This is a genomic window from Rodentibacter myodis, from assembly GCF_001999305.1.
In the GTDB taxonomy this organism is placed as follows: domain Bacteria; phylum Pseudomonadota; class Gammaproteobacteria; order Enterobacterales; family Pasteurellaceae; genus Rodentibacter; species Rodentibacter myodis.
In genome coordinates this window covers 1-114,065 of the sequence record NZ_MLHQ01000026.1, presented here as the reverse complement: position 1 = coordinate 114,065, position 114,065 = coordinate 1, and the positions used below count along the sequence as shown (strand labels likewise).

The 114,065-nt window shown below is 40.9% G+C and carries 100 protein-coding genes, 6 tRNA genes, 1 pseudogene and 1 other annotated feature; of the genes and pseudogenes, 34 read left to right on the top strand and 73 right to left on the bottom strand.

What is annotated here, in order from left to right:
- Nucleotides 1–169 precede the first annotated feature (169 nt).
- From BKL49_RS10390 to uvrD, 5 genes are all read right to left on the bottom strand, one after another.
- Nucleotides 170–1,168 carry a peptide ABC transporter ATP-binding protein gene (locus tag BKL49_RS10390; RefSeq protein ID WP_077425170.1) on the bottom strand — a complete coding sequence of 333 codons (999 nt, stop codon included), beginning with the start codon at nucleotides 1,166–1,168 and terminating at the stop codon, nucleotides 170–172.
- Nucleotides 1,169–1,171: 3 nt separating this feature from the next.
- Nucleotides 1,172–2,164, bottom strand: a complete 993-nt coding sequence (gene dppD / locus BKL49_RS10385) for a dipeptide ABC transporter ATP-binding protein (protein ID WP_077425168.1) — start codon at nucleotides 2,162–2,164, stop codon at nucleotides 1,172–1,174.
- Nucleotides 2,165–2,172: 8 nt separating this feature from the next.
- A complete protein-coding gene (locus BKL49_RS10380; RefSeq protein ID WP_077425166.1) occupies nucleotides 2,173–3,060 on the bottom strand; it encodes an ABC transporter permease subunit in 888 nt (295 codons plus the stop codon).
- A gap of 13 nt (nucleotides 3,061–3,073) precedes the next feature.
- Nucleotides 3,074–4,075: an ABC transporter permease subunit gene (locus tag BKL49_RS10375; protein WP_167367143.1), complete on the bottom strand. Its 1,002-nt coding sequence runs from the start codon at nucleotides 4,073–4,075 to the stop codon at nucleotides 3,074–3,076.
- A 102-nt stretch (nucleotides 4,076–4,177) separates the two neighbouring features.
- A complete protein-coding gene (gene uvrD / locus BKL49_RS10370; protein ID WP_167367142.1) occupies nucleotides 4,178–6,358 on the bottom strand; it encodes a DNA helicase II in 2,181 nt (726 codons plus the stop codon).
- Nucleotides 6,359–6,497: 139 nt separating this feature from the next.
- Here uvrD and BKL49_RS10365 point away from each other — a divergent pair, with 139 nt between their 5' ends.
- The gene (locus tag BKL49_RS10365) at nucleotides 6,498–7,526 is read left to right on the top strand and encodes an ABC transporter substrate-binding protein (protein WP_244151994.1); all 1,029 of its coding nucleotides are present in this window, start codon (nucleotides 6,498–6,500) and stop codon (nucleotides 7,524–7,526) included.
- 67 nt (nucleotides 7,527–7,593) lie between these two features.
- On the opposite strand, the gene fdhD is transcribed toward BKL49_RS10365, so the two are convergent.
- Nucleotides 7,594–8,406, bottom strand: a complete 813-nt coding sequence (gene fdhD / locus BKL49_RS10360) for a formate dehydrogenase accessory sulfurtransferase FdhD (RefSeq protein ID WP_077425159.1) — start codon at nucleotides 8,404–8,406, stop codon at nucleotides 7,594–7,596.
- A 254-nt stretch (nucleotides 8,407–8,660) separates the two neighbouring features.
- Here fdhD and fdnG point away from each other — a divergent pair, with 254 nt between their 5' ends.
- From fdnG to fdhE, 4 genes are all read left to right on the top strand, one after another.
- On the top strand, nucleotides 8,661–11,744 hold the full coding sequence (gene fdnG / locus BKL49_RS10350) for a formate dehydrogenase-N subunit alpha (protein ID WP_143530842.1): 3,084 nt from the start codon (nucleotides 8,661–8,663) through the stop codon (nucleotides 11,742–11,744).
- 1 nt (nucleotide 11,745) lies between these two features.
- Entirely contained in the window at nucleotides 11,746–12,660 is a 915-nt protein-coding gene (gene fdxH, locus BKL49_RS10345) for a formate dehydrogenase subunit beta (RefSeq protein WP_077425153.1), read from the top strand.
- An 11-nt stretch (nucleotides 12,661–12,671) separates the two neighbouring features.
- Complete coding sequence (locus BKL49_RS10340) at nucleotides 12,672–13,382, top strand: formate dehydrogenase subunit gamma (RefSeq protein ID WP_077425150.1); 711 nt, start codon at nucleotides 12,672–12,674, stop codon at nucleotides 13,380–13,382.
- 89 nt (nucleotides 13,383–13,471) lie between these two features.
- Nucleotides 13,472–14,383, top strand: coding sequence for a formate dehydrogenase accessory protein FdhE (gene fdhE, locus BKL49_RS10335; RefSeq protein WP_077425148.1), 912 nt, complete (start codon nucleotides 13,472–13,474; stop codon nucleotides 14,381–14,383).
- 225 nt (nucleotides 14,384–14,608) lie between these two features.
- Here fdhE and rimI read toward each other — a convergent pair whose 3' ends face one another.
- Genes rimI through BKL49_RS10320 form a run of 3 tightly spaced genes read right to left on the bottom strand, consistent with a single transcriptional unit; the run spans nucleotide 14,609 to nucleotide 16,043 of the window.
- Complete coding sequence (gene rimI / locus BKL49_RS10330) at nucleotides 14,609–15,049, bottom strand: ribosomal protein S18-alanine N-acetyltransferase (RefSeq protein ID WP_077425146.1); 441 nt, start codon at nucleotides 15,047–15,049, stop codon at nucleotides 14,609–14,611.
- 2 nt (nucleotides 15,050–15,051) lie between these two features.
- A complete protein-coding gene (locus tag BKL49_RS10325; RefSeq protein WP_077425176.1) occupies nucleotides 15,052–15,459 on the bottom strand; it encodes a DNA polymerase III subunit psi in 408 nt (135 codons plus the stop codon).
- 2 nt (nucleotides 15,460–15,461) lie between these two features.
- Complete coding sequence (locus tag BKL49_RS10320; RefSeq protein WP_244151992.1) at nucleotides 15,462–16,043, bottom strand: lipoprotein; 582 nt, start codon at nucleotides 16,041–16,043, stop codon at nucleotides 15,462–15,464.
- Nucleotides 16,044–16,152: 109 nt separating this feature from the next.
- Here BKL49_RS10320 and rsmC point away from each other — a divergent pair, with 109 nt between their 5' ends.
- Both rsmC and BKL49_RS10310 read left to right on the top strand, forming a co-directional pair.
- Nucleotides 16,153–17,145 carry a 16S rRNA (guanine(1207)-N(2))-methyltransferase RsmC gene (gene rsmC / locus BKL49_RS10315; protein WP_077425142.1) on the top strand — a complete coding sequence of 331 codons (993 nt, stop codon included), beginning with the start codon at nucleotides 16,153–16,155 and terminating at the stop codon, nucleotides 17,143–17,145.
- Between the two features lie 9 nt (nucleotides 17,146–17,154).
- A complete protein-coding gene (locus BKL49_RS10310; protein ID WP_077425140.1) occupies nucleotides 17,155–17,652 on the top strand; it encodes a YbhB/YbcL family Raf kinase inhibitor-like protein in 498 nt (165 codons plus the stop codon).
- Nucleotides 17,653–17,761: 109 nt separating this feature from the next.
- Here the strand turns inward: BKL49_RS10310 and BKL49_RS10305 are convergent, their stop codons facing one another.
- The 9 genes from BKL49_RS10305 to rng all read right to left on the bottom strand — a co-directional run bounded on the left by BKL49_RS10305 (nucleotide 17,762) and on the right by rng (nucleotide 32,828).
- Nucleotides 17,762–20,494 carry a M16 family metallopeptidase gene (locus BKL49_RS10305; protein ID WP_077425138.1) on the bottom strand — a complete coding sequence of 911 codons (2,733 nt, stop codon included), beginning with the start codon at nucleotides 20,492–20,494 and terminating at the stop codon, nucleotides 17,762–17,764.
- An 82-nt stretch (nucleotides 20,495–20,576) separates the two neighbouring features.
- Nucleotides 20,577–23,165 carry a TonB-dependent receptor plug domain-containing protein gene (locus BKL49_RS10300; protein WP_077425136.1) on the bottom strand — a complete coding sequence of 863 codons (2,589 nt, stop codon included), beginning with the start codon at nucleotides 23,163–23,165 and terminating at the stop codon, nucleotides 20,577–20,579.
- Nucleotides 23,166–23,457: 292 nt separating this feature from the next.
- A complete protein-coding gene (locus tag BKL49_RS10295; RefSeq protein ID WP_077425134.1) occupies nucleotides 23,458–24,030 on the bottom strand; it encodes a hypothetical protein in 573 nt (190 codons plus the stop codon).
- A 1-nt stretch (nucleotide 24,031) separates the two neighbouring features.
- Nucleotides 24,032–25,093: a tetratricopeptide repeat protein gene (locus BKL49_RS10290; RefSeq protein WP_077425132.1), complete on the bottom strand. Its 1,062-nt coding sequence runs from the start codon at nucleotides 25,091–25,093 to the stop codon at nucleotides 24,032–24,034.
- A gap of 321 nt (nucleotides 25,094–25,414) precedes the next feature.
- Nucleotides 25,415–27,193 (bottom strand): ABC transporter ATP-binding protein/permease, encoded by a 1,779-nt coding sequence (locus tag BKL49_RS10285; protein WP_077425130.1) that lies wholly within the window; start codon nucleotides 27,191–27,193, stop codon nucleotides 25,415–25,417.
- 329 nt (nucleotides 27,194–27,522) lie between these two features.
- Nucleotides 27,523–29,043 (bottom strand): signal transduction histidine-protein kinase/phosphatase UhpB, encoded by a 1,521-nt coding sequence (uhpB, locus tag BKL49_RS10280; protein ID WP_077425128.1) that lies wholly within the window; start codon nucleotides 29,041–29,043, stop codon nucleotides 27,523–27,525.
- Nucleotides 29,044–29,646 carry a response regulator transcription factor UhpA gene (gene uhpA / locus BKL49_RS10275; RefSeq protein ID WP_077425126.1) on the bottom strand — a complete coding sequence of 201 codons (603 nt, stop codon included), beginning with the start codon at nucleotides 29,644–29,646 and terminating at the stop codon, nucleotides 29,044–29,046.
- A 125-nt stretch (nucleotides 29,647–29,771) separates the two neighbouring features.
- The gene (gene uhpT / locus BKL49_RS10270) at nucleotides 29,772–31,160 is read right to left on the bottom strand and encodes a hexose-6-phosphate:phosphate antiporter (protein WP_077425124.1); all 1,389 of its coding nucleotides are present in this window, start codon (nucleotides 31,158–31,160) and stop codon (nucleotides 29,772–29,774) included.
- Between the two features lie 192 nt (nucleotides 31,161–31,352).
- Nucleotides 31,353–32,828: a ribonuclease G gene (rng, locus tag BKL49_RS10265; RefSeq protein ID WP_077425122.1), complete on the bottom strand. Its 1,476-nt coding sequence runs from the start codon at nucleotides 32,826–32,828 to the stop codon at nucleotides 31,353–31,355.
- Nucleotides 32,829–32,931: 103 nt separating this feature from the next.
- Here rng and putP point away from each other — a divergent pair, with 103 nt between their 5' ends.
- Together putP and cmoB are read left to right on the top strand one after the other, a co-directional pair.
- Nucleotides 32,932–34,446, top strand: coding sequence for a sodium/proline symporter PutP (gene putP / locus BKL49_RS10260; protein WP_077425120.1), 1,515 nt, complete (start codon nucleotides 32,932–32,934; stop codon nucleotides 34,444–34,446).
- Nucleotides 34,443–35,408 (top strand): tRNA 5-methoxyuridine(34)/uridine 5-oxyacetic acid(34) synthase CmoB, encoded by a 966-nt coding sequence (cmoB, locus tag BKL49_RS10255; protein ID WP_077425118.1) that lies wholly within the window; start codon nucleotides 34,443–34,445, stop codon nucleotides 35,406–35,408. Before putP ends, cmoB begins: the two co-directional genes overlap by 4 nt.
- 75 nt (nucleotides 35,409–35,483) lie before the next feature.
- Here cmoB and BKL49_RS10250 read toward each other — a convergent pair whose 3' ends face one another.
- A complete protein-coding gene (locus BKL49_RS10250; protein ID WP_077425116.1) occupies nucleotides 35,484–37,754 on the bottom strand; it encodes an NADP-dependent malic enzyme in 2,271 nt (756 codons plus the stop codon).
- A gap of 188 nt (nucleotides 37,755–37,942) precedes the next feature.
- Between BKL49_RS10250 and BKL49_RS10245 the strand changes: the two genes are divergently transcribed.
- The 5 genes and pseudogenes from BKL49_RS10245 to tnpA all read left to right on the top strand — a co-directional run bounded on the left by BKL49_RS10245 (nucleotide 37,943) and on the right by tnpA (nucleotide 46,293).
- Nucleotides 37,943–38,569: a DUF1919 domain-containing protein gene (locus BKL49_RS10245; RefSeq protein ID WP_077425114.1), complete on the top strand. Its 627-nt coding sequence runs from the start codon at nucleotides 37,943–37,945 to the stop codon at nucleotides 38,567–38,569.
- Nucleotides 38,570–38,620: 51 nt separating this feature from the next.
- Nucleotides 38,621–39,319, top strand: a complete 699-nt coding sequence (rsuA, locus tag BKL49_RS10240; protein ID WP_077425112.1) for a 16S rRNA pseudouridine(516) synthase RsuA — start codon at nucleotides 38,621–38,623, stop codon at nucleotides 39,317–39,319.
- Between the two features lies 1 nt (nucleotide 39,320).
- On the top strand, nucleotides 39,321–40,514 hold the full coding sequence (locus BKL49_RS10235; protein WP_077425110.1) for a Bcr/CflA family multidrug efflux MFS transporter: 1,194 nt from the start codon (nucleotides 39,321–39,323) through the stop codon (nucleotides 40,512–40,514).
- A gap of 616 nt (nucleotides 40,515–41,130) precedes the next feature.
- Nucleotides 41,131–45,573 (top strand): autotransporter outer membrane beta-barrel domain-containing protein, encoded by a 4,443-nt coding sequence (locus BKL49_RS10230; RefSeq protein WP_158074792.1) that lies wholly within the window; start codon nucleotides 41,131–41,133, stop codon nucleotides 45,571–45,573.
- 265 nt (nucleotides 45,574–45,838) lie between these two features.
- Nucleotides 45,839–46,293, top strand: a pseudogene (gene tnpA, locus BKL49_RS10225) (IS200/IS605 family transposase).
- Nucleotides 46,294–46,579: 286 nt separating this feature from the next.
- On the opposite strand, the gene BKL49_RS10220 reads toward tnpA, so the two are convergent.
- From BKL49_RS10220 to BKL49_RS10205, 4 genes are all read right to left on the bottom strand, one after another.
- Nucleotides 46,580–48,013 carry an alanine/glycine:cation symporter family protein gene (locus tag BKL49_RS10220; RefSeq protein ID WP_077425106.1) on the bottom strand — a complete coding sequence of 478 codons (1,434 nt, stop codon included), beginning with the start codon at nucleotides 48,011–48,013 and terminating at the stop codon, nucleotides 46,580–46,582.
- Between the two features lie 388 nt (nucleotides 48,014–48,401).
- Nucleotides 48,402–49,403: a helix-turn-helix domain-containing protein gene (locus BKL49_RS10215; protein ID WP_077425104.1), complete on the bottom strand. Its 1,002-nt coding sequence runs from the start codon at nucleotides 49,401–49,403 to the stop codon at nucleotides 48,402–48,404.
- A gap of 99 nt (nucleotides 49,404–49,502) precedes the next feature.
- The gene (locus BKL49_RS10210; RefSeq protein ID WP_077425102.1) at nucleotides 49,503–50,489 is read right to left on the bottom strand and encodes an MBL fold metallo-hydrolase; all 987 of its coding nucleotides are present in this window, start codon (nucleotides 50,487–50,489) and stop codon (nucleotides 49,503–49,505) included.
- 95 nt (nucleotides 50,490–50,584) lie between these two features.
- Complete coding sequence (locus tag BKL49_RS10205; RefSeq protein ID WP_077425100.1) at nucleotides 50,585–51,166, bottom strand: TetR/AcrR family transcriptional regulator; 582 nt, start codon at nucleotides 51,164–51,166, stop codon at nucleotides 50,585–50,587.
- Between the two features lie 126 nt (nucleotides 51,167–51,292).
- Between BKL49_RS10205 and BKL49_RS10200 the strand changes: the two genes are divergently transcribed.
- Nucleotides 51,293–52,480: a YbfB/YjiJ family MFS transporter gene (locus BKL49_RS10200; protein ID WP_077425098.1), complete on the top strand. Its 1,188-nt coding sequence runs from the start codon at nucleotides 51,293–51,295 to the stop codon at nucleotides 52,478–52,480.
- 82 nt (nucleotides 52,481–52,562) lie between these two features.
- Here the strand turns inward: BKL49_RS10200 and nagK are convergent, their stop codons facing one another.
- Together nagK and BKL49_RS10190 are read right to left on the bottom strand one after the other, a co-directional pair.
- On the bottom strand, nucleotides 52,563–53,477 hold the full coding sequence (gene nagK / locus BKL49_RS10195; RefSeq protein WP_077425096.1) for an N-acetylglucosamine kinase: 915 nt from the start codon (nucleotides 53,475–53,477) through the stop codon (nucleotides 52,563–52,565).
- A gap of 163 nt (nucleotides 53,478–53,640) precedes the next feature.
- Complete coding sequence (locus BKL49_RS10190) at nucleotides 53,641–54,360, bottom strand: phosphatase PAP2 family protein (RefSeq protein WP_077425094.1); 720 nt, start codon at nucleotides 54,358–54,360, stop codon at nucleotides 53,641–53,643.
- Nucleotides 54,361–54,428: 68 nt separating this feature from the next.
- Between BKL49_RS10190 and ribA the strand changes: the two genes are divergently transcribed.
- Nucleotides 54,429–55,040, top strand: coding sequence for a GTP cyclohydrolase II (gene ribA, locus BKL49_RS10185; protein WP_077425092.1), 612 nt, complete (start codon nucleotides 54,429–54,431; stop codon nucleotides 55,038–55,040).
- Nucleotides 55,041–55,580: 540 nt separating this feature from the next.
- Here the strand turns inward: ribA and ppiD are convergent.
- From ppiD to rpmH, 7 genes are all read right to left on the bottom strand, one after another.
- Nucleotides 55,581–57,443, bottom strand: coding sequence for a peptidylprolyl isomerase (gene ppiD, locus BKL49_RS10180; protein WP_077425090.1), 1,863 nt, complete (start codon nucleotides 57,441–57,443; stop codon nucleotides 55,581–55,583).
- Nucleotides 57,444–57,506: 63 nt separating this feature from the next.
- A complete protein-coding gene (locus tag BKL49_RS10175; RefSeq protein WP_077425088.1) occupies nucleotides 57,507–58,070 on the bottom strand; it encodes a manganese efflux pump MntP in 564 nt (187 codons plus the stop codon).
- Between the two features lie 9 nt (nucleotides 58,071–58,079).
- Complete coding sequence (gene mnmE, locus BKL49_RS10170) at nucleotides 58,080–59,438, bottom strand: tRNA uridine-5-carboxymethylaminomethyl(34) synthesis GTPase MnmE (protein ID WP_077425086.1); 1,359 nt, start codon at nucleotides 59,436–59,438, stop codon at nucleotides 58,080–58,082.
- Between the two features lie 133 nt (nucleotides 59,439–59,571).
- Nucleotides 59,572–61,194: a membrane protein insertase YidC gene (gene yidC, locus BKL49_RS10165; protein WP_077425084.1), complete on the bottom strand. Its 1,623-nt coding sequence runs from the start codon at nucleotides 61,192–61,194 to the stop codon at nucleotides 59,572–59,574.
- A complete protein-coding gene (gene yidD / locus BKL49_RS10160) occupies nucleotides 61,194–61,454 on the bottom strand; it encodes a membrane protein insertion efficiency factor YidD (protein WP_077425082.1) in 261 nt (86 codons plus the stop codon). The genes yidC and yidD overlap by 1 nt, the downstream gene beginning before the upstream one ends.
- Nucleotides 61,418–61,777 carry a ribonuclease P protein component gene (gene rnpA / locus BKL49_RS10155; RefSeq protein ID WP_077425080.1) on the bottom strand — a complete coding sequence of 120 codons (360 nt, stop codon included), beginning with the start codon at nucleotides 61,775–61,777 and terminating at the stop codon, nucleotides 61,418–61,420. The genes yidD and rnpA overlap by 37 nt, the downstream gene beginning before the upstream one ends.
- Nucleotides 61,778–61,789: 12 nt before the next feature.
- Entirely contained in the window at nucleotides 61,790–61,924 is a 135-nt protein-coding gene (gene rpmH / locus BKL49_RS10150; protein WP_005539760.1) for a 50S ribosomal protein L34, read from the bottom strand.
- Nucleotides 61,925–62,255: 331 nt separating this feature from the next.
- On the opposite strand from rpmH, the gene dnaA reads away from it, so the two are divergent.
- The 7 genes from dnaA (at nucleotide 62,256) to BKL49_RS10115 (ending at nucleotide 68,082) form a co-directional block, all read left to right on the top strand.
- Nucleotides 62,256–63,632, top strand: coding sequence for a chromosomal replication initiator protein DnaA (dnaA, locus tag BKL49_RS10145; RefSeq protein ID WP_077425078.1), 1,377 nt, complete (start codon nucleotides 62,256–62,258; stop codon nucleotides 63,630–63,632).
- Between the two features lie 10 nt (nucleotides 63,633–63,642).
- The gene (gene dnaN, locus BKL49_RS10140; RefSeq protein WP_077425076.1) at nucleotides 63,643–64,743 is read left to right on the top strand and encodes a DNA polymerase III subunit beta; all 1,101 of its coding nucleotides are present in this window, start codon (nucleotides 63,643–63,645) and stop codon (nucleotides 64,741–64,743) included.
- 1 nt (nucleotide 64,744) lies between these two features.
- Nucleotides 64,745–65,827 (top strand): DNA replication/repair protein RecF, encoded by a 1,083-nt coding sequence (gene recF / locus BKL49_RS10135; RefSeq protein WP_077425074.1) that lies wholly within the window; start codon nucleotides 64,745–64,747, stop codon nucleotides 65,825–65,827.
- Nucleotides 65,828–65,955: 128 nt separating this feature from the next.
- Nucleotides 65,956–66,204, top strand: coding sequence for a hypothetical protein (locus BKL49_RS10130; RefSeq protein ID WP_077425072.1), 249 nt, complete (start codon nucleotides 65,956–65,958; stop codon nucleotides 66,202–66,204).
- Between the two features lie 133 nt (nucleotides 66,205–66,337).
- A complete protein-coding gene (locus BKL49_RS10125) occupies nucleotides 66,338–66,649 on the top strand; it encodes an ArsR/SmtB family transcription factor (protein ID WP_077425070.1) in 312 nt (103 codons plus the stop codon).
- Between the two features lie 78 nt (nucleotides 66,650–66,727).
- Nucleotides 66,728–67,414: a DsbA family oxidoreductase gene (locus tag BKL49_RS10120; RefSeq protein ID WP_077425069.1), complete on the top strand. Its 687-nt coding sequence runs from the start codon at nucleotides 66,728–66,730 to the stop codon at nucleotides 67,412–67,414.
- Nucleotides 67,405–68,082, top strand: coding sequence for an alpha/beta hydrolase (locus tag BKL49_RS10115; protein ID WP_244151991.1), 678 nt, complete (start codon nucleotides 67,405–67,407; stop codon nucleotides 68,080–68,082). The genes BKL49_RS10120 and BKL49_RS10115 overlap by 10 nt, the downstream gene beginning before the upstream one ends.
- 91 nt (nucleotides 68,083–68,173) lie before the next feature.
- Here the strand turns inward: BKL49_RS10115 and iscX are convergent, their stop codons facing one another.
- The 12 genes from iscX to BKL49_RS10055 all read right to left on the bottom strand — a co-directional run bounded on the left by iscX (nucleotide 68,174) and on the right by BKL49_RS10055 (nucleotide 77,936).
- Complete coding sequence (iscX, locus tag BKL49_RS10110; protein WP_077425065.1) at nucleotides 68,174–68,371, bottom strand: Fe-S cluster assembly protein IscX; 198 nt, start codon at nucleotides 68,369–68,371, stop codon at nucleotides 68,174–68,176.
- Nucleotides 68,371–68,712 (bottom strand): ISC system 2Fe-2S type ferredoxin, encoded by a 342-nt coding sequence (fdx, locus tag BKL49_RS10105; protein ID WP_077425063.1) that lies wholly within the window; start codon nucleotides 68,710–68,712, stop codon nucleotides 68,371–68,373. Before fdx ends, iscX begins: the two co-directional genes overlap by 1 nt.
- Before the next feature lie 39 nt (nucleotides 68,713–68,751).
- Nucleotides 68,752–70,611 carry a Fe-S protein assembly chaperone HscA gene (hscA, locus tag BKL49_RS10100; RefSeq protein WP_077425061.1) on the bottom strand — a complete coding sequence of 620 codons (1,860 nt, stop codon included), beginning with the start codon at nucleotides 70,609–70,611 and terminating at the stop codon, nucleotides 68,752–68,754.
- A gap of 26 nt (nucleotides 70,612–70,637) precedes the next feature.
- Nucleotides 70,638–71,324: a DUF2625 domain-containing protein gene (locus BKL49_RS10095; protein ID WP_077425174.1), complete on the bottom strand. Its 687-nt coding sequence runs from the start codon at nucleotides 71,322–71,324 to the stop codon at nucleotides 70,638–70,640.
- Nucleotides 71,325–71,369: 45 nt separating this feature from the next.
- Nucleotides 71,370–71,891 carry a Fe-S protein assembly co-chaperone HscB gene (hscB, locus tag BKL49_RS10090; RefSeq protein WP_077425059.1) on the bottom strand — a complete coding sequence of 174 codons (522 nt, stop codon included), beginning with the start codon at nucleotides 71,889–71,891 and terminating at the stop codon, nucleotides 71,370–71,372.
- An 11-nt stretch (nucleotides 71,892–71,902) separates the two neighbouring features.
- A complete protein-coding gene (gene iscA, locus BKL49_RS10085; RefSeq protein WP_077425057.1) occupies nucleotides 71,903–72,226 on the bottom strand; it encodes an iron-sulfur cluster assembly protein IscA in 324 nt (107 codons plus the stop codon).
- A gap of 60 nt (nucleotides 72,227–72,286) precedes the next feature.
- The gene (iscU, locus tag BKL49_RS10080; protein ID WP_077425055.1) at nucleotides 72,287–72,670 is read right to left on the bottom strand and encodes a Fe-S cluster assembly scaffold IscU; all 384 of its coding nucleotides are present in this window, start codon (nucleotides 72,668–72,670) and stop codon (nucleotides 72,287–72,289) included.
- 66 nt (nucleotides 72,671–72,736) lie between these two features.
- Nucleotides 72,737–73,951 (bottom strand): IscS subfamily cysteine desulfurase, encoded by a 1,215-nt coding sequence (locus tag BKL49_RS10075; protein WP_077425053.1) that lies wholly within the window; start codon nucleotides 73,949–73,951, stop codon nucleotides 72,737–72,739.
- A 56-nt stretch (nucleotides 73,952–74,007) separates the two neighbouring features.
- A complete protein-coding gene (gene iscR, locus BKL49_RS10070; protein ID WP_077425051.1) occupies nucleotides 74,008–74,457 on the bottom strand; it encodes a Fe-S cluster assembly transcriptional regulator IscR in 450 nt (149 codons plus the stop codon).
- Between the two features lie 50 nt (nucleotides 74,458–74,507).
- Nucleotides 74,508–75,251 (bottom strand): tRNA (cytosine(32)/uridine(32)-2'-O)-methyltransferase TrmJ, encoded by a 744-nt coding sequence (trmJ, locus tag BKL49_RS10065; protein WP_077425049.1) that lies wholly within the window; start codon nucleotides 75,249–75,251, stop codon nucleotides 74,508–74,510.
- A gap of 293 nt (nucleotides 75,252–75,544) precedes the next feature.
- Complete coding sequence (gene argG, locus BKL49_RS10060) at nucleotides 75,545–76,879, bottom strand: argininosuccinate synthase (RefSeq protein WP_077425047.1); 1,335 nt, start codon at nucleotides 76,877–76,879, stop codon at nucleotides 75,545–75,547.
- Between the two features lie 184 nt (nucleotides 76,880–77,063).
- Nucleotides 77,064–77,936 carry a phosphoribosylaminoimidazolesuccinocarboxamide synthase gene (locus BKL49_RS10055; protein ID WP_077425045.1) on the bottom strand — a complete coding sequence of 291 codons (873 nt, stop codon included), beginning with the start codon at nucleotides 77,934–77,936 and terminating at the stop codon, nucleotides 77,064–77,066.
- Nucleotides 77,937–78,119: 183 nt separating this feature from the next.
- Here BKL49_RS10055 and prfC point away from each other — a divergent pair, with 183 nt between their 5' ends.
- Nucleotides 78,120–79,703, top strand: a complete 1,584-nt coding sequence (gene prfC, locus BKL49_RS10050) for a peptide chain release factor 3 (RefSeq protein WP_077425043.1) — start codon at nucleotides 78,120–78,122, stop codon at nucleotides 79,701–79,703.
- Between the two features lie 103 nt (nucleotides 79,704–79,806).
- On the opposite strand, the gene BKL49_RS10045 is transcribed toward prfC, so the two are convergent.
- The 7 genes from BKL49_RS10045 to gloB all read right to left on the bottom strand — a co-directional run bounded on the left by BKL49_RS10045 (nucleotide 79,807) and on the right by gloB (nucleotide 83,188).
- Nucleotides 79,807–79,881 (bottom strand) — tRNA-Gln (locus BKL49_RS10045).
- 47 nt (nucleotides 79,882–79,928) lie between these two features.
- Nucleotides 79,929–80,003, bottom strand: a tRNA-Gln gene (locus BKL49_RS10040).
- A 30-nt stretch (nucleotides 80,004–80,033) separates the two neighbouring features.
- Nucleotides 80,034–80,118: transfer RNA gene (locus tag BKL49_RS10035), tRNA-Leu, on the bottom strand.
- Nucleotides 80,119–80,121: 3 nt separating this feature from the next.
- Nucleotides 80,122–80,198 (bottom strand) — tRNA-Met (locus tag BKL49_RS10030).
- Between the two features lie 122 nt (nucleotides 80,199–80,320).
- Complete coding sequence (locus tag BKL49_RS10025) at nucleotides 80,321–81,052, bottom strand: phosphodiester glycosidase family protein (protein ID WP_077425040.1); 732 nt, start codon at nucleotides 81,050–81,052, stop codon at nucleotides 80,321–80,323.
- The gene (hemA, locus tag BKL49_RS10020) at nucleotides 81,036–82,358 is read right to left on the bottom strand and encodes a glutamyl-tRNA reductase (RefSeq protein WP_077425038.1); all 1,323 of its coding nucleotides are present in this window, start codon (nucleotides 82,356–82,358) and stop codon (nucleotides 81,036–81,038) included. The genes BKL49_RS10025 and hemA overlap by 17 nt, the downstream gene beginning before the upstream one ends.
- Nucleotides 82,359–82,486: 128 nt before the next feature.
- Entirely contained in the window at nucleotides 82,487–83,188 is a 702-nt protein-coding gene (gene gloB / locus BKL49_RS10015; RefSeq protein ID WP_077425036.1) for a hydroxyacylglutathione hydrolase, read from the bottom strand.
- Nucleotides 83,189–83,213: 25 nt separating this feature from the next.
- Between gloB and BKL49_RS10010 the strand changes: the two genes are divergently transcribed.
- Complete coding sequence (locus tag BKL49_RS10010) at nucleotides 83,214–83,918, top strand: class I SAM-dependent methyltransferase (RefSeq protein ID WP_077425034.1); 705 nt, start codon at nucleotides 83,214–83,216, stop codon at nucleotides 83,916–83,918.
- A 4-nt stretch (nucleotides 83,919–83,922) separates the two neighbouring features.
- Here the strand turns inward: BKL49_RS10010 and BKL49_RS10005 are convergent, their stop codons facing one another.
- Nucleotides 83,923–84,258, bottom strand: a complete 336-nt coding sequence (locus BKL49_RS10005) for a YegP family protein (RefSeq protein WP_077425031.1) — start codon at nucleotides 84,256–84,258, stop codon at nucleotides 83,923–83,925.
- Between the two features lie 169 nt (nucleotides 84,259–84,427).
- Here BKL49_RS10005 and ycaO point away from each other — a divergent pair, with 169 nt between their 5' ends.
- Nucleotides 84,428–86,191 (top strand): 30S ribosomal protein S12 methylthiotransferase accessory factor YcaO, encoded by a 1,764-nt coding sequence (gene ycaO / locus BKL49_RS10000; RefSeq protein WP_077425029.1) that lies wholly within the window; start codon nucleotides 84,428–84,430, stop codon nucleotides 86,189–86,191.
- A gap of 281 nt (nucleotides 86,192–86,472) precedes the next feature.
- On the opposite strand, the gene BKL49_RS09995 is transcribed toward ycaO, so the two are convergent.
- The 11 genes from BKL49_RS09995 to BKL49_RS09945 form a co-directional block, all read right to left on the bottom strand.
- Nucleotides 86,473–86,545: transfer RNA gene (locus BKL49_RS09995), tRNA-Lys, on the bottom strand.
- A 26-nt stretch (nucleotides 86,546–86,571) separates the two neighbouring features.
- Nucleotides 86,572–86,647, bottom strand: a tRNA-Lys gene (locus BKL49_RS09990).
- A gap of 177 nt (nucleotides 86,648–86,824) precedes the next feature.
- Nucleotides 86,825–87,295, bottom strand: coding sequence for a peptidoglycan-associated lipoprotein Pal (gene pal / locus BKL49_RS09985; protein ID WP_077425027.1), 471 nt, complete (start codon nucleotides 87,293–87,295; stop codon nucleotides 86,825–86,827).
- A 21-nt stretch (nucleotides 87,296–87,316) separates the two neighbouring features.
- Nucleotides 87,317–88,600 carry a Tol-Pal system beta propeller repeat protein TolB gene (tolB, locus tag BKL49_RS09980; protein ID WP_077425025.1) on the bottom strand — a complete coding sequence of 428 codons (1,284 nt, stop codon included), beginning with the start codon at nucleotides 88,598–88,600 and terminating at the stop codon, nucleotides 87,317–87,319.
- Nucleotides 88,601–88,642: 42 nt separating this feature from the next.
- The gene (tolA, locus tag BKL49_RS09975) at nucleotides 88,643–89,806 is read right to left on the bottom strand and encodes a cell envelope integrity protein TolA (protein WP_077425023.1); all 1,164 of its coding nucleotides are present in this window, start codon (nucleotides 89,804–89,806) and stop codon (nucleotides 88,643–88,645) included.
- Between the two features lie 15 nt (nucleotides 89,807–89,821).
- A complete protein-coding gene (gene tolR, locus BKL49_RS09970; protein ID WP_077425021.1) occupies nucleotides 89,822–90,241 on the bottom strand; it encodes a colicin uptake protein TolR in 420 nt (139 codons plus the stop codon).
- 71 nt (nucleotides 90,242–90,312) lie between these two features.
- Nucleotides 90,313–91,005 (bottom strand): protein TolQ, encoded by a 693-nt coding sequence (tolQ, locus tag BKL49_RS09965; RefSeq protein ID WP_077425019.1) that lies wholly within the window; start codon nucleotides 91,003–91,005, stop codon nucleotides 90,313–90,315.
- A gap of 18 nt (nucleotides 91,006–91,023) precedes the next feature.
- Nucleotides 91,024–91,434 (bottom strand): tol-pal system-associated acyl-CoA thioesterase, encoded by a 411-nt coding sequence (ybgC, locus tag BKL49_RS09960; protein ID WP_077425017.1) that lies wholly within the window; start codon nucleotides 91,432–91,434, stop codon nucleotides 91,024–91,026.
- 94 nt (nucleotides 91,435–91,528) lie between these two features.
- A complete protein-coding gene (gene ybgE, locus BKL49_RS09955; RefSeq protein ID WP_077425014.1) occupies nucleotides 91,529–91,813 on the bottom strand; it encodes a cyd operon protein YbgE in 285 nt (94 codons plus the stop codon).
- Between the two features lie 110 nt (nucleotides 91,814–91,923).
- On the bottom strand, nucleotides 91,924–93,060 hold the full coding sequence (cydB, locus tag BKL49_RS09950) for a cytochrome d ubiquinol oxidase subunit II (RefSeq protein ID WP_077425012.1): 1,137 nt from the start codon (nucleotides 93,058–93,060) through the stop codon (nucleotides 91,924–91,926).
- Between the two features lie 14 nt (nucleotides 93,061–93,074).
- Nucleotides 93,075–94,640 (bottom strand): cytochrome ubiquinol oxidase subunit I, encoded by a 1,566-nt coding sequence (locus BKL49_RS09945; RefSeq protein WP_077425010.1) that lies wholly within the window; start codon nucleotides 94,638–94,640, stop codon nucleotides 93,075–93,077.
- A gap of 433 nt (nucleotides 94,641–95,073) precedes the next feature.
- Between BKL49_RS09945 and BKL49_RS09940 the strand changes: the two genes are divergently transcribed.
- A complete protein-coding gene (locus BKL49_RS09940) occupies nucleotides 95,074–95,382 on the top strand; it encodes a DUF5339 domain-containing protein (RefSeq protein ID WP_077425008.1) in 309 nt (102 codons plus the stop codon).
- A 62-nt stretch (nucleotides 95,383–95,444) separates the two neighbouring features.
- On the opposite strand, the gene ruvB is transcribed toward BKL49_RS09940, so the two are convergent.
- From ruvB to aspS, 8 genes are all read right to left on the bottom strand, one after another.
- Complete coding sequence (ruvB, locus tag BKL49_RS09935) at nucleotides 95,445–96,452, bottom strand: Holliday junction branch migration DNA helicase RuvB (RefSeq protein WP_077425006.1); 1,008 nt, start codon at nucleotides 96,450–96,452, stop codon at nucleotides 95,445–95,447.
- Nucleotides 96,453–96,460: 8 nt separating this feature from the next.
- On the bottom strand, nucleotides 96,461–97,075 hold the full coding sequence (gene ruvA, locus BKL49_RS09930; RefSeq protein ID WP_077425004.1) for a Holliday junction branch migration protein RuvA: 615 nt from the start codon (nucleotides 97,073–97,075) through the stop codon (nucleotides 96,461–96,463).
- A gap of 61 nt (nucleotides 97,076–97,136) precedes the next feature.
- Nucleotides 97,137–97,709 carry a crossover junction endodeoxyribonuclease RuvC gene (ruvC, locus tag BKL49_RS09925; protein ID WP_077425172.1) on the bottom strand — a complete coding sequence of 191 codons (573 nt, stop codon included), beginning with the start codon at nucleotides 97,707–97,709 and terminating at the stop codon, nucleotides 97,137–97,139.
- A 75-nt stretch (nucleotides 97,710–97,784) separates the two neighbouring features.
- The gene (locus tag BKL49_RS09920) at nucleotides 97,785–98,309 is read right to left on the bottom strand and encodes a hypothetical protein (RefSeq protein ID WP_077425002.1); all 525 of its coding nucleotides are present in this window, start codon (nucleotides 98,307–98,309) and stop codon (nucleotides 97,785–97,787) included.
- Between the two features lie 80 nt (nucleotides 98,310–98,389).
- The gene (locus tag BKL49_RS09915) at nucleotides 98,390–99,130 is read right to left on the bottom strand and encodes a YebC/PmpR family DNA-binding transcriptional regulator (protein ID WP_077425000.1); all 741 of its coding nucleotides are present in this window, start codon (nucleotides 99,128–99,130) and stop codon (nucleotides 98,390–98,392) included.
- Between the two features lie 12 nt (nucleotides 99,131–99,142).
- Nucleotides 99,143–99,622, bottom strand: a complete 480-nt coding sequence (gene nudB, locus BKL49_RS09910; RefSeq protein WP_077424998.1) for a dihydroneopterin triphosphate diphosphatase — start codon at nucleotides 99,620–99,622, stop codon at nucleotides 99,143–99,145.
- Complete coding sequence (locus BKL49_RS09905) at nucleotides 99,606–99,995, bottom strand: hypothetical protein (protein ID WP_077424996.1); 390 nt, start codon at nucleotides 99,993–99,995, stop codon at nucleotides 99,606–99,608. The genes nudB and BKL49_RS09905 overlap by 17 nt, the downstream gene beginning before the upstream one ends.
- A 51-nt stretch (nucleotides 99,996–100,046) precedes the next feature.
- Nucleotides 100,047–101,816: an aspartate--tRNA ligase gene (aspS, locus tag BKL49_RS09900; protein WP_077424994.1), complete on the bottom strand. Its 1,770-nt coding sequence runs from the start codon at nucleotides 101,814–101,816 to the stop codon at nucleotides 100,047–100,049.
- 184 nt (nucleotides 101,817–102,000) lie between these two features.
- On the opposite strand from aspS, the gene BKL49_RS09895 reads away from it, so the two are divergent.
- Nucleotides 102,001–102,510 (top strand): isoprenylcysteine carboxyl methyltransferase family protein, encoded by a 510-nt coding sequence (locus BKL49_RS09895; protein WP_077424992.1) that lies wholly within the window; start codon nucleotides 102,001–102,003, stop codon nucleotides 102,508–102,510.
- A gap of 70 nt (nucleotides 102,511–102,580) precedes the next feature.
- Nucleotides 102,581–103,303, top strand: coding sequence for a carboxy-S-adenosyl-L-methionine synthase CmoA (cmoA, locus tag BKL49_RS09890; protein ID WP_077424990.1), 723 nt, complete (start codon nucleotides 102,581–102,583; stop codon nucleotides 103,301–103,303).
- Between the two features lie 68 nt (nucleotides 103,304–103,371).
- Here cmoA and BKL49_RS09885 read toward each other — a convergent pair whose 3' ends face one another.
- Both BKL49_RS09885 and pgtP read right to left on the bottom strand, forming a co-directional pair.
- On the bottom strand, nucleotides 103,372–105,918 hold the full coding sequence (locus BKL49_RS09885) for a GDYXXLXY domain-containing protein (RefSeq protein ID WP_077424988.1): 2,547 nt from the start codon (nucleotides 105,916–105,918) through the stop codon (nucleotides 103,372–103,374).
- Between the two features lie 129 nt (nucleotides 105,919–106,047).
- Nucleotides 106,048–107,379, bottom strand: a complete 1,332-nt coding sequence (gene pgtP, locus BKL49_RS09880; protein ID WP_077424986.1) for a phosphoglycerate transporter protein PgtP — start codon at nucleotides 107,377–107,379, stop codon at nucleotides 106,048–106,050.
- Nucleotides 107,380–107,647: 268 nt separating this feature from the next.
- Here pgtP and gloA point away from each other — a divergent pair, with 268 nt between their 5' ends.
- From gloA to tssH, 5 genes are all read left to right on the top strand, one after another.
- The gene (gene gloA, locus BKL49_RS09875) at nucleotides 107,648–108,055 is read left to right on the top strand and encodes a lactoylglutathione lyase (RefSeq protein WP_077424984.1); all 408 of its coding nucleotides are present in this window, start codon (nucleotides 107,648–107,650) and stop codon (nucleotides 108,053–108,055) included.
- 91 nt (nucleotides 108,056–108,146) lie between these two features.
- Nucleotides 108,147–108,836, top strand: coding sequence for a ribonuclease T (gene rnt, locus BKL49_RS09870; RefSeq protein ID WP_077424982.1), 690 nt, complete (start codon nucleotides 108,147–108,149; stop codon nucleotides 108,834–108,836).
- A 95-nt stretch (nucleotides 108,837–108,931) separates the two neighbouring features.
- Nucleotides 108,932–109,053: a sequence feature (His leader region), on the top strand.
- Nucleotides 109,054–109,168: 115 nt separating this feature from the next.
- Nucleotides 109,169–110,521 carry a Na+/H+ antiporter family protein gene (locus BKL49_RS09865; RefSeq protein ID WP_077424980.1) on the top strand — a complete coding sequence of 451 codons (1,353 nt, stop codon included), beginning with the start codon at nucleotides 109,169–109,171 and terminating at the stop codon, nucleotides 110,519–110,521.
- 34 nt (nucleotides 110,522–110,555) lie between these two features.
- Nucleotides 110,556–111,152: a primosomal replication protein PriC gene (gene priC, locus BKL49_RS09860; protein ID WP_077424978.1), complete on the top strand. Its 597-nt coding sequence runs from the start codon at nucleotides 110,556–110,558 to the stop codon at nucleotides 111,150–111,152.
- 259 nt (nucleotides 111,153–111,411) lie between these two features.
- Nucleotides 111,412–114,009, top strand: a complete 2,598-nt coding sequence (tssH, locus tag BKL49_RS09855; protein WP_077424976.1) for a type VI secretion system ATPase TssH — start codon at nucleotides 111,412–111,414, stop codon at nucleotides 114,007–114,009.
- The last annotated feature ends 56 nt before the right edge of the window (nucleotides 114,010–114,065 follow it).

Below are 114,065 nucleotides of genomic sequence, written 5' to 3'. Positions count from 1 at the left end.
GGTATTTATCACCACAATCAAGGGTGTAGCGGTAGTTGGATTGGGGGGCCATGGGGATCCTCTTTATAAAAACTAGCTATAAAATTTATACTTTGAGTTGTTGATAAAAAAAGCCGCGTCTTGCAAAATTCACTTCATGTTAAAAAATACTGATTTTTTCTATCAAATCTTAATCAATATTAAAACAAGCGATTAACTTCCCTTCAGCGTAAGATTCAAGTTTTGGTTGTTCCAACCGACATTTTTCTGTTGCCTTCCAACAACGCGGATTAAAAGCACAACCTTTCGGTGGATTAATCGGGCTTGGTAATTCCCCTGTTAATTTAATGCGTTCTCGGCGTAAATTTGCCGAAAGACGCGGTGTGGCGGAAAGCAAAGCTTGTGTGTAAGGGTGTTGCGGATTGGCAAAAATTTGCTCGGTTGTGCCTTTTTCCACACAACGTCCAAGATACATCACCATCACTTCATCGGCGATATGTTCTACCACAGAAAGATCGTGTGAAATAAAAACATAGGAAAGTCCCAGTTCATCTTGTAAATCCATCATCAAATTCAATACTTGCGCCCGCACCGATACATCTAAGGCGGATACGGGTTCATCAGCTACCACAATATCGGGTTCTAACATTAAACCGCGGGCAATGGCAATGCGTTGGCGTTGTCCTCCGGAAAACATATGCGGATAGCGATCATAAAATTCTGCTCTGAGTCCCACTTTCGCCATCATTGAAAGCACTTTTTCTTTACGTTCTTTGGCAGAAAGTTTGGTGTTGATGATAAGCGGCTCTTCTAAAATTGCACCGACTTTTTTACGCGGATTGAGCGAAGCATAGGGGTTTTGAAACACGATCTGGATTTTTTGACGGCGTAATGCCTTCGTTTGTGCATCATTTTCTAAGAAATTGCGACCGTTGTAATAAAGTTCCCCTTCCGTTGGGTTTTCAATCATTGTTAGCAAACGCCCAAGTGTGGATTTACCACAGCCCGACTCTCCAACAACGGCAAGGGTTTTACCACGTTCTAATTGAAAAGAGACACCATCCAATGCCTTGACTTGTTGTGGTTTTGCCAATAATCCTTTTTTCACCGGATAATATTTTTTTAAGCCGATGGCATTTAATAACGGCATATCAGACAAGGGCGTATTTTCTTTCATTTCTTTCGACATTGTTTATGCTCCTTGATATTCCACAGGTTCGCCTTGTGCGTTGAGTGGCGTATGGCATTTCACTTTGCGATGGCCAATATGATGTAAATCAGGTTCTGTTTGACGACAATGCTCCGTAGCATAAGGGCAACGTGGATTCAATAAACAACCGGTAGGACGATCATATTTTCCCGGAACAACTCCCGCTAAGGATTGTAAGCGTGATTTTCCTTCCGAAAATTCCGGTAAAGAACGCAATAATGCTTGTGTATAAGGATGTTTTGGTTCACGGAAAATTTCTTCGGCAAGCCCTTCTTCCACCACTTGCCCTGCATACATCACAATAATACGATGTGCCGCCTCCGCCACCAGTGCCAAATCGTGGGTAATCAGAATTAACGACATACATTCCTTTTTCTGTAAGTCGAGTAGCAGATCCACAATTTGTGCTTGAATCGTTACATCTAATGCGGTAGTTGGTTCATCGGCAATTAATAATTTGGGTTTGCAGGCAATCGCCATTGCAATCATCACCCGCTGGCTCATCCCACCGGAAAGTTGGTGTGGATATACATCAATACGGGATTCAGGATCGGGAATCCCTACCAGACGCAACAATTCCAATGTACGTTCACGTCTTTCTTTTTTAGAACCGCCCTCGTGGGTTTTTAAGGCTTCCATAATTTGAAAACCAACCGTATAGGCAGGGTTTAAACTGGTCATTGGATCTTGGAAAATCATTGCTACATCTGCACCAATGAGCGATCGTTTTGTCTTATTATCGAGCGTTAATAAATCTTTGTTTTCAAATATTAACGATTCTGCCGAAACCCGCCCCGGATAATCAATTAATCCCATAATGGCGAGGGAACTCACCGATTTTCCCGAGCCGGATTCGCCAACGATGCCTAATACTTCACCTTGTTCAACTTGATAATTCACGCGATCTACCGCTTTAAACGGTGTTTTTTTATCACCAAAGTGAACAGAAAGTTGTTTTACCTCTAATAATGCCATTCTGCCCCCTATTGTTTAAGTTTTGGATCAAGTGCATCACGCAAACCATCACCCATTAAATTAAAAGCGAGAACCAAAGAAAGAATCACCAACCCGGGAATCGTCACCAACCAATTTGCAGCTTGCATAAAACTACGGGCTTCAGACAACATTGTGCCAAGTTCCGGTGTAGGCGGTTTTGCACCAATACCAAGGAAACCCAAAGTTGCTAGTTCTAAAATGGCATTAGAGATGCCCATAGTCATCTGCACAATTAATGGAGCTAAACAGTTTGGTAAAATCACAATAAACATTAAACGTAAAATACCTGCCCCGGCGACTTTTGAGGAGGTAACATAATCACGTCCTTTTTCATTCATCACAGCCGCCCGGGTTAAACGCACATAGCTTGGAATCGATACTACCGCAATGGCAAGGGTAGCATTCACTAATGAAGGTTCAAGAATGGAAACCACAACGATGGTGAGCAATAAATTGGGGATAGCAAGCATAATATCAATTAAACGAACAATCATCGTGTCCAATACGCCGCCATAATAACCTGCAACCAAGCCAAGACTTGTGCCTAAAACACAAGAAAGCAATACGATCACAAGACCGGCAAACACTGAAATACGTGTACCATAAATAATACGTGAAAGAATATCACGACCAATATCGTCCGTTCCCAATAAATAAGCCGAATTTCCACCTTCGTACCAAGCCGGGGGCAATAAGAGTGCGGCACGGTTTTGTTCGGCAGGATCAAAAGGGGCAATATAAGGGGCAAAAATACTTATTAATGCCACGATAAGAATAAAAATTAAGCCGATTAATGCACCACGATTTTGTTTAAAATAAAACCAAAATTCCTGCAAAGGAGTTCTTGGTGCTAACATTAATGTTGTGTCAGTCATCATTTCCCTCCAATTAATGACGAATACGCGGATTCACCACGCCATAAAGTAAATCAATCATTAAATTCACCACAATAATTATGGTCGCAATAATTAATACTGAGCCTTGTAACACCGGGTAATCACGGGAGTGAATGGCATCAATAATCCATTTCCCAATTCCCGGCCAAGAGAAAATGGTTTCCGTCAGCACCGCGCCGGAAAGTAACTGCCCTACAATTAATCCCACGACAGTGACGACCGGAATCAATGCATTACGCAATGCGTGAACAATTACAACGCGGGGATAGCTCAATCCTTTTGCTTTTGCCGTGCGAATATAGTCTTCACCCAATACTTCCAGCATTGCCGAACGTGTCATTCTTGTGATAATGGCAAGGGGAATTGTACCTAACACAATGGCGGGCAAAATCAACGATTTTACCGCATTGGTAAATGCCCCCGGCACACCAGAAAGCCAAGTATCAATCAGCATAAATCCTGTTGGGGTATCAATCCAAAAGTCATTTTCCAAACGACCGCCTTGCGGCAAGTCAAACCAAGGGGAAACATACAGAATCAAAATCAATCCCCACCAGAAAATAGGCATTGAATAACCGGTAAGCGAGGCAACCGTTACGGTGTGGGAAATCCAACTGTCTTTTTTCACTGCGGCAATCGTACCTAAAATCCCCCCACCCAGTAACGACCAAAACAAAGCAAAGAAGGCAAGTTCTGCGGTTGCAGGAAAAAGCGTGAAAAATTCAGAGAGAACCGGTTGGTTGGTTCGGAAAGATTCGCCAAAGTCCCCTTGAATCACATTCCCAATATAATTGAAATATTGTTGATATAAGGGTAAATCCAATCCCAGTTGGTGCATCATTTGTTGATGAATTTCAGGCGTTAAACCACGCTCTCCCATCATAATTTCCACCGGATCACCGGGGATAAAATGCACCAGTGCAAAGGTCACAAAGGTAATGGCGATAAAGGTTGGGATCACCATCAAAATACGTTTGAAGATAAATTTAAACATTAAATCACCCAACAAAGAAAGGAAAAGTGCGGTCAATTTTCACCGCACTTTTTTAACAAACCAATAGAACAAAGCCAATTTAAAACAAAGCGTTCGGCGATTCTACCGCACTTTCTCTAATTTTGCCAAATGTGCGATGAGCCATTTTATGCCTTGGGCTTGGAAGGCGATTTGTAGGCGGGTGTTGTTATCTGTGCCTTCCACATTAATCACTGTGCCTAAACCAAATTTTTCATGTTTTACTTTTTGTCCCATTTTCCAACCGTTTTCATTTTCCGGAGAAGGGGATAATGTGCCGACTTTGGCAAAGTTCATTGCGCGAGTTACGGTTCCACGTAAACGAATTTCTTGGGTACAATCTTTCGGTAATTCTGCAATAAAACGGGAAGGCAAATGACGTTCTTCTTTTGCATATAAACGGCGACTTTCTGCATAAGAAATAGTGAGTTTTTGTTTCGCCCGTGTAATGCCCACATAAGCCAAGCGGCGTTCTTCTTCTAAACGACCCGGTTCTTCAAAAGAGCGGAAACTTGGGAATAGTCCCTCTTCAACCCCCACGATAAATACACGGGGAAACTCCAGCCCTTTTGCGGAGTGCAAGGTCATCATTTCAACACAAGATTGATGAGGTGAGGCTTGTTCTTCACCTGCCTCAAGGGAGGCGTGGGTTAAAAAGGCGGTGAGTTCCGTCATATCTTCTGCCTCATCAGGTTTGATAAATTCCCGGGTTGCGGTGACCAATTCTTCTAAGTTTTCAATTCGCACTTCGCCCTTTTCGCCTTTTTCCTGTTTGTACATTTCATACAAACCGGAATGTTTAATCACGAAATCCGTTTGGGCAAATAACGGCATTTCGGCAGTATCTACCTGTAAAGAATTAATTAATTCTTGGAAACGTAATAAGGCGGTTGAAGCCCGTCCCGTCAGCATATTTTCTTGTGAGGCAACCTGCACCGCCTGCCATAATGTAATTTGCCGTTCACGGGTTAAGTTGCGCAATATATCTAATGTGCGATCGCCAATACCACGTGTTGGCGTGTTAATTACCCGTTCAAAGGCTGCATCATCTTGGCGATTATTAATCAGGCGTAGATAGGCGAGGGCATCTTTGATTTCTTGCCGTTCAAAAAATCGCATTCCGCCATAAATACGATACGGAATTTGGCATCGGATCAAGGCTTCTTCAATTACACGTGATTGGCTATTACTACGATACAATACGGCACAATCATCCTGTTTGCCGCCGTTGTCGATCCAATCTTGAATTTGTGAGGCGACAAATTTTGCTTCATCTAATTCATTAAATGCCGCATAAATGCCCACTGGATCGCCTTTTTCTCCGTCCGTCCATAAATTTTTGCCAAGGCGATCCGTATTATTGGCGATTAATTCATTTGCGCTGTTTAGAATATTGGCGGTTGAGCGGTAATTTTGTTCAAGGCGAATGGTTTCGGCTTTAAAATCTTTGAGGAATTTTTGTATATTTTCAATTTGTGCGCCACGCCAACCGTAAATGGATTGGTCATCATCCCCTACGATCATCACTTTGCCACTTTGTTCGGCAAGAATTCTGATCCATTTGTATTGGATTTTATTGGTATCTTGAAACTCATCCACCAAAATATGTTGGAAACGTTGTTGATAACGTTGCAAGATTAACGGTTTTTTATCAAACAATTCATAAGCCCGAATTAAAAGCTCGGCAAAATCTACTAAGCCTGCACGATCGCAGGTGTCTTGATAAATCTGATAAATTTTAATCCATTCCCGTTCTTGTCGATCATTAAAATCTTCAATCTCGTTAGGGCGTAAACCTTCATCTTTCTTATTATTGATGTACCAACAGGCTTGTTTGGGCGGAAATGCTTTTTCGTCAAAATTATGTAATTTTAATAGGCGTTTCACTAAACGAAGTTGGTCTTCGGAATCTAAAATTTGGAAATCTTGTGGCAATCCCACATCTAAATGATGGGCGCGCAATAGGCGATGGGCGATACTATGGAAAGTGCCAATCCACATACCAAATAAGTTGGAGGGGGAATGTTTGGCTAGGGTTGCCTGAATACGATGACGCATTTCTGCGGCGGCTTTATTGGTGAAGGTTACCGCCATAATGCTGCCTTCAGAAATATTTTCTACTGCCACCAACCACGCAATTCGGTGAGTTAGCACACGGGTTTTACCACTGCCCGCACCGGCTAAAACCAAGTAATGACCAAGTGGTGCCGCCACCGCTTCACGCTGTTTATCATTTAAGCCATCAAGTAATTCGGAAATGTCCATTATGTTATTTTATCTGTTCAAATTTACAGGGGATTATAGTGCGATTTTAGAAATTAGACAATGAGGAATTACGCAATCGTTTACAATTGACGAATCCTCACTTATAGTACGGACTCTTAACTTTATGACGAGGTCTGAAATGGAATTCCTAAAAACTCCCTTAAAATTAACCGCACTTTTTTCCCTGTTAGGGCTGGCTTCACAATCGGTACAGGCTGCCGGCAAACTCACGGTTTACTGTAGCGTGCAAAATACGACTTGTGAAAAAGTTACACAGGCATTTGCGAAAAAATATAACGTGGAAACCCAATTTGTGCGTAACAGCACCGGTACTGTCTTAGGCAAAATTAAGGCAGAACAAAAAAATCCACAGGCGGATGTATGGTATGGCGGTACAATTGAGCCACACTTGCAAGCGGTGAATTTAGATCTGTTTGAACGCTATCGTTCGCCAATGCAAAAAGAAATTATGCCGAAATTTAAACCCCTAATGGATCAGTGGGGCGATTTCACTTCCGTCATTTACTTAATGGAAATGGGGATTGGGGTAAATACGAAAAAACTCAGAGAACTTGGCGTAGCACCGCCTAAATGTTTTGCCGATTTAACCAAGCCGGAATTTAAAAATCAAATTCAGTATGCCGATCCACGTGTATCCGGCACCGGGTATTCTTTATTAAGTACGTTAATTTCTCTTTGGGGTGAGAATAAAACCTACGATTATCTGAAAACCTTAAATAATAATATTTCACAATATACCAAAACGGGAATGGCAACCAGTAATTTAGCCACAGGCGATGTTGCCATAGATTTAGGGTTTATGCTGAGTTATGCGAAAGAAAAAAATAAAGGTGCGCCCGTTGAAGGCGTACTTCCTTGTGAAGGCGTGGGCTACGCATTGGGCGCGGCGAGTATTATCAAGAACGCCCGCAATTTAGAAAATGCCAAACTTTTTATTGATTTTGTGCTTGGTAAGGACGCTCAAGAGATACCTTGGCGGGAAGGGGATTCCTACCAACTTCCGACCAATATCAATGCACAACCTGCACCGGGCTTTACGCCGGCAGATAAATTGAAATTAATTGATATTGATTTCGTCAAATTCGGTTCACCACAAGAATCCAAATACTTAATTGAACGCTGGGTTACGGAAACCAAAAGTAAGTAGACGATAAAAAGGACGGAGCAACCGTCCTCTTTTAGAGAAATCAATAAATATTCAAGATAAAAAATACCTAAAATTTCAACCGCACTCTCCCAGTATAAATATTACTCTTCCCTTCTCTAGCAAATCCGAGTAGCGTCAAATGATGTGTTTCTGCCATTTTTACGGCTAAATCTGTTGCCGCTGAAATTGCCACCAACATTTCCACACCGCAAGCAATCACTTTTTGCACCATTTCATAACTGGCTCGGCTTGAAACCAATATAAATCCTTGCGGTTTATCCCTTTTGGCATACCAACCAAGTAGTTTATCTAACGCCACGTGGCGACCCACATCTTCACGAATCGCAAGCATATTACCTTGAAGATCAAAAAATGCAGCGGCATGTGTTGCGCCGGTCTGCTTTCCTAATTCTTGATTTTTCTGCAAGGTAGAAAGGCAATCATCAAGCAAATTAAGATCAAATTCAAAAGTGCGGTCTAATTTCGGCAAGTTTTTATACACCTGATTGATCTGTTCCGTACCACAAATGCCACAACCGGTTCGTCCCGTAAGATTACGGCGATGTGCTTTTAATGCCATAAATTTTCGACTGGAAAGCTCAATTTGAACCTCAATACCATTACAGACTTCAACAACGTCAATACCATAAATCTCACTCGGTTTATCAATAATGCCTTCTGTTAATGAAAAACCCAAGGCAAAATCTTCTAAATCCTGAGGTGAACACATCATCACCGCGTGAGAAATGCCGTTATAAACCAGTGAAACCGGCATTTCAACGGCGAGATAATCGGGTTTATCCGTTAAAAGTGCGGTCGTTTTTTCCGCTGTTTTAGGTTTGTGAAAAAAATGAATTGTTTGTTCAATAAGCCAATGCATTATTATCTATCCGTTAAACTTTTTATAACAAAAATATGACAATATTCGTTTATTTTGTGATCTGGATCACCATTTTTATAGGGATAATGTATTTTGATTATAGATTTATCCATAAAAAATCGGTATCCTACACAGTGTTTTGTGCACGCAATTTAGTCGATTATGATTCGTTATTCTAACGAAACCAATCAAATTATCCAGACGAATTTCTTACTATCTAACATCTGACAACCTTATTGTTGAAAGGAGTGATTATGCAGGTCTCAAGAAGAAAATTCTTTAAGATCTGTGCAAGTGGTATGGCGGGAACTTCCGCTGCAATGCTAGGCTTTGCGCCGGCAAGCACATTGGCAGCACCGCGTGAATACAAATTATTACGCGCCTATGAATCCCGTAACACTTGTACATATTGTGCCGTTAGCTGCGGTATGTTGTTATATAGTACCGGTAAACCTTCCGATACATTAAGCGGCCACACCGGTACAAATACCCGTTCTAAATTATTCCATCTTGAAGGTGATCCGGATCATCCGGTTAGCCGTGGCGCACTTTGCCCGAAAGGTGCCGGCGCGTTGGATTATGTTAACAGTGAAAGCCGTGCGCTCTACCCTGAATATCGCGCACCGGGTTCAGACAAATGGGAACGCATTTCTTGGAAAGAAGCAATTAAACGCGTTGCCCGCTTAATGAAAGATGACCGTGATGCTAACTTTATTGAAACCGATGCAAGCGGTAAAACCGTAAACCGTTGGGCAACCACCGGAATTATGACCGCCTCCGCAATGAGCAACGAAGCCGCCTTATTAACGCAAAAATGGATTCGTATGCTCGGGATGGTGCCGGTATGTAACCAAGCGAATACTTGACACGGACCAACGGTAGCAAGTCTTGCTCCATCATTTGGTCGCGGTGCGATGACAAATAACTGGGTTGATATCAAAAACGCCGATCTCATTATTGTTCAAGGTGGTAACCCTGCCGAAGCACATCCTGTAGGTTTCCGTTGGGCGATTGAAGCGAAGAAAAACGGTGCGAAAATCATCGTGGTTGATCCGCGCTTTAACCGTACGGCATCTGTTGCCGATATTCACGCCCCAATTCGTTCCGGTTCCGATATTGCCTTCTTAATGGGGGTGATCCGTTACTTATTGGAAACAAACCAAATTCAACACGAATATGTTAAACATTATACCAATGCCTCATTCTTGGTAAACGAAGGCTTCAAATTTGAAGACGGTTTATTCTCAGGCTATGACGCAGAAAAACGTCGCTACGATACATCAAGTTGGAATTATCAATTTGATGAAAACGGCAATGCCAAACGTGATATGACATTGCAAGATCCGCGTTGCGTGATTAATGTATTGAAAGAACACGTTTCCCGCTATACGCCGGAAATGGTTGAGCGTATTACCGGTGTGAAACAAAAACTTTTCTTACAAATCTGTGAAGAAATCGGTAAAACCTCTGCGCCGAATAAAACAATGACGCACTTATATGCGTTAGGTTTTACGGAACACACAATCGGTACACAAAATATCCGTTCAATGGCAATGATTCAATTACTTCTAGGTAATATGGGTATGCCGGGCGGCGGTATTAATGCACTTCGTGGACACTCAAACGTACAAGGCACAACGGATATGGGCTTGTTGCCGACATCCTTACCGGGCTATATGCGTTTACCAAACGATAAAGATACCTCTTACGATCAATATATTAATGCGATTACGCCGAAAGATATTGTGCCGGGTCAAATCAACTATTATCGCAATACTTCAAAATTCTTTGTAAGTATGATGAAGACTTTCTATGGCGATAACGCAACCAAAGAAAACAGTTGGGGATTTGATTTCTTACCAAAAACAGACCGCGTATATGATCCAATTACTCACGTGAAATTGATGAATGATGGTCAGTTACACGGTTGGATTCTACAAGGCTTTAACGTATTGAACTCATTACCGAACAAAAACAAAACCCTTGCCGGTATGAGTAAACTCAAATACTTAATCGTAATGGATCCACTTCAAACGGAAAGTTCCGAATTCTGGAAAAACTTTGGTGAATCAAACGATGTGAATCCTTCAGAAATCCAAACTGAAGTCTTCCGTTTACCAACCACCTGTTTCGCGGAAGAAGACGGTTCAATCTCTAACTCCGGTCGTTGGGCGCAATGGCACTGGAAAGGCTGTGATCAACCGGGTGAAGCCTTACCTGACGTGGACATTCTTTCAATGATTCGTGAAGAAATGCACGAACTTTACAAAAAAGAAGGCGGTCGCGGTATTGAATCATTTGAGGCGATGACGTGGAATTATGCTCAACCTCATTCGCCAAGTGCGGAAGAATTGGCAAAAGAATTAAACGGTTATGCCCTTGATGATCTTTATGATCCTAACGGCAACCTAATGTATAAAAAAGGTCAATTATTAAATGGCTTTGCCCACTTACGTGATGACGGTACAACCACATCAGGTAACTGGTTATATGTTGGTCAATGGACTGAAAAAGGTAACCAAACCGCCAACCGTGATAATTCCGATCCGTCAGGGTTAGGTTGTACACTTGGTTGGGGCTTTGCATGGCCGGCAAACCGCCGTGTACTGTATAGCCGTGCCTCTTTGGATATTAACGGTAATCCTTGGGATAAAAACCGTCAATTAATCAAATGGAATGGTAAAAACTGGAACTGGCACGATGTTGCTGATTATGGCACACAACCACCGGGTTCCGATGCGGGGCCGTTTATTATGTCTGCCGAAGGTGTTGGTCGTTTATTTGCTGTTGATAAAATCGCGAACGGCCCTGTACCTGAGCATTATGAACCGATTGAAAGCCCAATCGATACAAACCCACTTCACCCGAATGTGGTGTCCGATCCGACAGTACGTATCTATAAAGAAGATCGTGAATTTATCGGTTCAAACAAAGAGTTCCCATTTGTGGCAACGACTTATCGTTTAACCGAACATTTCCACAGTTGGACAGCACAATCTGCCATTAATATCATCGCCCAACCACAACAATTTGTGGAAATTGGCGAAAAATTGGCGGCAGAAAAAGGCATTCAAAAAGGTGATATGGTGAAAATTACCTCAAAACGTGGTTATATCAAAGCGGTTGCCGTGGTAACCAAACGCTTGAAAGACCTCGAAATTGATGGAAAAACCGTTCACCACGTGGGTATTCCAATTCACTGGAATATGAAAGCCTTAAATGGTAAAGGCAATCGTGGATTCTCTACGAATACCTTAACGCCGTCTTGGGGTGAAGCAAATACACAAACACCGGAATACAAAACATTCTTGGTGAACATTGAGAAAGCGGAGGCATAATATGCGAGCAATGGATGTACAATCTCAAGATATTATTAAAATTTCCGCTACCTCGGATTTAACCCCTGCGCCACACGCACGGGATCATAAAATTGAAGTTGCAAAACTGATCGATGTTTCCACCTGTATTGGCTGTAAAGCCTGTCAAGTGGGTTGCTCGGAGTGGAATGACATCCGCTCCGATGTCAATGCACAATGTGTGGGAGTTTATGACAACCCGGTGGATCTCAATGCAAAAGCTTGGACGGTCATGCGCTTCAATGAAGTGGAAGAAAATGATCGTTTGGAATGGCTAATCCGCAAAGACGGTTGTATGCACTGTTCCGAACCGGGCTGTTTAAAAGCCTGCCCTGCTCCGGGTGCCATCATTCAATACAAAAACGGTATCGTGGATTTCCAATCGGATAAATGTATCGGCTGTGGCTACTGTATTGCAGGCTGTCCGTTCAACATTCCACGTATGAATCCTGAAGATAACCGTGTGTACAAATGTACCCTTTGTGTTGATCGTGTTTCTGTGGGGCAAGAACCGGCTTGCGTGAAAACCTGCCCGACCGGTGCGATTCGTTTCGGTTCAAAAGAGGAAATGAAAATCTACGCAGAAAAACGCGTTGAAGATCTCAAATCCCGTGGTTATGAAAACGCCGGTCTTTATGACCCACCGGGTGTTGGCGGCACACACGTAATGTATGTGTTGCACCACGCCGATAAACCGGAACTTTATAACGGCTTACCAAAAGATCCTCATATTGATATGAGTATCACCTTATGGAAAGACGTATTAAAACCGGTTGCTGCCGTGGCAATGGGGGGTCTTGCATTGGCAGAACTTGGTCACTACTTAACCGTAGGGCCAAATGTAGAAACCGATGTGGAAGATCATAGTGAAAAATTTGAATCCGAAGACGAAAAATAAGGGAGTAAAAGATGAGTAAACTTGAAATTACTAACGATACTCGTATCGTTCGCCATCGCATTCCTGCCCGTTTAAGTCACTGGTTCTTAGTGATCAGTTTCTTCTTAACGATGTTTACCGGCGTGGCATTCTTTTTCCCTGATTTTTCGTGGTTGACGGAAATTCTTGGTACGCCACAATTAGCCCGTGCCATTCATCCTTTTACCGGTATCCTAATGTTTGTTGCCTTTATTTTCTTATGTTCCTTATATTGGCATCACAACATTCCGGAGAAAAACGATATTCGTTGGTTGAAAGGTATCGTTGAAGTCTTAAAAGGGAATGAACACGAAGTTGCCGATAACGGTAAATATAACCTCGGTCAGAAAATGTTGTTTTGGACATTGATCCTTGCAATGGTGACCTTATCCATTACCGGTATCATTATGTGGCGTCAATATTTTTCACACCACTTCTCTATTCCGGTGTTAAGAATTGCCATTCTTCTTCACTCTGCCAGTGCCTTTATGCTGTTTACCGGTATCTTAGTGCATATTTATATGGCGTTTTGGGTGAAAGGTTCAATTCGCGGTATTGTTGAAGGTTGGGTAACCGTCCGTTGGGCGAAAAAACACCACCCGAGATGGTATCGAAAAGAAGTTCTACCGGAACTTGAAAAAGATATTGAACGGGAAGAAAAAGGGGAAAAAACCAAAGCCTTATTTAAAGGTATTGCGGGATAACCCCAAACATCAACTTAAAAGTGCGGTTAAAAATGACCGCACTTTTTGTTACCATACACCACAAAATCAAATGACTTTATGAGAATCCTATGAGCATTAAAATCCTGTCAGAAGCCGAAATCAAAGCACAGAAAAAAAATCCTTATGAAAATCCGGCAGTTCTTTTTGCCAATCCGAAAAATCTCTACCAACGCCGTGCCAAACGGTTGCGTGATTTAGCCAAAGATCACCCCTTAGCGGATTACCTCTTATTTGCGGCGGATGTGGTAGAAAGCCAACTGACAATATTAGAGAAAAACCCACTGCCCGAACAACATCTTGAACAATCCAATGGAATCAAACCACTCAATGCAAAAACTTTCAAGCGTGATAGCATTTGGCGCGAATATTTGACCGAAATTTTGTATGACATTAAGCCGAAAGCCAATGAGCAGATTGCTGCAACCATTGAATCCCTCGAAAAAGCAGGCAGTGCCGAATTGGAAGAAATGGCAAGTCAATTATTGGCTGAAGAATTTAATTTAGTCAGTAGCGATAAAGCGGTATTTATTTGGGCGGCACTTTCTCTTTACTGGCTGCAATTAGCCCAACAAATCCCGCACGCAAGCCGCTTGGAAAATAGTGAAAATATCCACTACTGCCCTGTTTGTGGATTAGCTCCCGTTGCCAGTATGATTCATATTGGTACATCGCAAGGGCTACGTTATTTACATTGTGCCTTATGCGAAAGCGAATGGAATTTGGTACGCGCCCAATGCACAAATTGTAACGGACACGACAAATTAGAATTGTGGTCATTAAATGAAGAACTCGCTCTCATCCGTGCGGAAACCTGCGGAAGTTGCGAAAGTTATCTGAAAATGATGTTCCAAGAAAAAGATCCGAATGTTGAAGCGGTTGCCGATGACTTAGCCTCTATTTTCTTAGATGTGGAAATGGAGGAAAAAGGCTTTGCCCGCAGTGGGTTAAATCCCTTTATTTTCCCGGCACAAGATGCTTGATAGAGTGCTCGAGACTTCCTTCAAAGAATCGGTAGTATGTGGAAAATACACAAAGATAACATAACCGAATTAGAGACGAGACGCCTCTAATCCTTATCTAAAAACCCAATAATTTCAATAAATTAACATCAAAGGACGCCTGCGTGGCGTCCCTACTTTTCGCTAAAAATGATTGATTTCTCAATTGCGACATAATACCGCAAATAACGACCGCACTTTTGGGTTTTATAAATAACAAGCCATCACAATGGCATTTTCCCGTTTTCCATTCGATAAGGGATAATAGTTTTTGCGAATATCTACTTCATTAAAGCCCAATTTTTCATATAGCTTACGTGCCGGATTGGCTTCCCGCACTTCAAGCCATAAGGTTTGAATGTTTTTTTCTCTCAATTTTTCCATTAAGCCATTTAATAAATATGTCCCAAATCCTTTGCCCTGATAATGGGGATCAACGGCAATGTTAAACAAGGTTGCTTCATCCAAAACGGTTTGGCAAATGACAAACCCGATAATTTGGTTATCCTCCACCAATTTCAAATTGAGATAACGCTCGCCCTGATTATTTTTTAATGTTCCAAAACTCCAAGGCACAAGGTGTGCCAATCGTTCTATATCATACAAACGATCAAAATCTTGATCTTCAATCGTAAGAATTTGCGACATCTTTATTGAACCTGTTGAATTTGCAGCCAAAATTCACGTTTGGCGGCAGATGAAGATTGAAAATGGGCATAATCCAGCGAACGATAAATTTGTTCGGCATTCGTACAGTAAGGCAAAGTGCGGTCAATTTTCTCGGCATTTTCAGCCAGCAGCCAATATCGCACAGCGTGATTTAATTCAAGATGTTGAATTTGATCGTAATTTAAACAAAGGCAATCTTCTTTTTTTAATTCGAGGCTCAATAATATATCCGCCAACAAAGGGGATTGGCTAAAATTTTCATCGGTCACCACAATAAAACGAATATTTTCCGAAACGGCAATTCCCACCGCCCCTTGTAATACTTCAGGACGGTGTAATTGCCACCGGGTAATCCCCATTTCTTTTAAAAGAAGATTGCGTCTATCCATCATTAACGGGAAATGGTATCAAACGGATAATTCATCAAGCCTTTCACAATAGCTTTTTCTTCCGTATCCGTTGGTTTTTGTTGATAGGCTTTTAAGCTACGGAATGAAAGAATATTTTTGTCTTTGTTTGCCACAAAAATAAAGCGTTGGAAATCTTTACCATCGCAAGCGTAGTAAGGAGTATCCCCACTGTTTAATGTTTGCAAATCACACACTTTTTTATTTTCATTGATATATCGGGTGGTGAGTGTGGGTTCAATGGAAAGATCTTTAAGATAGAAAGTTTCACTGGTGATGGATTTACGGTTGGCACGATCCACACTCGCCGCCACACTGATAAAACGTGGCACTTCACCTTTCACCGCCTTTGTTTGTTTTATGTATTTTCCACCATTAAACTCAATTTCAGTGCCGGCTTTTTTGATCCGCTCAAACTGTGCATCAAGTTTGTTAAACATTTCGGTTTGTTCCGGCGTCTCTTCAATTTTAGAAGGCTTTTGAGATTGGCCTTGTATTTGATCAATTAATTGACAACCCGACAACAAAGTCGCCAGCGTTGTAGCCAATAGGATTTTTTTCATCATAATTCCTTATAAGAAAAGGGCGTAACGCCCACTAAATAAATATTTTATTTACGCTATCTTTGTTAAAATAGCGACTAATTTTAAACTAAGAACCCACAGGATTCAAAGCGTGATTTCTCTTGAAAGCGAAGTTTTAGAACGCCACCTTCCCTTTTTCCACGGTAAATCCATTTTATTTGCCGGTGGCATCAATGATCAATTTCCACAAAAATTAGCCCAACATTGCCAATCTGTGCAAGTTTGGAGTGGCTACTTTGATTATGCCCGCCACCAAAGTGCGGTCAATTTTTCCGTTGAATTTCAAGGAAAAGCCGATCTGATGGTTTACTACTGGACAAAAAACAAACAGGAAGTTCAATTCCAATTACTGCAACTACTCGCCAATGCACCGGAAGGGCAAGAAATGCTGGTTATTGGTGAAAACCGTTGCGGTGTACGTTCGGTGGAAAAAATGCTGGCAACATTTGGAGAGATTGCCAAAATTGATTCCGCACGACGTTGCGGTTTATATCATTTTTCCTTAAAAAAACGACCGCACTTTGCCCTTAACGACTTTTGGAATACCTACCAATCCCCTCAGCTTAATGGTTTAACCGTTTATAGTTTACCCGGCGTATTTAGTGCCAATGAATTGGATGCCGGCACGGCACTTTTGCTTTCAACCCTCAACACACAAATTAAAGGCTCGGTGTTGGATTTAGGCTGTGGCGTGGGCGTTATTGGTGCGATGATCAAAAAAATAAATCCCAAAACCAATGTAACGATGACGGATATTCACGCGATGGCGTTAGAATCTGCCCGTAAAACCCTTACGCAAAATAAATTGGAAGGTAATGTTTTCGCCAGTGATGTGTTCTCACATATTGAAGGGAAATATGATCTTATTATTTCTAATCCGCCCTTCCACGATGGAATCGACACGGCTTATCGCGCAGTGAAAGAACTGATTACACAGGCAAAATGGCATTTAAATAGCGGTGGGGAGCTTCGCATTGTGGCAAATGCTTTCTTGCCTTATCCCGATTTATTGCAACAACATTTTGGTGAATTTGAGGTGTTGGCTCAAAGCACAAAATTTAAAGTTTATTCGGTAAGAAACTAGGAGGAGCAAATGAAAGTAACCAGTTCGGCAATCAAAAATGGGGCATTTGAAGATAAATATGGCAAACGTGGTACGCAATTTAGCCCAAACGGTATGCCAACCTATTCCATTCCTTTTGAAATCACCAACGCCCCGGAAGGAACAAAATCCTTTGCTGTGGTTCTGGAGGATAAAGATGCCATTACGGCAAGCGGCTTTGTTTGGATTCATTGGTTAATTGCCAATCTTGAGCGCACAAGCGTGCAGGAAAACGAAAGCCAAACCGCCACCGATTATGTGCAAGGTGCAAATTCTTGGGCGAGCGTGTTGGGAAAATTTGATCCCCAAGAGGCTTCCGCTTATGGCGGTATGGCTCCACCTAATTGCCTCCACCGTTATGAATTGATTGTTTATGCGCTTGATAGCAAACTTGATCTCAAACCGGGTTTTCGTTTCAATGAGCTACATTTTGCGATGCAGGGGCATATTTTAGATCAAGCTGTGGTGATGGGAACCTATGATGTTTAAACATCAAATAATTTCAACGGCTTAATATTAAGGACACCAACGGGTGTCCTTACTTTTAGAACGTTTCAATAATGCCAATATTATTCTGAATGTATTAACGCTTTATCGGCTATTTTTTCGGCGTGGTAATAAACAATCTTTGATTTTCCGGATTATAGAGATATTTCGAGACCGCTTTCACCTCATCAAGGGTAATACTTTCCACCAGCGGTTTAATTTCCGTTAAATATTGCGGTGTGTGAAAACGGTTTTCGCTGTAAATTAAACGCTCCAACCACGCCTCCGGCGATTGCTGTTGGCTTTCTTCCGTTTGATAGAAATAGCGTTTTGCCGTGGCAAATTCTTCTTCGGTAATGCTATTGGGTAAATCAAGTAAAACCTGTTTGGCAATTTCAATCAGCTTTTCCGTTATTTCCGGATTGGAAGAAAAGGTGAGGGTTGTTTGTATGCGGTTGGTTTCACCTTGCAGGCGGCTTTTGAACCGTTTGCTATAAATCCCTAAGGTTTCGTCCCGCATTTTTTGACTTAATTTTTCAGAAGCAATACTGCTTGCAAATTCAACCATTAGGGCTTTTTTTACTTCCCACTTATCCTGCGTAAACCAAGCGATATAAACGTTATCCTTTGGCTCAGGATTCATTACAAATTTTTCCACTGCATTACCGGCAAGAACTTTTAGCGGTTCTGTTGAAATGGCATTTCCCCGTTTAATTGTCGCTAAATTCTGCACCAAAAATGACCGCACTTTGCTTTCCTCCATATCATTCACAATAAAGTAAGTCACCGGCACGGCAGAAAGTGCCTGCCATTGTTGCATTAGTTCGGTTTCCGTTAATTTTTCCACCTGCTGTACCATTGGCTGCGGATTGATAGGATGTCCGTAAACAAAGGTTTCCCAAGCTAAATTTCGTTTAAATTCATCAGAATGTGTTTGTAATTCAATACGACGAATCGTGTCTGTTTTGGTTCGTTCAAATTCCTCTTTTATCGTGGTTTCTTTCTGTTGGGCATAGTAGAAGCGGAGTAAATCGGCAAATTTGTCATTTTCAACCGTGCTTAGAATATTCAATTTGTCAAAACTCTGACGAATAACAAGCGGAATATGATGATTTTCTTTCCATTCTACCATTTGATTACGTGTCCAATTTAATGGTGCATTATTGCCGATAAGTTGTATGGCAAGTTTGCCTTTCCAATCTTGGATAATCGGTGCATTGGAGCCAGCCTGACTTTGTGCAACAAAATAGGTTTTATTTTTCGCAAGGGGGGATTTTAACCAAACCACAATATCGCCGTTAGAAAGTGTCCAACGCACCGTATTTTGTTTCGGAAAACGTTGCGCTTTCACAATGCTCCCCACTTGTTTTAGGGGAGAAAACGTCATTTTTTCTTTTGCACTTTCCGGCGGAAGGGTTAAATCAGCCTGTTTTGCCGCCTGCCACCATTGTTGTACTTCCGCAGGCAAAATAGGCGGAATCTCAACATTCAACGGCGGCATATATTGCAAAATTTGATCCGGTGCATTTAACCAATGTTGAATGCGTTGATTCACCTCCGCTAAACCGATCTTCACTATTTCTTCCTTCGTCATTTTTTCAATTTGATCCTGACTGTAATAGCGTTTATCACTCAGTAAGGTGCTAATCATTGTTTGCACCCAATCTTCAAAAGTAAAATTTTGTTGATTGAGATTATCATTTTCCAGTTGCAATAAGATTTTCTCTTTTTGCTTCGCTAATTCTGCCTGTGTAATCGGATAATGTTTTAATCGCTCGGCTTGCTCAATAAAATATTTTGCCCCAATGCGATGCGATTGTTTTTCTACATTCGCCGAAAAAACTAAAGCAGAAGTGGTTTTTCCTACGGGTATTTTACGTGCCGATAAGGAAGACAAGGCAATAGGAAGTTGACTTTTTTCTTCTCTAAAACGTTGGCTTAAACTATTCAATGCCAGCTGATCAAGAAGACGTTGGGCAAATCCCATTTCCGTTTGGGCTTGGCTTGCACTGTCATCAAATCGCCATAAATAACTCACTTGGCTACTACTGTTTTGAGGATCACCAAGGCGATCTACTTTAATTTGTTTGGATAATTTCGGTTCATAATACTCTTTATCACGAATTGGCAGCGTTTTTTGTGGCAAATCGGCAAAATACGTCTGAATCAACTTTTCGGCGTCATTCACTTGAATATCGCCAACAAGCAGTAATTGCATATTGTTGGGAACATACCACGTTTTGTAATACTGCTGTAATTCTACGACCGGCATTGTATTAATGCTTCCTTGTGAACCAATGACCAAGCGATTTTCGTAACGGGAATCCGCACGTTGAGAACTTTGACGTTGTTCAAAAAGTCGGCGTTTGGCACTGTCTCTTGTACGCCATTCTTCTAAAATAATTTTCCGTTCACTGTCCCAATCGGTAGCCTTAATCTCCGCTTTAAACAGCATTTGTTTTACCACATCTAAGGTCTGCGTTAGAGTGAAATGCTTAGGTGGAAGATAAAGATAAGTGGTGTTTTCCTGATTGGTAAAGGCATTATAATTTTTTCCCCTCAGCCAACCTTGCTGATGAAGATAAGGCATTACCCCTTTAGGGTAAGCCTCTGTGGCACGGAATGCCATATGCTCCACCATATGCGCCACACCACTTTGGCTCGGCGTTTCATCTACCGCACCGGCATATACCCGCATCACTACATCTACCCGTTTGGGCTGTGTATGTAACGGCAAAATGGTATAACGCAATCCGTTTTCTAACTGCCCCTGTACCGGCATAGGCGTATTGGAAAAGGCGGCGGTCGAGATTAAAAGTAACAAAATACAAACAATGCTACGCAAAATTCACTCCATAAAATAAAGAAAAAATAACGTTAGGTAATCAATACCTAACGTATTTCCTCATTCAGCAATATTTTATCAACTACCAAGCGTAGCCGATACCCAACCAAAATTGACGACCTAACTGATACCCTGTTGTACTTTGGCTTTCCGTGCCACCCAAGTATTGCGAACTTGGGCTACTTGTCGCCACTCGGCTATTAAAAACATTCAACACATCAAGATTTACTTCAAGTTTTTGATCACGAATCGGCAATGTCCAAAGCAAATGCCAATCCAATGTTGCTTTTCCGCTATATTTTTTCACACGATAATCATAAACCGCACCTGTATAATCGCCACAGGCTTGAGGCTGGCTTGAATTGGCACATTGTGCCACATCATAGCGGTGATATGCCTTATAACCGGTTTTGTAATTAACCACCTGTGTCCATTTTAAATTCCAATCAGGAAAATCTGTTTGAAGCTCAATAAAGCCTTCCCAAGGTTGATTAAAATTAAATGGCGGAAGTTCATTGATGGAAGCATAACGTTTTCCTTCAAAAAGATAATATCGATTGTTAAACGCAGCCGGATCAAAAACCAAACTTTCATCATAATTGCCGTGATAATTGACATTGCGATGTTGATAACGCAATCCAAGGCGATAATTCATTGATAACTTATTCCAAGTATAAGTTTTATTGTTTTGAAAACTCAGGGTGAGCGTATTGGTTTGCCCTTGACCGTCATTCGTCATTGCTTTCGGCGTTTTATTTTTAGGATCTTGCTTTGCCGGCACAAATTGTCGTTCACTTTTACGATGTACCCAATTAAATGCCAAGCGATGATCCGCCAAGGTATAATTAAATCCAAGGTTATATTCATCACTATAAGGTGTTTTCAAATCCCGGCTATTATCCCAAGAGGTAAAGTTTTTGGCACAATCGCCCAAAACCCATTCCCCATTAGCCGTCAGCCGTTTCTGACTTTCCCTATGACAAGGAATGGTAGAACGTAAGGCATAAGCCAGCATATTATTGGCAAAATAACGGTTGTATCCTCCGGTAATATTAAAACTGTCGTCATTAAATACATCAAGATTAAAAGCAAAACGTGGAGCAATATTCAAATTTTTTAGAAAACTATCGTAGTTAATATTCACGCCCGGAATGATCTTAATCCGTTGCCAGTTCATTTCATCGGAAAAATAGAGACTATAATTATTCACATTCACCTTAGTATTGAATGCCGGATAATAGGTCATACTATTTTGAAATTGCTCATTTGGAATACAATCCGTACAGTCCACGCCCTGCCCAACAATAACCCGTTTAACATCCATTCTTGGTACAGACATATAGCGTACCGCATTAGGGCGTTCGGATTTTGCAGTTGCCAAGTCCACCTGCCAACCAAAAGAGGGCTTATGTTCGGTTGTTCCCCAATTTAATCGCTCTAACTCATAATCTTGCTTAACCGTCCAAGTCTTCAATTCTGAGGATAACTCACCGATCCCCCCTTCACGTTTATAGTCACACTTGCCTGTTTTGCTGTTTACATAACTACACCATTGTGTACCACTGTTTGCCAACAAGCCTTCTCCTAACCAGTTGTAATACGAATAACCGGCATCGTGGGCTATTTTGTTACGGTTATATTGATAAGCAAGGGTTGTTTTTACCACGCCCCAATCCCCTGCATATTGCGATTCAATATTGGCACGCCAACCGCCACCTTCGCCCACATAGCGTCCATTTTTAACATTATCGTTGTAATACACATTTTTGTGCGGAGAATAGAGCAATGTTGCCAATAATTTGTGGTGATCGTTTGCCTGATAACTTCCTTTTAATAAAAAGGTTTCCGCTAAACGGCGTTCTTTTTCCCAACGATTTAATCCTTGATGATATTCAGGCATTTTGGATTGAGTACGGTTATAGCTAAACAAAATCCCTGCTTTCTCATTAATCGGCTGATTTAACGTGAAATCAAAAATATGCTTGGTAAATTTGGGCTGAACATCACTTTCCGCATAAGCATTATCAAATTCTGCCCGTTCTTCATCGCTCAGTTGGAAGGAAGTCCAACTATCCCGTGTCGTACGATAACTTATTGAACCACTCGCTTTGGATAACACCGGATCTTTAATTTCGGCATCCACCACCCCACCGGTAAAACGACCATATTTTGCCGGCACATTACTGTCATAAACCGTTACATTTCCAAGTAAACGACTATTTATGTAAAAAGACTCAGGAGAACCGGGAGCGATATACATTGAGGTAGGCTGGGTGAAATCTTCTGCCGATTTATAACCGCCATTTGAAGCACCGGGATTTAGCAAATCATTGTTTGATAAGCCATCAATTAAATAACTATTGTTGTAGTAAGGCTCACCGTGAAAACTGATTAAATCAGGGGCAATTTCCCCTGCCTGTATTGAATTATTTGTCGTCCCACTAAACTGTACGGCAGGATTATTTTTAAGCAATTCCGAAATATTACCGTTTCTCAGCGGAGTGCGGGCAATATCTTCCGCTGAAAATACCATTGATCCCGAAGGTGTCGCCGCCACATTAGCCACGACCGATATGGTATCTAACTGATTGTCCGGTTTACTGTGTTCCGCATAAGCAATGGAAGTGAAAAAAAGAGAGGAAACAAAGGTAGCAATTTGCGTTTTCTTCATTGTAAAAAGATCCCTAAGTAAAAATAGAAATAAGAAATATTATTATTTAGCTTTACTAGGATACTAGAATGTAAAGAAAAAAAATGAGATCAAGATCACAAATTCAAATATGGCTTGAAAAAACGGTACGAGGCAGCAAATGTATTCAATAAAAGAAGATTGATAGAAGGTATCTACATTAGAATTCAGGTTCTTTCAAAAAGTTAAAATTAAGGACGCCAATAGAGCATCCTTGCATACTATTTTACCGTCATAAAGGCTTTGCCATATAACTTGGATTATTTATTCAACCTTAAATATTCACCTTCACACCTAAAAATAAAGATAGTCGGTCTCCCAAATTTTTAAGCTTATCCATATAAAATACCTTATCCGCTTCTGTACTCATTTTTTCTTCCTCATATCCATCATTAGGCATTGCGGCTAATTCCTCAAGAGCGTACTTGCTCAACCCCGCAAGGCTAATAAAAGACGCATATTTTTTCCACAAAAGCGTTAAAGAATTTTGTTCACCTTGCTGTAAGCAATAAATAGAAATTAACCATTTCATATTATTCGGTAAACTATCTATAACCATTTGAATTAGCTGACGTCTTTTACAAGGTAAAATAACCTTTTTTTCATCAATCATTGTCAATGTGGCTGACACCAAATCAAAAAAAAGTTTGTAATCATTTTTGTTATAAAGATTAATGGCTTGTAAATTTTGTTTAGCTACAAGAATCACTAACTTATCAATATCTTCTTGATTAAATTTCTGCAGAGCATTTCTGATTTCGTCATTCTTATTGTCAATTTTTTCAAAAAAGGAAAAATAATTAAGAATAGATATTTTGAATAAACTCACAAAATCTCCAATATTCATATTACTTCCCCTCCATTTGTGGATTACGTTGGTAAAATTCTTTCAAAGGTTCACAATCCTGTAATGGCTCATTGGAGAAAAAAATAGATTTTTTGCAAGACTGCATAACTGTATCTTTGGCTTTATCCAAATCTTTTGAAACACCGCCTATGCCTTTCTCATAAATCTCTGCTATTTTTTCCCAAGCAGTGAGTCCCCAACCAGTACCACTCTCAATATCCAGCACTCGCTGATACCATTTTAAGGCTTCCGCTCCCGGTTTCCACCAGCCTACCTTTTCGTCCTTATATAAATTAGCAATCGCTATCATTATTTGGGCATTCTTTGGATATTTCTCAAGCCCTTTTTCATACCACTTCATAGCTTCTTTGTAACGACCTTCTTTATTGTAATACTCCCCAATATAAAAATGATATTGATGGATATCAGAATGTCGTTTTTCCAACAGTTCAATCAGTTTGAATGCTTGAGTAATATCTGGTTCAATCCCAGCTCCAAAACAGCCCATAGTAAAACTCCCAGGCGTATAAGGGATATAAACATAAGTCAGAGCATACAATTCTTTATTTGAAGCTTGTCCATTTTCTACCAATTCCAATAAACGTTTTTTCGCTTCTGCATAATATTCAACTGATTTAACCAAATTTTTTACACCATAACGTTCATATTCATCTCTATAAATCTTACCTAACCGACATAAGGCATATCCACTATCCGCACCGCCTTCAAGGGCTTTTCGTTGATAAGCTTCAATAGCTTTCTTATACCACGACTTTCCTATTTCAATTGATTGCTTATCTTCCTGTGTCCAATATTCTTTTGGAAGGAATGGAGGATCAGTAAAAGCATTTCCCACTTTCTCCATTGCCTCAGGATCACCTTCTATTGCCTTTTTTCCAATTTCTACTAATTCTGCAGTAGAGTAATCGTGGTAAATGATATCCCCTTGCAATTTCTGCACAATACTTTCAAGCTCATCCGTAGTATTAGTATTAGCCCATATAGAAAGTGAAAACAATGCGGTAACCGCACCAATATAAATTCCGGGTTTAAGACGTTTCATAAAAACCTCTATAAAAAATTAAAATAACACTTGCTTCTCAAACGATTTTGTATTAGCAAGATGAAAGGCTCTTTCTATCAATAAAGAGCCGAAAAGAGTATACTCTTTTAAAACGTTCAAATTTTGAGCTCTTTTTTATTTTAAGATAAATAAAAGGAAACAAAACCAACCATTAAGAAAGGAAAAATATTGAATGGAAAGATTTATCTTATTCAAGTAGAAAGCAATTGTCTTATATTATTGATATAGAAAAGTGTCGTTGAAAAAAGGGGAATATCCCCCCTTTTTTTTATTGCGGAATAAATACGTATGTAGGCTATGTTAGGTAAATTCCCACGAGCCATTCCCTGCTAACTGCAAATATTGTTGATGATGACGAATTAATGTAGAACGATGTCCTACACTAATGACAATGCTTTGTGGCAGTTCTTGCTTCAAAAGAAGGTACATTTTTTCTTCTAAAGATTCATCCAATGCCGAGGTCGCTTCATCAAGGAAAATCGCTGTCGGACGGTGAAGTAACACGCGGGCAAAAGCAAGCCGCTGTTGTTCGCCAAGGGATAGAATATTCATCCAGCTTGCCGGTTGCTCCAACTTATCGGCAAGATGTCCTAATTGCACCAGATTCAAAACGGCAATCAATTTATCCCTTTCTACATTTTGAGGGGCTATATTCGGATAATACAGGGTATCGATCAATCTGCCTTGTGGTAAATAAGGCTTTTGGGCAACAAAGAGAGTATGTTCAGGAAAAGAAATCTGCCCTTCCGCATACCGCCACAAACCGGCAACCGCCCGCAATAAGGTTGTTTTTCCAATACCTGAAATACCTTGAATCAACAATGAATCACCTGCCGATAAATGAAGACTAAGATCGTTGACGAGAACATTTCCTGTCGGTGTTTTTACCGTAAGTTTCTCGAAAATAACTTTGTCTTTGGCCTTATCTTTTTGAATATTTACCGCATTTTGAGCCTTCTCTGCCGCCTGATAAAAACCGCTCAAACGCTCTAACACGGCACGATAACCGGCAAAATCATCATAAATATTACGAAAAAAAGAAAGGGAGGTTTGCACCCGTCTGAAGGCTTGCGCCGTTTGCATTAATTCGCCTAACTGAATTTGCTTTTCAAAAAAGCGGGTGGCTTGAATCAAAAACGGAAAAATCACCGAGATTTGCGTAACCGCAAGGTTAAAACCATTAAATTTTAACGTTCTATAAACAATTTGCCAGAGATTATCGATCACATTATTAAATTGAGTAAGCAACTGATTTTTTTCCATTTTCTCGCCTTTAAAAAAAGCGATACTTTCGGCATATTCCTTTATTCGCACCAATGCATAACGGTAATTTGCATTCAATCGTTCATTATTAAAATTTAACCCAATCAACGGCTTACCAATATGAAAAGCAAATGCCGTACTGAATAAAACATAAATGAAAACCAAAAACACCATAGCGTGCGGTAAGGTAAAATCCCCTATTTGCATTGGCCCGGATAGCCCCCACAAAATAAGGGTAAAAGAAACCATTGAGGTAACGGCTTTAATTAAGCCTAAAGATAAGCTCAAAGAAGAGCTGACATAAGAAGTAATATCCTGTTGAATACGTTGATCGGGGTTGTCGATTTTTTCATCGGCGGAATACATTTTATAATATGCTTGATTTGCCAACCATTTGTCCAAAGTGGCTTCATTCGCCCATTTTCGCCAGTGAATGGTGAAGGCTTTTTGCACATAATAAATCAACAACGCATTGGCAATATGCACCGTTGCCAACACGGAAAATACGGCAATTTGTGTCCAAAATTCAGCAGCATCTAAATGTTGCAAAGCGTTATACAATGCTTTATTCCACTCCGATAACAAAATATCAATCCGCACGGTCACCAAGCTGAAAAATAACACCGTAAAAAAATAGGCAATCGGTTTTACACTCCGTTTTAGAGAAAAATAATCCGCACTTAAAAACCAAAATTGTTCCCCCCATTTTGTGGTTTTGATTAAAAATAGAGAAATCAGCGGTGCAATAACGAAGATGATCCCCATCACGGTGGCAATCCAATAAAAAGAATTTAACAATTCTTGCATCCAATTCATTTTGTTTCCTTATGAATAAATTTTTACTTTTCAGTATAACATTAAATATTTGTTGAGAATCAATCTTAATAAGAATGTATCAAATTCATCGCTCACCAAAAGTGCGGTCAATTTGGGGATTAAATTCTACATTATGTAATAATTTCACAATGAAAGAAACTTTGAAAAAGCTAGGGATGGCACGCCAACATTCTTAATTTTATCCTATTGAAATAGTTTGATTTTTTGACAGGACGCCAGCGTGGCGTCCCTACTGATCACGTTATTGATAAGGATGCGAAGTGTCACGTCCCGACTGCACATTCTTTTCCCTTTGTGCGTCTGCAATATTATTCATCGTTAAATCTTGGCAGAGTTATATCAATTCGCGTTCCGTGCCAATGTGGCGAGGTGGCCTGCTCTCGGGCAATCAAGCGAAATGTACCGCATAACACATCCACCCGCTCTTGCATTCCTTTTAAACCAAATCCATATTTTACCTTCTCCGGGTCAAAACCTTTGCCGTCATCCTCAATCCGCAGTTGAATATCCTGCTGAATTTTGACTGAGATCCTGACGTTATTCGCTTCGGCATATTTCACAATATTATTCAGCCCTTCTTGGCATAAACGATAAAGGGTAATTTCTTGAATATGATCAAGTGGAATATTTTCTTCATTTTCCCAATAAAGTGCGGTCGAAATTTCGTGCATTTTGAAATCCAGTTCTAAAAATAAATTTTGGATCGCCTGCTGAAGCGGTAAATCATCCAGCATTTTTGGACGAATACGATTCAACATTCCCTTTGTGGTGTCATAAATATTAAGCGAAAGCCGTTCAATCGTGTGACTTATCTGTACAATTTTTGGAGAGGTTTCAAGGCGTTTCATAATAGCGGCTTGAGTGCGGATTGCCGTGATCGTTTGCCCAATTTCATCGTGCAATTCATGGGAAATTTGTCGGCGAATAGCTTCTTCCGTATTAATCAACTTACGGGTCAAATCTCGATTACGGGTAAGTTCTAAACTGAGGCTTTGATTGAGATCCCGTTGGTATTGAATGGCAAAGCCAAGAAAAATACCGGTGATGGTTTGTGTGGAAATCAGCAAAAATAAATCCGTGAATTCATCGGGAGAAAAATGTTTCACCGTGCCAATCAACGTAATGCTATTAATTAGCGTGCCTAAAATTGCCCCTTGCCAACCATAATAATAAGCAAGCAAAATGATGGGAATAGAAAGGAAAAATAACGCAAAACGATGAAATTCTTCCGGTGTATAAATTTGAATCAGCATATTGAGTAAAAATAAAAAGAGATAAGTCAAAATATGCCGTCCTTGAGAAAGGATAAAATGATAAACCGACTTCGGTTTAAGCGAAATTCGACAATGTTTAAATAAAAATTCACACCCTAAAAAATAACTTGGAAGCACGAGTAACATTCCACTAAAGGCAGTTAAAAAGGCGTAAGAAAAAGGCAGTGATAGTACCATTGCAATTAACGCATAAAATGCTGCGACACCCAGTGCCAATATGCCCTGTACGGCAAATTTTTGGCGTTCATTACCCTGATAATATTCCTGCATAATGGCGGTGATGGGCAAACTGCAAAGGCTTAAAATCATTGCCGGAAAACAATATTCATGCGGTGAAATCAACATTATCAAGGATAAAGCAAGGATTTCCGCACTATAAGTAAAAAACCAACATTTTTTAGGCAAGTGTAAATTCACTGCCAAACGCAGTGGAAAGGGCAAAAACAATAGTGCCAATAGTGTATTGTTTAATAAATAATCCGATATTGCCCACGCCAAAACGTAGGCAGAAAGCAGGATTAATCCGCCATAAAAGCGGGAGATAAGTGATTTCATTTAATGATATTGATGGAATAAATTGGTTAATTCCACGTTATTTTTAACATCTAATTTGCTCATAATATTGGCACGATGAGCGTGGATGGTTTTGAAACTTAGCCCTAATTTTTCGGCGATTTCTTTGGCTTCCAGCCCTTGACTGAGTAACTCACAAATTTGCAATTCACGTTTGGTTAATTGTTCTAACGGATTGTAATGACGATTAGAGACCAATTTTGCCGTTAATTCCGGCATTAAATACACCCCACCCGCATTTACTGTTCTTACCGCCTGAATGAGTTCTTCAGGGCTACAACCTTTACTCAAATAGCCTTTCGCCCCCAATTCTAGGGCTTTTTTAACGCTCATTTCCGAATCGTTCACACTCAACATAATGCAATGAATACCGGACGGTAAGGTTTTCAACAATTCCAATCCGCTTTCATCGGGCATTGAAATATCCACAATGCACACATTGGCTTTGGTACCGGGTAAATATTGGCGGGTTTCTTTTGCCGAACCAAACTCCCCCACCACTTCAATATCTTCTTCCAGTGAAAGTAACTGTGCAAATCCTGAACGCACAATAAGATGATCATCAATTAATGCTACTTTTATCATCAAAACTTTCCTCTATTTTTTGAGGGGCGGATTGTAGCACCGAAAAAAAGTGCGGTAAAAACTTTTCCGTTTTTGACCGCACTTTGGTTATGAATAGATATAGATTTAATGAAGTAATTTTTAAATTAACGTTTTTGTGCTTCTAATTTTTTCAAATGACGGATTTTACGTTCTTCCGCAATGGCAACGAAAGCAAGCAAGATCATACAAATAATTGCGGAAGCATCCAAGGCTGCAAAAGTACCGTCCCAACCGGTTAAACCAAAAATTGGGGTGCCATCGGCGATCATCCCTAAACCTAATTTTGCAAAACTATCACCAATCAAGTAGGCGAATGTTCCTTTCACCCCATCGGCGACCGCAATGGCTTTTTTCGGTACAAAACCTACTGCCGCCACACCGATTAATAATTGTGGGCCAAACACCAAGAAACCAAGCACAAACAAGGTGATAAGATACATCGTTTCATTGTTGGCGTGTTGATAAAAACCAATGGTGAAGGTAATTAAGACTAACGCAACACAAGCCAATAAAGCACGGCGACCGTTTGCCAAGTCGGATAAATAGCCCCACAAGAATGTACCGACAAGTGCGCCCACTTCAAATAAGGCAAAGCCCGAAATTGCCGCATCTTTTGAGAAACCAAGTTCTTGATAAGCATAAACCGGTGACCATTGATCCACCCCAATGCGTACAATATAAAGGAAAATATTGGCAAAACAAAGCAACCAAATCACTTTATTTTTTAATACGTATTGGATAAAAATTTGTTTTTTCGTGAGTTGATTTTCTTCCGCATCTTTATCTTCTTCAGAAATTTCTTCACCAAATAATTCTTCCGCTTTCCCTAATCCGTAGGCTTCCGGTGAATCGCTACCATAACGCAACCCTATAAAACCAATGATTAACGCCACGATTGATGGGAATACAAACATACCGATGACGTGACCATCAAAGAACACGTTAGCACCAAATAATGCCACACCGGCAGCCGCTGCCCCGCCCACATTGTGAGAAAGATTCCAGAAACCTAAGAATGTGCCGCGTTTTTTACGTGGTGTCCATTTTGTAATGGTGGAATAACTGGAAGAACCACCGGTACTTTGGAAGAAACCGCTTAATGCGTAGAATGCCACCATTAAGAAAATTGCAATACTGCTGCCGCCCATACTGGCACTAAAGCCAAGCATACAAAGTGCGGAAAGAATCAGCATAAAAGGCACAAATTGTTTGGTATTTTTACCGTCCGCATAGTAGGAAACGATAGTTTTACCCACGCCATAAGTGATTGAAAAACCAAGACCAATCATCCCCAGTTGGGTTTTCGTCAGTCCATAAGTTTCAATCATATCGTTTTGGGCGATATTAAAATTTTTACGCACCAAATACATTGCCATATACCCGAAAAATACAACCAAATAGGATTGCATAAAGGGTTTAAACCACATTTTACGACGTTCTTCGACCGGCAAGTCGAGTGTCGGTTTTCTTACTTGATTTAAGAAATTAAGCATAAAATAAACTCCGAGTTAAACAACCGCGTGCATAATAGATCGGAATTCACACTTACTCTTGCGAATAGCACTTAAAAAAAACTAGGAATTATTCTTAGATCATTCAATTTTCTGAGAGAAATGTGAGGTAAATCACAAAATTCAAATAAAAAAACTCGGTCAAAATTGACCGCACTTTCTCTAATCGCTGAACTACATCACCACCACATCAAACTGTTCTTGATTGTAAAATGGTTCGGTTTTCACTTGAACTTGTTTGCCGATGAACATTTCCACTTCAGGTAAAAGCCCGTGGGATTCTTCATTAATCAAATATTCCGCCACTGCCGGTGAGGCATAAACCACAAATTGTTCGCTGCTGAACAAACGATAAACACGAATGATTTCCCGCATAATTTCATAACAGACGGTTTCCACCGTTTTGATATGTCCTCGACCGTGGCAAGCCGGACATTCATCACACAATATATGTTCCAAACTTTCACGGGTGCGTTTGCGTGTCATTTCCACCAAACCTAACTGGGTAAAGCCATTCACACCGGTTTTTATGCGATCTTTTGAAAGGGCATCTTGTAAGGATTCCAACACCCGATTTCGATGATCTTCCAACTGCATATCAATAAAATCAATAATGATAATGCCACCAAGATTACGCAGTTGGAGCTGCTGGGCAATGGCTTTGGTAGCTTCAATGTTGGTATTAAAAATGGTTTCTTCCAAATTGCGATGTCCCACAAATGCACCGGTATTAATGTCAATTGTGGTCATTGCTTCTGTTTGTTCAATAATCAGATAACCACCGGATTTTAAATTCACCCGTTTATCCAAGGCTTGTTGAATACTATTTTCTACGCCATATACATCAAAAAGCGGTTGATTTCCGCTATAAAGCACCAGTTTTTCACTCAATTCGGGCATAAATTCATCGGTAAATTCTTTCACTTCATTAAAGCAAAGATTGGAATCGATACGAATTTTTTCTAAGGTTGTGCCGATAAAATCACGCAAAATACGTTGAGGCAATGCCGGTTCGCCGTAAATTTTGGAACGGGTCGGATATTTACTTTTACGCTCTAACACCTTACGCCATAACCGTTTGAGAAATTCCGCATCTTGCCGAAGTTCCTCCTCCGTTGCCCCTTCTGTTGCGGTGCGAATAATAAATCCCCCCAGTTCATCACAAAGCGGTTCAACCAAGGCTTTTAAACGCGCCCGTTCTTCTTCGCTTTCGATACGTTGAGACACACCAACGTGGCTGTTTTCCGGCATAAAAACAAGATGGCGGGAAGGCAGGGTAATATCGGTGGTTAAACGCGCACCCTTTGTGCCAAGGGGATCTTTTACCACTTGCACCACAATGTCTTGTCCCTCACGCACCAATTCAGAAATACTTTTTACTTTAAATTGTTTCTGTTCGTTTTCATCCACACATTCCGTGTGTGACACAATATCGGAAGCGTGTAAAAATGCGGCTTTTTCCAAGCCGATATCTACAAATGCGGACTGCATTCCGGGTAATACCCGTGTTACTCTGCCCTTATAAATATTCCCCACAATGCCACATTTGGCACGGCGTTCAATATGCACTTCTTTTAATACGCCCGTTTCCATTAACGCAATGCGCGTTTCGTTTGGCGTAACATTCATTAATAATTCTACTGCGTCCATTTTGTTGTCTTAATCGCTCCTTTGAAAAAATAGAATAATAGACTTAAATAAGGTAAAATGCGAGCTTTCTCAAATTTTTGATACTTTTCTTGGGGTTATCTTGATGTTTGGTTTTGACCCAACGTTCATCACATTTACCATTTATATTTTCGGAATGTTGCTCATCGGCGTGCTTGCCTATTATTACACCAATAATTTATCCGATTATATTTTAGGCGGTCGCCGTTTAGGCAGTTTTGTCACCGCAATGTCCGCCGGGGCTTCCGATATGTCCGGCTGGCTTTTGATGGGCTTACCGGGAGCGGTGTATTTATCCGGTTTAGTGGAAGGATGGATTGCCATCGGGCTGGTAATTGGCGCGTATTTCAACTGGCTGCTGGTTTCCGGCAGATTACGTATTTATACCGAACTCAATCACAATGCCCTTACGCTGCCTGAATATTTTCATCATCGTTTTGGCACTTCACATAAATTCTTAAAAATCATTTCTGCGACCATTATTTTAGTTTTTTTCACCATTTACTGTGCTTCCGGTGTGGTTGCCGGTGCAAAACTTTTCCAAAACCTTTTTTCGGTGGAATATTCAACCGCACTTTGGTTTGGTGCGGCGGCAACCATTGCTTACACCTTTATCGGCGGTTTTCTCGCCGTCAGCTGGACAGACACCATTCAAGCCACGTTAATGATTTTTGCCTTAATCCTAACCCCTGTTTTCGTGCTATTAAGCATTGGCGACACTTCTCAATTTTCAGCGGTCTTGGCACAAGCAGAAACTGCCGCAAACAAAGACTTCACCGATTTATTGACAGGCACTACGCCACTGGGTTTATTAAGCCTTGCCGCTTGGGGCTTAGGCTATTTTGGTCAACCACATATTTTGGCACGCTTTATGGCGGCGTATTCGGTAAAGTCCCTCATCAAAGCACGCCGCATTAGTATGATGTGGATGATACTTTGCCTTGGTGGCGCGATTGGAATTGGTTTTTTCGCCATTCCATATTTTTTTGCCAATCCACAACTTGCCGGTACAGTAAATCACGAGCCGGAACAAGTTTTTATTGAATTGGCAAAATTATTATTTAACCCGTGGATTGCCGGTATTTTACTTTCGGCGATTTTGGCGGCAGTAATGAGTACATTAAGCGCACAGTTACTCATTTCTTCCAGTTCCGTCACGGAAGATTTCTACAAAGGTTTTATCCGTCCTAAGGCTTCAGAAAAAGAGCTGGTTTGGTTGGGACGTGCAATGGTATTGGTGATCGCCGCCATCGCCATTTGGATCGCACAAGATGAAAACAGCAAAGTCTTAAAACTGGTCGAATTTGCGTGGGCTGGCTTCGGCAGTGCATTTGGTCCTGTCGTGCTTTTTTCCTTATTCTGGAAGCGAATGACTTCTTCCGGCGCAATGGCGGGAATGCTCGTGGGAGCGATCACCGTTTTTTCGTGGAAAGTCATTATTCCAACGGAAAGTGATTGGTTTAAAGTGTATGAAATGATCCCGGGCTTTGTCTTCGGCAGCTTGGCGATTATTGTCGCTTCACTCATTTCTCCCCCACCCAAACAAAGCGTGATAGACACCTTCAACAAAGCCGAAAAAGCCTATAAGGAAGCAAAATGATTGATTTTCGCCCTTTTTATCAACAAATCGCCACAAGTTCACTCTCTGATTGGTTAGAGACCCTTCCCCTTCAATTAAAGCAATGGGAAAAACAAACCCACGGCGACTATGAAAAATGGTCAAAAATTGTGGATTTTTTGCCCGATCTACAAGCAGACCGCATAGATTTAAAAAACGCCGTGAAATCTGACCACACTTTGCCCCTTTCCGAAGGCGAAAAACAACGCATTACTCATCATTTAAAACAACTAATGCCGTGGCGAAAAGGGCCTTATCATTTATTTGGTATCCACGTAGATTGTGAATGGCGTTCTGATTTCAAATGGGATCGCGTCCTTCCTCACCTTGCGCCCTTAAAAGATCGCCTTATTTTAGATGTGGGCTGCGGCAGTGGGTATCATATGTGGCGAATGGTGGGGGAAGGCGCAAAAATGGTGGTCGGCATTGACCCAACAGAACTTTTCCTTTGCCAATTTGAAGCGGTACGCAAATTACTCAATAACGATCGGCGGGCAAACCTTATCCCCCTTGGTATTGAACAAATGCAACCACTCGCCGCTTTCGATACGGTGTTTTCAATGGGCGTGCTTTATCACCGCAAATCACCGCTGGATCATTTAACGCAACTTAAAAACCAACTGAAAAAAGGCGGCGAATTAGTGCTGGAAACACTGGTTATTGAGGGCGATGTCAACACCGTTCTCGTCCCTGCCGACCGTTATGCCAAAATGAAAAATGTGTATTTTATCCCCTCTGTGGCGGCATTGATAAATTGGTTAGAAAAAGTGGGCTTTAGCAATGTACGCTGTGTCGATATAGCGCCAACAACCCTCGAGGAACAACGCAAAACCGATTGGTTAGAAAATGAGAGTTTAATTGATTTCTTAGACCCAACGGATCATCGTAAAACCATTGAAGGCTACCAAGCCCCTACAAGAGCGGTGATTTTGGCGAACAAATAAATTCAAAGTATAAAAAAAATGCGGTCAATTTTAAAATACATTTAAAACCGACCGCACTTTTTTATTTAACGCAATCTAGCCTTGTTGCGCCTGTACTGAGGCGTAAGCAATCATATTGATGATACGGCGAACGGAGGCATTCGGATTTAAAATATGGGCGGATTTTTTCACCCCCATCAAAATTGGGCCTACGGTGATCGCCGTGGTTGTGCCGCGTAATAAGCTGTAACTAATACGTGACGCACTTAAATTTGGGAACACCAGTAAGTTTGCCGATCCTTTTAATGGGCTGTCCGGCATAATGTCAAGACGATGGGCTTCATTCATTGCTAAATCACCACGCATTTCACCATCAATCATTAAGTTTGGATTGCGTGCTTTGACAAGTTCCAACACTTCACGCATTTTTGGCGCGCCTAATTCATTGGATGAACCGTAATTTGAGTGGGAAAGCAGTGCAACGGCAGGTTCAATACCAAAACGATGTACTTCTTCTGCCGCCATTAAGGTGATTTCTGCCAATTCTTCCGCATTCGGATCAATATTTACGTGCGTATCCGTTAAGAACACATTACCGGTCGGCAACACCAAACTTTGTAAGGTTGCCGGCACTTCCACGCCTTCTTTTAAGCCGATAATCGCTTTAATGGATTCTAAATGCTTACCGTAAGAACCAAACAAACCGCAGATTAAGCCATCCGCATAACCGAGGTTAACTAAAAGAGAGGCAAGTACTGTGGTGTTTGAACGTACCACACGTTTGGCAATGGCGCGGGTGATACCTTTGCGTTTGGTGAGTTCGTAGTAATGTTGCCAACATTCTTCATAACGAGGGTTGTTTTCATTATCCACAATCTCAAAATCCACACCCGATTGTAAACGTAAGCCAAGTTTTTTGATTTTGGCGTCAATCACCGCTTCACGACCAATTAAAATCGGTTTTGCCAAGCCCATTGAAATCACTTCTTGTGTGGCGTGTAAGGCATTGGTTTCCTCGCCTTCGGCAATGATAATGCGTTGTGGTGCTTCTTTCGCTTGGTGGAAAATCGGACGCATAAAGAGGCTGGTTTTGTAAACAAATTGGGTTAATTTTTCAATGTATTCGTCCCAATCGGAAATAGGTCGGGTCGCCACGCCGGATTCCATTGCTGCTTTTGCGACCGCCGGTGCAATACGCACAATCAGACGCGGATCAAATGGGCGTGGAATGACATAATCCGCCCCGAAAGCCGTCCCTTCACCGCCATAGGCAGAAGTCACTACTTCGTTTTGTTCTTCAAGGGCAAGATCTGCAATGGCATAAACTGCCGCACGTTTCATTTCTTCATTAATTGCCGTTGCGCCCACATCTAATGCACCACGGAAAATAAAGGGGAAACAAAGTACGTTATTCACTTGATTCGGATAGTCGGAACGGCCGGTACAGACAATTGCATCAGGGCGAACGGCTTTTGCTTCCGGCGGTGTGATTTCCGGATTTGGGTTTGCCAAGGCAAGAATAATCGGATGGGCTGCCATAGTTTTCACCATCTCTTGCGTTAATGCGCCTGCCGCAGAGCAACCGAGGAAAATATCTGCATTTGGCATGGCATCTGCCAATGTACGCCAACCGTTGTCTTCAATGGCATACTCTTTTTTGGTTTGATCCATTCGATCATCACGGTTTTTATATACCACGCCTTTAGAATCGCAAATGGTGATATTTTCACGTTTCATTCCAAGGGATAAAAGCAGATTCAAACAGGCGATTGAGGCAGCACCGGCACCGGATGCCACAAGACGAACTTCTTCAATTTTTTTACCCACAATGCGTAATGAATTAATAATTGCCGCCGCACTGATGATCGCTGTGCCGTGTTGGTCATCGTGGAAAACCGGAATATTCATACGTTCACGCAATTTTTGTTCAATATAAAAACATTCCGGGGCTTTAATATCTTCAAGATTCACGCCGCCAAAAGTCGGTTCAAGGGAGGCGATAATATCCACTAATTTATCCGGATCACGTTCGTTCACTTCAATATCAAACACGTTAATACCGGCGAATTTTTTAAATAACACGCCTTTACCTTCCATCACCGGTTTACCTGCCAGTGCGCCGATATTTCCCAATCCAAGCACTGCCGTACCGTTTGAGATGACTGCCACTAAATTGCCACGTGCGGTATATTTGTAGGAAGCCTGAGGATCTTTTTCAATTTCCAAACAGGGTTCTGCCACACCGGGAGAATAAGCAAGGGCTAAATCACGCTGTGTTGCCAGTGATTTTGTCGGGGTAACTTCAATTTTTCCCGGAATAGGGAACTCATGAAAATCTAATGCTGCTTGGCGTAATTGGTCGCTCATATAAATACTCCGTTGTTGTGAGGCGAAACTCCATTTTGGAAGAATCGAATTGAAAAAACGCCCCGATTATACCTTCTCTTTGCAAGCAAAATTGTGATGAAGTGCAAATTTTTACAAATTCGTCACAAAATTAATGATTGAATCCATAAGCCTAAAAGGGGTAGCATAGGCGGATTAAGGAGAATGTTATGCTGTTATCAATGTTAAAAAATGCCCTCAATAAATGGCAACGAAAATCCATTAATCGCCGTCTCAAATCCCGTTTAGAAAATCACGGAATGAGTGTGATTTCAGCCAACTGTGTGGGGGCATTTATTCTGCACGATTTAAATGAGCCTTTTAATTCTCCCTTTGTCAATCTTTACCTCAGCCCGAAAGATTTTATCCGTTACCTTCAAAATATTGAATTTTATCAACAACAACCGCTTGAATTTATACCGTCAGAAAAAGCCTATCCCGTTGGCAAACTTGCGGATCTTAAAATTCACTTTATGCACTATCACAGTGAACAGGAAGCGAAAGAAAAATGGCTCGCCCGCACGGCACGAATTAATCTTGATAACTTATTTATTGTGATGACGGATAAAGATGGCACACAAGGGATTGTCTATGAAGATTTAGTGGCATTTGATCAACTGCCCTTCAAAAATAAAGTGGTTTTTACCCATAAACCTTATCCCGAACTGGCTTCTGCCTTTTACATCAAAGGTTTTGAAAATCAAAACCAAGTGGGCGATATTTTTACGTTTTCAGGCTGGAATGGGGAAAAATATTACGATCAATTTGATTATGTGGCGTGGTTTAATCAACGCTAATCTTCATTTTCTACTCCAATAATGTAAAACAACCAACGAAAGAGAACACCTATGCGATTAGATAAATTTATAGCCGAAAATACCGGTTTAACCCGCTCTCAAGCCACTAAAGCCATTCGCCAAAGTACGGTCAAAATTAACGGTGAAATTGAAAAAAACAGCGCGCGTAAAATTACACAAAATGATGAAGTTTATTTTGAGGATAAACACCTTAATTGGCTGGAAAGCGGACAATATTTTATGTTGAACAAACCCCAAGGTTATGTCTGCTCAAATGATGACGGTGATTACCCAACCATTTATCAATTCTTCGATTATCCCCTTGCCGGCAAACTCCATAGCGCAGGGCGTTTAGATGTAGATACCACAGGTCTTGTGCTTTTAACCGATGACGGGCAATGGTCACATCGTATTACATCCCCCAAACATCATTGTGAGAAAACCTATCTCGTTACCCTAGCCGATCCGGTGGAGAAACATTATGTGCAAGCCTGTGCTGACGGCATTTTATTACGCGGTGAAAAAAATCCGACCAAACCGGCAAAACTTGAAATTTTGGATGATTACAATGTCAATCTAACCATTTCGGAAGGGCGTTATCATCAAGTCAAACGAATGTTTGCCGCACTCGGTAATAAAGTGATTGGCTTGCACCGGTGGAAAATTGGCGATGTGATGTTAGACGAAACCTTAGAGGAAGGGGAATATCGTCCCCTTACGCAAGCAGAAATTGATAGTTTGGTGAAATAAGATGACACAAAATGTAAAACCTACCTTTATTTTTATTGTTACGCTCGGCATTTTATCTATGCTCCCACCTTTCGGGGTGGATATGTATTTGCCGTCATTTTTAGAAATTGCGAAAGATCTCAACATCAGCCCCGAGCAAGTGCAACATACCCTCACAGCTTTTGCCTATGGAATGGCGTTTGGACAATTATTTTGGGGGCCTTTTGGCGACAGCTTCGGACGTAAACCGATAATTTTACTTGGTGTGATTATCGGCGCGATCACCGCCCTTATTCTGACCGAAATAAATTCTATCGGAAATTTCACCGCACTTCGTTTTGTACAAGGCTTTTTTGGTGCCGCACCGGTTGTGCTATCAGGGGCATTGCTGCGGGATTTATTTAGCAAAGATGAACTTTCCAAAGTGATGTCCACCATTACCCTTGTGTTTATGATCGCACCTCTCATTGCACCTATCATTGGCGGTTATATTGTGAAATATTTCCATTGGCACGCCATTTTTTATGTGATCGCCATTATGGGGGGATTATCCGCCTTATTGGTTTTTGTGGTGATTCCGGAAACCCATAAAAAAGAAAATCGGATTCCACTACGCCTCAATATTATTGCCCGTAACTTTATGAGCCTCTGGAAACAAAAAGAAGTGCTGGGCTATATGTTTGCCGCCTCTTTTGGCTTTGGCGGTTTATTCGCATTTGTGACGGCAGGTTCTATTGTGTATATCGGCATTTACGGCATTGCGGTAGATCAATTCGGTTATTTCTTTATGTTGAATATTGCCATTATGACTTTTGCCTCTTTTTTAAACGGGCGATTTGTGCTTAAAGTTGGTGCAGAAACAATGTTACGCATTGGGTTAGCGATCCAATTTTTGGCCGGAATATGGCTGGTTTTGACCGCACTTTTTGATTTTGGCTTTTGGTCTATGGCACTCGGCGTAGCATTTTTCGTGGGACAAAACCCACTCATTTCTTCCAATGCAATGGCATCTGTTCTGGAAAAATTCCCAACAATGGCAGGCACCGCCAATTCCCTAATGGGCAGCGTGCGTTTTGCAGTTGGTGCAATAATGGGATCTCTGGTCGCAATGATGAAAATGGATACCGCCGCACCAATGTTATTCACTATGGGGGGCTGTGTCGTTATTTCTGTATTAGCTTACTATTTCCTGACCTATCGAAATTTAAAAGCGTAAAAAGTGCGGTCAAAATTGACCGCACTTTTTCTATTTTCAGGTATTATGTAGCAAATATACAAAGCCAAATAATAGGATTTTGTAGGGATGCCATACTGGCGTTCTTATATTAACTCATTAAAATTATTTGGATTTTAATAAGTACGCCAAGCATAGCTTCTCTACCGCTCACGTTATATTCTCTTTGTGCATTTGCTACATAATATCGTGTTGTTCAGTACAACATATCACTATTCTCACTTTTTTGTTCTAACACAGGATTCTTAATTCCGAATAATTTCTAATGCTAAGCGTAGCCGTTTTAGCTCCTCTTAACTGACGTTAATTCTCTATTAATCTCTACAATCTAAGACGGTATCACTATCCCACTCGATTGATACTATTCGTCATAAAATCTTGACTACCAATATTCACGTATGTGGGTCGTATTAATATCAAAGATAATCAAAATAATTCCCACTATTTTCATTCAAATGTGGGGGCTATTTGAGGAGCGATAAAATAGATATCAACGAATATCAAAATTATTAGTACCCCATAAACAAAATGATCTTGATTATCATTATCAATAAAATTAAAATCTCGGCACAATTTAGCAATGAAAAAAGGAAAAACTATGGATAGTAAATCTTATTTATTACTGAAAGGCTTGACGTTCAGTGCAGTTACCGTTGCAGTGACTTCTGTTTCCGCTACGGCTTATGAACGAGGCAAAGGAACGATTGCAACAGTGAATGCCGAGGATAGAATTGAAAGAATTGACACTATCTCGCCAACCGAAAATACTGAAGAACGAATTAAAGGGAAATTTAATCGTTCGGGTAACCCGGTACGGATTATTTGGTATGGCAATCCAAAAGATAATGATGGCAAAGTACCGCAAACCGGTGCGAATAACCAAGGGCAAATTATCGGTAAAGTGGTTGCAACGGGGCTACCGACTACAGAATCCGAAGATAGACGAGGTGCAATTTCCATTGATGGTGTAGCAAATGGGATCGATGCACTCGGTTGGTCAGCTCCCAGCAATGCGAATGATGTCATCTTTACACTTGATAATGTTTCCAATAATGGCTCAATTGCGGCGGAAGCAGCGCTACAAGGCGGAGCAGCAGAAACCCACGGCGATATTCAAAGCTATGGTAGCGGGAACGGTATTTCGATTGTTGGGTTGGCAGATTTTGGTAAGCATAATGCCGAAATCAGTGCCGATGGCATTGCGGACGGTTATAGCGGTGCAACGGGCGTATCCCGTAGACATACAAGCCGTAGTTCAAGCGCCCAACCCCGTGCCGTTGCAGACGTTACGCCAGCTTCCCCGGAATTGGAAGGGGTGGATTTTGAAGGAAAAACCGTTGACGTTAGCCTAAATAATGTTAATAACGACGGTATAATCGCCGCTAAAATTCATGCACAGGCAAATCAAAATACAATGGCTCGTACCTCAAGCTATAAACCTCAATTCTATTCCGTAACCACCACAGCTTCCGGTAATGCAATATCTGCCGCCTCCTATGTAAATACCATTGACAAGCAAACCTTCTCGGAAGGAAAAAATAATTTCGCCAAATTAGGTACTATTCACAATAGCGGCCATTTAGTTGGCGAAGCTCACTTGTTGGGCGGTCAAAATACAACCCATACCGGCACATCCGCTACCAATAGTGGGAACGGGATTTCCGCCATGGCATTAAGCGGGCAATTTGCGAAAAATAGAACGGAAAGTGCGGTCGGAAATATCCAAAATTCTGGCGAAATTACCGGCTCATTGGAACAAATTTCCGGCAATAACGCCAATTATCAAGGCTTTCACCTTTATTCCAACGCTAAATCCCACAGTAGCGGTAACGGCGTGGCAGTAATGGCGGAATCGTCCAACGGTCAAACCGCTTACCCAACCAATGCAACCTTAGGAAATGTACAAAACAGCGGTCGGATTAGCGGTGCGGCAAACGTGCAAGCGGGTAACGGTATGGGCGAAATAATGGCGATTAGCTATGTGTCCGGTAATGGCTTATCCACTTCTGCACAAGGAAACAGCGGACAAAACTCGACTATCGGCAATGTGGATAATAGCGGTATTATTCGGGGCCACTTAGAAGTGCGTAGCGGTAAATCTAGCAATGAGACAGATAAAGAATTTATTCCGGAGATCAATACCTCGCAAAATGCTTTCACCACTGCCGGAACAAACGGTCGTTTAAGTGCGGAAGACTGCAAATGGCTCGCCGCCGGTACACCGGGTTGTGAACCACCAACCACATCGACAACACCAACTCATCAACAGGCTACTGTACAAAGTGCAACCACTGTTCACGCCGGCGGTAACGGTATTTCGGCGTGGACTTACAGTGAATCCAGCGAGTACGGTCAACAAAATGCCCGTTTAGGCAATATTGATAACAGCGGCGTCATCAGTGGTTATACGAAAGTATGGCAAGGTTTTTCGCAAGGGAAACCTACCCGTGTTGATTACCGTAACAATGGTGCGGGTGTTGCCGTCAATGCAGAACATCACTCGAACATTACCAATGCGGGGATTATTTCTGGAAATCACAGTGCATTATTGGCTCGGGGTAAGATTGATACCTCTTGGAGTATCCATAATCCGGATTACCGTTCCGGTTTTAAAGGAAATATTGCAAATTACGGCATTCTTGCCGGGCGAATGATCATCGGGAATTATCAGCAGGATCAAACTTACGACCAATATTACCGTTATTTTGATACCGCGGATAAAACTGATCACAAAGTGAAAAATGGCGGTTTATACATCAAACTCAATGAGAATGAAGAAATTGAAAGCATCACCGTAGGTAATGCCCCTTCTTCCTTTACAAAAAATGGAAAAACTTACCAAGTCATTAACGCACCGCTTGTTGCGAACAGTAAAGATAGCGAAAAAGTGACCACGACCAATGAGAATATCACCCACACCATTATTAATGGTGTTGGAATGGCAAACGGTGCATTGGTTGTCGGCCATCACGTCAATTTAACCGATTCCATCATAAACGGCTATAAAACCACATTAAAAATTACAGGGAGCGGTGAGGTGAATGCAGACAGCACAACCTTAAATACCAACGGCTTTATGGTTAATAAAATGGAGAAACCACTTGCCGTATTGGGCGATAACGAAGCGAACAAATTTACCTTTGGCAATCAATCCCACATTAACGGTGATATTGATCTTAAAAGTGGTGATGACGAACTCACCATTGCAGACAGCACTGCCCGCTTTAACGGCAAAACCATTGATTTAGGCGAAGGCAACGATACCCTAAACTTTGGTAAAGCGGATATAAGCGGCTCACCGATTCAGGTAGGCTACAATGTGGCGAATGCGGAAAATCTAGTGATTAACCAAGAAACACTCTTCTTGGCAAATGCGAAGGTGGACGGTACGCAGAATATTATGCTCAATCAAGATCTGCATTATCAAGTGCTAGATCCGCAAAATCACGCCTTATACGGTAATCGTACCAATAAGCTCATATTAAACGGGAGCGGTAAATTTGTGGTCAATGCCGCTAAAGCATTAAGCGAATATGAAATACAATTTGCCCATTCAAAACTTGATCCGAAAATCACCTTTGCAACCAATAACGTTTTACAGTCAGCTGTCTTTAAAGACGGCAAATTGTTGATTCAACCTAAAGTCGTATTGAGTGCGGAAGAAGTAAAAAAACAGCAAGAAGATTTAGCTGCGCTACAACAACAACTTGCCGAGGTAGAAAAAGCTAAAGCCAAGGAGGAACAGGCTCATAACCAAGCCCAACAGCAGCAACAAGCCGAATTGGATAGCTTACGCAAAACATTAGCTCAGGCACAACAAGCTTTACAAAATGCAATGGTAGAACCAAACCTACAACCAGATCAATCTTCGACTCAACTTACACAGCCGAATGTACAGGTACAGGATAGTCGTGAAAAAATTGCAAAGTTAGAACAAAAAATTGCTGAGCTTAGCCAAGCGTTAGCCACCAAGCAAAGCAAAGCGGAAACGCACTTTAACACTGCCTATGCTAATGCTTACAATAGCTACATTACCGGCTGGAAAGCAAATGGCATAAATCCGTTAGAAGCATCCGCTTTAACCACGGATAAATCAACACAGCAAGCCAATAATGCCATTAATCATTATTTAGCGGAAACCGTAGAACACAATATTTACGGTGCAGTAGTTCATCGCTTAAATCAAACCATTTCGCAACAACGCCTTGCGTTATCTGCAATGCAAAAACGTTTGAAAGATCAAGAATGGCACCTTGCGGCACAAGGTCTTTTCGATAAGACCGATTACCACCAAACCGCCGATAAAGCCACCACAAGTGGTTCAATGCTTGCACTTCACTATGGCGTGAATGACAATTTGACTGTTGGCACACATATCGGCACGAACAAAACAACCATCACCGGTCTCAATCAAAGCCGGTTAAGCGGCAACGGCATCGCCCTTGGGGCTTATTTAAGCAAATATTTTGATCGCCTCACGCTTACAAGCGGTGTGATGTATGCTCAAAATCGCTTAAACGGCAAACGTTACATCAGCAACGGCTACAATAGCCACCAATTTGACGCTCGTATCAAAGCCAATGCCATCAGCGTCTATACACAACTGAAATATGCCTTACCGTTAAGCGAACAGTGGCAATTTATGCCCAAAGTGGACGTAGCTTATACCCGCTTTAACCAACAAGCGGTGAATGAAAACGGTGCAGCAGGCCTAAATATTGACGCATTGCACACAAACTATCTGGAAGCCGGAATTGGTCAAGAAATTGTTGGCACATTCCCCACCACTAATGGCAAGGCACAATTCAAAGTCAGTACGGATTATCGTGTTCTTTCCCGTGAAAAAGCGTTGCAAGGACGCTTCCATAACGGCAGTCAATTTGCAATTTACAGTGAACCAAACCGTAATATTACCAATATTGGGGCAGGTTTTGGCTACGAATGGCGTAATGGTCTTGCCTTTGATATAAAAATCGAGAAAGCCTTAGCCAAATCAGGTAATCAAACTATTGGTCATATGAAACTGGGTTATACCTTTTAACTCCAAAAATAAAACAATTAATATATCCTATTCACTAATTTAGGTATTATATTGTCACCACACAAAAACCAATAGATTTAAAGGCATAAAAAAGTGCGGTCAAATTTGACCGCACTTTTTCTCTTATAGCTAGACAACGTCTAGCTATAAAAAAACCACACGCTATGCATGTGGAATCGAAGAGCTTAAGTGATGAGTAAAATAGAAATTCTCCTATAATGAATAAGGCTGACAACCCAAATTCAACATATAGGAGAATAAGTCAATGGCAAATAAATCCAATGACGACCCAAGTCTACCACACGCCGGATGGAACTGTAAGTGTCATATAGTTTTCATTCCTAAGTATAGAAGAAAAGTGATCTTCGGAAAGCTAAAAGCAGATATAGATAGCATATTAAGACAGTTGTGTGCCTATAAAAATGTAGAAATTATAGAAGCACATGCAATGAAAGATCACATTCATATGTTAGTAAAAATCCCGCCCAAATTATCAGTATCAAGTTTTATGGGTTACCTAAAAGGTAAATTATCGTTAATGATTTTTGAAAGACACGCAAATTTAAAATATAAATATGGTAATCGAAATTTTTGGGTGAAAGGATTTTATGTGAGTCCGGTCGATTTGAATACAAAGGCGGTAGAGAAATATATAAGGAATCAGGGAAAAAGAATTTATCGAAGAAAGAAGATGTGGACCTTTTAAGGGGTAAGCCATAGGGTTTAAATCGCGGTTGTCAGTATTCACCTGCCTCTTGAGGGGCAGGTGAAGTACGAGGCCCTTATAGGGTAGTAGCCTAAAAACCGCACATTTTACGTGCAGATGTTATTTCTCGGTATTATGTAACTTGTTGCACAATGAACGTTTTTGGGAAACAATAGGGACATTACGCTTGGCGTCCTTAATATTAATCTACTGAAGTTAGTTGAATTTTGATAAGGATGTCAAGCGTGACGTCCTATCGGTCGCGTTATTTTCTCTTTGTGCGTTTGCTACATAATACTGCTACTTCCACGTCTGTTGTTCAAGCACGCGTTTTCTTAATTCAGGATAGTCTTCAATTCTAAATTCCGGTGTATTTCCGGCTTTTAATTGACGTTGATAATCTTTCATTAATTTCCACACAATTGGGGAAAGAATCACAATCGCGACTAGGTTGATAATCGCCATCACCGCCATTACCGTATCGGCGAAATTCCACACCACATTGCCGGAACGTACCGCACCGAAATAGACGAAAAACAATACCGCTAAACGGAATGTAAACACAAACCAAGGTTTGTTTTTTATAAAACGAATATTACTTTCCGCATAAGCATAGTTACCGATAATGGAAGAATAAGCGAATAGAAGTAGGATGAAAGCAAGGAAATGAACACCAAACTCACCAACGTGATATTGCAAGGCATTTTGGGTAAGCGAAATACTTTTTAATTCTTCGCCGCCGTAGTTATTCGATAATAAAATAACAATCGCCGTGCAGGTACATACCATCATTGTATCTACAAACACACCTAGCATTTGTACTAAACCTTGACTAACCGGATGTTTAACGTGTGCGGCAGCGGCGGCATTTGGTGCCGATCCCATACCGGCTTCATTTGAGAATAAACCGCGTTTAATTCCCATCATCATTGCTTTTGATACCATTGCCCCGAAGAAACCGCCTGCGGCTGCATCAAAAGTAAAAGCACTGGTGATGATATTGCGGATCACATTTGGCACTAACTCAATATTCATACCAAGAATAATCACCGCCATAATTAAGTAGAACAATGCCATCATTGGTACAAGGCTACTGGAAATCACCGCAATGCGTTTGATTCCGCCAAAAATAATGACCGCCGTTAAGATCACCAACACAATCCCCACATATTCGCCCTGCCAGTTCCAAGCGTTGCGGGTTGCTTCCACAATGGAGTTGGATTGCACGGAATTAAAAGCAAAACCAAAGGTAAAAATTAAGGCAAAGGCAAAGGCAACCGCCATCGTGCGGGATTTTAAACCTTGCACAATGTAATATGCCGGCCCACCACGAAATGTGCCGTCTTTATCTTGAATTTTGAATAATTGTGCCAGTGTGGATTCAGCAAAGGCACTCGACATCCCAATAAATGCCGTACACCACATCCAAAACACAGCACCTTCACCGCCCAAGGCAATGGCTGTTGCCACGCCGCCAATATTTCCCACCCCCACACGGCTGGCAAGTCCGGTAGCAAAGGCTTGGAAAGGTGTTAAAGAACTGCCTTCTGCGGCACGCCCAAACCACATTTCACGAATACTTGCCGGAAAAAGGCGGAGTTGTACAAATCCTGTCGTGACAGTAAAAAAGAGTCCCACACCCAATAGGATAACGATGGTGAGGTTCCATAATGGGCCGTCAAAATGCTCGACAATCCAAGTAAGAAATTGCTCTAAATAGCTCACTAATTCCATAAATGCCTCCAAATGACATTAAAGGTGAAAATTGTAAGGAAAGAAAAAACAAAAGCGATATTTATCAAAAAGACTCAAAAAATTAAAGGAATGAGAAAAGATACTTTCTAATAAAAAGAGTCATAACTGAATAAAATTCAAAAAACAGACAAAATTATTATGAATGATTAAATGCCTCTTCCCCTATCGCCACATTAAAATGATCATACCCAATACAACAATTGGAATAACCCTGCCTCATCTCAGGCTCATTCCTCCTATCGTTGTTAAGTTAATGTTAAATAACAGGTGGGCGATTGTAACAACATTTCGCAGAAAAAAATAAAAATTTTATTGAATTTATGATCTATCTCTCATTTTTTACGATATTTTTACCTAACTTTCCGAATTAAATAAGCGTATTATTCTGTTTTCGCCATTGATTAGGCGATACGCCATACCAACGGCGGAATGCCCGACTAAAAGCGTGAATATCTTGATACCCCAAGTAAAAGGCTATTTCGCCAATATTCATTTCATTTTTTTGCAAAAGCTGCTCCGCTGCCTCAAAACGGGTTTCATTTAAAAGTTGTTGAAAGCTCAAATGATGTTTATTTAACTGACGTTGTAATGTTCTTTCCGACAAAAAAAGTTGATCCGCAATGGTTTTTAATGTGGGTTTTGAACCGTTTAAATTACGGTAAATTTTGAGTTTAATCTGCTGTTTTAACACATCTCCGGCTTGCTTTAATAAGGCGTTTTCAAATTCAGGTATCAACAAATCAAGTAAATAGGGATTATGTGCGGTAAGTGGTTTTTGTAACACCTCTGTCCGATAAATCAAACGATTGTATTCGCAACCTGTTTTGATCGTACAACCAAAATGTTCGGCATACCCCTCCACTACCGACTGTCGGGTTAATTCGATGCTTAAAGGTGTAACATTCGGATAATGATGACGAAGTAATGAGTGAATGGTGGCAAAAAACATATCGGTAATCATCATTGGTTCGGATTGTTCTGTGGTCGTCCAATGGGTACTAATGAGAGTTTGATGTGAATCCGATTGAATTTTTACCGCTTGCGGACAAACCAGTTTTTTATATCGGCTCAATAGGTTTAAGGCATCTAAAAATGTCGCGGAATGTTGCATCATCATTACGGCAGGATCGCAAATGCCATAGTGATTGCCATTATCCAATCTTAGCCCTAGCAATCCATCCTGATTATATTTTTCAATACAACGCCAAAAAGAAAAATAATCAATGGTTTTCAACATTGGGCAAGGCTGAGCCAAAATCACGGGTGAAATTCCGGCTTCCTGCATAATACCAATCAGACTGCCAATTTCTTGATTCAGTTGAACCAATGTGGATCTCGGAAGTGGCACTTTATCATTACGTTTTGGCATTTTTCCCCTCTTCGGCACGATAGAATGTACCCTCTCATTTCGTTTGTTCTATTTCATCACTCAGAAAAAAACCTGCACAATGTGCAGGCTTTAATCCCATTATTTTAACGGTAAAAACTCAACCGGAAGCCAACGGTATCCTTCACCTTCTTTGATAATATGCCCGATTCCCGGAAAAGGCAGATGTGCCGCGGCAACCAATAATTTCCCCTCTTCCACTAGGGTTAAAATACGTTTACGGGTGGCAATGGCTTTTTCTTGATCCGTATCCACTTCAACCGAAATATTAGGATTTTTCAATTGGATACTATGACTATGAATAATATCACCCCATACTAATAAGCGTTTATCTCCCGAGCCAACCAAATACCCACTCATTCCCGGAGAATGTCCAAACTCATCAAGGGTTTCAATACCGGCAACCGGATTTTCACCTTTTTTGAAGGTGTTAAAGCGATTAGCTTTTTGATAAGGGGCGACAGTCGCTCTTGCCGCTTTAAAATAAACCTGATCGTGTTCGGATTCACTGTGTGTGATTTTTTCACCCAACCAATATTCCGCATCTTCTTGAGGTGCATAAAGAGTGGCATTCGGGAATGCCATTTCACCTTCCACAGTTGTGACTCCACAAGCGTGATCCGGATGTAAATGGGTAACAAAAACATTGTTAATTTGCTCCGCTTTTACACCGGAAGCATTAAGATTTTTGATGATATTGCCTAAATCATCGCCAAAACATTTAGCCGCACCGGCATCAATAAGCGTAAACTGCTCACCTTGTTTAACTAAGTATGCATTGACGGAAGTTTGCACGCCGTCTGCGGTCAAGGGCATAAAAAATTGCTCAAAAATCGCATTCGCCTCTTTTGCGTCAATGCCTCTAAGCCATTTGGTCGGTAAATTAACCGGCCCATCATAAAGTGCCGTGATCGTTGTATTTGGATCTAACGCTAAACGAAAATAGCCCGCGACCTGATTTTCTTGTGTCTCTAAATGCGGTGAAACGGTTGTGGTTTCCGCCATCGTAACAGGACTAAAAAGTGCGGTCGCAATAGCCAGTGATTTTACCAATGTTGTTAATTTCATTGTCTTTCCTACTAAATTAAAAAACCGCTATTCTACTGAGTTTAGGCGGTTTTTATTTGGCAAAATCCGCCATTTTTTTGGCAAATCACGCCATTTTATGCTCCATCAAACAATGTTTTTAAAAATAATGCGGCATTCCGTTGTAATTTTTCTTTGCTCTGATAAACCCGTTCAATCACCACCAATCCACGAGTGAATGTTACTAATAAAGTTGCAGCTTCAATCGGTGATAATTTTAATTTATCGCTTGGGGTTGCCTGTGATAAACGGGCAAGCATAATCGCTTCAATTTCCTCTAACAATGTCAATAATGCGTGACGAATATCATCATTCAACGCCCCACTATCCAATGCCACTTTTGTGGAAAGACACCCCCTACTCGGCTGCCCTTGTAACATTGAATCAATAATAAAATCAAAATAGTGTTGGAATGCTAAACGTAGGTCGGAATCTTCAAGAGAATGACGAATCTGTGCCAATAAGCCGTTTTTATGTTGTTCAAATACTTTCAAAAAAAACTGTTCTTTGGTTTGATAAGCGTTATACAACGAACCGCGTTTTAAACCGGTCAAATCGGCAATTTCCTGTAAAGAAGTGGCGGCAAATCCTTTATCCCAAAATACCTTCATTGCTTTTTCAAAAACTTCTTGTTCATCAAACTGTTTGATACCTGCCATTTTCTTTCTCCCCTTCTTTTGTTTGAAAAACGCATAGTAGTGATTTTAAACAGCATTGTCAAAGTTGACACCATTGTCAAAAATAAAGTATAGTCTTTTTATCTTTGACACTTATGGAAAAATTAGATGGAAAAACAACCTCATTTATCATCAAAACAAATGCTACGCTATATTTCTGCCGGAATGATCGCAAGCCTTATCGCGATCGGGCTTGCCCGTTTTGCCTATACGCCTTTATTACCGGAACTTATCGATCAACATTGGTTTTCTGCCGATGATGCAGCATATTTAGGGGCGGCAAACCTAGCCGGTTATCTACTCGGCGCATTAAGCGGTCGCCCACTTGCCCATCGCATTTCTTATCACCGCACCTTACAAATAATGATGTTACTTACCGCCCTTTCTTTTTTGGCTTGTGCTTTTCCGCTTTCAAGTAGTTGGTATTTCCTTTGGCGATTAGTCTCCGGCATCACCGGTGGGGCGATAATGGTAGTGGTTGCCGCAACTATTTTGCCGCACATTCCTATTCATCGCCGTAATTTAGCCAGCGGAGGCATTTTTCTCGGTATCGGTTTAGGTATTTTTGCCTCGGCAACACTCATTCCTTTTTTTCTAAAAATGGGCTTGAAAGAAACCTGGCTTGGCTTAGGCGGGCTATCCTTGCTTCTCACCTTTTTCGCTTGGAAAAACATTCCCTCCCAACATACTGAAAACACAGCCTTACCCCATACAAAATGCCCTGTTGAAAAAGGCACGGCTTTTCTTGTGCTTTATTTACAGTACGCCTTAATTGCCATCAGCATTGTTGCGCCCGCTGTCTTTTTAGTGGACTTTATTGTGCGGGGATTACAACAAAGTAGTGAAATGGGGGCGTTATTTTGGGGATTATACGGAATAGGATCAATTATCGGCCCGATTTTATATGGTTATTTAGCCGATAAATGGGGCGCAAAACCAACCTTAAAACTTGTTTTAGCAGTACAAATGTGTGTTCTGATAACTTTGGCGTTAAATCACCATTTGGTATTACTCGCCATTTTAAGTTTGATTATTGGTACACTACCACCGGGCATTGTGCCATTAGTATTGGCTCGTATTCACGAAATGACGGAAAATCCGCTTGTTCGCAATAAAAACTGGAGTAAAGCCACTGTCTTTTTTGCCACTTCACAGGCTATTGCAGGCTATGCACTTTCCGCCCTTTTCAGCTACACGCAGGGGAATCACGGAATCTTGTTTTTAGTGGGTGGTGCGGCACTCATAATTGCTCTTGGCTTATCTTATTTGCCGATGTCACAAAAAGCAGTGAAGTAAGCAACGTTCATCACTGTTAAAAAAACAATTCCCTCTGTCAAAACAGAGGGAAATCGAAAAAGTAAAAATAAAATTTTTGCGTTTATTTTTTCAAGAACAAGGCTGCCGCACCACGCACACCACCGGAATCGCCGTGTTTGGCTTTTTTAATCGGCGGCACTTTTGCCGTACGCATTAAATGTGGCGGCAAGGCTTTTGGCAAGGCTTCATAAAGATAATCAAAGTTAGATAAACCGCCACCAAGTACAATCATATGTGGATCAAAGGCGGTGATGATGTTTCCGATAGAAATCGCCGCCAATTCCACAAAAAGATTCACAAAATCGACCGCACTTTCCTTACCACGATAAAATGCATCAATAATTTCCCGTGCAGAAAGGGATTCACCTTTTAAATCACGATATAGCATTTCAAAACCACGACCGGAAAGATAAGTATCCAAACAGGCTTTATTACCACAACCACATTCATAAATCGGTGCGTTGTCCCAACCAAGTAATTTTAATGCGTGATAATTAAGCTGCAAATGCCCTAATTCACCTGCCATTCCCACTTGTCCGGAATGTACTTTACCGTTCAATACAAAACCACCGCCAAAGCCCGTGCCAAGAATTAATCCGAGAACCGTTGGATATTGTAAATTTTCTTCATCCCACGCCTCAGAAAGTGCAAAACAATTCGCATCGTTTTCTGCCCGCACTTCACGCCCTAAACGTTCGGAAAGATCACGTAAAATAGGTTTATTATCCGCCACCCGAATATTGGTAATTTCCGCCAAACCGGTTTGTTGGTTCACAAATCCCGGTACGCCAAGCCCTACGCTACCACGCTCACCAAATCGCTGATCCGCACGATTTACCAAATCCACAATTGTGTTAAGCCATTCATCGTAATCCGTTTGTGGCGTAGGCACACGTTCGGAATATAATTTCTCTAATTTTTCATTAAATGCGGCAAGCTCAATTTTCGTCCCACCAATATCTAAACCATAATACATAATCAACTCCTGTATAAAAAAAGTGCGGTTAAAATCGCCTGAGATTTCAGTATTATGTAGCAAACACAAAGAGAAAATAATGCGTCCCTATCTGTTTCCAAGCCTCTTTCTTGTTTAGCTGCTACATAATGTCAAAGATTTTAACCGCTGTTGTTTTTTCATTTTATGATGAAGATCGTTTTTTTTGTAAAAAACCGAAAATAACCACGCTGATAACCCACGCAGAAAGGGTTGAAATGAGAAGATCAATCGGATAATGCATCCCTAAGCGAACACGGCTGATAAGCATAAGGAAACTCCACACCGCGATTGCTCCAATCAATAATTTTGCCTTCCAAGTGCGGTTTCCCACCAACTGAGTGAACCCTACTGCAAGCATTAACCAAGTTGCCGCAAAAATAGTATGACCGGAAGGAAAAGAATAGCCGGTTTCATCTTCATAATGCTTCACCAACCAAGCCGGTGTGTCGGCTTGGGTTTGGTAGAAGTTTTTCGCCATCTCGGCACGTTGTGAACGCTTGTTGGCATAAAAACTGTCTGTACTTGAATGGGTTTGTTCTGCCAAATACACGGTAAACGGACGGGGTTCTTTAAATACCGCTTTCAAACCGGTTTTCACCCCTTGGGTTGCTACCACGGCAAATGCCATCACCACCACAGCAAAAAACCACTGCTTGCGGGATTTAAACAAAAAACCAAAAATCAGGGCAAACACCGCACAAGTGATTAATGCATAAGGCACACTGCCTGTTTCGGTCAGCAAATAAAGCCAGTAATCGGCTTCGGTTAATTGCCCGTTACCATTCCACCGATAGGAAAATCCCCACATAAAAAACGGTACAAGACAAAGTAATAACGTATATAATGACAGCTTTTTAAACACGCTCGCCCCTTGATAATAAAAAAGAAGTGCGCATTTTAGCAGAAATGAAAATGAATGAGGATGACTTTATGGCAAAAATTCAATTGGTCGCACAAGCCAATTTACCGACCGAATACGGCATTTTTAAGATGGTCGGCTTTGAATTTCCCGACACCAAAAAAGAACACGTTGCCTTGGTAATGGGCGATATTTCAAACAGTGATGAACCTGTTTTAGCACGGATTCATTCCGAATGTTTAACCGGTGATGCACTTCACAGCTTAAAATGCGATTGTGGCTTTCAACTTGCCACGGCATTAAATCAAATTAAAGAAGCAGGTCGAGGCGTATTAATTTACCACCGCGAAGAAGGCCGCGGCATTGGCATAATTAATAAAATCCGTGCCTATGCTTTACAAGATCAAGGAATGGATACCATTGAAGCCAACCTTGCATTAGGTTTTAAAGCAGACGAGCGGAATTTTGAAGTTTGTGCGGATATGTTTGAATTGCTCGGTGTAAAAAAAGTCCGTCTGATGACCAATAATCCGGAAAAAGTCGAGACAATGAAAAAAGCAGGAATCAATGTAGTAGAACGTGTCCCACTTAATGTGGGAGAAAACCGCTATAACACCCAATATTTAGAAACAAAAGCGAAAAAAATGGGGCATTATATTGTCCATCATAATGAAACCATTTAATCTCTAAGAACACCCAAGTTATCTTTCTCCTCTCCGTTTACTGAAAGAAGTACCAAAAGCATAGGAAGCGAAGATAATGTGATCGGTAGGGACGCCACGCTGGCGTCCTTAATTGTAATCCATTGAAATTATTTGGTTTTTTGATAAGGACGCGAGCATCGCGTCCCTACGATCACGTTATTTGAATTTGGTGAGTTTTTTACAACATCATCAATTTCCCTTCCCTTTATACACAAGTGGAAAAAGCGAAGATTGCGTTATTTAAGCGTTGCGTGGTGGAGGTATATTCGATGAATTCGTAGGGACGCCACGCTGGCGTCCTTAATTGTAATCCATTGAAATTGTTTGATTTTTTGATAAGGACGCGAGCATCGCGTCCCTTGTATTATAAATAAACCCCACAATGAGTTATCATTATGGGGTTATAAAGGGAGAATAGAACTGTCGCGTCCCTACCAATCACGTTATTTACGCATCTTGTGATGATTGAAGATTTTGCTGGCGTCCTTCGTTTTTTAAGTGAAAGTAAGTGATTGAAAATTAATTCTCGTCTTCTTGGCGAATAAAGCCTTCATTAATTTCAATTTGTGCTTTTTCGCGTAAAGCCTGCATTAATTGCGTACGTAACTCAAGCTGACGGGCTTGGCGTAACTGTGCGCCAAATTGTGCCAGTTCTTGCTCGTTTAACTCGCCTTGCTCCACCTTATCAAGTGCTGCAACGATGACATCACCTTTTCCATTACGCACCACTTTATAGGTTGGTTTTCCGTTTTCCGGTTTTGTCATTGAAAAGATGCCATTAAGCAAAATCGGATCTTGATTTTCAGTAAATGTGAAGGTTTGCTCCGCACCAAAATGAATACCGGAAGGTAATTTCGTTGGGTTGGTTGGCAAATCTTTTACCTGCTCATCGGCAAGTGCGGTTAAGGCTTTCTCCGCTTTCTCACGTTTTAAGAAGGTGGTAATATCCTCTTTCGCTTCTTCTAAGGTTTTTACCCCTTCCGCTTTGTGATCTAACACCCGCACGACCACAATATCCTGTTCGCCCACGTTAAGCGGTTCAGAATTTGCACCGCCATTGGCAATATCAGAATCAAACACTGCCGATACCACACTTGGGAAATTCAATGCTGTCGGCACATTTTTACGGGAAAAATAATCGCTCTCCAACACTTTCACACCTGCAGCCTGTGCCGCCGCATTTAAAGATTTACTTTCTTCAAAGGCTTTTTCGCGAACCGCTTTTTCAACGGCATAGAAACGATTTTCCAATAATGATTTACGCACTAAATCGGTAACTTGTGCTTTTACTTCATCCAACGGTTTTTCTTTACGTTCTTCAACCAAAATGATATGAAAATTGCCGTCAACATTAACCGGTTCACTATATGCTCCAACTTGAAGATTTGCGGCGGTATCTTCAAACGCTTTCGGCAATTCGTTTGCATTTACCCAGCCTAATTCCCCACCGTTTTCACCGGAAATTTTATCCACCGAACGGGTTTTAGCCAATTCGGCAAAATTTGCCCCATTCTGTAATTCTTTATAGACGGCTTGCGCCTCTTGTTCATTGGCAAATTGAATATGTGCCAAGCGTTGTGTCATAAACTGCGCTTTATTATCTTGATAATATTGCGCCACTTCCACATCGCTCACTTGAATATTTTTTGCAATATCCGCACCGGAAACGTGAATATACTGCACTTTCACCTGCTCCGGCTGAATAAAGTTTTTTTGATTGGCTTCATAGTAGCTTTTCACTTCCTCATCGGTGACGTTTTGTTTTGCCATTTCATCGGCAAGAGAGAAAGTGGCTAAACGTGCAATACGTTTTTGGAAAAAAACTTGAGCATTATCTTTCACTTGTGCCGGCACCACAAATTCGCTATCGGCAATACCGTTTTGCATTTGTTCAAGTGTTAATGCACCACGCAAAATACCGGCATAGGTGTCTGAACTTAAACGATTTTGAGCAAGAATTTGTTGATAAAGATTGTTGTCAAATTTACCGTTGGATTGAAAATTCGGATCGGTCACAATCGCACGTTTAATCATTTCATCGCTTACGCCTAATTTCAGTTCTTTGGCATATTGACGAAGTAATTCTTGATCCACTAAGCGATCAATTAACCCTTGACGCAAGGCATTGACAAATTCCGGTGAATCGGATTGGGTTAAAAAGGCTTCCCCTTCCTGAGCGGCACGGGCTTCAAACTCTTGATTATAACGATTCATAAATTCTTGCTGAGAAATGGTTTCACCATTTACTTTCGCTGCATAAGAATCATTTGCTGTAAACAAATAACCGGACATCCCCCCCACAAGAAATGAGAGTGTGATAAGACCCAGAATAAATTTTGCAATTTTGGAGTTTGCCACTCCATTCATTTTTTCAATAAACATATTTACCCTTTAAAAAAAGACAAAATCCGCGAGATTATAATCGAAAGCAGGAAAATTCGCACTTTAAAATGCAAATACCCCGTGTTCAAATAGGATTTTAATTCCCATTATAATAAGTACCAAACCGCCAAAAATTTCGGCTTTATTTTTAAAATTTCTTCCTAAAAAATGACCGCTCTTTACGCCGATAAAAGAAATGACAAAAGTGGTGAAACCAATAATCCATACGGCTTCGGTAATATCGATATTCAAAAAAGCAAAAGAAATCCCTACCGCCAAAGCATCAATACTGGTTGCCAAACTCAACGTAAGTAAATGCTTTATATCGATAAAATGGGAAACGCTCTCTTCTGTCGCCGACAAACCTTCACGGAGCATATTTACGCCAATTAATAGTAATAAAATAAAAGCGATCCAATGATCCCAATCTTGAATCAGTTTGCTAAATTGCGAACCTAAAACATAGCCAATTAACGGCATCACCGCCTGAAATATTCCAAAGCAAAGTGCGATCATTAGCGCCGTTTTCCAGCGAAATGATCGCATTGCCAACCCTTTAGAAATGGCTACGGCAAAAGCATCCATTGAAAGTCCAAGTGCAATCAGCCATAAGCTATAAACAGTCATTTTTCGACCTTATTTACCAATGCAGAAAGAACTGAAAATATTGCCAAGCAAATCATCAGAGGTAAATTGACCGGTAATTTCACTTAAATTTGCCTGCACTAAGCGTAATTCTTCCGCCAATAATTCACCGGCGTGAAATTCCGTTAATTGCACCAAGCCGATTTGCAAATGTTCTGCGGCTTTTTCCAACGCCTCTAAATGACGACGGCGGGCAAGAAAACCGCCTTCAATACCGGTTTGAAAGCCCATTGCCTGTTTTAAATGATCACGCAGTCGTTGCACACCTTGTTGCGTTTGGGCGGATAAGCGAATAATTTGATAGCCGTTTTCTTCCGTTAATCCGTCCGCTTCACCGCTTAAATCGATTTTGTTACGAACAATTGTTACCGGAATATTAGTCGGTAATTTTGCTAAAAATTCCGACCGCACTTTGTCAAGATCTTGGCTTTCAGGATCGCTACTATCCAGCATTAAAATAATACGATCCGCCTGTTCTATTTCCGTCCAAGCCCGAGAAATGCCGATACGCTCCACTTCATCGGTAGCTTCACGCAAGCCGGCGGTATCAATAATATGCAACGGCATACCGTCAATATGAATATGCTCACGCAAGACATCCCGTGTTGTGCCGGCAATATCGGTAACAATCGCCGCTTCCCGCCCTGCAAGTGCGTTAAGCAGACTGGATTTTCCCGCATTGGGGCGACCGGCAATCACCACTTTCATCCCTTCACGCAGAATCGAACCTTGTTTTGCCTCACGGCGTACATCATCAAGTTGGCGAATAATGTCACGCAAATTCGCTTCAATTTTGCCATCTGCCAAGAAATCTATTTCCTCATCGGGAAAATCAATCGCCGCTTCTACATAAGTCCGTAGATAAATCACCGAATCCACTAGCGCATTAACTTTGTTAGAAAATTCCCCCTGTAAGGATTTTAAGGCGGAACGGGCTGCCTGCTCGGAAGTCGCATCAATTAAATCCGCAATGGCTTCCGCTTGTGCCAAATCCAATTTATCATTCAAAAACGCCTGCTCGGAAAACTCCCCCGGACGTGCCAAGCGAATCCCTTCAATCTGCAAAATCCGTTTTAGTAATAAATCTAAAACCACTTGTCCACCGTGACCTTGCAATTCAAGTACATCTTCGCCGGTAAAAGAATTTGGGGATTTAAAGTAAAGGGCAATACCTTGATCAAGCACTGTGCCATCGGTATCTTTAAAGGGTAAATAATCCGCCATCCGTGGTTTAGGACATTTGCCCAATACGGCTTGTGCCACTTCGGTCGCCAACGGGCCGGAGACTCTTATAATGCCAATTCCGCCTCGTCCGGGGGCGGTGGCTTGTGCAACGATTGTTTCTTTCATAAAAAACTCTTTTAAAAATGACCGCACTTTTACAAATTAAAAAGTAACGGGGCGTGCAATACGCCCCTTAATAATAAATCTTTCAATGATAGAAAAGGCACCTTACGATGCCTTTCTTTAACCATATTTAGGATTATTTTTTACGGGAATGTAATCCTTTTTTCTCAAGTCCGCGGTAGATTAATTGCTGTTGTACGATGGTGATTAAGTTAGACACTAACCAGTAAAGCACTAGCCCTGCCGGGAACCAAAGGAAGAAGAACATAAAGATCAATGGCATAAAGTTCATCACTTTTTGTTGCATTGGATCAGCCACCGGTGTTGGCGACATTTTTTGCAACAGGAACATTGAGATCCCCATTAAAATTGGCAGGATATAATACGGATCTTGCGCCGATAAGTCTTGAATCCAACCAAAGAATGGTGCGTGACGAAGTTCAACGGCTTCCATAAACGTCCAATATAATGCGATGAAAATCGGCATTTGAAGAAGAATTGGCAAACAACCACCCAATGGATTCACTTTTTCTTCTTTATAAAGTTTCATCATTTCTTGGCTCATACGTTGGCGATCTTCACCAAAACGCTCACGCATTTCTTGCATTTTTGGCTGTAACATACGCATTTTTGCCATAGAGGTGTATTGCGCTTTCGTCAATGGATATAAAATGGCTTTCACCACAATAGTAACGCAGATAATCGCCAAGCCCCAGTTAGACACAATACCTTGAATAAAGGTCAATAACCAGAATAACGGTTTTGCAATAAACCACGCCCAACCATAATCTACGGTTAAATCTAAATGATTTGCCACTTTCTCCATTTCATTTTGAAGTTTTGGCCCTGTCCATAATGAACTGGAAATCGTTTCCTGTGCGCCTGCCGGAATCGTCACCACCGGGCCGCGATAACCGATTGAAGCCACATTATTTTTCGTATCCGTAATGGTATAAAGTTGATTATCTACATCTTGGTTTGGAATCCAAGCAGACACAAAATAGTGCTGTAATACGGCAACCCAACCGGCTTTGGTATTAATGGAAAGATTGGCATCTTTCATATCGGCGAAGCTGTATTTTTTATAATTTGTTTCGGAAGAAGAATATGCCCCACCGGTATAAGTCGGCATTGCCATATTGCCTGAGCTTTCAACCAAGGTATGTTTTAACTGACCATAAGGCTCAACTTCAATCGCCTCACCACTTTGGTTGTTAATTTGATAATTTACGCCGACATCATAACTGCCGCGTTTTAACACAAATATTTTTTGATAAGTCACGCCGTCTTTTTCAAAGATCATCGGCACAGAAAGGGAATCTTGACCGTCCGCCAATTTAAAATTATCCCCTTCAATTTGATATTGTGCGCGACCGGATTTAGTATCAATACCGTTTTTCCCAATCAAACCGCTTTGCGCAATATAAACTTGGTCTTTACCATCTTCTAACAACACGAAAGGGGTGTTGGAATTTAATTCCGCATCATATTTTAAAAGTTCGGAACTCACGATATCACCGCCCAATGTATCCACTTTTAAGCGGAAAACATCATTTTCTAAGGTGATAAGACGTCCTTTAATTTGCGAATCAGCCACGAGTTGGCTTGACGAAGAAGAACTTGCAGGCACATCCGAAGTAATTGAAGTTGTTTGTTCAGCGACTTGAGGTGGCGGATTTTTATCAATTTGCCACTGCTGATAAACCAGGAAAGAAATAAAAATTAGTGCTAACACTAATAGGCTACGTCTTGAGTCCATTATTTTTTCTCATCGTTATTATTAATTTTTGGCGGAACGGGATCGAATCCGCCAGCGTTCAAAGGATGGCATTTTAATACACGTTTTAATGTAAGCCAACCACCTTTTAACAATCCGTGTGTTTTTAACGCTTCAATGCCGTAGCACGAACAAGTTGGAACAAATCGGCAACGTGGTCCGATTAAAGGGCTGAGAGTAACTTGATAAATCCGAATGAGGGCAATCAGGATTTTTGAGCCAAACGAATGTGTCGCTGCCATAATTTTTCCAGCGTTTGACGAAATGTTGCGTTATCGAGTTTGCCAATTCCTCTTTTTGCCACAAAAACAAAATCACACGCCGGCAAAGTATGCTGAGATAAACGAAAACTCTCACGCACCAAGCGTTTAATGCGATTGCGGTCGTGCGCACGTTTTAAGTGTTTTTTGGCAACAGTCAAACCTAAGCGGGGATGCTCAAGATTATTTTTACGGGCGAGAAGGGTAATTTCAGGAGTGCTTGCTCGAAACGGTTGTTCAAAGACATATTTGAATTGAGCGGGAGTCAACAAACGTAACTCCCTAGAAAAGTTCAGCTTAATCACTAACAAGGGCGATTATGCAGATAAACTTTTACGACCTTTAGCACGACGACGGGCTAAAACTTGACGGCCGTTTTTAGTTGCCATACGGGCGCGGAAACCGTGAGTACGGCTACGTTTTAATACAGAAGGTTGAAATGTACGTTTCATTGTAATCTACCTAAAATTAGAAATGTGTTATGTTTTGAATTCAAAACAAGGGTTATAAAAAATAGAGCGCGATTTTAATCACAAATCGGGCCTTCGTCAAACAAAGAAAAGGATTTTTTGCCAAAACAAATTCCCATTCCTTTAAAAATCGGGGGGATTATACGGATTTTCGATAAAATCTCAAGCAACCTTTTTACGTTTTTTCCTTGTTCGGCGGAAGATTTTTTCTTGAGATTATTGTAAAATCCACCGAAATTTTTAACCGCACTTTAGGTGCGAATCCAACAATTCCAGAACAAGCAATAAGAAAATAATCTAAGGATAGTTTATCGTGAGCCTTTCCAATCTTTGGCAAGATTGCCTTTCTCAACTACAAGATCAAGTTTCCGCTACCGATTTAAGCACTTGGCTACGCCCTTTACAGGCGGATGTCATCTCCAACGATCAAATTATTCTTTATGCCTCTAATATGTTTGTAAAAGGTTGGGTTGAAACCCATTATTTGGCACAAATTCATCAAATTTGCCAAACTCTCGCCCAAAATCCCAATCTGCAAATTATTTTAAAAGAAGGGGTGAAACCTGCCCGCCAGCCCGCACCAAGCACACCGACAAAATCGCAACAAAATCGTCAATTAAACGAAAGTGCGGTCAATTTTGAGCCTGAAATTGAAAAACCGATAAAATTTGAATCACACCTCAATACCAAACACCTGTTTGAAAATTTTGTTGAGGGGAAATCCAACCAACTTGCACGTGCCGTAGGTCAAAAACTTGCGTTGGCACCGGGTGAGCCTGCGGCAAATCCTTTCTTTTTATATGGTGGAACGGGATTAGGCAAAACCCACTTATTGCACGCTATCGGGAACGGTATTTTAGCCAACAAACCCAATGCACGCGTGCTTTATATTCACGCTAATAATTTTATGCAACATATGGTAAAAGCGATGCGTGATAACAATATGGAGCAATTCAAAAAATTCTACCGTTCTTTAGATGCCTTGCTTGTGGATGATATTCAATTTTTTGCCGAAAAAGAGAAAACCCAAGAAGAATTTTTCCATATTTTCAATAACTTATTTGAAACCGGTCGGCAAATCATTTTAACCTCCGATCGCTATCCTAAAGAAATTGAAAAAATAGAAGAACGCTTAAAATCACGCTTTGGCTGGGGTTTAACCACGGCAATTGAACCGCCTGATTTGGAAACCCGTGTCGCCATTTTGTTGAAAAAAGCAGAAGAGCATCAAATGCATCTGCCTGAAGAAGTGGCGTTTTTCATTGCGCAACGTTTACGCACCAATGTGCGCGAGCTTGAAGGTGCGCTCAATCGTGTAAAAGCAATGCAAGATTTCAAAGGCGGCGAGATTAATATCGATTTTGTACGCGAAACCTTAAAAGATATTCTTGCCTTACAAGAACGTTTGGTCACCATTGATAACATTCAAAAAACCGTGGCGGAGTATTACCGTATCAAAGTGTCGGATTTAAAATCCAAAAGCCGTCAACGTTCCGTCACACGCCCACGCCAAATCGCGATGGCGTTAGCCAAAGAACTCACCAATCGCAGCCTGCCTGAAATTGGTCGTGCTTTTGATCGGGATCACACGACAGTGCTTAATGCGTGCCGTGAAGTGCCAAAATTTAGAGAAAAAGATAACAGTATTCAAGAAGATTGGGCGAATTTAATTCGCACCTTGTCCGCATAAGGAGCCTGCAATGCAATTTAGTATTTCAAGAGAAAATCTCTTAAAGCCATTACAACAAGTTTGTGGCGTATTAAGTAGTCGCCCGAATATTCCGGTTCTCAACAATGTGTTGTTACACATTGAAAATAATCAATTAACCATCACCGGTACGGATTTAGAGGTAGAACTTTCCAGCCAAACACAACTTTCATCTTCCTCGGCAAATGGTACCTTTACCATTCCGGCAAAAAAATTCCTCGATATTTGCCGCACATTATCCGATGAATTTGAAATTACGGTAACCTTCGAAGAAGATCGTGCCATTGTGGAATCCGGCAGAAGTAAATTTAATCTCACCACTCTCCCTGCCGAGGAATATCCAAACCTTACAGATTGGCAATCGGAAGTGGATTTTGCCCTACCTCAAAATACCTTGCGCCGCCTAATTGAAGCCACCCAATTTTCTATGGCAAACCAAGACGCGCGCTATTTTTTAAATGGAATGAAATTTGAAACGGAAGGAAACTTACTCCGCACGGTTGCCACCGATGGACACCGCCTCGCCGTTTGCACCATTCCATTGGAACAAGAATTACAAAGCCACGCGGTCATTTTGCCACGCAAAGGCGTATTGGAATTAAATCGCCTCTTAGAAAGCAGTGATGAGCCGGCACGTTTACAAATCGGCACAAATAATCTTCGTATTCATCTCAATCATATTGTGTTTACCTCAAAATTGATTGACGGTCGCTTCCCTGATTATCGCCGTGTGTTACCACGCAATGCCACCAAAATTGTAGAAGGCAACTGGGAATCCTTAAAACAAGCCTTTGTTCGCGCCTCTATTCTTTCTAACGAACGTGTGCGTAGCGTGCGATTAAATTTAAGTGAAAATCAGCTAAAAATCACCGCCTCCAACCCTGAACACGAAATTGCAGAAGAAATTGTTGATGTCATTTACAGCGGAGAAGAATTGGAAGTAGGCTTTAATGTTACCTATATTTTGGATGTTTTAAACGCCCTCAAATGCCAGCAAGTACGTATTCGTTTAACGGATGCGTCTTCAAGCTGCTTAATTGAAAATTGCGAAGATAGCAGTAGTGAATATGTGATTATGCCAATGCGTCTATAAAATGGCTATTTCCCGCTTGCTCATTGAAAAGTTTAGAAATTTAAATGCCGTGGATCTGGAGTTTGATCACGGCTTTAACTTTTTGGTGGGCAATAACGGCAGTGGTAAAACCGGCTTGCTTGAAGCTATTTTTTATTTAGGACACGGTCGTTCCTTCAAAAGTGCGGTCACAAATCGCATTATTTCTTATAACGAACCACACTTTACCCTATTCGGACAAATTCAGGAAAGCCACCATCAATGGTCGGTGGGGCTGCAAAAATTACGCCAAGGTAATACATTGGTAAAAATTAATGGCGAAGAAGGGAATAAAATCGCCGATCTTGCTCATTTGCTCCCAATGCAACTGATCACCCCTGAAGGCTTAACTTTACTAAATGGCGGCCCTAGTTATCGCCGTGCTTTTTTAGATTGGGGATTATTTCATCATCATAACCATTTCCATTCCGCTTGGAGCAATCTCAATCGCTTATTAAAGCAGCGCAATGCTGCTCTCAATCAGCACCAACCTTATGCCGCAATAAAGGTATGGGATATTGAATTGGCAAAACTCGCCCATCAAGTCAGCCTCTGGCGTGCCGAATACGCCGAAGCCTTACGCCCAGAAATTGAGCAAACCTGCCAGCTCTTTTTACCGGAATTAGAAATTAACCTGAGTTTTCACCAAGGTTGGGAGAAAGATACCGACTACGGCGAATTGCTGGCGCAAAATTTTGAGCGGGATAAAGCCCTAGGCTACACCTTTTCCGGCCCTCAAAAAGCAGATTTTCGTTTTAAAGCGAACGGTTTACCGGTGGAAGATGTACTTTCACGCGGTCAATTAAAACTCCTTATGTGTGCATTACGCCTCGCCCAAGGGGAGCATTTAATGAAAGAAAAGCAACGCTCTTGTATTTTTTTAATTGACGATTTCGCGTCCGAACTCGATCAAGTCAAACGTGCTTTACTCGCAGAACGATTACAACAAAGTCATTCACAGGTATTTATCACCGCCATCACTCAAGGGCAACTAAAAGAAATGCAAATGGAAAGCGGTCGATTATTTGAAGTAAAAGAAGGCATGATTACACCGCTATCAAGTTAAAATTACCGAAAAATTGACCGCACTTTACATTGAACATTGCCGGTAACATTTGGTCTAATCCGCCGCTGAACATTAGGTTCCACAATAATTTTTCTCAATCTAAACTTCTTCAGTCAAGGATACCCTTAATGAAAAACTACTTTGCGCTCTTTATTGCCGGATCAACCCTATCCGGTTGTGTAAATATTCAAGCAGATCAAGCCAAACCCACACCGACAAGCCCCCAACAAAATGTAAACTGGACACCAGAGCAATACGCTAAATTGACAGAAGCAATCAATAAAAACAAAGAAAAAATTCTTGAACAATTAAACAATGAAGCCAAAAAATTGGAAGGGAAAACCTTTCAAATCCCCATCAATGACGAAGCACAATAGATAAAATCCCTCCTCAATCAATCGGAAAAATAGAGGATACAGGTGATTTTTTTCACTTGTGTCAAAAAAGATATTTACAAATCTATTTTTATAGATTTATAATAGCCGCCATTATAAAGTTAAGGAACAATGCGTGAATATTACAGAAGTATTAAAAGCCCTCTCCAATGAAACCCGCTTACAAATGTTGCAATGGTTAAAATCACCGGAACAACATTTTAGATCGGCAGAATTTACCGCAGAGGCAATTGATACGGAAGGTGGCGTATGTGTGCAAGCAATGACCATCAAAACCGGTCTAGCACAATCCGTTGTTTCCGCTTATTTGAATTCACTCAAAAAAGCGGGATTGGTGGAAATGAAACGCAGTGGTAAATGGACTTACTACCGCTACAACGCTCAAGCCATTTCTGAATTTTTACAACATTTGCAACAAACTTTATAACGCAATCATTACGCCGATTACGGCGTTTTTTAAAAACTTAATACATCTATATTTTTAGATTTAAAGATGGAGTAATTTATGAAAATTGAAATTTGGTCTGATTATGCCTGTCCGTTTTGCTACATTGGCAAACGCCAATTACAACAAGCCCTCGAAAAATTTGAAGGGGATGAAAATGTTGAAATTATCTACCGCACTTTTGAGCTTTATCCGCAAGCTCCACAAAAAGTGGAAACCACAACGCAACAACGCATTGAGTGGAAATATCGCAAAACGCCTGAAGGGGCAATGGAAATGATCCGCAATATTGAGATCCTTGCCAAACGGGTTGGATTGGCGATGAACTATGAAAATGTACAAAATACTGCCACCTTTGACGCACACCGTCTTACCCATTTTGCGGCGGCAAAAGGCAAAGGCGAAGCGATGAACGAGCGTTTATTCAAAGCCTATTTTACCGATAACCTTCCCCTTGCCGATCGTGAAAATCTCATCAGCTTTGCCGTTGAAGTGGGGTTAGATCGCAATGAAGTGGAAGCAATGTTAGCCTCTGACGAATATGCCGATTCCGCTAAAGCCGATCAATTACAGGCACAAAAAATGGGCGTTCAAGCCGTGCCTTTCTTCTTAATTGATGGAAAAACGGAACTTGCCGGCTCACAACCAGTCTCCATTTTCTTAAATGCCTTACAGCAAGCGGCGCAGGCAGAAAGCGAACCGACCTTGATTGAAGGTGCAAGTTGTGGGATTGACGGATGCCAATAATGCCCTTTACGCCTAGGGCTGAACCATTAAAATGGGGCAGCCCTAATGCCAAACGACATATCATTTTACTGCACGGTCTAACCGGTAGCGGGCGGGCGTTTTTACCCATTGCCCAATATTTAAATGAAATGTTGGCAACACCAAGCCATTTTATCTTGCCCAGTGCGCCGCTTCGTTCTGTGGATTGGGCGGATAATCAAAGGGTTTCCGGTTGGTACAATCTCCCTAAAGGCAGCTTTTTACAACAGCAGGATCAAAATGGTCTGTTAAGTGCAATGAGCTATGTACATTCACTTCTGGATGAGCTGAATACACAAGGGATTGAAATGGATAAGGTCATCATCGGTGGTTTTTCACAAGGTGGGGCATTATCGCTTTTGTCCGGCTTGCTTTATCCCCATAAATTAGGGGGCATATTTGCATTGTCCGGCTATCTCCCTATTGCCTCTTGGATTGCACAACATCAAAGGAATGAAAACCGACAAACCCCAATTTTTCTTGCTCACGGAGAGCTGGATAATGTGATTAGTCTCACAGAATTTAAACAAGGAATGTTGTCATTATCACAAGAAAATCGACCACTTGTGGCAAAACAATATCCTATCGGACATTATATTGTTGAGCCGGAAGTGGCTGATCTTGCCGAATGGATAAATTCCCTCCGTTGATTTCATCAACTTTCTTGTGAATAAATTGGAAATAACGAAAAACCGCCTGAATCAATCAGGCGGTTTTATTTTAAAGCAGACAATGAACAGACTATGCTTCATATTCTTCTAACCATTTTAATAAAATGGCTTCCAGAATTGCTTCATTTGATTTTTGCGGATCATCATCAAAATCCTCTAATTCACAAATCCATTGGTGTAAATCGGTAAACCGAACGGTTTTGGGATCAAGCTCCGGATTTCGATCGTACAATTCTTCTGCAATATATTGTGCATCTGTCCATTTCATTAGTGTGCTGCCTCGTTCGCGTGATTTAAATTATATTTTGGAATTTCGACAACCAAATCTTCATCACCAATCACACACTGGCAAGAAAGGCGACTATCCATTTCTAATCCCCAAGCCTTATCCAGCATATCTTCTTCTTGATCGCTAGTTTCATTTAAAGAATCAAAACCTTCACGAATAATCACGTGGCAAGTGGTACAAGCACAGGAACCATCACAAGCGTGATGAATTTCCACACCGGCATTATGTGCCACTTCCAATAAATTTTCACCGGTAGCGGCATCTACGACCATACCTTCCGGACAAAATTCTTCATTCGGTAAAAAAACAACTTTTGGCATAATACTTTCCTCAAAATAATTTAAAATTTGACCGCACTTTTACGGTTTCTCAATCTCCGCCACCTTTTTACCGGTAAGCGCCTTATTAATCGAGGCATTCATTCGGCGTGCCGCAAATTCCTGCGTTGCCGTATCCAATGCTTTGATTTCCTGTGCAATCGCATCGCGATCCATACCTTGTTTTACATCCATTAATTTTTTCAAGGCTACTTCAATTTGGTGAAATTCCATCTCGCTTAATAATTCCGCACCGTCTGCCTGCAAAGCGACAATCACGCTTTCAATCACACGGTCTGCTTCCACCCGTTGTTCAGCCAATTCACGTGCCTGTAAATCTTCTTGGGCGTTATCAAAAGAAGATTTAATCATTGCCGTCACTTCTTCATCGGTTAATCCGTAAGAGGGCTTAATTTGAATGGAAGCCTGCACTTTAGTGGATTTTTCCATTGCCGTTACACTCAACAAACCATCGGCATCCACTTGATAAGTTACGCGAATATGCGCGGCACCGGCTGCCATTGGCGGAATACCCCGTAAGGTAAAACGTCCTAAAGAACGGCAATCTTCAACAAGCTCCCGTTCGCCTTGCAATACGTGAACGCTCATTGCCGTTTGACCGTCTTTGAAAGTGGTGAATTCTTGCGCTCGTGCAACGGGAATGGTGGTATTGCGTGGAATGATTTTTTCGACCAATCCGCCCATTGTTTCAATGCCGAGTGAAAGCGGCACCACATCAAGCAATAACATATCGGAATCTGTTTTATTGCCGACAAGAATATCCGCTTGAATTGCCGCCCCTAACGCAACCACTTTATCCGGATCGATAGAAGTTAAAGGCGTTTTAGCAAAAAACTCACCAACCTGTTCACGCACGTAAGGGACACGGGTTGAACCGCCTACCATCACGACTTCTTGGACTTCTTCAACATCGACATTGGCATCTTTTAATGCTCGGCGACAGGTGAGTAAAGAACGTTTTACCAGTGGATGAATCAGTTCATTAAATTGCTCACGGCTCAGCGTAACAGAAAAATCCCGCCAAGAAATGACCGCACTTTCCTCATTACTCAAGGCAATTTTGGCTTGATTCGCAAGGGTTAACAGTTCACGTTGTTGATTTGCATTTTGTGGTTTGGATTGTGTTTGTTCCACCACCCAATCGGCAATTAAATGATCGAAATCATCGCCGCCTAATGCCGTATCACCGCCTGTTGCCAACACTTCAAAAACGCCTTTGGATAAACGTAAGATCGAAATATCAAAAGTCCCGCCACCCAAATCATAAACGGCAATCACACCTTCCTGTCCGCTGTCCAAACCATAAGCTACGGCAGCGGCGGTCGGTTCGTTTAATAAACGCAACACGTTAAGGCCGGCTAAACGTGCTGCGTCTTTGGTGCTTTGGCGTTGTGCATCATCAAAATACGCCGGCACGGTAATAACAACACCTGATAATTCGCCGCCCAAACGTTGTTCTGCAATTTGATTTAAGCGGGAAAGAATATCGGCGGACACTTCCACCGGACTTTTTTTCCCTTGAGCGGTGAGAATTAAGGGTAAACCGTTTTCACTTGCGGCAAATTCATAAGGCAGAGAGGCATAGCGTTTTTGCACATCTTCAAGACTGCGACCAATTAAGCGTTTTACCGAAATAATCGTATTTTGCGGATCAGAGGACGCCTGTGCAAAAGCCTCAACGCCGACTTGTTTTTCTGCGTTGCCATAATGCACAACAGAGGGAACAAGGCTTCTCTCCCGTTCATCATTTAAAATGGTAGCTTGACCGCTACGCACCGCCGCCACAAGTGAATTTGTCGTGCCTAAATCAATCCCCACCGCTAAACGATGTTGATGCGGTGCGGCAGTTTGTCCGGGTTCTGCAATTTGTAATAGTGCCATAATATTTCTTTTCTAATCTCAATCAATTAGGCGACAGAATACGCCATTTCAAATTTTTCTTTTTCCGCAAAAGCGGCATTGTAGTGGGTTTCAATGTTCACTTCACGTTTTTGTCGTTGATCAATAGCCCTATTTTTATCTTCTGCCAAATCAGGGGTAAAGACAAAAACCTGATTGCCATCCAACTGTTTCACGTCTTCCTGCCAGCCCTGCCAAAATAGCCCTTGGTAAAAAGCCTCAAGATCGCCATTTAACGCCCAAGCCAAAAATTCTGTATAGGTAAAATTGAGATTATGCCAACTTAAATCTTTCGGTGAAAAATAATAGATTTTACCAAGTGCCTGCCCCAATGAGCCGCCATTTAAGGCGAAATAACCGCCAATCACATCATCGGCAACCAATAAATATTGAGGTTTCTCACCAGATTCGCTGAAAGATTTACTGAAATTCCAATCCATTAAACCACGCGGTAATTTAAAACTGCCCGAACCTAAAATGCGTAACCAGCCGTGATGAATCAAAATACCACCGGTTTCGTAAATCACCGAGCCCATTGGGGAAGAAGTTGGCATTTGCATTGTAAAAATTTCACGTTCGGCACTGCCTTGATCTTTTTTGATAACCTGACAATCATTCCGCGCCTGTGCAATCCATTGGGAAAGCGTTGGCCAAGCAGAATGTTCGGGAAGGGTAAGTTGTTCGAGAGTTTGCATCATTGATAGATTGTGTCATTAAAAAGAGAAAAATGTTGACCGCACTTAAACATCGAAAAGGCGTTCTTCCACCCGCTCAATTTCTTCTGTTAATTTACGAGTGAAGCGTAACTTATCACAGAGCTGCGTGGCTTGCTGCCATTGTTGCGCCAAAATGCTGTCAGAAAGTGCCGTCAATAATTGCTTCGTTTCTTGTTTGATTTCTTTGGCAAAAAGGCTTAATGCCTGCTCATCTTTTTGTGAGGCTATCGCTTCTAATTGTTCCCGCCATTGTAACTGTTGCATTAAAAACGCCACATCTTGTGTACTTTTTTGCTCAAGATTTTGTTGTTCGCCGGTATTCAGTGCCACAATCGCTTCGGCACGCAAAATCGGATCTTTTAACGTTTTTAAGGCATCATTCACTTCGGTAGATTTTTGCATAGCAATGCGTTGTTCCGCCGCCCCTTCAGACACAAAATTATCCGGATGTAATTGTTTTTGCAATGCCAGATAACGTGTATTTAGGGTTTGCATATCCAGTTGAAAATCAACCGGTAAATCGAAAACTTTAAAAGGATTTAGCATAATATTTCACCTTAAACGTGGAAACTTTCACCGCAGCCGCAAGATTCTTTAACGTTTGGATTATTGTATTTGAAACCTTCGTTTAAACCTTCTTTTACATAGTCTAATTCAATGCCATTTAGGTAAACCAAACTTTTCGGATCAACCACAATGTTCACACCGTGTTGTTCAAACACCTGATCTTCATCGTTTAACACATCGACAAATTCCAAAACGTATGCCAAGCCTGAGCAACCAGAGGTTTTAACGCCTAAACGTAAGCCAATGCCTTTACCACGATTATCTAAAAAAGCTTTCACACGTTGTGCCGCTTTTTCTGTTAATGTAATACTCATACTCTCCTCAAAATCAGTAAAAGTGCGGTCATTTTTAACCGCACTTTTGTGTTATTGGTATTATTCGCCTTGTTTTGCTTTGTAATCGGCAATTGCCGCTTTAATGGCATCTTCCGCTAAAATAGAGCAATGCACTTTCACCGGCGGTAATTCAAGTTCTTCGGCAATTTGACTATTTTTAATTGCACCCGCTTCTTCTAAGGATTTCCCTTTTACCCATTCGGTAATTAATGAACTTGAGGCAATCGCCGAGCCACAACCGTAAGTTTTAAATTTTGCATCTTCAATAATGCCGCTTTCATTGACTTTGATTTGGAGCTGCATTACATCACCACAAGCCGGCGCACCAACCATTCCTGTTCCGACCGAACTGTCTTTTTTATCCATTGATCCCACATTGCGTGGATTTTCATAATGATCAATTACTTTTTCGCTGTAAGCCATTTTAACTTTCCTTTCTTAACAGATTAAAAATGCTGCCGATAATATCAATCCGGCAGCAACGGAATTTTAGTGCGCAGACCACTCAATGGTGTTTAAATCCACGCCTTCTTTGAACATATCCCATAATGGGGATAACGCACGTAATTTTTCCACCGCACCTTTGACTAAACCAATGGTGTAATCAATTTCTTCTTCTGTGGTATAGCGACCAAGTGTGAAACGAATGGAACTGTGTGCCAATTCATCATTTAAGCCTAACGCACGTAACACATAAGAAGGTTCAAGGCTTGCCGAAGTACAGGCAGAACCGGAAGACACCGCAATATCACGCAATGCCATCATTAATGACTCGCCTTCTACGTAGTTGAAACTGATGTTGAGATTATTATCCAAACGGTGTTCCATTGAACCGTTTACATAGGTTTCTTCAATATCTTTTAAGCCGTTATATAAACGATCACGAAGGGCTTTTAAGCGTGGCATTTCGGTTGCCATTTCTTCTTTTGCAATGCGATAGGCTTCACCCATACCAACAATTTGATGCACCGGTAAAGTACCTGAACGCATACCACGTTCGTGGCCGCCACCGTGAATGATCGCCTCTAAACGTACACGTGGTTTACGGCGAACATATAACGCACCAATACCTTTTGGCCCATAAAGTTTATGACTGGACATGGAAAGTAAATCCACCGGTAATTCCGCCAAATTAATGTCAACTTTTCCCACGGCTTGCGTTGCATCTACGTGGAAAATCGTTTTGTTTGCACGGCAAAGTTCACCAATGGCTTTGATATCTTGTAATACACCAATTTCATTATTGGCGTGCATAATGGAAACTAAAATCGTATCCGGACGAAGTGCCGCTTTGAATTTTTCCAAATCAATTAAACCATCGGATTCCGGTGATAAATAAGTGACTTCAAAGCCTTCACGTTCTAATTGACGGCAAGTATCAAGCACTGCTTTATGTTCGGTTTTACAGGTGATGATGTGTTTGCCTTTGGTTTGATAAAAATGGGCTGCACCTTTAATTGCCAAGTTATCGGATTCTGTCGCACCGGAGGTGAACACAATTTCACGGGAATCTGCACCGATTAAATCGGCAATTTGATTACGGGCAATATCGACTGCCTCTTCTGCCTGCCAGCCAAATTTATGAGAGCGGGATGCCGGGTTACCGAATGTGCCGTCAATGGTTAAATATTCCATCATTTTTTTCGCAACGCGTTCATCCACTGGGCAAGTTGCTGCATAATCCAAATAAATAGGTAATTTCATTTTTACTCCTAAATCATTCCAAATTTAACCGCACTTTGGGTGTGGCTACTTTCCTTTTATTGACTCAATAAATTTTCAAAATCACGATGAGATTGAAATTTAGCCCCACGCTTATTGAGCAATTCCGCTAAAGTAATCTTATTTAAGAAACTTTCAATATGGTTACTGAGTGCTTCCCAAAGGGTATGGGTTAAACATTCTGCACCATTCTGACAATTCCCGTGTCCTAAGCACTTGGTCACGTGGATATTTTCATTGACTGCCGAAATAATCATTCCCACCGAAATTTGCCCGCTAGGCAAACCGAGTTGATAACCACCACCCGGGCCGCGCACACTTTTCACCAAACCGTCTTTGCGTAATTTAGCAAAGAGTTGTTCTAAATAAGAAAGTGAAATATTTTGGCGTTCGGAAATATCTGCAAGACTTACCGGCCCATTAGACTCATTTAATGCGACATCTAAAATTGCCGTTACTGCATAACGCCCTTTTGAAGTAAGTTTCATAAAGTGTCCTTAAAAAATTGCGCCAATGTTCACATATCAGACTAAAATAGTCAACTATCTGACTTGGTCAAATTTAAGTGTTTTTCAACCGCACTTAGCATTCCACGCAAAATATTGAGTTCATTTTTTTCAGGTTTTGAACGCAAATATAATCGTCTTAATTTTTGCATAACGCCTTGATTTTGAATGAATCCAAGTGTTTGATAAACCCGTTCTGTATGCGCAAAAAAATATTCCATTTCTTGAGCAGTCGCCTGCCGATTCTCACTATTATTAATTTCACCAATTAAAGAAAGTGGTGCAATATTATTTTTTTGCGTTAAGAACGCCATTCTCAATTCATAGCAAACTAATTGAACTGCCATTGCCAGATTTAATGATGAATAATCAGGATTTGCCGGAATCGTAAGGTGATAGTGGCATTTAAGCAATTCATCATTATGCAATCCTACCCGTTCACGCCCAAAAACAATGGCGATATTTCCTTCCTGCATTGCCACTTTTTCGCCACATTCACGCAGTTCAATTAAGGTATTTTGTAAATGACGCAAACGTGCGCTTGTGCCGATTACAAGGGAGCAATCCGCAATCGCTTCATCAAACTCCGAAACAATATGTGCAGCCCTTACAATATCTTCCGCACCGGCTGAAAGAGCGATGGATTGTTCATCAACGGCTTTGGGGGACACTAAATATAATTGGGAAAGCCCCATCGTTTTCATTGCACGTGCGGCAGAGCCGATATTTCCACTATGGGAAGTTTCCACAAGCACAATTCGGATATGATTAAACATTCGCATTATAGTCTGACTAAAATTTGTGGGTATTCTATCATAACGAACCAAATTTACAGCCTAGAATTTTCTATTTTGAGTATAAAGGTGGCTTATTGATTGAATGAGAACCTTATGATGGGAAGGTAAATTGACATCTAAAATAATGAAAAAAGGACAGGATTTCGCGATACTTCTACAAGTGATAATAAAGAAGAGAGTTTCCTAAGATTAAATTTAACACTCATATCTTAAATGGAAACTCTCACTTTTATGATGATTTATCAGATCCGGAATGATTTTCTACAATCTGATTATTTTTTCCCTAACTGTGGCAACACAGAATCTTTACCAGCCACAAGTAAACCGGTTTCCGCATAAATTCCTAATTTGCCACGGGTATCTGCCACATCTAAATTACGCATTGTTAATTGACCGATACGATCAATCGGATCAAATGGCGCATCTTCCACTTTCTCCATACTGAGGCGTTCTGCTTCATAGGTTAAGTTTGGTGATTCGGTATTTAAAATGGTGAAGTCATTACCACGGCGTAATTCCAACGTCACAGTACCGGTGATTGCTTTTGCCACCCAACGTTGTGCCGTTTCACGCAACATTAAGGCTTGCGGATCGAACCAACGACCTTGGTATAGTAAACGACCTAAACGCAACCCATTAATACGATATTGCTCGATGGTATCTTCATTGTGAATACCGGTGAGTAAACGTTCGTAAGCAATGTGCAACAATGCCATTCCCGGGGCTTCATAAATACCACGGGATTTTGCTTCAATAATGCGGTTTTCGATTTGATCCGACATTCCCAATCCGTGGCGACCACCAATGCGATTTGCTTCAAGAATCACTTCAACCGCATCATCAAAGCGTTTACCGTTTAATGCCACCGGCACGCCTTCTTCAAAAGTCACGGTCACGGTTTCAGGTTTGATTTCAACGCTTTCATCCCAAAATGCCACACCCATAATTGGTTTGACAATCTTCATACCGGTGCTTAATTCTTCCAAATCTTTGGCTTCGTGGGTTGCACCAAGCATATTGGAATCCGTTGAATAGGCTTTTTCTACCGACATTTTGTAGTCAAAACCGTTTTCAATTAAGAATTGGGACATTTCAAAACGCCCACCCAATTCTTGGATAAATTGATCATCCAACCAAGGTTTGTAGATTTTTAATTTTGGATTGGTTAATAAACCATAACGATAGAAACGTTCAATATCATTCCCTTTAAAAGTTGAGCCGTCTCCCCAAATATTCACGTCATCTTCTTTCATTGCCGCAACCAGCATTGTTCCCGTTACTGCACGACCAAGCGGAGTGGTGTTGAAATAAGGAATACCGCCGGTAGAAATATGAAATGCACCGCATTGAATCGCCGCAATCCCTTCGTGAGCCAGTTGCGCACGACAATCAATTAAACGTGCATTTTCTGCCCCATAAGCCATCGCTTTTTTCGGAATGGCATTGTAATCTTCTTCATCAGGCTGACCCAAATTTGCGGTGTAGGCATAAGGCACCGCCCCTTTTTGACGCATCCAAAGTAACGCCGCACTGGTGTCCAAACCACCGGAGAAGGCAATGCCTACTTTTTGACCTTTAGGTAAACCTTGTAAAATCGTATTTGACATATTTTTTCCTTATTGAATATGAGTGTGAATATTTAATCATTTTATGTGAATAAAAACGCACAGAAATATAACCGCACTTTTGTTTTTTGTCTAGCGATTTCCCTATTTCACTCTCAATTTTTATCCACCCTTCTTTTATGTTGAACCATAAAAATCCCCGCCTTTCTTGCAGGGATTTCATCGATTATTTCGTCAAAAGATCCAACGCCTCTTGATATTTCGCCACGGTTTTCTCAATAACTTCCGTTGGTAGTTTTGGGGCAGGCGGTTGTTTATTCCAACCACTACTTTCCAGCCAATCACGCACAAATTGTTTATCAAAAGACGGCGGATTAATTCCTTCTTTATAGGAATCTATCGCCCAAAAACGGCTTGAATCCGGTGTCAACACTTCATCCATTAAGGTGAGCGTGCCATTTTCATCCAAACCAAATTCAAACTTGGTATCACAAATGATGATACCTTTGGTTAACGCATATTCCGCCGCTGCTGTATAAAGCGCAATGGCTTTTTCTTTCACCTGTGCCGCCAATTCCGCACCAATTAATTTTTCACATTCCGCATAACTGATGTTAATGTCGTGATTGCCCACTTCTTCTTTACTTGAAGGCGTGAAAATCGGTTCGGGTAACCTGCTCGCTTCCACCAAACCTGCCGGTAATTTCAAACCACAAATGGTGCCGGTTTGCTGATAATCTTTTAAGCCACTGCCTGTTAAATAACCACGTACAATAGATTCAATTTTTATTGGATTTAATCGTTTACACACCACGGCACGATCTTTCACGAAATCCGCCTCTTCTTTTGGCAACACATCATAAACAGAGTCACCGGTAAAATGGTTTGGCATAATATGTGCCAATTTGCTAAACCAAAAATTGGAAATTTGCGTGAGAATTTCTCCCTTACGCGGAATCGGTTCATCTAAAATCACATCGAATGCCGACAGGCGATCGGTCGCCACCATCAGCATACGTTTATCATCAATTTCGTAAAGATCACGCACTTTTCCCGAATAGATTTTTTTCAGGCTTAATGTTGTATTCTGTTGTGTCATTGGTTTACACCTTTTTGTCGCAATAAAAAATCAGCGCGTATTGTACCGCACTTTTTAGGCAAACGTTTGCTATTTTTATCAAAACAACCAAATTCGCCGAATTTTCCCCAATTTGATTTGAGCAAAATCTCAAAATCAGCGAAAATAGCCCGCATTTTTAATTGAACAAATGAAGAAAAAATTATGAGCTACCCTTTAGAAGAAGTGAACAAACGCCGCACTTTTGCAATTATCTCCCACCCCGATGCCGGTAAAACCACCATTACCGAAAAAGTGCTTTTATACGGAAATGCGATCCAAACCGCCGGTTCGGTAAAAGGGAAAGGTTCTACCGCCCACGCCAAATCCGACTGGATGGAAATGGAAAAACAACGTGGGATTTCCATTACCACTTCCGTGATGCAATTTCCCTATAACGATTGCTTGGTCAATTTACTGGACACACCGGGACACGAAGATTTCTCGGAAGATACCTACCGCACTTTAACCGCAGTGGATAGCTGTTTGATGGTCATTGACTCGGCAAAAGGGGTTGAGGAACGCACAATCAAATTGATGGAAGTTACCCGCTTGCGTGATACCCCTATCATCACGTTTATGAACAAACTTGACCGTGATATTCGCGATCCGATGGAATTATTGGATGAAGTAGAAAACGTGTTGAAAATCCGTTGCGCCCCAATCACTTGGCCTATTGGCTGTGGGAAATTATTCAAAGGGGTGTACCACATCGCCAAAGATGAAACCTATCTTTATCAATCCGGACAAGGGTCAACCATTCAAGAAGTGCGTATTGTCAAAGGCTTGGATAACCCTGAATTAGATACGGCAGTAGGCGATGATTTAGCCCAACAACTGCGTGATGAATTGGAATTGGTACAGGGGGCAAGTAACGAATTTGAACACGATGCCTTTATTAAGGGTGAACTCACGCCGGTATTCTTCGGAACGGCATTGGGGAACTTTGGTGTGGATCATTTCCTTGATGGTTTAACGGAATGGGCGCCAAAACCACAACCCCGTCAAGCAGATACCCGCACGGTGGAAAGCACGGAAAAAAAATTTTCCGGTTTTGTATTTAAAATTCAAGCGAATATGGATCCCAAACACCGCGACCGCGTTGCTTTTATGCGGGTTGTGTCAGGGAAATATGAAAAAGGAATGAAGCTCAAACACGTTCGTCTTGGCAAAGATGTGGTGATTTCTGATGCCTTAACCTTTATGGCAGGCGATCGCTCTCACGCAGAAGAAGCCTATGCAGGCGATATTATTGGCTTACATAATCACGGCACAATCCAAATTGGCGATACTTTCACACAAGGCGAAAACTTAAAATTTACCGGTATTCCAAACTTTGCACCGGAGCTATTTCGCCGTATTCGTTTAAAAGATCCGCTCAAACAAAAACAGCTTTTGAAAGGCTTGGTACAACTTTCGGAAGAAGGTGCGGTGCAAGTATTCCGTCCATTGATGAATAATGATTTAATCGTGGGAGCGGTCGGTGTATTACAATTTGATGTGGTCGTTTCCCGCCTAAAAACGGAATATAATGTTGAAGCGATTTACGAAAATGTGAATGTCGCCACAGCCCGTTGGGTGGAATGTAGTGATGCGAAAAAATTTGAAGAATTTAAACGTAAAAATGAACAAAATTTAGCGTTAGACGGCGGTGATAATTTAACCTATATCGCCCCAACAATGGTTAATCTAAATCTTGCTCAAGAACGTTATCCCGATATTGAATTCTTTAAAACCAGAGAACATTAATTTAGCGATGAAAGTGCGGTCAATTTTGATCGCATTTTTTATGCGCAAAAAAAGAAATAACTCAATTAGTAAAATTCAGAATATTGATATTAGAAACGAAAGATGGCTGGGGTACTAGGATTCGAACCTAGGGATGCCGAGATCAAAACCCGGTGCCTTACCGCTTGGCGATACCCCAACAGAAATTCTTGTAATTAAGAATATAAGAAAAGTTTTAGGATAGTATGGCTGGGGTACTAGGATTCGAACCTAGGGATGCCGAGATCAAAACCCGGTGCCTTACCGCTTGGCGATACCCCAACAACTATTTTGAATAACAAAGCAAATAAATGGTGCGGGACGAGGGACTTGAACCCACACACCTCTCGGCGCCAGAACCTAAATCTGGTGCGTCTACCAATTTCGCCAGTCCCGCAAATGGTGGCTACAGCGAGATTCGAACTTGCGACCCCAACATTATGAGTGTTGTGCTCTAACCAACTGAGCTATGTAGCCATTATTTGCCAACCATATCAGCTTTGCGGGGCGTATTATGCGGATTTGCCCCAACCTCGTCAATCATTTTTTTCAAAAAATCTGAATTTAAAGTTTATTTGATTATAAAAAAAACGCTTTTGTTATTTTTTATGCATTTCCGTCACAGAAATCATTCCCACAAAATAATGCCAGTGAAAACTATTGAACTGATTGGGGATATACCAATTTGAAATTGTCCCATCTAAATAAAGCGCATTATAACAACCGATTTTCTGCAATCCTTGGCTAAACCTATAAAGATTGGGCTGACCTTGAGTCGTTAAAATAAAAAACAATCGGTTTTTCTTATCCAAACACACCGCATTACGCTTGTGATAACTTGCCAAAGTCGGTCTAAACTGATGATTAATTTTCCCTTCAATCAATAACATCGGGCCGGATTGCATTGCAAAGGTTGGCTTTAATTTTTTCTGTTGGTAGGCTTTTGTGGTGAGAATATAAGGCCGCGTTCCAACCAAAGCAAAAACACCATTTGGCTGAACGTGAAAATTGCCACTCCCCCGCTTTGTATTGAGTGGGTTTAATTCTTTACCGTTTTCAATCCATAACCCTGCCGGCACATTATTTTTACTATAAATGCCGCCATTCATAATCATCTTCACCTGATAATTTTTTTCTAATGCCCGCTTTAAATTTGTCAGAGAACGATAGTCTTTTCCTTCACTATCCCGCCAGTGAAAACGCACTTCTGCAGGATTTGCCTGAAAAATACCATAAGTGATGTCGGTATCGGTAAAGGTGCGGTACGATGCTTGTGAAGGAAAGATAAGAAAAGCGCAAAGTGCGGTCAAAATTTTAATTGTTTTTTTCATCAACGGAATGAGAAAGATTCAAGGTGTTAGAAAACAAGTGCAATCCCTCCGCATTACCGGCTTTCATCATTGATTGCATTGTTTGTGTGGGCGAATGAATCAATTTATTCATTAATTTATAGCTTAATTCCTGCAAAATAGCTTCCGCATTTCCCCCTTGTTGCAAATGTTGCAATGCCTTTTCCAACAAATCTTGACGCGTATGCTCCGCCTCTTCGCGATAACGTCTGATTAAATTAGAAAATTGATGAACTTTCAGCCATTCAAAGAAATCCCTACATTCCTCTGCAATAATGCCTTCCGCTTGTTTGGAGGCTTCTTCCCGTTGGCTCAAATTACGGCGGATAATATCTTGTAAATCGTCCACCGTATAATGATATACACTGTCCAACTTCGCCACGGTTTCATCAATATCACGCGGCACCGCAATATCCACTAACAACATTGGAGAATGATGGCGTTTTTTCTGCGCGGTTTTCACCATTTCTTGGCTAATCAACACATTTGGACTGCCTGTTGAACTAATGACAATATCCGCTTGATTTAAGGGTTCTTGCAGCCCGTCTAAAGAAAACACATCAATGGGCGTATCTGTTTCCAATTTTGCCACCAACTGCTCTGCTCGAGCCAAGGTGCGGTTGGCGATCATTAATTTTTTGACACCGTGACGCAATAAGTGGCGGCTCACCAATTCAATGGTTTCCCCGGCTCCCACCAATAAAATATTCAGCTCACGTAAGGATTCAAAAATTTGACGCGCCAAACTACAAGCCGCGTAAGCAACGGACACCGCACTTTCACCAATATTGGTTTCGGTACGCACCCGTTTTGCCGTAGAAAAGGTTTTTTGGAACAAACGGGAAAGTTCGCCGGAAAGCGGTAAATGGGCGTTTTGATAGTATTCTTCCGTTATTTGAAAAGCCTGTTTTACCTGTCCCAGAATTTGAGGCTCACCTAAAATCAACGAATCCAACCCACAGGCAACCCGCATTAAATGATTTGCCGCCTGCTGATTTTGATGAGTGTAAATACTGGGTTGCAATTCCGATAATGGAAGTTGATGAACATCGGCAAACCATTTTTCTGCCTCTTGTCGCCAGTGATCACATTCCTGCGGTGAAATTTGACGATGGTGCAAATACACTTCCGTGCGATTACAGGTTGAAAGAATGACCGCACCTTCCGCAAGGTTTTGTGCCTGAATTTGTTGCAAGGCAAGGTTTCGCTTTTCCTCTGAAAAAGCGACTTTTTCCCGAACGGAAACAGAAGCGGTTTTATGATTAATGCCGAGAACAAGAAGGGTCATAAATAGATTCAAAAAATGACCGCACTTTTGAGTGCGGTAAAAGAAAAATAACTGCCGACTATTTTAATGAATTGTAACGCATTGAGCAAATCAACACGCCACAATCCGTTTTAAATAACACAAAAGAGTTAGAAAACATCTTTTGCTTTTCGCAACGCGGTAAATTCTTCCGGACTTTTTGCCTGTAAAAAAGGATTAAGACTTCTTTCCAATTTTAAGGAAGTGGGGAGACTTGGTTTTCCTTCTGCAAGCTGATGTTTTACCCAAATACGATGATTTTTAACCGCACTTTTATCTGAAATAACCGTTTCGGCAAAGGCTAAATTACTCAAAGTATATTCGTGTGCGGGGCAAACCACGGTTTCATCAGGCAATGCTTTCAAACGCTGTAATCCCTCAAACATTTGTGCATAATTTCCGGTAAACACACGCCCGCAACCGGCTGAAAATAACGCATCACCACAAAATAAATGTTGATCCAGTAAAAAACTCACGTGTTGTGCCGTATGCCCACCGGTTGGGATCACCTGAATGTGATAATGAGGCGTGATAATTTCACCCTCATTCACAATATGTGTAGCCCCTTTTCCCGCACATTCTTGCGAACCATAAATCGGTACATTTGGATAACGCATTTTAAATGCCGCCACACCTTGTGTATGATCGCTGTGTTCGTGCGTAAGCAACACCGCCTCAATGGGTAAATTATGTGTATCAAGCCACGCAAAGAGCTTGTCCGTCTCAGGTAAATCGACAATAATAAGGGGCAAATTTTCCCGTTGATAAAGCCAAATATAATTGTCATTCAATGCAGGCAAAGCAACTAACATACTTCCTCTCTTATTAGGATATTCAATGTTTATTAAACATCAGGCAAAAGCAAAGCAACCTTTTTCAATGCCAACAAGCTGGCAACAACTGCCGCAAGGTGTCGCGTATTGTAACGCATTAGAAAAGGCTTTTGCGCCTTGGCTGACAAAAATTTTGGGCTACCAAATTTTAAAACTTGGTGCGTTAAGTGCAGAAGTACAAACCCAATTACCTATGCGCCATCAAATGCTTATCAGCGAAAAAATTTCACCGAATTTGACCGCACTTTTAACCCCTTGCGACAGTTTAATTCAGGCAAACTTAACCGCTTTACCCTTCATTCAAAAAGAAATTCACGCCTGCTTTTTGGCAAACACTCTCAATTTTGCTCAAGATCCCCATCAAATTCTGCGTGAAGTTCATCGTGTGCTAACGAATGACGGTTGGCTTTTTCTTTCCTTATTTAATCCATTAAGCCCGCTTATTTTCAAACGAAAACTGGGCGACTTCCCTTTCCGCCAATATCCCGCTTGGCGAATCATCGATTGGTTGGAATTGCTTAATTTTGAAATTTTAGAACAGAAAAATCTTGCCATTCATTCTTCTCAGCCTACCCCATTTTCACCCTTAACCCTAATTGTGGCGCAAAAACGAACCTATCCGCTCACGCTGGATACCGAAAAAGTGCGGTCAAAAATGCCGGCTTTTTTAGAGCCGGCAAATGTGTTTAAAGAAGTCAGGAGTGAATAAATTACTATTCTGCTTCTTTAATCGTTTCAGAAGAAGCGTTGTTTATCACAGATTCAACGCCCTTTTCAGCAGCGGCTTGCGAAGAATAGTACTGACTACGTCCAATTTCCTGATGGTTTGCCGCTTTTAAAACAAAATAAGGCTTTTCGCTTTTAGCAACGCGATATTCAAAATTCTTCGCATCAATGCCGTTCTTTTGCACAGAAGCAATCCCATTCAATGCAGAGGCCTTTGTTTTATACAGTTCACTGGTCAAAATAATTTGTCCATTTGTTGCTTTCAAATTAAACATAAATTGACCATCTTTCGCGATTTTTAATTCATAAAATCCTTGAGCCATCTTTTTCCTCCTATTATGGATAAATATTTCATCATATTTTGCCTGAAAAAATTTCAGGCAGAACCAATTTACGCTTAAAATTTAAAGAAAACAAGTCATAAACTTTATGCTTGATAACCCTAGAAAACTCCCCTATTATGCCCATTCTTTTTTCCCGCTGAGATTCATTATGAGCGAACAAACCTTTATTCCCGGCAAAGATGCCGCACTGGAAGACAGTATTTCCACATTCCAACAAAAATTGACCGCACTTGGTTTTAATATTGAAGAAGCCTCTTGGCTTAATCCCGTACCGAATGTATGGTCGGTGCATATTCGTGATAAAGACTGCCCACAATGTTTTTCAAACGGTAAAGGGGCTAGCAAAAAAGCGGCGTTGGCATCGGCACTTGGCGAATACTTTGAACGCCTTTCCACCAATTATTTCTTTGCCGATTTTTATTTAGGACAAGACATTGCAAACAGTGATTTTGTGCATTATCCAAATGAAAAATGGTTCCCTATTGATGAGGAAGCAATGTTACCGGAAGGCATTTTGGATGATTATTTACTTGATCATTTCGATCCGAATGCCGAACTCACCCCGGAATTATTGGTTGATTTACAATCCGGTAATTACGATCGTGGCATTGTGGCACTCCCTTATATTCGTCAATCCGACAATCAAACCGTTTACATTCCGCAAAGTATTATCGCCAATCTTTATGTGTCAAACGGAATGTCTGCCGGCAACACAAAATTTGAAGCCCGCGTGCAAGGGTTGTCTGAAGTCTTTGAGCGTTATGTTAAAAATAAAATCATTGCAGAAGCCATTAGCCTGCCTGAAATTCCACAAGAGGTAATGGCACGCTTCCCTTCCATTCAAGCCTCCATTGCCAAATTGGAAGAAGAAGGCTTTCCAATTTATGCCTTCGATGCTTCATTAGGCGGCAAGTATCCGGTGATTTGCGTGGTGTTATTAAATCCAACTAACGGCACTTGCTTTGCCTCTTTTGGCGCACACCCCAATTTCCAAATCGCGTTAGAACGCACGGTAACAGAACTTTTACAGGGTCGCAGCCTAAAAGATTTAGATGTCTTTTCACCACCGTCTTTCAATAATGCCGATGTTGCCGAACACGCCAATCTTGAAACCCACTTTATTGATTCAAGCGGCTTAATCTCCTGGGATCTGTTCAAAGAAAAATCCGATTATGCCTTTGCCGATTGGGATTTCAGCGGAACGACACAAGAAGAATATGCCAATCTGATGGCAATTTTCCGTGCAGAAAATAAAGAAGTGTACATTATGGATTACCACCATTTGGAGGTATACGCCTGCCGCATTATTGTGCCGGGAATGTCCGATATTTATCCTGCAGACGATCTTATTTATGCCAACAATAATATGGGAATGGATTGGCGTGAAATTTTGCTTGATTTACCTCATTGGCATCACGATGCGGAAATCTATCAAGAACTCTTGGAAGAATTGGATGCACAAGATATTGATGACACAACCCGCGTGCGTGAATTTATCGGCATTGTCGCGCCTAAAAACAGTGGCTGGACAACCTTACGCATTGGCGAATTAAAATCAATGCTTTATCTTGCACTAGGCGAATTAGAACAAGCACTGGACTGGGCTAATTGGACACTAAATATGAATAGCTCCGTTTTCACCACTGAACGTGCAAATTATTACCGAGCCTTAATCAGCGTGATTGAGCTACATTTGGATAAAAGCCGTGATCCAAAACAATATCGCGCCGCATTTGAAAAAATGTATGGTAAAGAAGCAGTGCAACAAGCCTGGGCTACCATAGCCGAACAGGGCAATCCATTCTACAACCTACCGGCAAGTGATGAAGAACTCAAAAACTTCAAAGAACACCAAGCCTTACTCAATGCATACGAAAAATTACAAAAAGCCAAACGTGAAAATTGGCAATAAAAGGCAAAAAATCAGGGCAAGAAAACTTGCCTTTTTTATGTATATCTCACTAACTATCTTCCGTTGTTTATTGATATTTTCGTATCAGATAAAAGAATTCATAACTCGAACAAAATTCGGACTTCACCACTCAAAATCGCCTTTAGCGCAAAAAACCATAATGATGTAAATTTTTTAAGAAAAATGATCATGTCATAACACAATCTTCACCAAATAGTAAGGTTAACGATAGGAAAAAATTGAAGCTATACAATTTAGAGTGGGGAAAAATAAGCATTTGATGGGTCGTGAGAGGCTAGAACTCTCGACTAACGGATTAAGAGTCCGCTACTCTACCAACCGAGCTAACAACCCGACATGATAAAACCGAAACACTGAGATGGTGGGTCGTGAAGGATTCGAACCTTCGACCAACGGATTAAAAGTCCGCTGCTCTACCGACTGAGCTAACGACCCATATCGCTTTGAAATGGGTGCTTATGATACTGATTTTATTTTCTGACGCAAGAAGAATTTGGTTTTTTTATGTTAATTGAATGAATTACAAGCAATTTGACTTTAATTTTCTAAAAAAGAAAAGCAGTGTTTATTTCTAAACACTGCTTCTAAGGAATAAACTTCAAAAGTTTTAAATTAGTATGCTAACACAGCACGACGGTTTTTAGAGTACGCTGCTTCATCGTGACCTAACACAGCAGGTTTTTCTTCACCGTAAGAAACTGTTGATACTTTGCTGCCTTCTACGCCTTTACCTGCTAAGAAAGATTTAACAGCGTCTGCACGGCGTTGACCTAAAGCAATGTTGTACTCCGGTGTACCACGTTCGTCAGTGTTACCTTCAACAACAACTTTAGATGCCGGCATTGCGTTTAAGTATGCTGCGTGTGCATCCAAGATTTGAACGTATTCGCCTTCGATGTTGTATTTGTCAAAACCGAAATATACGGTGTTGTAACGTTGTTGAAGATCTTCAACAGAGTAACCACCGAAAGTTTGACCGCTAGTGTTTGCACCGTTACCGGTAGCATCGTTGCTGGAAGAACTACATGCAGCTAATGCCGCTACAGAACCTGCAACTAATAATGATTTAACAAATTTGTTCATTAGATTCTCCTAATCACATTTTTATTTAGTTAAGTATGGGGACCAAGCAGGAAATTTAACTTGGCCACTACTTCCTGGAAGACTCGCTTTAAAGCGACCGTCTGCAGAAACTAATTGTAGCACCTTTCCTAATCCTTGGGTAGAACTGTAGATAATCATAATACCATTAGGGGATATACTTGGACTTTCACCAAGGAAAGATGTACTTAAAACTTCAGATGCACCTGTTGAAAGATCTTGTTTAACTACGTTATTGTTACCATTGATCATTACAAGTGTTTTTCCATCGGCACTAATTTGTGCGCTACCACGACCACCGACCGGTGTTGCACCGCCGCCATTTGCGCTCATACGATACACTTGAGGGGAACCGCTTCTATCTGAAGTGAATAAAATTGAACTGCCATCAGGCGACCACGAAGGCTCGGTATTATTTCCGGCACCATGGGTTAATTGTATTGGTGTACCGCCGTTTGCGCCCATCACATAAATATTCAATGTACCGTCTTGTGAGGAGGCGAAAGCTAAACGGGAGCCATCCGGAGAGAATGCCGGTGCACCGTTATGTCCCGGGAATGAGGCAACGACTTTACGTGCGCCGGAACCTAAATCTTGTACAACTAACTGTGATTTTTTATTTTCAAAAGAAACATAGGCTAAACGTTTGCCATCAGGCGACCAAGCCGGAGACATAATCGGTTGAGAACTACGATTCACCACAAATTGATTATACCCATCATAGTCTGCTACTCGCACTTCATAAGGTTGTGAACCACCATTTTTTTGTACCACATAAGCAATACGGGTTCTAAATGCACCACGAATACCGGTTAATTTTTCAAATACCTCATCACTCACTGTGTGAGCCCCATAGCGTAACCATTTATTGGTTACCGTATAGCTGTTTTGTGCAAGCACCGCACCTGCAGTACCGGATGCCCCAACCGTATCAACAAGCTGATAAGAAATATTGTAGCCACTACCGGTTGCCGTGACTTGTCCTACAACAATCGCATCAATGCCTAATGCCGTCCAAGCCTCAGGATTCACTTCGGATGCTGAAGTCGGTTTTTGAGGCATTTTGCTGACAGGGATAGGATTAAATTTACCGCTATTACGTAAATCGTCAGAAACGATTTTAGCGATATCTTCAGGTGCCGAGCCGGCAAAGGGTACAACGGCAATCGGGCGCGCACTATCAACCCCTTCATCGATCACAATGCGCACTTCATCTTCCGCAATGGCATTACCCGCAATAGCAAATACCATTGCAAATACGCCAATAAAATTTTTCATCAATTTCATTTTGTTACCTTTGAGTAAACCCATTTACATTTTGAAAACCAATTACTTAATATCAAAATCAATAATTGGTGCTTTATATTTATTGTACACCGCATCTGATGGGGCGGCAGGAACTTTTTTCGTTCTGGCAACCGCACTTAATGCTGCAGTACAAATATCTTCAGGGCCTGATACTTTCTGATAGTTTAGAATCGTACCATCGCGACCTAACTGAATCTTAATACGGCATACTTTGCCGGCAAAACTTGGATCTTTTAAGAAACGGCGTTGAATTTCTTTTTTAATCACACCGGCATATTGATCGCCGACTTTACCACCATCACCGCTACCTAATCCGGCACCACTACCTTGTGTTCCGCCCTTATTGGCATTACCACCTTTAGAAGCACTCCCACCTCCAATGTCACCACCATTGAGGAAGTTATCTAATGCGGCTTGATCGGCTTTGCGTTTGGCTGCCGCTTCAGCCTTTGCTTTTGCCTCGGCAGCCGCTTTAGACTTCGCTTTGGCTTCTGCCTCTGCTTTAGCTTTCGCATCTGCTTTTGCCTTCGCTTCAGCATTCGCCTTGGCTTTCGCCTCAGCCGCTGCTTTTGCTTTCGCTTCTGCCTCGGCTTTTGCTTTTTCTTCTGCTTGTTTTTGGGCTTTTTGAGCCGCTTCGGCAGCCTTCGCTTTCGCTTCTTCCTCTGCCTTCTTAGCGACTGCGGCTAAACGTTTAGCCTCTGCCTCTGCTTTTAATTTCGCTGCTTCTGCCTGTTGTTTTGCTTTGGCTTCTTCAGCCTGTTTTTGCTTTTCTAAAGCCGCTTGACGGGCAATTTCCTGTTGTTTTTGTTTCTCGGCTTCCTGTTTTTGACGCTCAATTTCTTTTTGGCGTTGAATTTCCTGCTGACGTTTTAGTTCTTCCTGTTTCGCTATTTCTTGCTGACGAATATCTTCCTGCTCAACAGGTTTTTCTTCTACAACAGGTTCAGGCTTTTTCTGCTTATCCGCTTGACCTTTTTTCTGTTGTTGAATACGTCCCCATTCTTGAGCGGCATTTCCGGTATCCACCATTACGGCACCGATAGCATCTCCATCGCCTTCACCGCCGCCCATTATTTCAACCGTTTGATAGAAAGAACTCCAAATCAACAACCCAAACAAGGCAAGGTGCATAAAAATCGAAATGACAAACGCATTCACACCTTTTTTTTGTCGATTATTCTGCACGTTTTTACCTACTCACTAAATTGGATTTGTCATTAAACCAACAGATTTAATGCCCGCCAAATGAAGTAAATTAAGTGCTTTGATCACTTCTTCATAAGGCACTTCTTTTGCCCCTCCGACAAGGAACATCGTGTTGTTATCTTTATCAAATTCTTGTTTGGATAACTGCGTGACCATTTCTTCCGTTAAGCCTTCTTGGCGATCACCACCAATAGAAAGTGCGTACTGTCCCACACCGGATACTTCTAAAATTACCGGTGTTTTATCTTCATTTGAGACGTTTTGGCTTTGTACGGAATCAGGCAATTCCACTTGAACACTTTGGCTAATAATCGGCGCAGTCGCCATAAAAATCAGTACAAGTACAAGTAATACGTCCAAAAATGGAACAATATTGATTTCAGATTTAATTTCTTTACGTGAACGGCGAGTCATATTTTCCTCTAAAACTTCACTAAATTTGACCGCGCTTTATGTGAAGTGCGGTTAATTTTTTTGATTATTTTTTAATGAGAATGTGGTGCTTTACCAAAGGCTTGGCGATGTAAAATTGTGGTAAATTCATCAATAAAGTTACCATAATTTTGCTCAATGGCGTTCACCCGTAAACTTAAACGGTTATAAGCCATTACTGCCGGAATCGCGGCAAATAAACCGATTGCGGTCGCAATTAATGCTTCTGCAATCCCAGGGGCAACCATTTGTAACGTGGCTTGTTTTGCACCGCTTAATGCCATAAATGCGTGCATAATTCCCCATACCGTACCAAATAAGCCAATATAAGGACTGACTGATGCCACGGTTGCTAAAAACGGAACACGGCTTTCGAGGCTTTCAACTTCACGATTCATCGCAAGATTCATCGCTCGGGTTGTTCCTTTAATAATGGCTTCCGGTGCATCGGCGTTGACTTGTTTTAAGCGGGAAAATTCTTTGAATCCCACAAAGAAAATTTGCTCGCTACCGGTTAGCCCATCACGGCGATTTGATAAGCCGTCATATAATTTATTGAGATCTTCACCTGACCAAAAACGATCTTCAAAGGTATTTGAGGCTTTTAAGGCATTGGTTAGCACTCGGCTACGTTGAATAATAATTGTCCAAGAAATAATTGAGAATGAAATCAAAATCACAATTACAAGTTGAACGACAATACTTGCTTTTAGAAAAAGATCTAAAAAATTCAATTCTGCAGTCATTACCTACTCCGAGAAAGGTTATATATTATTTGAAAAAGCGGCTTTTATTTCAGCCGGAATTGCTGTCGGTTTCATTTTGCCTAGATCAACATAGGCTACTTTAACAGTAGCCTTCGATAGTATTACTGTCTCTCGCAGTAGTCGTTGCTCAAAGAGGATTGTCGCCCCTTTTATCGCCGTTACTTCTGTTTCAACAATAAGATAATCATCCAGTTTTGCCGGAACGCAATAATCAATCGTCATCGCTTTGACAACAAATGCGGCTTGTTGTTCCTGCAATAATTTTTGTTGGGAAAAATCTTGTTTTCTCAAATATTCCGTTCTTGCCCGTTCAAAAAAATGCAAGTAGCGTGCGTGATAAACCACACCGCCCGCATCCGTATCTTCATAATAAACACGTATCGGGAAACGAAAAATCTTTGAATCCACCTTGTTTTCCTTATTCAACCGTTTGAAGTCGCGTATTCTAGAGTCAGTTTTTACTCTACGCAAGCACTTTCAAAGCAGTCATACATTATTTTGATTATAAATAATGTGCAATAACGGCAAATAAAAATGCTAAATAACCCAAATAGGGAAAAAATATCATTTGCCAAAAAGTGCGGTCAATTTTGAAGCCGATTCCGTGAATCCATAAGATCACCAATCCCCATAGAATAAATAAGATGAAAAAGGGATTTGCGGTTCTTAATTGTGTGGAAAACTGATCAAGGTTAAAGAAAAAAGCAAGCGTTAAAAGGATTGCAAGGATAAATGAAAGGGTTCTTAACGAACCCTTATTTGTATATTGATAGAGAGACTGAATCATTATTCGTCAAATTTCCCTAAATTGTCTTTATTTTTTGTGACTTTTACGCTGGCATAAATTGCCGCTAAAACACCCACTACCCAAATTGCATATAACATACCATATCTCCTTTAGTATAATGAGTTTTTGTTTTCTTCCACAAAGTTTTCATCCAAACGACCAAACATTTTGATGTACGACCAAATGGTGTAAAGAAGGGAAATTGTAACAAATACAAGGGCTAAACCAAGCATTAACGTTAAGGTTAATTCGCTTGATGTTGCATCCCACATTAACAAACTTTGTTCCGGATGTGAGCTTGAAGGCATCACGAATGGGAACATAGAAACGGCTGCGGTGATGATAACGCCCGCCATAGTCAATGCGGAGAAGAAGAAGGCAAAACCACAACGATTTGCTTTTGAGGCAGCCACATTTAACAATGCTCCCACTACGGCCAATGCAGGGAAAATCCATAAAATCGGCATATCATTGAAGTTTCTGAACCAAGCACCGGTTTCAACTGCCACTTCTTTACCCATTGGGGAAGATGGGGCAAAGTGATCAACAACGCTGGTCACAACATAACCTTCTTTGAAGTATAGCCATACACCTGCAAGCACAAAAGCAATTAAAGTCACAAATGCACCGATTTGTGTGATACCACGCGCACGATCTCTTAATTCTGCGGTAGTTTTCATTTGTAACCAGTTTGCACCGTGCGTTACAAGCATCGCAAGACTAATTACACCACATAATAATGCGAATGGATTTAATAATGCAAAGAATGAACCGGTATAAGTAATTTGTGCAATTTCATTAAATTCAAACGGAACACCTTGTAATAAGTTACCAAAGGCGACACCGAATACTAATGCAGGTACAAAACCACCGGCAAACAAGCCCCAATCCCATACTGCACGCCACGTCGGGTTATCAATTTTTGCACGATATTCAAAACCGATTGGACGGAAGAATAACGCAGCTAAAACCAACACTAAGGCGATATAGAAACCGGAGAAAGATACCGCATACACGATTGGCCACGCAGCAAACACCGCACCACCTGCGGTTAATAACCAAACTTGGTTACCATCCCAGTGAGGGGCTATCGAGTTAATCATAATACGGCGTTCTACTTCTTTTTTACCTGCAACAGGTAAAAGTGCGGTCACGCCCATATCAAATCCGTCAGTAACCGAGAAACCGATTAACAATACGATGACCAACACCCACCAAATAAAACGTAGAAATTCATAATCAAACATAATTCGTCTCCTGCTTATTTAGATGATTGTTCAAAGTAGTATTTGCCGGTTTTCAATGAACTTGGACCTAAACGCGCATATTTAAACATCAAATACATTTCAACAATAATAAATGCTAAATAAAGTGCACAAATTAAAGCGATGGAGAACCAAAGATCACCCACACCTAAATTTGAGGCGGACACACCCACCGGTAACACTTCATAAATCGCCCAAGGTTGACGACCATATTCAGCCAAGAACCAACCACATTCAATGGCAATCCAAGGTAACGGCACACTCCATACCAATGCTTTTAACAATAATGGGCTTTGTGTCACTTTATCACGTAAGTTTTGGACAAATGCACCAAAGGCTAACAGAGCAAGTAAACCACCAACAGCAAGCATTACACGGAATGCCCAGAAGTTAGGTCCGACATTAGGAATCGTATCGCGCGCTGCTTGTTTGATTTGTTCTTCTGTGGCATCCACGACTTTATCGGTATAACGTTTTAATAATAAACCGAACCCAAGATCTTTTTTCACCGCTTCAAATTTTGCTTTTGTTTCAGGATTAACCTGACCCAATGCTTTTTTCTCTGCTTTCAACTGAGTGAAAAGATCATAAGCAACAATACCGTTACGGACACGGTTTTCATTCAATGCTTGAAGCGCTTTCAAACCAACGATCTCTTTATCAAGAGAACGGGTTGCCACAATACCACCTACTGCAGGAACTTGAAGGGCAAATTCATTACGCATTTCGGCAGAATTTGGCAATGCCACGATATTGAATGCAGCCGGAGCCGGATGTGTATCAAACTCAGCTTCCATTGCCGCCAATTTCACAGGTTGTGCTTGACCAATATCGTAACCTGATTCATCACCAAGGATTAATACCGCGATAGACGCGATAAAACCCCAAGTCGCTGCAATAGAGAAAGAGCGTTTGGCAAAACCGATATCACGACCTTTCAATAAATAGAAAGAACTGATTGCCAAGACGAAGAATGCAGCGGTGACATAACCGGCAGAAAGGGTGTGTAAGAATTTACTTTGTGCAACCGGATTTAACCATAAGTCCATAAAGCTGGTCATTTCCATACGCACAGTTTCAAAATTAAATTCTGACGCAACCGGATTTTGCATCCAACCATTCGCCACTAAGATCCACATCGCCGAAAGATTTGAACCGAATGCTACACAGTAAGTTGCGAGCAAATGTTTACCTTTGGTTAAGCGATCCCAACCAAAGAAGAATAAGCCCACAAAAGTAGATTCTAAGAAGAATGCAAGTAATGCTTCGATTGCCAATGGCGCACCGAAAATATCACCCACATAGTGAGAATAGTAAGACCAGTTAGTACCGAATTGGAATTCCATAATGATACCGGTCGTTACCCCTAGAGCAAAGTTAATACCAAATAACTTACCCCAGAATTTTGTCATATCTTTATAAACTTCTTTACCTGTTACAACATAGGTCGTTTCCATAATCACTAAAACGAAAGATAAACCTAATGTGAGAGGCACGAAAATGAAGTGATATAACGCAGTTAAGGCAAACTGCAAGCGAGAAAGTTCAACAACGTCTAACATCTCAACCTCTTGTAAAAATTACAAGTCATTCACTATGATTAATAAAGGTTGCCCTTAAATAACCACCCCAAATACTTAACCGATTCATCCGAATGATTAAGCAAACATTGAATCACCCTACACAACAAATCCTTTTGAGAAGTTAAACAAAATGATGAATTATGAAATGGATAACCCAAAAACGCGGCTATTTTACTACTAATCATAAGGATAAAAAACACCAAAAACGTTATCCGGATCACATTTTTGATATAAACTAAGGAATAACCTCTACGAGTTATATTTTAAAAAATTGATATAAATCAAATTTAGGAAAAACGTAAATAAAATCAATCACTCATAAAAAAAGATCAATAATTTCTAGACATTCGGATAATATTTTGCTAACTTCACGCCAAATTATATTTAGAACATTCCATTCAAGGATTTCATAATGAAAAAAATTTCCCTTTTTTTGACCGCACTTTTTTCAGCGGTGTCATTTTCAGCCATTGCAGCACCACAAAAAAATAAAGAAGTCTTACCGGAACAATGCGCACAACTCTTCAAAGAAACAGAAAATCTCATTGCACAAGCTGAAAAACAACCGGGTACACACACTCAAGTTAGTAAAATCAAAAGTAAATTGAATCAAAGTAAAAAACAAATTCTTGAAATGGAACTTGCCACCCAACTGAAAAGCTGTAGTGTAGGTTTGGCGAAATTAAATAGTATGAAAAATTATTCTGATGAAACAAATTAGTTTTTGAAATGGCTAAAAAAAGAAAGGCTTATTGAATGTTCAATAAGCCTTTCTTTGTTGAATTAATCCGTTACTTTCTGTAATCCGAAATGTCGATAAGTTTGAGAAGTGGCAATACGTCCACGTGGTGTGCGTTGTAAAAAACCTTGTTGAATCAAATAAGGCTCTAACACATCTTCAATCGTATCCCGTTCTTCCCCAATCGCCGCAGCAAGGTTATCCAGCCCCACCGGGCCACCGTCAAATCTTTCGATAACTGCAGTTAATAATTTGCGATCTAGATAATCAAATCCTGCATTATCCACATCCAACATAGAAAGGGCTTGCTTGGCTATGCCCAAAGAAATTATTCCACCGTTACGCACATCGGCATAATCCCGCACCCGCCGTAGTAAACGATTAGCGATACGTGGTGTTCCTCTTGAACGGCGGGCGACTTCAAAAGCGGCTTCATTTTCCAATTCAAGATTCAGGCAGTCGGCACTTCGTGCCACGATAGCGGTTAAATCTTCCACAGAATAAAATTCTAACCGTTGTACAATGCCAAAACGATCCCGCAAAGGCGAGGTTAAAGAACCTGCACGGGTTGTTGCCCCCACTAATGTAAAAGGGGGTAAATCCAATTTAATAGAACGTGCAGCAGGCCCCTCACCAATCATAATATCTAATTGGTAATCTTCCATTGCCGGATAAAGCACTTCTTCTATTGCAGGAGAAAGGCGATGAATTTCATCAATAAACAATACATCGTATGGTTCAAGGTTCGTTAACATCGCGGCCAAATCTCCTGCCTTTTCAAGCACCGGCCCCGATGTTGTGCGAATATTCACGCCCATTTCATTTGCCACAATATTGGCGAGGGTGGTTTTGCCTAAACCCGGAGGGCCAAATATCAAAAGATGATCTAATGCATCCTGACGTAACTTTGCCGCTTTAATGAAAATATCCATTTGTTCACGCACTTGTGGCTGCCCCACATAATCCGCCAATAATTTAGGACGAATGGCACGATCAATCACATCCTCATCAAGTTTTACTTGGCTGCTAATAATTCTATCCGCTTCAATCATTTACTCACCTATAATGCCGCTTTTAAGGCTTCACGAATAAGCTGTTCGCTCCCCATCTCCGATTTTGCCACCCGTTTTACCATTTTTTCGGCATCCGTTGGTTTATAACCCAGTGCGATTAATGCCGCCACGGCTTCATCCACCGCACTTTCTTGTTGCGGAACGGCTAATGATGTGGTTGAAATATGCGTACTTTCAATAAAGAAATCGCTTTGTTTAATGCCTTTAAATTTCCCTTTTAGTTCAACCAGCAAGCGTTCTGCCGTTTTTTTACCGACACCGGGGATCTTCGTCAATTTAGAAAGTTCTTCACGCTCAATTGCATAAGCAAATTGTTCCACCGACATTGCCGATAAAATCGCAAGGGCTAACTTAGGCCCAACACCATTGGTTTTAATCAATTCACGAAACAAAGTGCGGTCGGTTTTTTGTGCAAATCCAAAGAGTAAATGTGCATCTTCACGCACGACAAGGTGGGTAAATAAGGTGGTTTCCTGCCCAATATCGGGTAAGTTATAAAAACTGGTCATTGGCAACAATAATTCATAGCCAACACCTTGTACATCAAGCAAAATTTCGGGAGGTTGTTTTTCTAATAAAATGCCTTTTAAGCGCCCAATCATAATTCATCCGTCAACATAAAAATTTCGCCATAGCATAAAATAAAACTGGACGAACATCCAGTTAAATTTTTAATCGGAAACGACCACGGCTATATCTCGTTTTTAAAAGTGCGGTCATTTTTTCTTGCATTTCTGTTATGTTGACCGAGCCTGCAACGTGTAGAGAATGTTGCATTGAATGGGCGTGAGTTATGGCGATCGCAAGCGCATCTGCCGCATCGGCTTGAGGTTTATCGGAAAGTTTTAAAATACGCGTGACCATATCTTGAACTTGAATTTTATCTGCCGATCCGATTCCCACAACCGTTTGCTTCACCAAGCGTGCCGCATACTCAAACACTGGCAAATCGTGATTTACTGCCGCTACAATCGCAGTTCCTCGTGCTTGGCCCAGTTTTAATGCGGAGTCCGCATTCTTCGCCATAAATACCTGCTCAATGGCAAACATATCCGGTTGGAATTGGGTAATGATCTCAACCACGCCTGCATAAATACGTTTTAATCGGGTGGGTAAATCATCAACGGAAGTGCGAATCGCCCCACTCCCCAAATACTCCAAGTGCCGACCTTGCTGACGGATTACGCCATAACCGGTTACTCTTGAACCGGGGTCAATTCCTAAAATGATTGACATTGCTGATTTAATTCTCGAAAACAAACGGGCAGATTCGTAAAATTTACCAATCCGCCCGCTTAAATGAATCATCTATTATTTATTTAATCTTGCTGTTTCTGCTTGATTTACTACACAGCTTTTAGCAAGAATTTCGTCCGATGTTTTGCCTTTCTTAAACAACATTCCGGATTCAGTTTTATCGAAAGTTGAAAGCGTAAAGCTATTATCTACATTCCAAACGTAAGTTTTTGATGCAAATGAAGCGAAATCTTTATTGCTATCATCACGCATTAATGATTTCACCGCAACATCATTAACGGTTAATGTCAAACCGGTTGCTTTTTCGCCTGAGAAATCATAAGCGGCAATAACGGTTTTATTATTTTGACATTGGTAAACCACCATTCTGGTTGAACCGGTTAAGCTATTTTTTACCGAACTAACCGTGTTTGAAACACCGTTAGAAACAGCATTTGCACCATCTTTCACCGCATCAACGGTTGCAGTGGCGGCGTTTGATACACCATTACCCACGGTTGATGCCACTTCACTTGCCGTTGAGCAAGCGGCTAACATTGCGGCTAAAGATAATGCAGATACGAGTTTGATTGCTTTCATTTTTTATTCCTTATGTAAAGATAAACTTATGCGTTTTAAACGCCCCTTTAGAGCGTTCAATGAGAGATTAGTTCAATTTATTAGAGCTGGGCGGCGACTTCGTCACTAATTTCACCATTATGATAGACATTTTGCACATCATCGCAGTCTTCTAACATATCAATTAATTTTAATAATTTTGGTGCGGTTTCTAAATCAAGATCAACAGTGGTTGACGGAATCATCGTCACTTCAGCCGATTCAATTTTAAATCCAGCTTTTTCAATTCCTTCACGCACATCACTCAATTCTTCCCAAGCGGTATAAATTTCAAATGAACCGTCTTCTTGTGGTTGAATATCGTCCGCACCGGCTTCAATTGCAGCTTCGGTTAAGGCATCTTCATCAGCCGAATTAATTAAAATCAAGCCTTTTTTGCTGAACAAATAGCCCACCGAACCTTCCGTTCCTAAGTTGCCACCGCATTTTGTGAAACTTGGACGAACCTGTGAAATGGTGCGGTTTGCATTATCGCTTAAACATTCCACCATCACCGCCGTGCCGCCCGGGCCGTAACCTTCATAGATTTTGGTTTCCATATTGGTATCATCGCCACCGCCGACACCGCGTTCAATCGCACGATTAATGGTATCACGCGTCATATTGCTGGATAATGCTTTATCCACTGCTGCACGCAAACGAGGATTTGAACCCACATCACCGCCACCTAATTTAGCGGCAGTCACCAATTCACGAATTAACTTAGTAAAAATTTTACCGCGTTGCGCATCTTGTGCTGCTTTACGGTGTTTGATATTAGCCCACTTACTATGACCTGCCATTTGATTTCCTTCTTATTTTTCGTTTTTTAACTCATTTCCCCTTAAAAGAGAAAAATCATCTATTAAATATTTTCTAATCGCTTCCGCATTATTTGGTGATTTTGTCATCTTCACCGCCTCTTGTGCTGAAACCCATTTAAAATCTAAGTGTTCCGCTAATTGTGGAACAAATTCCTCATCCACCGCACATAAAAACCAATGTTCACGCGCGTGGGTGATATGCGGCGCGTATTTATAACGGAAATGAGGAAAAATTTCAAATTCTACGCACTCATTACAATCAAAAAGTGCGGTCGAATTTTCAGAAATTTTTAACCGCACTTCTTCCCAAAGCTCGCGAATTGCCGCATCTTGCGGCATCTCACCTTTCTCAATAGAACCGGTAACAGATTGCCAAAAATCGGGATCGTCTTGGCGTTGGAGCATTAAAACATTATTCGTTTCTTTAGAATAAATAACGACTAAGATTGACTGATTATTTTTGAAGTTCATTCACTTTTGATGATTTAAAATATTCATTGACAATAGGTCTATATAAGAAAAAAGCAAAAATAGCGAATTTTATTACACTTTTAATTGTGTCTTTATCAATTTCAAAATACACAAAATTAAATAAGATATTAGAACAACCAATAATAATGTAAAGTGTTCTTCCCCAAGGTTTACCTTCTAACATTGCGATAGAAGATAAAAACACTAATACTAATTCAATAAATGCAATAGTTATAAAGAAAATAGCTTCTGGAACAACATAGCCTACCGTATTAAAACTATCCCAAAATGTATAGAAAATTATCCCAAATCCAATTAATGAGGCAATAATATTCAGCCAACTAATGGCTTTTACTGAAGTAGGTTGTTTCATCTTCTTTCTGTAAAAGTGCGGTTAAATTTAACCGCACTTTATCTTCAAAAATTATTCAATTTTCGCCGTTACGCTAATTGCCAACTCCTCCAACGCCTGCGCATTGGCATAGCTTGGGGCTTCGGTCATTAAGCAAGCCGCTGCGGTGGTTTTCGGGAAGGCGATAACATCACGGATGTTATCGGTGCCGGTTAATAGCATTGTTAAGCGATCTAATCCGAAGGCGAGACCGGCGTGTGGTGGTGTGCCAAATTTTAAGGCATCTAATAAGAAGCCGAATTTTTCACGTTGTTGTTCTTCATCAATGCCTAAAATACGGAACACGGTTTGTTGCATTTTCGGGTCGAAAATACGCACTGAACCGCCACCCACTTCATAACCGTTGATTACCATATCATAAGCATTGGCTACTGCTGCGGTTGGATCGGCTTCTAATTGTTCCGGTGTGAAATCTTTTGGCGAAGTGAAAGGATGGTGCATTGCGGCAAGGTTGCCTTCTTCATCACGCTCAAACATTGGGAAGTCAATCACCCAAAGCGGTTGCCATTCGTCTAAACGGGTTAAGCCTAAATCACGACCAAGTTTTAAACGCAAAGCCCCCATTGCATCGGTAGTGGTTTGCCATTTATCCGCACCAAAGAAAAGAATATCGCCGGTTTGCACACCTACACGTTCAAATAAGGCTTTTAAGACGTTTTCATTTAAGAATTTTGCGATTGGACTTTGCACGCCTTCAAGCCCGCTATTCACATCATTGACTTTTAACCACGCCAAGCCTTTCGCACCATAAATGCCGACAAATTGGGTGTATTCATCAATTTGTTTGCGCGTAATGTTTGCACCGTTTGGTACTCGAATTACTGTAACGCGTCCATTTGGATTATTGGCAGGTTCGGCAAACACTTTGAAATCCACATCTTTTACGATGTCAGCCACATCCACCATCTCAAGTGGGTTACGCAGATCCGGTTTATCCGAGCCAAAACGGCGCATCGCTTCTTGCCACGTCATCACCGGGAATTTGCCAAGATCAACACCAATAATATCCAACCATAAACCACGTACCATACGTTCCATTATTTCACGAACTTCCGGTGCCGTTAAAAATGAGGTTTCCACATCGATTTGGGTAAATTCCGGCTGACGATCGGCACGTAGATCTTCATCACGGAAACATTTAACAATTTGATAGTAACGGTCGAAACCGGACATCATAAGAAGTTGTTTGAAAAGTTGTGGTGATTGTGGCAAGGCATAGAATTTGCCTTTGTGTACCCGACTTGGTACGAGGTAGTCGCGCGCGCCCTCAGGCGTTGCTTTGGTGAGCATTGGGGTTTCAATATCAAGGAAACCGTTGTCATCCATAAAACGGCGTACAAAACTGGTGATTTTCGCTCGAGTTTTTAAACGTTGTGCCATTTCCGGACGGCGTAAATCCAAATAACGGTATTTTAAACGTTGCTCTTCGGTATTATTTTGGTTGAAATCAAGCGGTAATACATCGGCGGCATTGTAAATGCTTAATGCTTTTGCCAACACTTCCACTTCACCGGTTGCCATATTTTTATTAATTTGATTTTCAGGTCGGGCAATGACTTCACCTTTAATTTGAATACAAAATTCGTTACGCAAACCTGCCGCTGCCGTTAATGCTTCTTGATATTTCGGATCGAAACATACCTGAACAATCCCGTCACGATCGCGCATATCAATAAAAATCAAACCGCCTAAATCACGGCGGCGATGAACCCAACCGCTTAATGTTACTTCTTGTCCAATGTTGTTGCGATTTAAAGCACCGCAATAATGAGTACGCATCATAAAATTATCCTTTTGATAGAATCAATAAAACTTGTGGGAATTATAGCGAAAATTTAAATGAGAGGAAAAGATTATTTAGAGACAACCTCTCTTAGGAATCAAAAGTATTAGATAATTCTAATGCATAATATGATAAACTTTGCTATTGTAACGTTTTTAATTTTTCACGCATAAAGAGGAAATGATGTTAATTATTAATATTCTATTTATTATTATCTTAGCTATTCGCTTTTACAGTTTATCCATCTCAATTAAGAATGAAAAAGCATTAATTGCAAAGGGCGCTATACAATACGGTAAAAAAAATTCAAGTTTATTATCATTCGCACATATTTTATTTTATCTTTCAGCAATTGCTGAAGCAAATTATAAGGATGTTTCATTTAACACGTTATCACAAATAGGTCTGGTAATTCTTGTATTTTCTATTATTATGCTGTTTTATGTTATTTATAGCTTAAATGAAATTTGGACGGTTAAGATTTACATTTTGCCTGAACATAAAATAAACAATTCATTTTTATTTAAATATATTCGTCATCCCAATTATTTCCTCAATATAATCCCCGAATTAATTGGACTTAGTTTATTCTGTCAAGCAAGCTATACAGCAATGCTAGGATTGCCTATTTATTTAACCCTTCTTATAATAAGGATTAGACAAGAAGAAAGTGCGATGAAACATCTATTTTAATAACGTAATATAATTGTCATAAAAAACATTTTCTAAACTAACCGCACTTTCGAACTAAAAATATTTAACAATGAAAGACACAATTTTTTCCGCCCCGATTGAAAAACTGGGCGATTTTACTTTTGATGAAAGCGTAGCCGAAGTATTTCCCGATATGATTCAACGCTCGGTTCCCGGCTATTCCAACATCATCACTGCAATCGGAATGCTTGCCGAACGTTTTGTGACAGCAAAGAGTAACGTCTATGATCTTGGTTGTTCACGCGGCGCAGCAACCCTTTCGGCACGTAGAAATATTCATCAACCCAACGTAAAAATTATCGCGATCGATAATTCCCAACCAATGGTTGAACGTTGTCGTCGACATATTGCGGCTTTTCAGAGTGAAATTCCGGTAGAAATTTTGTGTGACGATATTCGCCAAGTGGAAATTAAAAATGCCTCAATGGTGATTTTAAATTTCACCCTGCAATTTTTACCGCCAGAAGATCGTCTTGCCTTGCTTGAAAAAATTTATCAAGGTTTAAATCCAAATGGCTTGTTGGTACTTTCGGAGAAATTCCGTTTTGAAGATGAAAAAGTGGATAATTTGCTGATTGATTTGCACCATCAATTCAAACGCGCCAATGGTTACAGCGAATTAGAAGTGAGCCAAAAACGCACCGCCCTTGAAAATGTGATGCGTACCGATACCATCGAAATTCACAAAAATCGGCTAAAAAATGTAGGTTTTTCGCAGGTAGAACTGTGGTTTCAGTGCTTTAATTTTGGTTCGATGATCGCCATCAAATAGTAGGTTCTCTCAAAAGAAAAAAGTGCGCTGGATTAAAAAAACACCGCACTTTTTCGTTAAATTCCTTTTTATAGCCCCTTCAAGTCTTTATCCAACAAACGGGCAAGCAATAAAATACCGTCTTTAAAGCGATATTCGGCATATTTCGCTTGTGCATAATATTGTCCTTTGCCTTCTGCAAAAAAATACTCCTGGCTTGGCAGTTGTGGAAACCAGCCTACATTATTGACAGGCAGATACACTTCTGGCGCACAATCATAGAAATCCGTTGGAATACGATCTTCTACGCGACATAATGTGGCAATGCCCTGCCCGTCTAAATGCACTAACGCATAAACCCGTTTCTGATGTGCTTTTTTGTCGTTAATGGGGACATCTTCATCGTTTCTTGAAATGTGTAACTGCGTACTAATGTTTGTCAAAATCGCATAATTGAGGGACATATAATCCCCTTGCATAATGGAGCGGGGATCTACAGGTGCTATTTTTAACACCACCGCTTTCCCCGTCGCCAACACATCTTCAAATTGCCACACCTTATAGTTCAATGGAAACAGAATCATCAATACCGTACAGAGCGCAATTATCGGTTTTACGTTAAAAACATTAGAGAAACTGACCGCACTTTGCGTCTCTGGTTGATGTTTTCTATGCAGGTAAATAGCCACTACCGAGAATAACAACGCAAAGCACAGCAGTAAAAAGGCTTTATAAAGCAACGGAATAAAAAGTAAATAATAATAATAAATTGCCAAGTTGTAGACTAAGGATAACACGGCGATAAAAAACAACATTCGGCTTTCCGTAAAGTAGGCAATCAGCAACAGTGCAATGAAGAACAACACGGAAGGCTGACCGACAAAGAGGAAAGTAAATAATGCTAGAATCGCTGCAATGCACATTTTTTCATCGGTTTTTAAACTGAAAAAACGACTGATGGCAAAATACATCACCAACGGCGTGAAACAAACCAGTAAAGAGACAATCCATCCTATTCTGAATCCAGCACGGGTGTAAAATCCTGCGGTAATCATTGAGAAGAATTCACTGAAAGTGTCAATTTCAGGTAGTACATTTACAGTTTCAGTCACGTGAACTAGAAACGGCGAGAGGAAATAATTGGCAAAAACCACACTAAAAAGTAAACAGGCCCAGGCAATCGGTGTAATTTGCACTCTAATTTTGCTGTTTTCTTTGTACACCTTCTGCATAAAGAAGGTAATAGTACAACCCAACATAGTGACAAAATATAATGGCACATCACTGTATTCCCCCTGATTATCGTGGTTCAGGTGAACCACGGCATGATCCGTTAAATAAATATGCCACATCCCCAAAACAACAATGAGAGTTAAAGTTCTCAGCCAGATCTCTTTGCGTAAAAAATAAAACACGGTGATGATGGCGGTAAATAAGAGTGGAGCACGATAGGTTAAGCCAGCCTCGCCATGAGAATCAAATATATCGGTGAGTAAATAACCGGCAAGTAGGCTATAGCCCATCAGGAGGAAAATCCCGATGATAATCGACATACGATTTTCTGCCTGAGGATTATCAAAATGTAGTCCTAAGGCAATACATAGCACAATCACGCTTAGAATCAGCAAGCCGGTTTTTGGTTCTGATACGTTCAACGTTAAAAAAAACCAAATTAATAAAGTCAAAATGCCGATAACAATAGCAAAAATTAATAAAATAGATAATGCCCAAGAAATATGCTTACGATGTGGATAATGCTGTTTATACCAACCATTCAGCGACATAATGGCAAAGATCGTGATGGTAAAAATCAGCAAGCCTGACAATACGGCAAAATTGATGGAATTCACGTTGGAGAACAAGAGAAACGCAAAGGCGACGATACAACAAATGGTAGCGATAATTAAATTAACGAAATCAAATCGGTATTTTTTATACACATAAATCGCGATTCCCGAAGGAATTACCACTTTTAAAAAATACACAATGGAGTAAGCATCATTAAATAAATTATCGGTAATAGTAAGAACGCCAAATAAATGACTTAACACTAAAAAGGTAAGAATTTTCGGTAAAATGCGCCAGTTTTGATCATGTAATTGGCGAATAAAAATTTCACTGAACAATAAGAAGATAAAATTTAACAGGATGGCATAATTCAACACATTATGATCAAACCAAGCATCATAATACAAATATAAGCTGAGATTGGTCGTGGTGATAAATAATAAAGCAGAAGCAATGTTTGGCAATAATAACAATAAAGGCAGCTGACACAACGACCACAACGCAAACAGCTCCCAAGCATTAGCACCTGTTTGATAGGTCTGTCCCACTAAAGCGAACACTGCACCGATAAACACTGCGGTAATAAAAAAGAAAGTGGCAGAAAGCAATTTTAATTTCCCTTTTGCAACTTTTCGACTTTCGCGTAAAAGGAAATAACAACTCAGTAAAGTCGAAACGACCAAAACCAGCTGCAAACCGTAAATTTTGGTTAAATCGGAAAGATAATCCAAATTAGCCGCAATTAATGTCACAATACCACTGGCTAAAAATCCTGTACTTAAGATTAAAAACAATAAACTTAAATAACGCATCCAAGATAAATTAAACAGAGAGGATTGATTTGTCATTTTTACTTTCCTTGGTAATGATGAGTAAATATTGGGCTATTTTGCCAATTTTGACAGAGAAATAAAATAAAAAAGTGCGGTCAATTTTAAATGTGTTTTAACTTGACCGCACTTTTATTTTTGAAGAGATTATTTTACTGCATTAGGTTTGTGAAATAAGGTAAATGCAATAAAGAAGAAACCAAGGAAGCAGGATAGAATTAACGCATAAAAACCGCCATCCCAGCCGAATAAATCCACTAATTTTCCCATTACATAACCGGCACTTGCCGAGCCCAATAAATAACCGAATAAACCAGTTAATCCTGTTGCCGTCCCTGTTGCTACACGCGGAACAAGATCTGCCGCTTGCAAACCAATCATCATAACAGGCCCATAGATTAAAAAGCCGATGGCGATTAAACAGATATTATCCACCAATGGATTACCCGCCGGATTTTTCCAGTACACGATAATGGCGATAAAGACACCGGTGAGGAATAATAACATTGGCGGTGCGCGATGGCCTTTAAACACTTTGTCGCTTAAATAACCGCTGGTCAACATACCAAAAATGCCCGCATATTCGTAGAGGAAATACGCCCAACTTTGTTTATCCACAGAAAAGTGTTTTACTTCTTTTAAGTAAGTTGGCGCCCAGTCAATAATGCCGTAACGAATGAAATACACAAACACATTGGCAATGGCAATTGCCCACAGGAATTTATTGTTGATGATGTATTTTTTGAAAATATCTTTAGAAGAAAGGGTATGAGCCGATTCAACCTGTTGTACCACTTTTTCGCCTTTCCATTCATCAACCGGTGGCAAGCCTTGAGATTCAGGCGTATCACGCATTAGTCGAAACATAATGAAAGCGAGTAGGATCGCAATTAACGCAGGCAAATAAAACAACGATTGCCAGCTGCCGAAAATCGCTAAACCAAGCAGTGCTAAAGGGCCGATTAAGCCGCCACCAAGGTTATGCGAAACGTTCCACCAGCTCCACCAAACGCCACGTTCGGAGACGGAAAACCAGTTAGCCATCGTTTTTGCACCCGGTGGATAGCCCATTCCCTGAAACCAACCATTCAATGCCGCCAAAACGATCATTAATGGAATAGAGGCGAGAACGCCCGGCACTAAGCCGAAGATCAAACTTACCGTTGCCGATCCTAATAAACCAATGGTGATGAAATATTTTGGATTACTGCGATCAGACAGGTTACCCATAATAAATTTACTAAATCCGTAAGCCAGCGATAACGCCACGCCCACCGTACCTAAATCGGCTTTGGTGAAACCATATTCATCAATGAGATAGGGAATTGCAAGCGAGAAATTTTTGCGGATAAGGTAATAAGCGGCATAGCCAATGAATACGCCGGCAAAAACCTGCCAACGTAATTTTTTATACTCAGCGTCAGTTCTGGAACTGTCAATTCGTGGAGCCGGCGGAGAGGCTTTCAAAAATGAAAACATAGAAACTCCTTAATAAGATTTGAATACATTGATCGCCCATTAGCGCAATGCAGAAAGAAATTTATCAGACCGCCATTCACCATACAATGAGATTAAAATAACATTTAAAGCCTTGTTGTTTTAAGTCAAAAAAGTGTGATTTTACCGATTGTTTTTTTCATCAAGTGTATTTGATCTTCCGCCAAAGAATAAGAGGGGTTTTACTGATTTTCCCGTTGGTTTATGGCATAATGTCCGTCGTTTTTTGTTTTAAAATGAGGACAAATCAATGCGAATTTTACATACAATGTTACGGGTAGGCGATTTAGACCGTTCGATTAAATTTTATCAGGATGTATTAGGAATGCGTTTATTACGCACCAGTGAAAATCCGGAATACAAATATTCCCTTGCCTTTTTGGGCTATGACGATGAAGATAAATCTTCCGTGATTGAACTGACTTACAACTGGGGCGTTACCGAATATGATCTTGGCACGGCTTATGGCCATATCGCGATTGGGGTGGATGATATTGTGGCAACTTGTGAAGCCGTGCGTAAAAGCGGTGGCAAGGTTACCCGTGAACCTGGCCCGGTAAAAGGCGGAACAACGGTAATTGCTTTTGTTGAAGATCCTGATGGTTACAAAATTGAATTTATTGAAAATAAAAGTGCTAAAGCAGGATTAGGCAACTAACAAAGTTATTCATAAGTGCGGTCAATTTTTATCATTTTTTAATAACGTGGGTTCACCACCTGCGTTATTTTTTATTTTCTAAGGATAGGTTATGTCCGAAATTCAAGAAATCCCTTATCACAATCAATTAAAACATCGTTTTCGCGGTTATTTTCCGGTCATTATTGATGTGGAAACCGCAGGTTTTGAGGCAAAAAAAGATGCGCTTTTGGAACTTGCGGCAATCACCCTAAAAATGGATGAAAACGGATATTTACACCCTGATCAAAAATGCCATTTTCATATCGAACCTTTTGAAGGGGCAAATATTAATCCGGAATCCTTAAAATTTAATGGCATTGATATTCATAATCCGCTACGGGGTGCGGTGTCGGAATTAGAGGCGATCACAGGCTTATTTCAAATGGTACGCCGTGGGCAAAAAGAGGCGGATTGCCAACGCTCCATTATCGTGGCGCACAATGCGGCTTTCGATCAAAGTTTTTTGATGGCGGCGGCAGAACGCACCGGGGTAAAACGCAATCCGTTTCATCCTTTTGGAATGTTTGATACGGCAAGCCTTGCCGGATTAATGTTCGGGCAAACGGTGTTGGTGAAAGCCTGCCAAGCGGCAAAAATTCCCTTTGACGGCAAACAAGCCCACTCTGCCTTGTACGATACGGAGCGGACTGCCGAATTATTTTGCTATATGGTAAATCATCTGAAAGATTTGGGGGGCTTTCCGCATATTGTGGCAGAAGGGGAAAGCGAAAAAACAAACGAAAAAACGACCGCACTTTAATTTGTTCAAAAAAAGGGGTTGCAATCGCTTTTATTTTCCAGTAGTTTAAAAAACATTCTTACTGGAGTTTAACTCATGTCTATTATCCGTCATCATCACCGCCACCATTTTACTGATTAATCTTTCAGGTTTTTGGTGTGCTTGGAAGATTTCTTCCGAGCAGACAGGATAATAAAAATCTTACCCCTCGGGAGACCACTTTCGAGGGGTTTCTTTTATCACAATTTATTTTATAACCTAGAGGAATCTAACTTATGCGACATTACAACATTAAATGAACTTAAAATTCTTAACATATCCCTTTTTACTATTATTTTTATAAGGAAAACACAATGTTATCAAACCCCGTTGTTATCTCAATTATTGTCCTGCTGGCACTCAGCTTGTTACGCATTAATGTGGTTATTGCACTGGTTATTGCCGCCCTCACAGCCGGTTTATGTGGTGATTTAGGTTTAAGCAAAACCATTGAAACCTTCACCGGCGGCTTGGGCGGTGGTGCAGAAGTGGCGATGAACTATGCGATGTTAGGTGCATTTGCTATTGCTATTTCTAAATCCGGTATCACGGATTTAATCGCCTACAAAATTATCACCAAAATGAATAAAACCCCGACCGGCAATAATCTTGCGTGGTTCAAATATTTAATGTTTGGTGTCTTGGTTTTATTCTCCATTTCCTCCCAAAACCTACTTCCGGTACATATTGCCTTTATTCCTATTGTCGTGCCGCCATTGCTTTCCATTTTTAACCGCTTGAAAATCGACCGCCGTGCCGTAGCTTGTGTGCTTACATTTGGTTTAACCGCCACTTATATGTTGTTACCGGTCGGGTTCGGTAAAATTTTTATTGAAAGTGTATTGGTTAAAAACATCAATCAGGCAGGGAGTGCCTTAGGCTTGCAAACCGATGTCGCGCAGGTTTCTCTTGCAATGTTATTGCCTGTTGTCGGTATGATTTTAGGTTTACTCACTGCTGTGTTTATTACCTATCACAAACCACGTGAATATGATGTTGTCGTTGAAGAACCGACAACAAAAGACATTGAAACGCATATTGCCAATATTCAACCGAAGCAAATCACGGCAAGTTTAATCGCCATTGTTGCCACCTTTGCCACCCAACTTTTCACCAGCTCAACCATTATTGGCGGCTTGGTCGGTTTAGTGATCTTCGCCCTTTTCGGTATTTTCAAACTCAAAGAAAGTAACGATATTTTCCAACAAGGCTTACGTCTAATGGCAATGATTGGCTTTGTAATGATTGCCGCTTCAGGTTTTGCCAATGTGATTAATGCCACAACCGGCGTAACCGATTTAGTTCAAGGGCTGAGCAGTGGCGTGATTCAAAGCAAAGGACTTGCCGCATTTTTGATGTTACTCGTGGGCTTATTTATCACGATGGGAATCGGTTCTTCCTTCTCGACTGTGCCGATTATCACGTCAATTTATGTACCGCTTTGCTTGTCTTTCGGTTTCTCGCCATTGGCAACGGTTTCTATTGTAGGGGTGGCGGCAGCATTGGGCGATGCGGGTTCACCGGCTTCCGACTCCACGCTTGGGCCAACATCCGGCTTAAATGTGGATGGTAAACACGATCACATTTGGGATTCTGTTGTACCAACATTCATCCACTATAATATTCCGTTGATTATTTTTGGCTGGATTGCAGCAATGTATCTTTAACGATTATAATCCCCCTCCAATCAGGGGGATTTTTATGATCATTCAATCACTTATTACAACGCTGGAAGAAAAAATTCGACAACTTCATCAAACCTATTCATCCCGACAAGAAGAAAAAATCTTTGCCAAATTTGACCGCACTTTATTTAGTGAAAATGGGCAAACCACCGCTTTTTATTTCAATGAAATTGAACAAACCTTAACAAAAATCAAATCCCTTCATTCCAATGATGTGAATCATTATGCCTTTATTACCGAACATTTACTCAAACAATGCACCGCACTCTCCGAGGCATTAAATCGAAAAAGAAAACCTATTCAGGCACAAAAACCTTTAAAATCGGTTTCCCCAAAAAAATCACAACATCAAATTCATCAACTTCCCCCACGTGAACGTTTAGAAAAATATTACGAAGCACTAGAGCAATTAAATAATTTGTATCAACAACAGCGGGATCTTGCACGCATAACGCCCAATCCTGAAGAACAAAAAAAAGCTGCCCAACTTGCCGAACGTTACAAACAACGCCGTCAAAAATGCCAAGAAGCCATTGATCTGTTAGAAGAATATTTGGCTTTTAAAGAAAATCAGGAAAACAAAAATAATTTAGAAAAAGAAAAGCATCAATGAAAGAGATTGCTAAACAGTGAGATATATCTGCCGGCTAAAAATAACCGCCATCATCACCAAAATACTCGGAATTTTCTTTTTCGCTATGTGTCATTTAACCTTTCTTATTTCTTCTCATTTTGCTTAAAGTTTACTTTTATTTTGTACAGTTCTAAATAATTAAAATAGTTGTAGTCAAATTGTGTGTAAAAAAATAGAATACAAAAGCTTTAATTTATTAATATCAAATAGCTCTATAACCTAAAAGGATCGCATATCTATGATAAAAATTAACTTAACAGCTACTTTAGGAGCATTAAATGATTGCTCAAAATTAATGTTAGAAGAAGCAGCGGTCTATGCGATCAGCTGTGGAGAATCAGAAGTTCTACCGACACATTTACTACTAAAGTCCTTGGAAAATCCATTTTCTGATGTTCGCTTTATTCTAAATAAACTGAATATTTCTCATGAAGAATTGACTGCACTTCTATTGCGTGGCAATCAAAATTCCCATACTAATATTGATTCTGTCCCAAGCTTTTCCCCTTTATTGATAGAAGTACTACAAGAAGCTTGGCTACTGGGTTCACTGGAGCTTGAACAATCACAAATCAGGAGCGCTACAATTTTCTTGGCACTCGTATTAAATGCTTCGCGCTATTTACCAACTTCAGCTGCGAGTTTCTTAAATCAAGTCAATAAAGAAACCTTGCGTCAATCCTTACTTGAATTAGCAAAAGGTTCATCAGAATCTCAAACCATCCGAGAAAATGCTGCTACAAATAAAATAATTCATACAGATGCCTCTGATTTATCCCGTTTTGCCGAAAATTTAACGGAAAAAGCATTAAACGGTAATATTGATCCTGTGTTAGCGCGCGATCAAGAAATTGATTTGATGATCGACATTCTTTCCCGCCGAAGAAAAAATAACCCAATTGTTGTGGGAGATGCCGGGGTTGGGAAAAGCGCATTGATTGAAGGTTTAGCATTGCGTATCGTAAACAAACAGGTGCCTCCACATTTACAAAATGTTGAATTATGGAATCTTGATCTTGCGGCATTACAATCCGGTGCCTCAATTAAAGGTGAATTTGAAAAACGTTTAAAGTCTGTGATTGATTTTGTTAAAAACAGCACAACACCGATTATTCTTTTCATTGATGAAGCACATACGCTTATTGGCGCAGGAGGTAGCGAAGGGGGAAATGATGCCGCAAACTTACTAAAACCTGCCCTTGCCCGTGGTGAACTTCGCACCATTGCGGCGACAACTTGGTCAGAATATAAAAAGTACGTTGAACGCGATCCTGCGCTTTCCCGCCGCTTTCAGTTGGTAAAAGTGGACGAACCTTCGATCGAAGAAAGTATCGTGATTTTACGGGGGTTAAAACCACTTTATGAAAAAGCACATGGTGTTTATATTACGGGCGATGCACTTGAAGCTGTCACAAAACTTTCGGCACGCTATATTGCAGCTAAAAAGTTACCGGATAAAGCTATTGATATTCTTGATACCGCTTGTGCGCGTGTTTCAACAGCGAAGGACACCCCACCAAAACGCCTCAGCTATTTAGATAACAAAATTCATGAAATTAATGTGGCAATAGCAGAGTTTGACCGTGATAACCAACTTGGCGAAACCATTGATGGTAGTATAAAAACTAAATTAGAAAATCAGCTAACAGAGCTAGAAAAAGAAAAAACATTATTATCAACACGCTTTGAACAACAAAAAGCATTAGTAGATACGATTTTGGTATTGCGTGAAAAAATATCCGATACTGAAGCAGACTATTCAGAAGAAGAACATCAAGCATTTATCACACAATTACAAGAGAAAAAAACAGAATACGATGCAATTAACCCGGAGGACTGTTTAATTCATGCTGAAGTAGGCAGTAAACAAATCACCGCGGTGATTGCCGATCTGACAGGTATTCCGGTCAATAGTATGACGGGAGATGAACTGACCAAACTGACCAAACTTCCTGAAATCCTCAACGATAATATTAAAGGTCAATCCCAAGCTATTGAGCAAATCCATAAAAACTTGCTCACTGCAATGGCTGACTTACGTCGAGCCGGTACACCACTTGGAGCATTGCTGCTTGTAGGACCTAGCGGTGTAGGTAAAACCGAAACCGCCATTCAAATTGCAGAGCATATCTTTGGTGGAAAACAGTTTTTAACCACTATCAACATGTCGGAATACCAAGAGAAACATACTGTATCACGCTTAATCGGTTCCCCTCCGGGTTACGTAGGCTATGGTGAGGGTGGTTTACTCACCGAAGCCATTCGACAAAAACCTTATTCTATTGTGTTATTAGATGAAGTCGAAAAAGCCCATCCCGATGTGCTTAACCTCTTTTATCAAGCCTTTGATAAAGGTGAACTTGCCGATGGAGAAGGACGTTTGATTGATTGTAAAAACATTCTCTTTATGCTCACCTCAAACTGTGGTTTTGATTCCGCTAATGACCGCTTTGCCGTAAAAACCGATGAAGAATTGCGCCATTCTCTCCTCGCTTTCTTCAAACCGGCATTATTAGCACGTATGCAAATTGTGCAATATCACTATTTGAACACCGAAGTAATGCAACGTATTGTAAAAGCCAAACTGGCGAAGTTAGAAAAATTAGTATCCGAGCGCTATAAAATCACCTTTACGATTGCACCAAATATTCTTGAGCATATTGAACAACAATGTGAAGCAGATGCCAACGGTGCTCGCTTGGTAGATGCAATCTTAGAGGGGCAACTCTTGCCACCGCTTTCTTTAGCGCTGCTTCAACGTATGGCAAGCGGAGCTAAAATGACAAATATCACCCTCAACTTTGAAAATGGTGAATATCAAATCTGCTTTGAATAAAGTAAAATATTTGCCACAAAAAACACCTAAAAACTTGACCGCACTTTTGCTTTTCC

Coding starts and splice junctions, on each gene's coding strand:
- BKL49_RS10390 (WP_077425170.1), bottom strand. CDS start 1,168: ATGTCGAAAGAAATGAAAGAAAATACGCCCTTGTCTGATATGCCGTTA.
- dppD (WP_077425168.1), bottom strand. CDS start 2,164: ATGGCATTATTAGAGGTAAAACAACTTTCTGTTCACTTTGGTGATAAA.
- BKL49_RS10380 (WP_077425166.1), bottom strand. CDS start 3,060: ATGACTGACACAACATTAATGTTAGCACCAAGAACTCCTTTGCAGGAA.
- BKL49_RS10375 (WP_167367143.1), bottom strand. CDS start 4,075: ATGTTTAAATTTATCTTCAAACGTATTTTGATGGTGATCCCAACCTTT.
- uvrD (WP_167367142.1), bottom strand. CDS start 6,358: ATGGACATTTCCGAATTACTTGATGGCTTAAATGATAAACAGCGTGAA.
- BKL49_RS10365 (WP_244151994.1), top strand. CDS start 6,498: ATGGAATTCCTAAAAACTCCCTTAAAATTAACCGCACTTTTTTCCCTG.
- fdhD (WP_077425159.1), bottom strand. CDS start 8,406: ATGCATTGGCTTATTGAACAAACAATTCATTTTTTTCACAAACCTAAA.
- fdxH (WP_077425153.1), top strand. CDS start 11,746: ATGCGAGCAATGGATGTACAATCTCAAGATATTATTAAAATTTCCGCT.
- BKL49_RS10340 (WP_077425150.1), top strand. CDS start 12,672: ATGAGTAAACTTGAAATTACTAACGATACTCGTATCGTTCGCCATCGC.
- fdhE (WP_077425148.1), top strand. CDS start 13,472: ATGAGCATTAAAATCCTGTCAGAAGCCGAAATCAAAGCACAGAAAAAA.
- rimI (WP_077425146.1), bottom strand. CDS start 15,049: ATGTCGCAAATTCTTACGATTGAAGATCAAGATTTTGATCGTTTGTAT.
- BKL49_RS10325 (WP_077425176.1), bottom strand. CDS start 15,459: ATGGATAGACGCAATCTTCTTTTAAAAGAAATGGGGATTACCCGGTGG.
- BKL49_RS10320 (WP_244151992.1), bottom strand. CDS start 16,043: ATGATGAAAAAAATCCTATTGGCTACAACGCTGGCGACTTTGTTGTCG.
- BKL49_RS10310 (WP_077425140.1), top strand. CDS start 17,155: ATGAAAGTAACCAGTTCGGCAATCAAAAATGGGGCATTTGAAGATAAA.
- BKL49_RS10300 (WP_077425136.1), bottom strand. CDS start 23,165: ATGAAGAAAACGCAAATTGCTACCTTTGTTTCCTCTCTTTTTTTCACT.
- BKL49_RS10295 (WP_077425134.1), bottom strand. CDS start 24,030: ATGAATATTGGAGATTTTGTGAGTTTATTCAAAATATCTATTCTTAAT.
- BKL49_RS10290 (WP_077425132.1), bottom strand. CDS start 25,093: ATGAAACGTCTTAAACCCGGAATTTATATTGGTGCGGTTACCGCATTG.
- BKL49_RS10285 (WP_077425130.1), bottom strand. CDS start 27,193: ATGAATTGGATGCAAGAATTGTTAAATTCTTTTTATTGGATTGCCACC.
- uhpB (WP_077425128.1), bottom strand. CDS start 29,043: ATGAAATCACTTATCTCCCGCTTTTATGGCGGATTAATCCTGCTTTCT.
- uhpA (WP_077425126.1), bottom strand. CDS start 29,646: ATGATAAAAGTAGCATTAATTGATGATCATCTTATTGTGCGTTCAGGA.
- uhpT (WP_077425124.1), bottom strand. CDS start 31,160: ATGCTTAATTTCTTAAATCAAGTAAGAAAACCGACACTCGACTTGCCG.
- rng (WP_077425122.1), bottom strand. CDS start 32,828: ATGGACGCAGTAGAATTATTAATGAATGTTACGCCAAACGAAACGCGC.
- putP (WP_077425120.1), top strand. CDS start 32,932: ATGTTTGGTTTTGACCCAACGTTCATCACATTTACCATTTATATTTTC.
- cmoB (WP_077425118.1), top strand. CDS start 34,443: ATGATTGATTTTCGCCCTTTTTATCAACAAATCGCCACAAGTTCACTC.
- BKL49_RS10250 (WP_077425116.1), bottom strand. CDS start 37,754: ATGAGCGACCAATTACGCCAAGCAGCATTAGATTTTCATGAGTTCCCT.
- BKL49_RS10245 (WP_077425114.1), top strand. CDS start 37,943: ATGCTGTTATCAATGTTAAAAAATGCCCTCAATAAATGGCAACGAAAA.
- rsuA (WP_077425112.1), top strand. CDS start 38,621: ATGCGATTAGATAAATTTATAGCCGAAAATACCGGTTTAACCCGCTCT.
- BKL49_RS10235 (WP_077425110.1), top strand. CDS start 39,321: ATGACACAAAATGTAAAACCTACCTTTATTTTTATTGTTACGCTCGGC.
- BKL49_RS10230 (WP_158074792.1), top strand. CDS start 41,131: ATGGATAGTAAATCTTATTTATTACTGAAAGGCTTGACGTTCAGTGCA.
- BKL49_RS10220 (WP_077425106.1), bottom strand. CDS start 48,013: ATGGAATTAGTGAGCTATTTAGAGCAATTTCTTACTTGGATTGTCGAG.
- BKL49_RS10215 (WP_077425104.1), bottom strand. CDS start 49,403: ATGCCAAAACGTAATGATAAAGTGCCACTTCCGAGATCCACATTGGTT.
- BKL49_RS10210 (WP_077425102.1), bottom strand. CDS start 50,489: ATGAAATTAACAACATTGGTAAAATCACTGGCTATTGCGACCGCACTT.
- BKL49_RS10205 (WP_077425100.1), bottom strand. CDS start 51,166: ATGGCAGGTATCAAACAGTTTGATGAACAAGAAGTTTTTGAAAAAGCA.
- BKL49_RS10200 (WP_077425098.1), top strand. CDS start 51,293: ATGGAAAAACAACCTCATTTATCATCAAAACAAATGCTACGCTATATT.
- nagK (WP_077425096.1), bottom strand. CDS start 53,477: ATGTATTATGGTTTAGATATTGGTGGGACGAAAATTGAGCTTGCCGCA.
- ribA (WP_077425092.1), top strand. CDS start 54,429: ATGGCAAAAATTCAATTGGTCGCACAAGCCAATTTACCGACCGAATAC.
- ppiD (WP_077425090.1), bottom strand. CDS start 57,443: ATGTTTATTGAAAAAATGAATGGAGTGGCAAACTCCAAAATTGCAAAA.
- BKL49_RS10175 (WP_077425088.1), bottom strand. CDS start 58,070: ATGACTGTTTATAGCTTATGGCTGATTGCACTTGGACTTTCAATGGAT.
- mnmE (WP_077425086.1), bottom strand. CDS start 59,438: ATGAAAGAAACAATCGTTGCACAAGCCACCGCCCCCGGACGAGGCGGA.
- yidC (WP_077425084.1), bottom strand. CDS start 61,194: ATGGACTCAAGACGTAGCCTATTAGTGTTAGCACTAATTTTTATTTCT.
- yidD (WP_077425082.1), bottom strand. CDS start 61,454: ATGGCAGCGACACATTCGTTTGGCTCAAAAATCCTGATTGCCCTCATT.
- rpmH (WP_005539760.1), bottom strand. CDS start 61,924: ATGAAACGTACATTTCAACCTTCTGTATTAAAACGTAGCCGTACTCAC.
- dnaN (WP_077425076.1), top strand. CDS start 63,643: ATGCAATTTAGTATTTCAAGAGAAAATCTCTTAAAGCCATTACAACAA.
- recF (WP_077425074.1), top strand. CDS start 64,745: ATGGCTATTTCCCGCTTGCTCATTGAAAAGTTTAGAAATTTAAATGCC.
- BKL49_RS10130 (WP_077425072.1), top strand. CDS start 65,956: ATGAAAAACTACTTTGCGCTCTTTATTGCCGGATCAACCCTATCCGGT.
- BKL49_RS10120 (WP_077425069.1), top strand. CDS start 66,728: ATGAAAATTGAAATTTGGTCTGATTATGCCTGTCCGTTTTGCTACATT.
- BKL49_RS10115 (WP_244151991.1), top strand. CDS start 67,405: ATGCCAATAATGCCCTTTACGCCTAGGGCTGAACCATTAAAATGGGGC.
- iscX (WP_077425065.1), bottom strand. CDS start 68,371: ATGAAATGGACAGATGCACAATATATTGCAGAAGAATTGTACGATCGA.
- fdx (WP_077425063.1), bottom strand. CDS start 68,712: ATGCCAAAAGTTGTTTTTTTACCGAATGAAGAATTTTGTCCGGAAGGT.
- hscA (WP_077425061.1), bottom strand. CDS start 70,611: ATGGCACTATTACAAATTGCAGAACCCGGACAAACTGCCGCACCGCAT.
- BKL49_RS10095 (WP_077425174.1), bottom strand. CDS start 71,324: ATGCAAACTCTCGAACAACTTACCCTTCCCGAACATTCTGCTTGGCCA.
- hscB (WP_077425059.1), bottom strand. CDS start 71,891: ATGCTAAATCCTTTTAAAGTTTTCGATTTACCGGTTGATTTTCAACTG.
- iscA (WP_077425057.1), bottom strand. CDS start 72,226: ATGAGTATTACATTAACAGAAAAAGCGGCACAACGTGTGAAAGCTTTT.
- iscU (WP_077425055.1), bottom strand. CDS start 72,670: ATGGCTTACAGCGAAAAAGTAATTGATCATTATGAAAATCCACGCAAT.
- BKL49_RS10075 (WP_077425053.1), bottom strand. CDS start 73,951: ATGAAATTACCTATTTATTTGGATTATGCAGCAACTTGCCCAGTGGAT.
- iscR (WP_077425051.1), bottom strand. CDS start 74,457: ATGAAACTTACTTCAAAAGGGCGTTATGCAGTAACGGCAATTTTAGAT.
- trmJ (WP_077425049.1), bottom strand. CDS start 75,251: ATGTTTAATCATATCCGAATTGTGCTTGTGGAAACTTCCCATAGTGGA.
- argG (WP_077425047.1), bottom strand. CDS start 76,879: ATGTCAAATACGATTTTACAAGGTTTACCTAAAGGTCAAAAAGTAGGC.
- BKL49_RS10055 (WP_077425045.1), bottom strand. CDS start 77,936: ATGACACAACAGAATACAACATTAAGCCTGAAAAAAATCTATTCGGGA.
- prfC (WP_077425043.1), top strand. CDS start 78,120: ATGAGCTACCCTTTAGAAGAAGTGAACAAACGCCGCACTTTTGCAATT.
- BKL49_RS10025 (WP_077425040.1), bottom strand. CDS start 81,052: ATGAAAAAAACAATTAAAATTTTGACCGCACTTTGCGCTTTTCTTATC.
- hemA (WP_077425038.1), bottom strand. CDS start 82,358: ATGACCCTTCTTGTTCTCGGCATTAATCATAAAACCGCTTCTGTTTCC.
- gloB (WP_077425036.1), bottom strand. CDS start 83,188: ATGTTAGTTGCTTTGCCTGCATTGAATGACAATTATATTTGGCTTTAT.
- BKL49_RS10010 (WP_077425034.1), top strand. CDS start 83,214: ATGTTTATTAAACATCAGGCAAAAGCAAAGCAACCTTTTTCAATGCCA.
- BKL49_RS10005 (WP_077425031.1), bottom strand. CDS start 84,258: ATGGCTCAAGGATTTTATGAATTAAAAATCGCGAAAGATGGTCAATTT.
- ycaO (WP_077425029.1), top strand. CDS start 84,428: ATGAGCGAACAAACCTTTATTCCCGGCAAAGATGCCGCACTGGAAGAC.
- pal (WP_077425027.1), bottom strand. CDS start 87,295: ATGAACAAATTTGTTAAATCATTATTAGTTGCAGGTTCTGTAGCGGCA.
- tolB (WP_077425025.1), bottom strand. CDS start 88,600: ATGAAATTGATGAAAAATTTTATTGGCGTATTTGCAATGGTATTTGCT.
- tolR (WP_077425021.1), bottom strand. CDS start 90,241: ATGACTCGCCGTTCACGTAAAGAAATTAAATCTGAAATCAATATTGTT.
- tolQ (WP_077425019.1), bottom strand. CDS start 91,005: ATGACTGCAGAATTGAATTTTTTAGATCTTTTTCTAAAAGCAAGTATT.
- ybgE (WP_077425014.1), bottom strand. CDS start 91,813: ATGATTCAGTCTCTCTATCAATATACAAATAAGGGTTCGTTAAGAACC.
- cydB (WP_077425012.1), bottom strand. CDS start 93,060: ATGTTTGATTATGAATTTCTACGTTTTATTTGGTGGGTGTTGGTCATC.
- BKL49_RS09945 (WP_077425010.1), bottom strand. CDS start 94,640: ATGTTAGACGTTGTTGAACTTTCTCGCTTGCAGTTTGCCTTAACTGCG.
- BKL49_RS09940 (WP_077425008.1), top strand. CDS start 95,074: ATGAAAAAAATTTCCCTTTTTTTGACCGCACTTTTTTCAGCGGTGTCA.
- ruvB (WP_077425006.1), bottom strand. CDS start 96,452: ATGATTGAAGCGGATAGAATTATTAGCAGCCAAGTAAAACTTGATGAG.
- ruvA (WP_077425004.1), bottom strand. CDS start 97,075: ATGATTGGGCGCTTAAAAGGCATTTTATTAGAAAAACAACCTCCCGAA.
- ruvC (WP_077425172.1), bottom strand. CDS start 97,709: ATGTCAATCATTTTAGGAATTGACCCCGGTTCAAGAGTAACCGGTTAT.
- BKL49_RS09920 (WP_077425002.1), bottom strand. CDS start 98,309: ATGAAAGCAATCAAACTCGTATCTGCATTATCTTTAGCCGCAATGTTA.
- BKL49_RS09915 (WP_077425000.1), bottom strand. CDS start 99,130: ATGGCAGGTCATAGTAAGTGGGCTAATATCAAACACCGTAAAGCAGCA.
- nudB (WP_077424998.1), bottom strand. CDS start 99,622: ATGAACTTCAAAAATAATCAGTCAATCTTAGTCGTTATTTATTCTAAA.
- BKL49_RS09905 (WP_077424996.1), bottom strand. CDS start 99,995: ATGAAACAACCTACTTCAGTAAAAGCCATTAGTTGGCTGAATATTATT.
- aspS (WP_077424994.1), bottom strand. CDS start 101,816: ATGATGCGTACTCATTATTGCGGTGCTTTAAATCGCAACAACATTGGA.
- BKL49_RS09895 (WP_077424992.1), top strand. CDS start 102,001: ATGTTAATTATTAATATTCTATTTATTATTATCTTAGCTATTCGCTTT.
- cmoA (WP_077424990.1), top strand. CDS start 102,581: ATGAAAGACACAATTTTTTCCGCCCCGATTGAAAAACTGGGCGATTTT.
- BKL49_RS09885 (WP_077424988.1), bottom strand. CDS start 105,918: ATGACAAATCAATCCTCTCTGTTTAATTTATCTTGGATGCGTTATTTA.
- pgtP (WP_077424986.1), bottom strand. CDS start 107,379: ATGTTTTCATTTTTGAAAGCCTCTCCGCCGGCTCCACGAATTGACAGT.
- gloA (WP_077424984.1), top strand. CDS start 107,648: ATGCGAATTTTACATACAATGTTACGGGTAGGCGATTTAGACCGTTCG.
- rnt (WP_077424982.1), top strand. CDS start 108,147: ATGTCCGAAATTCAAGAAATCCCTTATCACAATCAATTAAAACATCGT.
- BKL49_RS09865 (WP_077424980.1), top strand. CDS start 109,169: ATGTTATCAAACCCCGTTGTTATCTCAATTATTGTCCTGCTGGCACTC.
- priC (WP_077424978.1), top strand. CDS start 110,556: ATGATCATTCAATCACTTATTACAACGCTGGAAGAAAAAATTCGACAA.
- tssH (WP_077424976.1), top strand. CDS start 111,412: ATGATAAAAATTAACTTAACAGCTACTTTAGGAGCATTAAATGATTGC.